Annotated in this window: 95 protein-coding genes and 3 tRNA genes (2 of these 98 only partly in view); 51 read left to right on the top strand and 47 right to left on the bottom strand. The window is 67.1% G+C overall.

Features of this window, described 5'->3' with window-relative positions:
- From ACSFCA_RS15135 to ACSFCA_RS15100, 8 genes are all read left to right on the top strand, one after another.
- Positions 1–727 carry the 3' portion of an SPOR domain-containing protein gene (locus ACSFCA_RS15135; RefSeq protein ID WP_435460035.1) on the top strand. 125 nt of this gene lie to the left of the window's left edge, so 727 of the gene's 852 nt are visible here — the last part of the coding sequence; its start codon lies off the left edge, out of view; its stop codon occupies positions 725–727.
- 21 nt (positions 728–748) lie between these two features.
- Positions 749–1,234 carry a CvpA family protein gene (locus tag ACSFCA_RS15130; RefSeq protein WP_130428900.1) on the top strand — a complete coding sequence of 162 codons (486 nt, stop codon included), beginning with the start codon at positions 749–751 and terminating at the stop codon, positions 1,232–1,234.
- Positions 1,235–1,246: 12 nt separating this feature from the next.
- Positions 1,247–2,749, top strand: a complete 1,503-nt coding sequence (gene purF, locus ACSFCA_RS15125) for an amidophosphoribosyltransferase (protein ID WP_258353785.1) — start codon at positions 1,247–1,249, stop codon at positions 2,747–2,749.
- A gap of 11 nt (positions 2,750–2,760) precedes the next feature.
- On the top strand, positions 2,761–3,981 hold the full coding sequence (locus tag ACSFCA_RS15120; RefSeq protein ID WP_435460034.1) for an O-succinylhomoserine sulfhydrylase: 1,221 nt from the start codon (positions 2,761–2,763) through the stop codon (positions 3,979–3,981).
- 7 nt (positions 3,982–3,988) lie between these two features.
- Complete coding sequence (gene gltX, locus ACSFCA_RS15115; protein WP_435460033.1) at positions 3,989–5,377, top strand: glutamate--tRNA ligase; 1,389 nt, start codon at positions 3,989–3,991, stop codon at positions 5,375–5,377.
- Between the two features lie 36 nt (positions 5,378–5,413).
- Positions 5,414–5,489 (top strand) — tRNA-Ala (locus tag ACSFCA_RS15110).
- 51 nt (positions 5,490–5,540) lie between these two features.
- A tRNA-Glu gene (locus ACSFCA_RS15105) sits at positions 5,541–5,616 on the top strand.
- 70 nt (positions 5,617–5,686) lie between these two features.
- Positions 5,687–5,763: transfer RNA gene (locus ACSFCA_RS15100), tRNA-Asp, on the top strand.
- A gap of 68 nt (positions 5,764–5,831) precedes the next feature.
- On the opposite strand, the gene ACSFCA_RS15095 is transcribed toward ACSFCA_RS15100, so the two are convergent.
- Positions 5,832–6,773: a LysR family transcriptional regulator gene (locus ACSFCA_RS15095; protein ID WP_435460032.1), complete on the bottom strand. Its 942-nt coding sequence runs from the start codon at positions 6,771–6,773 to the stop codon at positions 5,832–5,834.
- A 113-nt stretch (positions 6,774–6,886) separates the two neighbouring features.
- Here ACSFCA_RS15095 and gstA point away from each other — a divergent pair, with 113 nt between their 5' ends.
- Both gstA and ACSFCA_RS15085 read left to right on the top strand, forming a co-directional pair.
- Positions 6,887–7,498 (top strand): glutathione transferase GstA, encoded by a 612-nt coding sequence (gene gstA / locus ACSFCA_RS15090; protein ID WP_435460031.1) that lies wholly within the window; start codon positions 6,887–6,889, stop codon positions 7,496–7,498.
- Positions 7,499–7,630: 132 nt separating this feature from the next.
- A complete protein-coding gene (locus ACSFCA_RS15085) occupies positions 7,631–8,011 on the top strand; it encodes an HU family DNA-binding protein (RefSeq protein WP_093051666.1) in 381 nt (126 codons plus the stop codon).
- A gap of 73 nt (positions 8,012–8,084) precedes the next feature.
- On the opposite strand, the gene ACSFCA_RS15080 is transcribed toward ACSFCA_RS15085, so the two are convergent.
- Positions 8,085–8,294: a hypothetical protein gene (locus tag ACSFCA_RS15080; protein ID WP_093051663.1), complete on the bottom strand. Its 210-nt coding sequence runs from the start codon at positions 8,292–8,294 to the stop codon at positions 8,085–8,087.
- A gap of 163 nt (positions 8,295–8,457) precedes the next feature.
- Here ACSFCA_RS15080 and ACSFCA_RS15075 point away from each other — a divergent pair, with 163 nt between their 5' ends.
- Together ACSFCA_RS15075 and ACSFCA_RS15070 are read left to right on the top strand one after the other, a co-directional pair.
- Positions 8,458–8,931: a hypothetical protein gene (locus ACSFCA_RS15075; protein WP_435460030.1), complete on the top strand. Its 474-nt coding sequence runs from the start codon at positions 8,458–8,460 to the stop codon at positions 8,929–8,931.
- 96 nt (positions 8,932–9,027) lie between these two features.
- Positions 9,028–10,854 carry a bifunctional metallophosphatase/5'-nucleotidase gene (locus ACSFCA_RS15070; protein WP_435460029.1) on the top strand — a complete coding sequence of 609 codons (1,827 nt, stop codon included), beginning with the start codon at positions 9,028–9,030 and terminating at the stop codon, positions 10,852–10,854.
- Here ACSFCA_RS15070 and ACSFCA_RS15065 read toward each other — a convergent pair.
- A complete protein-coding gene (locus ACSFCA_RS15065) occupies positions 10,838–11,533 on the bottom strand; it encodes a DUF418 domain-containing protein (RefSeq protein WP_435460028.1) in 696 nt (231 codons plus the stop codon). The two genes, ACSFCA_RS15070 and ACSFCA_RS15065, sit on opposite strands and share 17 nt — an antisense overlap.
- Before the next feature lie 235 nt (positions 11,534–11,768).
- Here ACSFCA_RS15065 and ACSFCA_RS15060 point away from each other — a divergent pair, with 235 nt between their 5' ends.
- Positions 11,769–12,353, top strand: coding sequence for a BPSL1445 family SYLF domain-containing lipoprotein (locus ACSFCA_RS15060; RefSeq protein ID WP_258353793.1), 585 nt, complete (start codon positions 11,769–11,771; stop codon positions 12,351–12,353).
- Positions 12,354–12,366: 13 nt separating this feature from the next.
- Here ACSFCA_RS15060 and ACSFCA_RS15055 read toward each other — a convergent pair whose 3' ends face one another.
- Positions 12,367–13,215, bottom strand: coding sequence for a ParB N-terminal domain-containing protein (locus ACSFCA_RS15055; RefSeq protein ID WP_435460027.1), 849 nt, complete (start codon positions 13,213–13,215; stop codon positions 12,367–12,369).
- A gap of 268 nt (positions 13,216–13,483) precedes the next feature.
- Between ACSFCA_RS15055 and ACSFCA_RS15050 the strand changes: the two genes are divergently transcribed.
- The 10 genes from ACSFCA_RS15050 (at position 13,484) to ACSFCA_RS15005 (ending at position 48,167) form a co-directional block, all read left to right on the top strand.
- Positions 13,484–14,005 (top strand): sigma-70 family RNA polymerase sigma factor, encoded by a 522-nt coding sequence (locus tag ACSFCA_RS15050; RefSeq protein WP_258353795.1) that lies wholly within the window; start codon positions 13,484–13,486, stop codon positions 14,003–14,005.
- Between the two features lie 48 nt (positions 14,006–14,053).
- The gene (locus ACSFCA_RS15045) at positions 14,054–14,326 is read left to right on the top strand and encodes a DUF4880 domain-containing protein (RefSeq protein ID WP_435460026.1); all 273 of its coding nucleotides are present in this window, start codon (positions 14,054–14,056) and stop codon (positions 14,324–14,326) included.
- A gap of 147 nt (positions 14,327–14,473) precedes the next feature.
- On the top strand, positions 14,474–14,704 hold the full coding sequence (locus tag ACSFCA_RS15040) for an MbtH family protein (protein ID WP_093051643.1): 231 nt from the start codon (positions 14,474–14,476) through the stop codon (positions 14,702–14,704).
- The gene (locus tag ACSFCA_RS15035) at positions 14,704–15,462 is read left to right on the top strand and encodes a thioesterase II family protein (RefSeq protein WP_435460025.1); all 759 of its coding nucleotides are present in this window, start codon (positions 14,704–14,706) and stop codon (positions 15,460–15,462) included. The genes ACSFCA_RS15040 and ACSFCA_RS15035 overlap by 1 nt, the downstream gene beginning before the upstream one ends.
- 58 nt (positions 15,463–15,520) lie before the next feature.
- Positions 15,521–20,818 (top strand): amino acid adenylation domain-containing protein, encoded by a 5,298-nt coding sequence (locus ACSFCA_RS15030; RefSeq protein ID WP_435460024.1) that lies wholly within the window; start codon positions 15,521–15,523, stop codon positions 20,816–20,818.
- Positions 20,818–25,446, top strand: coding sequence for a type I polyketide synthase (locus ACSFCA_RS15025; RefSeq protein WP_435460023.1), 4,629 nt, complete (start codon positions 20,818–20,820; stop codon positions 25,444–25,446). Before ACSFCA_RS15030 ends, ACSFCA_RS15025 begins: the two co-directional genes overlap by 1 nt.
- Before the next feature lie 13 nt (positions 25,447–25,459).
- The gene (locus tag ACSFCA_RS15020; RefSeq protein ID WP_435460022.1) at positions 25,460–31,948 is read left to right on the top strand and encodes an amino acid adenylation domain-containing protein; all 6,489 of its coding nucleotides are present in this window, start codon (positions 25,460–25,462) and stop codon (positions 31,946–31,948) included.
- Positions 31,948–40,923: an amino acid adenylation domain-containing protein gene (locus ACSFCA_RS15015; protein ID WP_435460021.1), complete on the top strand. Its 8,976-nt coding sequence runs from the start codon at positions 31,948–31,950 to the stop codon at positions 40,921–40,923. Before ACSFCA_RS15020 ends, ACSFCA_RS15015 begins: the two co-directional genes overlap by 1 nt.
- Before the next feature lie 4 nt (positions 40,924–40,927).
- Complete coding sequence (locus ACSFCA_RS15010; RefSeq protein WP_435460020.1) at positions 40,928–44,113, top strand: non-ribosomal peptide synthetase; 3,186 nt, start codon at positions 40,928–40,930, stop codon at positions 44,111–44,113.
- Between the two features lie 19 nt (positions 44,114–44,132).
- Positions 44,133–48,167: an amino acid adenylation domain-containing protein gene (locus tag ACSFCA_RS15005; RefSeq protein WP_435460019.1), complete on the top strand. Its 4,035-nt coding sequence runs from the start codon at positions 44,133–44,135 to the stop codon at positions 48,165–48,167.
- A gap of 48 nt (positions 48,168–48,215) precedes the next feature.
- Here ACSFCA_RS15005 and ACSFCA_RS15000 read toward each other — a convergent pair whose 3' ends face one another.
- The 4 genes from ACSFCA_RS15000 to fhuF all read right to left on the bottom strand — a co-directional run bounded on the left by ACSFCA_RS15000 (position 48,216) and on the right by fhuF (position 53,810).
- Positions 48,216–50,525 (bottom strand): TonB-dependent siderophore receptor, encoded by a 2,310-nt coding sequence (locus tag ACSFCA_RS15000; RefSeq protein WP_435460018.1) that lies wholly within the window; start codon positions 50,523–50,525, stop codon positions 48,216–48,218.
- Positions 50,526–50,773: 248 nt separating this feature from the next.
- Entirely contained in the window at positions 50,774–52,075 is a 1,302-nt protein-coding gene (locus ACSFCA_RS14995; RefSeq protein ID WP_435460017.1) for a lysine N(6)-hydroxylase/L-ornithine N(5)-oxygenase family protein, read from the bottom strand.
- A gap of 91 nt (positions 52,076–52,166) precedes the next feature.
- Positions 52,167–53,003: a N(5)-hydroxyornithine transformylase PvdF gene (locus ACSFCA_RS14990; protein WP_435460016.1), complete on the bottom strand. Its 837-nt coding sequence runs from the start codon at positions 53,001–53,003 to the stop codon at positions 52,167–52,169.
- A 66-nt stretch (positions 53,004–53,069) separates the two neighbouring features.
- The gene (gene fhuF / locus ACSFCA_RS14985; protein ID WP_435460015.1) at positions 53,070–53,810 is read right to left on the bottom strand and encodes a siderophore-iron reductase FhuF; all 741 of its coding nucleotides are present in this window, start codon (positions 53,808–53,810) and stop codon (positions 53,070–53,072) included.
- Positions 53,811–54,078: 268 nt separating this feature from the next.
- On the opposite strand from fhuF, the gene ACSFCA_RS14980 reads away from it, so the two are divergent.
- From ACSFCA_RS14980 to ACSFCA_RS14950, 7 genes are all read left to right on the top strand, one after another.
- Entirely contained in the window at positions 54,079–55,770 is a 1,692-nt protein-coding gene (locus ACSFCA_RS14980) for a cyclic peptide export ABC transporter (RefSeq protein ID WP_435460014.1), read from the top strand.
- Positions 55,767–56,351 (top strand): Fur family transcriptional regulator, encoded by a 585-nt coding sequence (locus tag ACSFCA_RS14975; RefSeq protein ID WP_435460013.1) that lies wholly within the window; start codon positions 55,767–55,769, stop codon positions 56,349–56,351. Before ACSFCA_RS14980 ends, ACSFCA_RS14975 begins: the two co-directional genes overlap by 4 nt.
- Before the next feature lie 120 nt (positions 56,352–56,471).
- On the top strand, positions 56,472–57,536 hold the full coding sequence (locus tag ACSFCA_RS14970) for an efflux RND transporter periplasmic adaptor subunit (RefSeq protein WP_435460012.1): 1,065 nt from the start codon (positions 56,472–56,474) through the stop codon (positions 57,534–57,536).
- The gene (locus ACSFCA_RS14965; RefSeq protein WP_435460011.1) at positions 57,533–59,545 is read left to right on the top strand and encodes an ABC transporter permease; all 2,013 of its coding nucleotides are present in this window, start codon (positions 57,533–57,535) and stop codon (positions 59,543–59,545) included. The genes ACSFCA_RS14970 and ACSFCA_RS14965 overlap by 4 nt, the downstream gene beginning before the upstream one ends.
- Positions 59,542–60,990, top strand: a complete 1,449-nt coding sequence (locus tag ACSFCA_RS14960) for an efflux transporter outer membrane subunit (protein ID WP_435460010.1) — start codon at positions 59,542–59,544, stop codon at positions 60,988–60,990. Before ACSFCA_RS14965 ends, ACSFCA_RS14960 begins: the two co-directional genes overlap by 4 nt.
- A 153-nt stretch (positions 60,991–61,143) precedes the next feature.
- Positions 61,144–61,383: a hypothetical protein gene (locus ACSFCA_RS14955; RefSeq protein WP_258353813.1), complete on the top strand. Its 240-nt coding sequence runs from the start codon at positions 61,144–61,146 to the stop codon at positions 61,381–61,383.
- A 92-nt stretch (positions 61,384–61,475) separates the two neighbouring features.
- Positions 61,476–61,607 (top strand): hypothetical protein, encoded by a 132-nt coding sequence (locus ACSFCA_RS14950; protein ID WP_258353814.1) that lies wholly within the window; start codon positions 61,476–61,478, stop codon positions 61,605–61,607.
- A gap of 13 nt (positions 61,608–61,620) precedes the next feature.
- On the opposite strand, the gene ACSFCA_RS14945 is transcribed toward ACSFCA_RS14950, so the two are convergent.
- Entirely contained in the window at positions 61,621–62,685 is a 1,065-nt protein-coding gene (locus ACSFCA_RS14945; RefSeq protein ID WP_435460009.1) for a FecR family protein, read from the bottom strand.
- Positions 62,682–63,299: an RNA polymerase sigma factor gene (locus ACSFCA_RS14940; RefSeq protein ID WP_093051594.1), complete on the bottom strand. Its 618-nt coding sequence runs from the start codon at positions 63,297–63,299 to the stop codon at positions 62,682–62,684. Before ACSFCA_RS14940 ends, ACSFCA_RS14945 begins: the two co-directional genes overlap by 4 nt.
- Positions 63,300–63,600: 301 nt before the next feature.
- Here ACSFCA_RS14940 and ACSFCA_RS14935 point away from each other — a divergent pair, with 301 nt between their 5' ends.
- Positions 63,601–63,744, top strand: a complete 144-nt coding sequence (locus ACSFCA_RS14935) for a hypothetical protein (protein ID WP_435460008.1) — start codon at positions 63,601–63,603, stop codon at positions 63,742–63,744.
- Between the two features lie 15 nt (positions 63,745–63,759).
- Here the strand turns inward: ACSFCA_RS14935 and ACSFCA_RS14930 are convergent, their stop codons facing one another.
- A complete protein-coding gene (locus tag ACSFCA_RS14930) occupies positions 63,760–65,193 on the bottom strand; it encodes an FAD-binding oxidoreductase (RefSeq protein WP_426389437.1) in 1,434 nt (477 codons plus the stop codon).
- Positions 65,190–65,663, bottom strand: coding sequence for a DUF2069 domain-containing protein (locus ACSFCA_RS14925; RefSeq protein WP_258353819.1), 474 nt, complete (start codon positions 65,661–65,663; stop codon positions 65,190–65,192). The genes ACSFCA_RS14930 and ACSFCA_RS14925 overlap by 4 nt, the downstream gene beginning before the upstream one ends.
- On the opposite strand from ACSFCA_RS14925, the gene ACSFCA_RS14920 reads away from it, so the two are divergent.
- Positions 65,662–66,873 (top strand): YihY family inner membrane protein, encoded by a 1,212-nt coding sequence (locus tag ACSFCA_RS14920; protein WP_258353820.1) that lies wholly within the window; start codon positions 65,662–65,664, stop codon positions 66,871–66,873. The genes ACSFCA_RS14925 and ACSFCA_RS14920 overlap by 2 nt on opposite strands.
- Here ACSFCA_RS14920 and ACSFCA_RS14915 read toward each other — a convergent pair.
- Complete coding sequence (locus ACSFCA_RS14915; RefSeq protein ID WP_093051582.1) at positions 66,870–67,208, bottom strand: Mpo1-like protein; 339 nt, start codon at positions 67,206–67,208, stop codon at positions 66,870–66,872. The genes ACSFCA_RS14920 and ACSFCA_RS14915 overlap by 4 nt on opposite strands.
- Before the next feature lie 103 nt (positions 67,209–67,311).
- Between ACSFCA_RS14915 and ACSFCA_RS14910 the strand changes: the two genes are divergently transcribed.
- Positions 67,312–67,698, top strand: coding sequence for a thioredoxin family protein (locus tag ACSFCA_RS14910; protein ID WP_258353822.1), 387 nt, complete (start codon positions 67,312–67,314; stop codon positions 67,696–67,698).
- A 15-nt stretch (positions 67,699–67,713) separates the two neighbouring features.
- Positions 67,714–68,376 (top strand): NAD-dependent epimerase/dehydratase family protein, encoded by a 663-nt coding sequence (locus tag ACSFCA_RS14905; RefSeq protein ID WP_435460007.1) that lies wholly within the window; start codon positions 67,714–67,716, stop codon positions 68,374–68,376.
- A gap of 6 nt (positions 68,377–68,382) precedes the next feature.
- Here the strand turns inward: ACSFCA_RS14905 and ACSFCA_RS14900 are convergent, their stop codons facing one another.
- Positions 68,383–69,321 (bottom strand): LysR family transcriptional regulator, encoded by a 939-nt coding sequence (locus ACSFCA_RS14900; protein ID WP_435460006.1) that lies wholly within the window; start codon positions 69,319–69,321, stop codon positions 68,383–68,385.
- A gap of 116 nt (positions 69,322–69,437) precedes the next feature.
- Between ACSFCA_RS14900 and ACSFCA_RS14895 the strand changes: the two genes are divergently transcribed.
- Both ACSFCA_RS14895 and ACSFCA_RS14890 read left to right on the top strand, forming a co-directional pair.
- Positions 69,438–70,865, top strand: coding sequence for a M20 family metallopeptidase (locus ACSFCA_RS14895; RefSeq protein WP_435460005.1), 1,428 nt, complete (start codon positions 69,438–69,440; stop codon positions 70,863–70,865).
- An 8-nt stretch (positions 70,866–70,873) separates the two neighbouring features.
- Positions 70,874–71,863: a Bug family tripartite tricarboxylate transporter substrate binding protein gene (locus ACSFCA_RS14890; protein WP_093176943.1), complete on the top strand. Its 990-nt coding sequence runs from the start codon at positions 70,874–70,876 to the stop codon at positions 71,861–71,863.
- Between the two features lie 12 nt (positions 71,864–71,875).
- Here ACSFCA_RS14890 and ACSFCA_RS14885 read toward each other — a convergent pair whose 3' ends face one another.
- Positions 71,876–72,682 carry an alpha/beta fold hydrolase gene (locus ACSFCA_RS14885; protein WP_435460004.1) on the bottom strand — a complete coding sequence of 269 codons (807 nt, stop codon included), beginning with the start codon at positions 72,680–72,682 and terminating at the stop codon, positions 71,876–71,878.
- Position 72,683: 1 nt separating this feature from the next.
- Positions 72,684–73,994, bottom strand: coding sequence for an O-acetylhomoserine aminocarboxypropyltransferase (locus ACSFCA_RS14880; protein ID WP_093051563.1), 1,311 nt, complete (start codon positions 73,992–73,994; stop codon positions 72,684–72,686).
- A 164-nt stretch (positions 73,995–74,158) separates the two neighbouring features.
- On the opposite strand from ACSFCA_RS14880, the gene ACSFCA_RS14875 reads away from it, so the two are divergent.
- Positions 74,159–74,611 (top strand): CBS domain-containing protein, encoded by a 453-nt coding sequence (locus ACSFCA_RS14875; RefSeq protein WP_093051560.1) that lies wholly within the window; start codon positions 74,159–74,161, stop codon positions 74,609–74,611.
- A gap of 15 nt (positions 74,612–74,626) precedes the next feature.
- Here the strand turns inward: ACSFCA_RS14875 and ACSFCA_RS14870 are convergent, their stop codons facing one another.
- The 3 genes from ACSFCA_RS14870 to ACSFCA_RS14860 are packed head-to-tail and all read right to left on the bottom strand — an operon-like array spanning position 74,627 to position 77,815.
- A complete protein-coding gene (locus ACSFCA_RS14870) occupies positions 74,627–75,709 on the bottom strand; it encodes a nucleoside hydrolase (RefSeq protein WP_435460203.1) in 1,083 nt (360 codons plus the stop codon).
- A 19-nt stretch (positions 75,710–75,728) separates the two neighbouring features.
- Positions 75,729–76,706, bottom strand: coding sequence for a Bug family tripartite tricarboxylate transporter substrate binding protein (locus tag ACSFCA_RS14865; RefSeq protein WP_435460003.1), 978 nt, complete (start codon positions 76,704–76,706; stop codon positions 75,729–75,731).
- Between the two features lie 8 nt (positions 76,707–76,714).
- Positions 76,715–77,815 (bottom strand): adenosine deaminase family protein, encoded by a 1,101-nt coding sequence (locus tag ACSFCA_RS14860; protein WP_435460002.1) that lies wholly within the window; start codon positions 77,813–77,815, stop codon positions 76,715–76,717.
- Between the two features lie 88 nt (positions 77,816–77,903).
- Here ACSFCA_RS14860 and ACSFCA_RS14855 point away from each other — a divergent pair, with 88 nt between their 5' ends.
- Positions 77,904–78,866, top strand: coding sequence for a LysR family transcriptional regulator (locus ACSFCA_RS14855; protein ID WP_258353830.1), 963 nt, complete (start codon positions 77,904–77,906; stop codon positions 78,864–78,866).
- Here the strand turns inward: ACSFCA_RS14855 and ACSFCA_RS14850 are convergent.
- The gene (locus ACSFCA_RS14850; RefSeq protein WP_435460001.1) at positions 78,863–80,083 is read right to left on the bottom strand and encodes a polyhydroxyalkanoate depolymerase; all 1,221 of its coding nucleotides are present in this window, start codon (positions 80,081–80,083) and stop codon (positions 78,863–78,865) included. The genes ACSFCA_RS14855 and ACSFCA_RS14850 overlap by 4 nt on opposite strands.
- An 81-nt stretch (positions 80,084–80,164) precedes the next feature.
- On the opposite strand from ACSFCA_RS14850, the gene ACSFCA_RS14845 reads away from it, so the two are divergent.
- Positions 80,165–80,821, top strand: a complete 657-nt coding sequence (locus ACSFCA_RS14845) for a glutathione S-transferase (RefSeq protein WP_093077815.1) — start codon at positions 80,165–80,167, stop codon at positions 80,819–80,821.
- 8 nt (positions 80,822–80,829) lie between these two features.
- On the opposite strand, the gene ACSFCA_RS14840 is transcribed toward ACSFCA_RS14845, so the two are convergent.
- Genes ACSFCA_RS14840 through ACSFCA_RS14815 form a run of 6 tightly spaced genes read right to left on the bottom strand, consistent with a single transcriptional unit; the run spans position 80,830 to position 84,953 of the window.
- The gene (locus tag ACSFCA_RS14840; protein WP_435460000.1) at positions 80,830–81,177 is read right to left on the bottom strand and encodes a DOPA 4,5-dioxygenase family protein; all 348 of its coding nucleotides are present in this window, start codon (positions 81,175–81,177) and stop codon (positions 80,830–80,832) included.
- 7 nt (positions 81,178–81,184) lie between these two features.
- Positions 81,185–81,808: a DUF4166 domain-containing protein gene (locus ACSFCA_RS14835; RefSeq protein WP_435476935.1), complete on the bottom strand. Its 624-nt coding sequence runs from the start codon at positions 81,806–81,808 to the stop codon at positions 81,185–81,187.
- A 2-nt stretch (positions 81,809–81,810) separates the two neighbouring features.
- Entirely contained in the window at positions 81,811–82,845 is a 1,035-nt protein-coding gene (locus ACSFCA_RS14830) for an SRPBCC family protein (protein WP_435459998.1), read from the bottom strand.
- 43 nt (positions 82,846–82,888) lie between these two features.
- Complete coding sequence (locus ACSFCA_RS14825) at positions 82,889–83,845, bottom strand: SAM-dependent methyltransferase (RefSeq protein WP_435459997.1); 957 nt, start codon at positions 83,843–83,845, stop codon at positions 82,889–82,891.
- Positions 83,846–83,880: 35 nt separating this feature from the next.
- On the bottom strand, positions 83,881–84,303 hold the full coding sequence (locus ACSFCA_RS14820) for a thiol-disulfide oxidoreductase DCC family protein (RefSeq protein ID WP_435459996.1): 423 nt from the start codon (positions 84,301–84,303) through the stop codon (positions 83,881–83,883).
- A 59-nt stretch (positions 84,304–84,362) separates the two neighbouring features.
- A complete protein-coding gene (locus ACSFCA_RS14815; protein WP_258353836.1) occupies positions 84,363–84,953 on the bottom strand; it encodes a GbsR/MarR family transcriptional regulator in 591 nt (196 codons plus the stop codon).
- Between the two features lie 120 nt (positions 84,954–85,073).
- Between ACSFCA_RS14815 and ACSFCA_RS14810 the strand changes: the two genes are divergently transcribed.
- Complete coding sequence (locus ACSFCA_RS14810) at positions 85,074–86,168, top strand: PA0069 family radical SAM protein (RefSeq protein WP_097198673.1); 1,095 nt, start codon at positions 85,074–85,076, stop codon at positions 86,166–86,168.
- Here ACSFCA_RS14810 and ACSFCA_RS14805 read toward each other — a convergent pair.
- The gene (locus ACSFCA_RS14805) at positions 86,165–86,719 is read right to left on the bottom strand and encodes a MarR family winged helix-turn-helix transcriptional regulator (protein WP_258353837.1); all 555 of its coding nucleotides are present in this window, start codon (positions 86,717–86,719) and stop codon (positions 86,165–86,167) included. The genes ACSFCA_RS14810 and ACSFCA_RS14805 overlap by 4 nt on opposite strands.
- Before the next feature lie 316 nt (positions 86,720–87,035).
- On the opposite strand from ACSFCA_RS14805, the gene ACSFCA_RS14800 reads away from it, so the two are divergent.
- The 6 genes from ACSFCA_RS14800 (at position 87,036) to ACSFCA_RS14775 (ending at position 91,468) form a co-directional block, all read left to right on the top strand.
- The gene (locus tag ACSFCA_RS14800; protein ID WP_258355263.1) at positions 87,036–87,968 is read left to right on the top strand and encodes a LysR family transcriptional regulator; all 933 of its coding nucleotides are present in this window, start codon (positions 87,036–87,038) and stop codon (positions 87,966–87,968) included.
- A gap of 261 nt (positions 87,969–88,229) precedes the next feature.
- Positions 88,230–89,072: a hypothetical protein gene (locus tag ACSFCA_RS14795; protein ID WP_435459995.1), complete on the top strand. Its 843-nt coding sequence runs from the start codon at positions 88,230–88,232 to the stop codon at positions 89,070–89,072.
- Entirely contained in the window at positions 89,069–89,611 is a 543-nt protein-coding gene (locus ACSFCA_RS14790; protein WP_258353839.1) for a GTP-binding protein, read from the top strand. The genes ACSFCA_RS14795 and ACSFCA_RS14790 overlap by 4 nt, the downstream gene beginning before the upstream one ends.
- 50 nt (positions 89,612–89,661) lie before the next feature.
- Positions 89,662–90,003 (top strand): roadblock/LC7 domain-containing protein, encoded by a 342-nt coding sequence (locus ACSFCA_RS14785; protein ID WP_435459994.1) that lies wholly within the window; start codon positions 89,662–89,664, stop codon positions 90,001–90,003.
- 153 nt (positions 90,004–90,156) lie between these two features.
- Positions 90,157–90,516: a hypothetical protein gene (locus tag ACSFCA_RS14780; RefSeq protein ID WP_258353841.1), complete on the top strand. Its 360-nt coding sequence runs from the start codon at positions 90,157–90,159 to the stop codon at positions 90,514–90,516.
- Positions 90,517–90,544: 28 nt separating this feature from the next.
- Complete coding sequence (locus tag ACSFCA_RS14775; RefSeq protein WP_435459993.1) at positions 90,545–91,468, top strand: LysR family transcriptional regulator; 924 nt, start codon at positions 90,545–90,547, stop codon at positions 91,466–91,468.
- Positions 91,469–91,487: 19 nt separating this feature from the next.
- On the opposite strand, the gene ACSFCA_RS14770 is transcribed toward ACSFCA_RS14775, so the two are convergent.
- The 3 genes from ACSFCA_RS14770 to ACSFCA_RS14760 are packed head-to-tail and all read right to left on the bottom strand — an operon-like array spanning position 91,488 to position 97,469.
- Positions 91,488–92,978, bottom strand: coding sequence for an efflux transporter outer membrane subunit (locus ACSFCA_RS14770; RefSeq protein WP_435459992.1), 1,491 nt, complete (start codon positions 92,976–92,978; stop codon positions 91,488–91,490).
- Entirely contained in the window at positions 92,975–94,240 is a 1,266-nt protein-coding gene (locus tag ACSFCA_RS14765; RefSeq protein ID WP_435459991.1) for an efflux RND transporter periplasmic adaptor subunit, read from the bottom strand. Before ACSFCA_RS14765 ends, ACSFCA_RS14770 begins: the two co-directional genes overlap by 4 nt.
- A 4-nt stretch (positions 94,241–94,244) precedes the next feature.
- Complete coding sequence (locus tag ACSFCA_RS14760; protein WP_435459990.1) at positions 94,245–97,469, bottom strand: efflux RND transporter permease subunit; 3,225 nt, start codon at positions 97,467–97,469, stop codon at positions 94,245–94,247.
- Positions 97,470–97,578: 109 nt separating this feature from the next.
- Here ACSFCA_RS14760 and ACSFCA_RS14755 point away from each other — a divergent pair, with 109 nt between their 5' ends.
- Positions 97,579–98,085, top strand: coding sequence for a gluconokinase (locus tag ACSFCA_RS14755; protein WP_258353846.1), 507 nt, complete (start codon positions 97,579–97,581; stop codon positions 98,083–98,085).
- On the opposite strand, the gene ACSFCA_RS14750 is transcribed toward ACSFCA_RS14755, so the two are convergent.
- Positions 98,075–98,569: a MarR family winged helix-turn-helix transcriptional regulator gene (locus ACSFCA_RS14750; protein ID WP_435459989.1), complete on the bottom strand. Its 495-nt coding sequence runs from the start codon at positions 98,567–98,569 to the stop codon at positions 98,075–98,077. The genes ACSFCA_RS14755 and ACSFCA_RS14750 overlap by 11 nt on opposite strands.
- Positions 98,570–98,626: 57 nt before the next feature.
- Between ACSFCA_RS14750 and ACSFCA_RS14745 the strand changes: the two genes are divergently transcribed.
- A complete protein-coding gene (locus ACSFCA_RS14745) occupies positions 98,627–99,154 on the top strand; it encodes a thioesterase family protein (protein WP_258353848.1) in 528 nt (175 codons plus the stop codon).
- Positions 99,155–99,157: 3 nt separating this feature from the next.
- On the opposite strand, the gene ACSFCA_RS14740 is transcribed toward ACSFCA_RS14745, so the two are convergent.
- Positions 99,158–99,715, bottom strand: a complete 558-nt coding sequence (locus ACSFCA_RS14740) for a GNAT family N-acetyltransferase (protein WP_435459988.1) — start codon at positions 99,713–99,715, stop codon at positions 99,158–99,160.
- Between the two features lie 17 nt (positions 99,716–99,732).
- The gene (gene gnd, locus ACSFCA_RS14735; RefSeq protein ID WP_435459987.1) at positions 99,733–101,160 is read right to left on the bottom strand and encodes a decarboxylating NADP(+)-dependent phosphogluconate dehydrogenase; all 1,428 of its coding nucleotides are present in this window, start codon (positions 101,158–101,160) and stop codon (positions 99,733–99,735) included.
- Positions 101,161–101,379: 219 nt separating this feature from the next.
- Here gnd and ACSFCA_RS14730 point away from each other — a divergent pair, with 219 nt between their 5' ends.
- On the top strand, positions 101,380–102,339 hold the full coding sequence (locus tag ACSFCA_RS14730; RefSeq protein ID WP_435459986.1) for an AraC-like ligand-binding domain-containing protein: 960 nt from the start codon (positions 101,380–101,382) through the stop codon (positions 102,337–102,339).
- 8 nt (positions 102,340–102,347) lie between these two features.
- Here the strand turns inward: ACSFCA_RS14730 and arsH are convergent, their stop codons facing one another.
- Genes arsH through ACSFCA_RS14710 form a run of 4 tightly spaced genes read right to left on the bottom strand, consistent with a single transcriptional unit; the run spans position 102,348 to position 105,095 of the window.
- A complete protein-coding gene (arsH, locus tag ACSFCA_RS14725) occupies positions 102,348–103,067 on the bottom strand; it encodes an arsenical resistance protein ArsH (RefSeq protein ID WP_435459985.1) in 720 nt (239 codons plus the stop codon).
- The gene (arsC, locus tag ACSFCA_RS14720; protein WP_435459984.1) at positions 103,051–103,482 is read right to left on the bottom strand and encodes an arsenate reductase (glutaredoxin); all 432 of its coding nucleotides are present in this window, start codon (positions 103,480–103,482) and stop codon (positions 103,051–103,053) included. The genes arsH and arsC overlap by 17 nt, the downstream gene beginning before the upstream one ends.
- Before the next feature lie 18 nt (positions 103,483–103,500).
- Positions 103,501–104,784 carry an arsenic transporter gene (locus ACSFCA_RS14715; protein ID WP_435459983.1) on the bottom strand — a complete coding sequence of 428 codons (1,284 nt, stop codon included), beginning with the start codon at positions 104,782–104,784 and terminating at the stop codon, positions 103,501–103,503.
- On the bottom strand, positions 104,778–105,095 hold the full coding sequence (locus tag ACSFCA_RS14710; RefSeq protein WP_435459982.1) for an ArsR/SmtB family transcription factor: 318 nt from the start codon (positions 105,093–105,095) through the stop codon (positions 104,778–104,780). The genes ACSFCA_RS14715 and ACSFCA_RS14710 overlap by 7 nt, the downstream gene beginning before the upstream one ends.
- A 143-nt stretch (positions 105,096–105,238) precedes the next feature.
- Here ACSFCA_RS14710 and ACSFCA_RS14705 point away from each other — a divergent pair, with 143 nt between their 5' ends.
- Positions 105,239–105,967, top strand: a complete 729-nt coding sequence (locus ACSFCA_RS14705; RefSeq protein WP_435459981.1) for an alpha/beta fold hydrolase — start codon at positions 105,239–105,241, stop codon at positions 105,965–105,967.
- Between the two features lie 15 nt (positions 105,968–105,982).
- Here ACSFCA_RS14705 and ACSFCA_RS14700 read toward each other — a convergent pair whose 3' ends face one another.
- Genes ACSFCA_RS14700 through ACSFCA_RS14655 form a run of 10 tightly spaced genes read right to left on the bottom strand, consistent with a single transcriptional unit; the run spans position 105,983 to position 113,100 of the window.
- Positions 105,983–106,591, bottom strand: coding sequence for a 3'-5' exonuclease (locus ACSFCA_RS14700; RefSeq protein ID WP_258353857.1), 609 nt, complete (start codon positions 106,589–106,591; stop codon positions 105,983–105,985).
- A complete protein-coding gene (locus ACSFCA_RS14695) occupies positions 106,588–106,998 on the bottom strand; it encodes a TfoX/Sxy family protein (protein ID WP_435459980.1) in 411 nt (136 codons plus the stop codon). Before ACSFCA_RS14695 ends, ACSFCA_RS14700 begins: the two co-directional genes overlap by 4 nt.
- Positions 106,995–107,384, bottom strand: coding sequence for a VOC family protein (locus tag ACSFCA_RS14690; protein ID WP_435459979.1), 390 nt, complete (start codon positions 107,382–107,384; stop codon positions 106,995–106,997). The genes ACSFCA_RS14695 and ACSFCA_RS14690 overlap by 4 nt, the downstream gene beginning before the upstream one ends.
- 22 nt (positions 107,385–107,406) lie before the next feature.
- Complete coding sequence (locus ACSFCA_RS14685) at positions 107,407–107,901, bottom strand: GNAT family N-acetyltransferase (protein ID WP_258353860.1); 495 nt, start codon at positions 107,899–107,901, stop codon at positions 107,407–107,409.
- Positions 107,902–107,950: 49 nt separating this feature from the next.
- Positions 107,951–108,829 carry an S-formylglutathione hydrolase gene (fghA, locus tag ACSFCA_RS14680; protein ID WP_258353861.1) on the bottom strand — a complete coding sequence of 293 codons (879 nt, stop codon included), beginning with the start codon at positions 108,827–108,829 and terminating at the stop codon, positions 107,951–107,953.
- A complete protein-coding gene (locus ACSFCA_RS14675) occupies positions 108,826–109,749 on the bottom strand; it encodes an alpha/beta fold hydrolase (RefSeq protein WP_435459978.1) in 924 nt (307 codons plus the stop codon). Before ACSFCA_RS14675 ends, fghA begins: the two co-directional genes overlap by 4 nt.
- 19 nt (positions 109,750–109,768) lie before the next feature.
- On the bottom strand, positions 109,769–110,875 hold the full coding sequence (locus tag ACSFCA_RS14670; RefSeq protein ID WP_435459977.1) for an S-(hydroxymethyl)glutathione dehydrogenase/class III alcohol dehydrogenase: 1,107 nt from the start codon (positions 110,873–110,875) through the stop codon (positions 109,769–109,771).
- Between the two features lie 52 nt (positions 110,876–110,927).
- Positions 110,928–111,575: a glutathione S-transferase family protein gene (locus tag ACSFCA_RS14665; protein ID WP_435459976.1), complete on the bottom strand. Its 648-nt coding sequence runs from the start codon at positions 111,573–111,575 to the stop codon at positions 110,928–110,930.
- Positions 111,572–112,414: an aromatic ring-hydroxylating dioxygenase subunit alpha gene (locus ACSFCA_RS14660; protein ID WP_435459975.1), complete on the bottom strand. Its 843-nt coding sequence runs from the start codon at positions 112,412–112,414 to the stop codon at positions 111,572–111,574. Before ACSFCA_RS14660 ends, ACSFCA_RS14665 begins: the two co-directional genes overlap by 4 nt.
- 8 nt (positions 112,415–112,422) lie before the next feature.
- Positions 112,423–113,100, bottom strand: a complete 678-nt coding sequence (locus tag ACSFCA_RS14655; protein ID WP_435459974.1) for a Rieske 2Fe-2S domain-containing protein — start codon at positions 113,098–113,100, stop codon at positions 112,423–112,425.
- Positions 113,101–113,209: 109 nt separating this feature from the next.
- Here ACSFCA_RS14655 and ACSFCA_RS14650 point away from each other — a divergent pair, with 109 nt between their 5' ends.
- A protein-coding gene (locus ACSFCA_RS14650; RefSeq protein WP_435459973.1) for a LysR family transcriptional regulator crosses the window boundary here: on the top strand, positions 113,210–114,104 show its 5' portion. 74 nt of this gene lie beyond the right edge of the window; the window shows 895 of its 969 coding nt (coding positions 1–895); it begins with the start codon at positions 113,210–113,212; the stop codon falls past the right edge of the window.

The raw sequence follows: 114,104 nt of genomic DNA, 5'->3' as shown, positions 1-114,104 counted from the left end.
AGCGGTGCTGGTGCTGCTCGGTGTGATCGGTTTCCCGCTGCTGTTCGATACGCAGCCGCGGCCCGTGTCGGTCGACATTCCCATCGAGATTCCCGACCGCAACAAGGTCAAGCCGCTGCCCGTGCCCGCCACGCCGGCACCTGCCACGAGCACCGCGCCGGCTGCACCCGACAACAGCAGCTCGCGCGTTGCCTCGGCATCGCCCTCGTCCGGCGGCATGATCACCGAGACCGCCGACGGCACGGTGATCGACTCCGGCAAGCCCGTGCCCAGCACGCCGCCCGTAGCCGCCGTCGAACCCAAGCCTGAACCAAAGCCCAAGCCCGAACACAAGCCGGAAGCCAAACCCGAGCCCAAGCCGAAGCCCGAAGCCAAGCCGGACCCCAAGCCTGAAGCCAAGCCCAAGCCGGCTGCCTCTGATGATGGCGCCCGCGCCCGTGCGCTGCTCGAAGGCAAGCCCGTCACCACTGCCGCCAAGCCCGCCGCTGCCGATGAGAGTGGCCGCTTCGTGGTGCAGGTCGGCGCTTTCGCCGATGCCGACAAGGCGCGCGAAGTGCGCCAGAAGCTCGAAAAAGCCGGCCTCAAGACCTATGTGCACGTGGCGAAGACTGCCGATGGCGAGCGCACGCGTGTGCGTGTCGGCCCCTTCAGTTCACGTGCCGAGGCCGACCGCGCGGCGGAGAAGGTCAAGGGCTTGTCTTTGTCGGCCGCGATCCTCACGTTGTAAGAGCCGTCGCCAGCTGTTGCCGTGGCCTTGCTCGACTGGATCGCCGTCGCGCTCATCGGGGTGTCGATGCTGTTCGGCCTGATGCGCGGGCTGGTGTTCGAAGTGATTTCGCTGATCGGCTGGGTGGCAGCCTTCATTGCAGCCCAGTGGCTGGCTTCTGGTGTGGCGGCATGGCTGCCGTTCGGCGATCCGCAGGGGGCGTGGCGCTATCCGCTGGCCTTCGTGCTGGTGTTCGTGGCGGTGGTGTTCGGCGTGGGCCTGGTGGCCGCGCTCACGCGCAAGTTGATCACGGTCGTGGGTCTGCGGCCGGTGGACCGGATTTTGGGAGCAGCGTTCGGAGCGGCGCGGGGTGCGGTGGCCCTGCTCGTGCTGGCCGTCGTTGTTCATTTGCTGGTGTTGAGCGACAGTGTCTGGTGGCACGAATCGCGCAGCGCCATTGTTCTCGATGCGGCATTGCAGGGCCTCAAACCCTCGCTGCCTGAAAAGTTGGCAAGCTACCTGCCCTGAGAGGAATCGTTCATGTGTGGAATCGTCGGCGTTGTCAGCAGCGCACCCGTCAATCAGCTGCTCTATGACGCGCTGCTGCTCCTGCAGCATCGCGGCCAGGATGCCGCTGGCATCGTGACCTTGCTCGAACGCAAGTTCTTCATGCACAAGGCCAAGGGCATGGTCCGCGACGTGTTCCGCACGCGCAACATGCGCGCGCTGCCGGGCAACGTGGGCCTGGGCCAGGTGCGCTACCCGACCGCCGGCAATGCGTACAGCGAGGAAGAGGCCCAGCCCTTCTACGTGAACGCGCCGTTCGGCATCGTGCTCGTGCACAACGGCAACCTGACCAACGCGCATGCGCTGCGTTCGGAGCTGTTCTCCACCGACCACCGCCACACCAACACCGAGAGCGACTCCGAAGTGCTGCTCAACGTGCTGGCGCACGAACTGGAGCGCTCCTCGCGCGGCGTGCCGCTGCATCCGGCCGAAGTGTTCGCCGCGGTCAAGAACATGCACAAGCGCCTGCGCGGCTCGTACGCCGTGGTATCGCTGATTGCCGGCCACGGCCTGCTCGCTTTCCGCGACCCGTACGGCATTCGCCCGCTGTGCATGGGCCGCAGCGCCGACGGCACCGTGATGGTGGCGAGCGAATCGGTCGCGCTGGAAGGCTCGGGCCATGTGTTCGAGCGCAACATCAACCCGGGCGAGGCCGTGTTCATCGACCTCGAAGGCAACGTGCATTCGATGCAGTGCGCCGAAGCGCCGACGCTGAACCCCTGCATCTTCGAATTCGTGTACCTCGCGCGTCCGGACTCGGTGCTCGACGGCATCTCGGTCTACCAGGCGCGCCTGAACCTCGGCGAGACGCTGGCCAAGCGCGTGGTGTCTACCGTGCCGCCGAACCAGATCGACGTGATCATCCCGATTCCCGAGTCGAGCCGCCCGAGCGCCACGCAGCTCGCGCACCTGCTGGGCGTGCCATACCGCGAAGGCTTCGTGAAGAACCGCTACGTCGGCCGCACCTTCATCATGCCGGGGCAGGGCGTGCGCAAGAAGTCGGTGCGCCAGAAGCTCAACGTGATCGCCAGCGAGTTCAAGGGCCGCAACGTGCTGCTGGTCGACGACTCGATCGTGCGCGGCACCACCAGCCGCGAGATCGTGCAGATGGCACGCGATGCCGGCGCCCGCAAGGTCTACCTGGCCAGCGCCGCGCCGCCGGTGCGCTACCCCAACGTCTACGGTATCGACATGCCGACCAAGGACGAGCTGGTGGCGCACGACCGCACCGTCGAAGAAATCCGCGAACTGATCGGTTGCGACGCGCTGATCTACCAGGACGTCGACGCCATGAAGCGCGCCATCGGCTCGCTCAACACCAAGCTCGACGGCTTCGACGCCTCGTGCTTCGACGGCGTGTACGTGACCGGCGACATCGACACCGACGCCATCTCGCGCATGAACGGCAACCGTCCCCGCGTCGAGGAGACCGAAGAAGATTCTTCGCGTCTCGCACTCCCCAACCACAGCGAGTGAGAGCCCAAGAAGTGACCGACGAACGAACCCTGCCGCCCGGACTGCATCGCGACACGCTCGCGCTGCGCACCGGGCTGGCGCCGAGCCAGCACGGCGAGCACTCCGAGGCGCTGTTCCTGACGAGCGGCTTCGTGCAGCCCGATGCCGAAACCTCGGCGCGCCGCTTTGCGGGCACCGAAGCGGGCTTCACCTATTCGCGCACGTCCAACCCGACGGTGGCGAGCTTCGAGCAGCGCCTTGCGGCGCTCGAAGGCACCGAGGCCGCCATCGGCGCATCGACGGGCATGGGCGCGATCCTCATGATGTGCATGGGCCTGCTGAAGGCCGGCGATCATGTGATCTGCTCGCGCTCGGTGTTCGGCTCCACGCTGAACCTGTTCGGCAAGGAGTTCGCCAAGTTCGGTGTGGAAACCACTTTCGTCTCGCAGACCGACGTGGCGGAATGGCGTGCTGCGCTGAAGCCCAACACGAAGTTGCTGTTCGCCGAAACCCCGACGAATCCGCTGACCGAGGTGTGCGACATCCGTGCGCTCGCCGATCTGGCACACGGCGCGGGCGCGCTGCTGACCGTGGACAACTGCTTCTGCACGCCGGTGCTGCAGCGCCCCGCCGAACTGGGCGCCGATCTCATCATCCATTCGGGCACCAAGTACCTCGACGGCCAGGGCCGAGTGATGGCTGGCGCGATCTGCGGGCCATCGAAGCTCATCGTCGACGTGTTCGGCCCCGTGGTGCGCACTGCCGGCATGGCGCTGTCGCCGTTCAATGCGTGGGTCGTGCTCAAGGGCATGGAAACGCTGGGCATCCGCATGCAGGCGCAATGCGCGAACGCGCTGGCCGTTGCGAAATGGCTCGAAGCGCAGCCGGGCATCGCACGCGTCTATTACCCGGGGCTCGCCTCGCATCCGCAGCACGAACTGGCGATGCGCCAGCAGGCGGGGCAGGGCGGGGCGGTCGTGTCCTTCGACGTGGTCGGCAACGACCCCGAGACGGCGCGCGTCAATGCCTTCCACGTGATCAACAGCACGCGCGTGGTCAGCATCGCGACCAACCTCGGCGACACCAAGACCATCATCACGCACCCCGGCACGACCTCGCACGGACGCCTCACCGAAGTGCAGCGCCAGGCCGCAGGCATCAGCCAGGGGCTGATCCGCCTCGCGGTCGGCCTGGAGTACATCGACGACATCACGGCCGACCTGCAACGCGGCCTGAGCACCCTGACAACCTGATTGATTCATGACCGGCAAAGTTCGCACCCGCATCGCTCCGTCTCCCACCGGCTTTCTTCACCTGGGCACGGCTCGCACTGCGCTCTATTCGTGGGCCTATGCGCGCCACCACGGCGGCGAGTTCGTGCTGCGCATCGAAGACACCGACGTGGCCCGCTCCACGCAGGACTCGACCGACCAGATCCTCGCGTCGATGCATTGGCTCGGCCTCGACTACGACGAAGGCCCGATCTACCAGATGCAGCGCCTGGAGCGGTATCGCGAAGTGATCGCGCAGATGCTTGCGGCCGGCACGGCCTACCACTGCTACTGCACGCCGGCCGAACTCGACGAGATGCGCGAGGCGCAACGCGCGCGCGGTGAAAAGACGCTGTACGACCGCCGTTGGCGTCCCGAGCCGGGCAAGGTGCTGCCGCCCGTGCCCGAAGGCGTGCCACCGGTGGTGCGCTTCTGCAATCCGCCTGAAGGCGACGTGACGTGGAACGACCTCGTCAAGGGCGAGATCACCATCAACAACCGCGAGATCGACGACCTCATCATCCTGCGGCCTGACGGTGTGCCCACCTACAACTTCGCGGTGGTGGTCGACGACTGGGACATGAACATCACGCACGTGTTCCGCGGCGACGAGCACATCAACAACACGCCTTGGCAGATCAACATCTTCCGCGCGCTCGGCGCACCGCTGCCCGATTTCGGCCATGTGCCAGTGATCCTGGGCGACGACGGGCAGAAGCTGTCGAAGCGCCGCGGTGCCGTGAGCGTCACGGTCTACGAAGACAACGGCTACCTGCCCGAAGCGATGCTCAACTACCTCGCGCGCCTCGGCTGGAGCCACGGCGACGACGAGCTCTTCACGCGCGAACAGATGGTGAGCTGGTTCGACGGTTCGCACCTCTCGAAGAGCCCCGCGCAGTGGGATGCAGCCAAGCTCGCATGGGTCAACGGGCAGTACATCAAGGCGAAGAGCGGTGACGAACTCGCGCCGCTTGTTGCAGCACAGTTGCAAAAGCGCGGCATCGTTGCCGACGAGCGTTTGCCCGTGATCTGCGCGTTGTTCAAGGACCGTTGCGAGACCACAGTGGCGCTGGCCGACTGGGCTGCGGCGTTCTATGCGGACATCAACGTGAGCGATGCCGATCGCGCGCAGCACATCACTGATGCAGTGAAGCCTGCGATCGCAACGCTCGCAGAAAAATTGACGACGGCTGCCTGGGATAAGGCCTCGATCGCAGTTATCATCAAAGAAGTTCTCGCGACACATGCATTGAAGATGCCGGTGTTAGCGATGCCAGTACGAGTGCTTGTGATGGGAACATCGCAGACACCGTCCCTCGATTCAGTGCTCGAAATTTTTTCCCGCGAAAAAGTTATCGAGCGATTGAAAAAGGCCTGAAAAATCGGGCTATAATTCGAGGCTCGACACCCACACGGGGGTATAGCTCAGCTGGGAGAGCGCTTGCATGGCATGCAAGAGGTCATCGGTTCGATCCCGTTTACCTCCACCATCAAAGTGTCGAGAAGGTATGAAGTGCTGATCGCAGCACGTCCAAGGTTTTGACCCTATCGTCTAGAGGCCTAGGACACCACCCTTTCACGGTGGCTACCGGGGTTCGAATCCCCGTAGGGTCGCCAGTTTCACTTCGGTGAAGCAGGCACAAGTGGCAACACTTGGCTCCGTCAAACGAGCGAACGTTGTCTACCAGGAGTGGTAGTTCAGTTGGTTAGAATACCGGCCTGTCACGCCGGGGGTCGCGGGTTCGAGTCCCGTCCACTCCGCCAGTCAGAAGCCCTTGCAGCTCAATGAGTTGCAAGGGCTTTTCACTTTCTGACGCCCCCACGCAATCACCTCATCCTGCTGTTTTGGGCTGTGTCACGCCTGCGAGTTGCTGCTCGCTCGAGAGCAGGAAGTCGATGAAGGCGCGCACGCGCCGCGGCATCGCTCGGCTTGCGGGATAGAGCAGTGACGCAAGCTTCGGCGCGGGCTCGAAGTCTTGCAGCAATCTTTCGAGCCGGCCGTTGGCAAGGTGTTCGCCCACAACGAACATCGGCAGGTGCGCGATGCCCAGCCCGGCCACCGCCATCGCTGCGAGGTGGTGCATGTCGTCCGACCGCACTGCGGCTCGTGGCTCGATCTGCAGAGGGCCCTCCGACGTCTTGAAGTTCCACGGATCCTCGCGACCATCTGGCCGCGTGTAGGCCATGCATCGATGCTCGGGAAGTTCTTCGGGTCGTGATGGACGTGACATCTCCCTGAAGCAGGCCGGTGCCGCGACGGTGACGAACTGACCGTATCCGAGCGGCCGCGCCACAAGGCCCGAGTCGGGCAGGGCGCCCACCGCGATCACGACATCCAGCCCCAGGTCGAAGACGTCTGACAGCCGCATCGTCGACACGATCTCGATGCGCAGCTTCGGATGCCGCGCGAGCAGTGCTGGCAGCAGCGGCGCCACGAGAAACGTTCCGAAGAGCGGCGGCAACCCCACGCGCACGGTGCCCGCTACCGCACGCGTGCCCGCGCCAGCTTCTTCCGCAGCTTCGGCCAGCAGGTCGAAGGCCCTTGCACAACGCTCGTGAAACGCCATGCCTTCCTCGGTCAGATGCAAGGCCCGCGTCGTGCGCGCCAGCAACTGCACGCCGAGATCGCTTTCGAGCCGGCCAATGGCCTTGCTCACGGCCGATGGCGTCATCGCATGAAGTGCCGCCGCGGCGGTGAAGCTGCCCGCATCGGCCACGGTCACGAACACGCGTGCATCGGCCTCCGAGATTGGCAACTCGTGAGTCCGGCTCATCAATCTTGTGCCCTCAACCCGCTTTTTCATGAAGCCCCTCGCGGCCACCATTCGTGGCGTGCACATCGATCACGTCAACACACAACCCGTCTGACCACCAACAGGAGCCGATCATGAAACTCTTCTACAGCCCCGGTGCTTCTTCATTGTCCCCGCACATCGTGCTGCGCGAGGCTGGGCTGACCGCGGAGATGGTCCGCGTCGACCTCGAGACCAAGACGCTGCCCGCCACCGGCCAGAGCTATCTGCCGATCAACCCCATGGGCAAGGTGCCTGCGCTCGAACTCGACGATGGCGCGGTGCTCACGGAAGGCCTTGCCGTGCTGCAGTACCTCGCCGATCTCGCACCGGCCTCGCGGCTCGCGCCGGCTACCGGCACCATAGCCCGCTATCGCCTGGCCGAAGCCCTGAGCTTCGTGGCCACCGAACTGCACAAGGGCTTTGCACCGATGTTCGATCCCGACGTGCCGGCTAGCTACAAGCACAGCCTGATCACGGACACCCGCGCTTTCGATCGCATCGCATCGTTGGTGCAGCCGGGGCCGTACGTCCTCGGCGAACACTTCACCGTCGCGGATGCGTATCTCTATCCGATCCTGCGCCTTGGCCGTCATGCAGGCCTCGATTTTTCCCGCTGGCCGGCGATCGTCAGCTATATGGAATTGACCGCGAAACGCCCCGCCGTGCGCGCCGCGATGCAGGTCGAAGGCCTGATCGAAGACTGATCGACGAAGGCCTGAAGCGACCGCGTTACATCCGGGCTCTCGCAGTCGAATAAACTCCGCCCCGCTTGCAGCTTGTATTCGTGCTGCGCCGCCATAGGCAACATGGCGAAATCAAACCTAATAGGAACTCAGTTGAACCGCATCGAACTCGTCGAAAAAATCGTCACCGCCCACAACGTCAGCAAGGCAGAAGCCGCGCGCATTCTCGAGACCGTTACCGGCTCGATCGTCGCAGCAGTGAAGAAGGGTGACCCCGTCCAGATCGTCGGCTTCGGCACTTTCAAGCAAGTGGCGCGCGCCGCACGCTCGGGCTTCAATCCCAGCGCAGGCACCAAGATCAAGATCGCCGCACAGAAGGTGCCGAAGTTCGTGCCGGGCGCTGCCTTCAAGGCCGCCGTGGACCCGAAGGCCGCCAAGCGCAAGGCCGACAGCAAGGCAGTGGCTGCCAAGCCCGCAGCAGCGAAGAAGGCCGCAGCACCCGCCAAGAAGGCCGTGGCTGCCAAGAAGAAGTAAGAAGCTGCATATGCAGAAATAAGAACGGCCCCTCGGGGCCGTTTTTTATTTGGTGGCGCATTCATGCACCGCTTCAGTCGGGTTCGATCACGCCCTCGCTCAGATAGCGCTGGTACTCGGCAATGGGAATCGCCGTCGTCTGCGTGCTGCCGCCGTCGCCCCAGCTCAGCACCGCGCTGTCGGGTGCCAGTTGGACCTCGATCGGCCCTTGGGGAATGAGGATCAGGGGGCCGTCGCCGGCCCGGTATTCGACATTTCCTGTGACTTTCGCGTTCGCTGCCATGGTTTCGTTCCTCGGGATGTTGGGGAATGCGGGGGCGGGCCTCAAGCGTATCGGATATGGCGGCTCGTGGGGTATCGCGCTGCGGCGATGCGTGTAGGTGAACGTCCATCGGACGCGCCCGTCACACCGGCGTAACGCGCGGCGTGGCACGCTCGCGCCTCGAATGACGAAGCGTTTCAGAATTCTTGTTGCTGTGTCGGTGGCTTGTCTGGCGATCCTGGCGGCAGCCGTCGTGTGGCGACTGGCTGCCGGCAGCGACGCGCAAGCCCGTGCGGCCGATGCAACCCCGTCGCTCGAAATCCGCTGGCACGGCGGCGGCATCGTGCTGCAGGGCGCGGTGCAGGACGTTGCTACGCAGCACGCGCTCGCGGAGGGCGCAGCCGTGCGCCTGGGCGGCGAGAGCGACCAGGTGACCGACTGGCTCGACATCACGCCCGCGGCACTGCCGGTGGCCGATGCCGCATCGCTCGCCCGGCTCATCCTCCTTGGGCAGGAAGGCTGGCACCTGCAGCGGCGGCCGACAGAAGGCTGGCTCGCCGTGCAGTCGCTGACCGACGAGCGCAGCGTGCAGGCAAAGGCACTGCTGCAGGCCGCCTTCGGCCCCGGCGTTGCGATGCGCCTCGTGCTCCTGCCCTGAGCGGGCGATCTCCTTGCGGGCTCAAGGGGCCTTCACGGCACCGTCATGTGCCGTCCCCAGCATCCGCTGCATTCAAAACAGAGGAGAGAGGTTCCCATGCATCCATCGTTCAAGCGCCTTGCCGTTGCCAGCGTGGTGGCCGCCACCCTGACTGCCTGCGGCGGCAGCGACAACTCAAACAATTTCATTCCTTTCGTGCCACCGCCCGCGGCAACCAACCCGCCGCCGGCGTCGCCCGCCGTGCCCGGCACCATGGATGTGAAGCTCATCGCCTTCAACGACCTGCACGGCAACCTCGAGCCGCCGAAGCTGTCGATCAGCGCGCCCGCCAAGGGCGGCGGCACAGTGCCGGTGCCTGCCGGCGGCGCAGCCTACCTTGCCTCGGCCATCGCTTCGCTGAAGGCCAGGAACCCGAACAACGCGGTGGTATCGGCCGGCGACATGATCGGTGCCTCGCCGCTGGTCTCGGCGCTGTTCCTCGACGAGTCGACCATCGAAGCCGTGAACGCGATGAAGATCGACTTCAACGCAGTCGGTAACCACGAGTTCGACAAGGGCCAGACCGAACTGCTGCGCATGAAGAACGGCGGCTGCGCGAAGAACACCGCGCTGGAGCCCTGCCGCGTCAACAAGAGCTTCCCGGGCGCCAACTTCGGCTTCCTCGCGGCCAACACGGTGAAGGGCGACGGCAACACGCTGTTCCCCGCCACCGGCATGAAGACTTTCACGAAGGACGGCGCCACTGTGAAGGTGGCGTTCATCGGCATGACGCTGAAGGGCACGCCGAACATCGTGACGCCCGCCGGCGTCGCGGGCCTGACTTTCAAGGACGAGGCAGACACCGCCAACGCGCTGATTCCGCAGTTGAAGGCACAGGGCGCGGACGCCATCGTCGTCGTCATCCACGAAGGCGGCACCACCACCGTGGGCTACAACGACAAGAGTTGCGCCGGCCTGAGCGGCGACATCCTGCCGATCCTCAACAAGCTCGACACCTCGGTCGACATCGTGATCTCGGGCCACACGCACCGCTCGTACGTGTGCGACTACGCCAAGACCAACCCGGCCAAGCCCTTCCTGCTGACCAGTGCCGGCCAGTACGGCACGCTGTTGACCGACATCAACCTCACCATCGACACCCGCACGCGCAAGGTGACGGCCAAGGCGGCCGACAACGTGATCGTGCAGGGCGAGGCCTACACCAGCGGTTCCACCACCGTCGCGCTGACCGATCAGTACCCGACCTTCGACAAGAACCAGGAAGTGGCTTCGCTCATCAACCAGTACCTCACCATCGCCGGACCGCTGGTGCAGCGCGTGGTGGGCTCGCTCACCGCGACGGCCACGCGCACGCAGACCGCGTCGAAGGAAAGCGTGCTGGGCAACCTGATCGCCGACGCACAGCTGACAGCGACCAGCCCGGCCGGCAAGGGCGCCGCGCAGATCGCCTTCATGAACCCGGGCGGCGTGCGCGCCGACCTCGCGCCCGCCGGCGACGGCAGCGTGACTTACGGCCAGATCTTCGCCGTGCAGCCCTTCGGCAACAGCTTGGTGGTGAAGACCATGACTGGCGCGCAGATCAAGGCATTGCTGGAGCAGCAGTTCAACAGCGGTTCCAACACCACGACCTCGCCGAAGGTTCTGCTGCCGTCCGCCGGGTTCTCCTACACCTACAACCTCCAGGTGGCCGCCGGCTCGCGCATCACCAACATGTCGCTCAATGGCACTGCAATGGCCGACGGCACCAGCTACCGCGTGACGATGAACAGCTTTCTGGCTACCGGCGGTGACAACTTCACTGTCTTCAACCAGGGCACGGACACGCTCGGCGGCGACCAGGACGTGGATGCCCTGGAGGCCTACATCAAGGCGAACAGCCCGCTGGCTCCGCCGGCGACAGGCCGCATTACGGTTCTGCCCTGAGCGGGTGATGACTGAGGGGGCGGGCCGCGTTCGGCCGGCCCGCCTGCCGGGATGACCAGCGCGCCAGCCACCAGCAACTGAGCATCGCCTGCAGAACGGCGATGCCCAACAAGAACCCGAAGCTCGGCCCGAGGGCATAGAACAGGCCCAGCCCGAGCAGTGTCTGTGCGAGCCAGTTCGTCAGCGCCATGCGCCCCATGGGCGCGAGCTTGCGCAACCAGTGCCGCCAGCGGGTCTGCTGGAACAGCAGCACGAAGGCGGCCATGCAGCAAAGGCTGAGTGCGATCTGGTGCAGCAGGCGCATCACCCTGACACCCGCGCCGCCGGAGTCCCACAACATCAGCGGCGCGGTCGTGGCCAGGCTGACGACGAGCGCCACCTTCAACAGGCGAACCCAGAGCCGCCGGTGGGCGACGGACTCCTGCAGCATGCGTCGAACGAGCAGGCGTATGGAGTTGGGCTTCTCCCCAGGCCGCACCGCCTGCATCGCGAAGCCCAGGCCGAAGAGCAGGGCGAGCAGCGCGATCGACGTCACGATGAATTCGAGCAGTGAAGAACTGCGCAGATTGAACAGCGGCATGCCGAACAGCGCGAAGCCGCGCAGCGAGTCCAGCAGTTCAAGGCGGCGGGTGCTACCGGCGCCTGGGCAGCGCTGCGGCCTTGCAAGGTCGAATGTCATGGGGGTGCGCAAAGTGGGGTCGCTGCGATGCTATGAATCTGCATTGCACGAACATTGCGTTTGGGCCGCCTCCAGGCCGGCCCCGGGCGCACCACCGTTCGCCGATGCCGTGACCTTGCGTAGGCCGATGTCTCCAACCCGATTTGTGCCGGTTTTGCAGACTTAGCATGAGCAAATCTGCTGTCGAAGGCAGAGATTTCTTCGCCGACTCATGTTTTTTGCAAAGGATTTCGTCATGAAAACCATGAACTTCCGCATACTGGCGCTTTCATCCGCCGTGGCGGCGTGCAGCTTGGCCTTTGTCGGGTGCACCACCACGCGACCGCAGGATCAGTCCAGCAGCGCGTCTTCGCGCACTTCCATCGACGCCCAGGTCGATGCCTCGCTGTCCAAGCTGTACGACTCCGTGAGAGGTTCACGCGAGCTGGTCGCCAAGTCGAGCGGCGTGCTGGTGTTTCCTGCCGTGATGGGGGCCAGCTTGGGCGTGGGCGCCGAATACGGCCGGGGCGCCTTGCGCGTGAACGGGCGCACACAGTCCTACTACAGCACCACTGCCGGGTCGGTGGGCTTCCAGGCGGGTGCGCAGTCGAAGGCCGTGATCTATCTGTTCACTACGCAGGCGGCGCTGGACAAGTTCCGCAACAGCAAGGGCTGGACGGCGGGCGCCGATGCCACGGTGGCGCTCGCGACCATCGGAGCCAACGGCAGCATCGACACAAACACGCTGCGCCAGCCCGTGGTGGGCTTCGTGATGACGAACGTGGGGCTGGAAGCCGGCGTCTCGCTGTCGGGAGCGAAGATCAGCGAAATCCAGCCGTAGCAGGCTGCTGGGCTCAGTGGCCGAGCCGGGCCTGCAGCTCGGCCACTTGTTTGCGCAGGGCCTCGTTCTCGGCTGTGAGTTCGGCCACGCGCTGCTCCAGCGCCTGCACTGCGTCTGGCTTGGCCTGTTGCTGTTCGTCGTCCGAATGCGCTTCGGCGGACTCCTCACGCGGCTTCTTCTTCGACTCGCGCACGCGCTTGGCCGCCTGCTTGAGTTCGTCCTTGCCGGCGTTCGCGGCCGAGACCTGCTCTTCGGCCGGCAACGTGGCCACGGCAGCCGCGGTGTTGATCGAAATCACGCCCGACTTCACGGCTGCCACCAGTTCCGGCGCGGCCTGCTTCTGGATCTTTTCGATCATCCCGACCTGGCTGCTGCTCAGGCGTGCGGCCTTGGCGATGGCTTCGCGGCTGCTCAACGGAGCGGGCGGCGGCAGGGTGGGGGCTGCTGACGCACTGTCGTCCGGCGAGCCGTCGGCGGGGGGATCGACGTCGAACGGGACGTCGGACGCCGAGGCTGGCTCAGCAGCGACGCGGCTGCGCTGCTTGTCGACGATGTCTTTCTTCCGCAACGCCAGCACGCCGCGCAGGAAATCCGAAATGCTGCGCCGGCCCAGATGCTGGTCGATCATCCAGAGGTGCACGTCCTCGATGGTCTTGAAGCGCGTGTTCTGCACCGTCTTGAATGGCAGGTCGTGTTTCTGACAGATGCCATAGCGGTTGTGGCCGTCCACCAGCACGTCGCCCCACAGCACCAGTGCGTCGCGGCAGCCCTCGGCCAGGATGCTCCGCTCCAGCGCCTCGTGTTCCTCCGGCGTCATGGGGTCGATATAGGCTTTGAGTTCTTCGTTGACGACGATGTTCATGAGGGGCGGGAAGCGGAACGGGGCAAAGGGGCGGAATTTTAGATGCGCCCGGCCGACGGCTTTCGAGACGTCGTCCGGGTGTCTCTGTTTGGTGCATCCAAACGTCTATAGAGGTAAGGACACAGTCGCAAATTCGCGCTGTCATCCTTTTGTAAATATTAATGATTCTTATTTAAATATGTGGCCGGAGAGCTGCAGCCACGCCAATGCGCCCGACGCGCGCCGTTTCGAATTTCGACGCCTGGCCCCAATCTGGAGTTGTTCAAAAATGCTGTCACTCACGTCCGAATCTTCTCTGGGAGATGTTTTCGTCGCCAACCGGGCCCAGCTTCTGCACGTGGCCCGCAGGATCGTCCGCACCACGGACCTTGCCGATGACGTCGTGCAAGACGCCTATCTCCGCATTGCCGACGGCGCCTGCGACCGCAAGGTCGACAAGCCCATGGGCTATTGCTGCCAAGTGGTGCGCAACCTCGCACTCGACCACTGCCGCCGCCAGTCCCTCGAGGCCACCTACCGCACCTTCGACGTGGACGTCGAGACGCTGGATGTCCCGGGACCAGCGTCGCCGGACCGCGTGATGCGCGACCGGCAGGTCGTCGGCCTGATCGAGAAAGCGCTGTCGGCGCTGTCCCCGAGGACGCGCGTGGCCTTCCAGCTCTACCGTCTCGAAGGCCTCACGCAGCGGGACATCGCAGCGCAGATGGGCTGCGCGCTCGGGCTCGTGAACCGCCTGATCGCCGAGGCGGACGAGGCCATCGGCGCGATGCGCCACCTGATCAAGGATTGACGCAGAGAAGCTCTCGTGCCGCTTCGTGTAAGGTAAAACCGTACACGCATGGCACAAGAGCAAGACGACGACCTTATCTGGCGCACCGCATGGGACTGGGTGCGGCGCGAGCACGACCGCGAGAATTTCGGCGAAGGCTCGCGTGTCGAAATGGTGGCATGGCTTCTTGCCGACCCCGCCCACCGCAAGGCCTACGACAAGGCCGCCCGCCTCTGGCTGCTCGCGGGTCTGGTGCCACCCACCATCGACGTCGATGCGTGGAAGAAAAACCAGAACCGGGCATCCCCCGAAGACGCAGCACCCAGCGACGACGACGCCTGATCGTCGCCAGCGCGCCGCCTGGCCGCCCCCCGCACCGGGTGAACAGATTCGGTCCCGAATCGTCATGTTGATCAGAAGCCCAGCAATCGGCCACTCACCGGCCCGCTTGCCTGCCTGCTTCCTCAATCAACCGCACAAGGACCGCCCATGTCTACCAGCTGCTTCGATCGCGAAGACGAAACCTTCATCGTCCTGGTCAACCAGGAAGACCAATACTCCATCTGGCCGCACTGGAAGGCCGTGCCCAGCGGCTGGAAGGCTGTCGATGGCGTAAAGGGCGACAAGAAGACCGCGCTCGATTTCGTCGAGAAGAACTGGACCGACATGCGCCCCAAGTCGCTGCGCGACTGGATGGCCGCGGAAGCTGCCGCAAGCTGATGGCCGGGCCGGCGAGGGTTTCGCTGCTGTGCCTGCCTTGCGCGGGCGCCAGCGCGACGATGTATTTGCGCTGGCGGCATCAGCTGCCGCGCTGGATCGAGCTCCTGCCCGTCGAGCTGCCGGGCCGGGGCATGCGCATGGGCGAGCGCTTCGTCGAAACCTACGATGCCCAGGTCGCGCGGATCTGCGCCGAGAAGGCGAACGCGATGCACGGCAGCTTCGCGATCTTCGGGCACAGCATGGGCGCCTTGCTGGCCTACGGCGTCGTGCAGCGTCTGCGCGCGCTCGGCCGCCCGTTGCCGCTGGCACTTTTCGCTTCGGGCAGTTCCGCGCCGTCGCAGCGCGACCCGAACCGCCTCCCCGACACGCATGACGACGCCGCGCTGATCGCCGACCTGCGCAAGCAGGGCGGCACCCCCGAAGAAGTCTTTGCCAGCGCCGAGCTGATGCGCATCACCCTCGACACGTTGGGCGCGGACTACCGCGTGTGCCAGAGCTTCGAGTGCACGGCCGATGCGCCTCTGCCCATGCCCCTGCATGTCTTCGCGGGCCGGCAGGACGACATCGACGCGGGGCGCATCGAGGCCTGGTCGACGCATGCCAGCGGCGCGTTCACGCTCGACTGGTTCGATGGCGGCCACTTCTTCATCCGTCAGCACGAGGCGGCTTTCCTGGCTGCACTGACGCGCCGTCTGGGGCAGGCCATGGCCGGCAGGCATCAAGGCTCATTGCATGGGCATCGACTTGACGCGGCATGAGTGAACGCAGTCGGCCCGGTGCCGGCTGCGCCCCTACTAATTTTCTGGAGTGAGCGAGATGGCAGACACGGCAGCAACGACGGTGAGTCTGGGGCATCACCCGGTCTCCGCAAACTTCGTGGAACACCTGCGGGCATTGGCGCAAAGCCGGCCGGACGACGTCTGGCTCACGGTGGCGGGTGAAGCGGACGGTGCCTACTTCGAGAAGCCGATCACCTACGCCGTCTTCGAGTCGCGCGTGCGCGCGCTGGCGGCCCGCCTGCAGCAGCAGTTTGCGAAGGGTGAGCGCGCCCTCGTCATGCTGGACAACGACGACCACTACGCCGTGAGCATGCTGGCGTGCTTCTACGCTGGCGTGATCGCAGTGCCGGTGTTTCCGCCCGAATCCATGCGGCCACAGCATCTCGCGCGGCTGACGGGCATTGCGCAAGATTCGCAGGCGCGCTGCGTGCTGACCTCGGCGGCGATGCGTGCCGCGATGAGCGGCGCGGCCGAGGCGTTCGCACAGGCTGCAATGATTGCCGTCGACGAGGTGAGCCTCGCGCTCGCCGATGCATGGACGCCGTTCGCGCCCGCCGCGGACGACGCGGCATTCCTGCAATACACCTCCGGCTCGACCTCCGCCCCCAAGGGCGTGGTCGTGACGCACGGCAACCTCATCGCCAACGAACGCGCCATTCGCGACGGCATGGGCATCGGGCCGGACGACAAGTTCGTGTCGTGGGCGCCGCTCTATCACGACATGGGCCTCATCGGCGGCCTCATGCAGCCGCTCTACAGCGGTGTTCCGCTGGTGCTGACTTCGCCGCGCTACTTTCTCGAAAGCCCGGTGCGCTGGCTGGAACTGATCTCGCGCCACCGCGCCACCCTGAGCGGCGGCCCCGACTTTGCCTACCGGCTCTGCCTCGACCGCGTGAAGGGCGCACGGCTGGCTGGGCTCGACCTTTCGACATGGCGCGTCGCCTACACCGGCGCCGAGCCTGTGCGCGCCGACACCGAAACCGAATTCATCGAGCGATTCGCGCCCGCGGGCTTCGGCCCCGACGCCGTGTATGCCTGCTACGGCCTCGCGGAAGCGACCCTGTTCGTCACCGGCGGCCGACGCGGCGCCGGGCTGATCGCGCGCACTTTCTCCGCCGGTGCGCTGGCCAAGGGCGAGGGTGTGGAAAGCACGCAGGGCACGATGCTGGTCGGCTGCGGCGCCGCGCCGGACGGCCACGACGTACGCATCACAGACCCCGATTCAATGGCCGCGCTAGACGCCGGCCGGGTCGGCGAAATCTGGGCCAACGGCCCGAGCATCTGCGCCGGCTACTGGGGCAAGGAGCGCGAAACCCGCGAGACCTTCGCCATGCACGAAGGGCAGCGCTGGTTGCGCACCGGCGATCTCGGCTTCATGCACGACGGGCAGCTCTACGTGACGGGCCGCATCAAGGACCTGATCATCGTTCGCGGCCACAACATCTACCCACAAGACATCGAACGCACCGTCGAGGCCGAGATCGATGCCGTGCGCAAAGGGCGAGTCGCCGCCTTCGCGGTGTCAGGGCCGGATGGCGAAGGCATCGGCGTGGCAGCGGAGGTTTCGCGCAGCATGCAGAAGCTCGTGCCGCCGCACCTGCTGGTCGATGCGCTGGGCGCGGCGGTCAGCGAAGTGTTCGGCGAGGCGCCGTCCGCCGTGGTGCTGCTCAATCCGGGCGCACTGCCCAAGACTTCGAGCGGCAAGCTGCAGCGCCAGGCGTGTCGCGCGGGGCTTGCTGCGCGCAGCCTCGATGCTTATGCGATTCACGAGCACGGCGTCTTCACGCGCGGCGGCAGCGGAGCTTCGATTGCGGCGGAAGCACCGGTGCTCGACGAAATCGGAGGGGCAGTCTCGGCCATCTGGAAGGAAGTGCTCAAGTGGCCCGAAGACCGCGCGCTGGCGCACGACGCACACTTCTTCACCTCGGGCGGCAATTCGCTGGCCGCGGTTCAAGCGTGCGCGCGTATTGCCCGGCACTGGAACATCGAATTCGATCTGCGCGACTTCTTCGAGCAGCCCCGGCTGAACGCTTGCGCGGCCATCGTGCGCAGCCGCAAGGACCGTCCGGGCCGCGTGGCTGGCTCGACCACCATCGAGCTGCTGTCCGCCGAACGCCGGCTGCAGCCCTTGCCGCTGTCGCACGCACAGGAGCGTCAATGGTTCCTGTGGAGGCTCGCGCCGCAGAGCACGGCGTATCACATGAGCGGCGCGCTGCGCCTGTCGGGTGTGCTGGGTGCCGCCGCAATGCATGCCGCGTTCGAAGACATCGCCGCGCGCCACGAGTCGCTGCGCACGGTATTCCTGGCAGGCGCTGACGGAACGGCAGAGCAACTGATCAGCCCGTCGTGGGAGCCGCTTCTGATCTTGATCGACCTGCGCCACCTCGCGGCCAGCGAGCGCGAAGCACGTGCCGTAGAAGAAGCGCAACGCCTGCATGCCACGCCATTCGATCTGACGCAGGGGCCGCTGCTGCGCGTAGCGTTGATTCGCCTGTCGGACACCTCGCATCTGCTGGTGGTGGTGATGCATCACATCATTTCCGACAGCGCGTCGATGCAGGTGCTGCTCGATGAGCTGGCGGTCGGCTATGCCGCGCGGCTGAAGGGCGATGCCCCGTCGCGCCGCGCAGTGCCGCGCATCCAGTACGTCGATCATGCGATGTGGCAGCGCAACTGGCTGGCAGTGGGCGAGGCCGAGCGGCAACTGGCCTGGTGGCGCACGCAGCTCGGCGAAGAACATCCCGTGCTGGCGCTGCCGATAGACCGCCCGCGCACGGCGCAAATCGGCTACCGCGCGGCTCGCCACAGCGTCGAAGTGCCTGCGGTGCTGCTGGCCGGCTTGCGCCAGGCCGCGGCGACCGAGGGTGCCACGCTGTTCATGGTGCTGCTGGCCAGCTTCCAGGCGCTGCTGCACCGCTACACCGGGCAGGAGGACATCCGCGTCGGCGCGCCAGTGGCCAATCGCAGCCGTGTCGAGGCGGAAAACATCATCGGCTTCTTCGTCAACACGCTGGTGCTGCGCAATCGGGTCGGTGGGCGCATGCGGCTTTCTGACGTCGTGGCGCAGGCGAAAGAAGCGGTGCTTGGCGCGCAGACGCACCAGGATCTGCCCTTCGAGCAACTGGTCGAGGCACTGCAGCCGCAGCGCAGCCTGAGCCAGAGCCCGCTGTTCCAGGTGATGTTCAACCACCTGGTCGAAGACTACCGGGCATTGGCGCAGTTGCCGGGGCTCGAGGTTGCGCACCATGCGCTGCCTGACGGAACGGCGCAATTCGAACTCGTGCTGGAAGCCCGCGAGACACCCGATGGCCGGTTGACGCTGGGGCTGGTCTACGCGGCGGAGCTGTTCGATCGGGAGACGATCGAGCGGATGGCGGGGCACTACGTGGCGGTGCTGGAGGCATTGACTGCCCAGCCTGAGCTGGCAGTGGGTGACGTGGCGCTGGTGGGGGCGGCCGAGCGCGCACAGCTTGTGGCATGGAGCGAGAACGCGCGCCGCCACGAAGGCGCACAGCCCGTGCATCGCCAGATCGAGGCGCACGCGAGGCTCAAGCCGCAGGCGCCTGCTTTGATCTTCGGCGACGAAGCCCTGAACTATTCGGAACTCAATGCCCGTGCGAACCGCCTTGCCCACCGCCTGATCGCCTCGGGCGTGGGCCCCGATGTGCTGGTGGGGATCTGCGTGGAGCGCTCGACAGAAATGATGGTGGGCATCCTTGCCGTGCTCAAGGCAGGTGGTGCTTATGTACCCCTTGATCCTGAGTACCCCGCAGACCGTCTTTCCTACATGGTCGAAGACAGCGGCATCGCGTTGCTGCTGACCCAGAGCCATCTTCGCAATCTCATACCTAATGCCGACGCATTGCAGGTGCTGGAACTCGACACGCTCGATACCTCTGCCGAGTCCGACGCCGACCCGCAAGTCGCCCTGCACGGCGAACACCTCGCCTACGTCATCTACACCTCAGGCTCCACAGGCCGCCCCAAGGGTGCAGCCATCCGCCATCAAGCCCTGTTCAGCTGCATGGCCTGGATGCAGGAGTTCTACACCCTCGCAGGCGCTGATACGGTCCTGCACAAGGCCCCCTTCGGCTTCGACGTGTCCGTCTGGGAGATGTTCTGGCCACTGACCTCGGGTGCCCGACTGGCCATCGCCAACCCGGGCGATCACCGCGACCCGGTGCGCTTGGTCGAACTCATCCAGAAGCACCAGATCACGACGCTGAACTTCGTGCCCTCGATGCTGCAGGCCTTCCTGGCGTACGAGGGCATCGAGGCAACGACCAAGCTCAAGCACATCATCTGCGGCGGCGAAGCCATGCCTGCGGCCACGCAGAGGGAAGCGCTGCAGCGCCTGAGTGGCGCCACGCTGCAGAACCTGTACGGCCCGACGGAGACGACGATCCACGTCACCCAGTGGACGTGTCGGGATGACGGCAGCAGCCAGGTGCCGATCGGTCGGCCGATCAGCGAGACGCAGGCGTATGTGTTGGATGCAAGCCTGAATGAAGTGCCCATGGGCGTGGCGGGTGAGCTGTACCTGGGCGGCATCAACCTCGCACGGGGCTACCTGAAGCGGCCAGCACTGACGGCAGAACGCTTCATCGCAGCGGCCAACGGAAGCCGGCTGTACCGCACGGGCGATCTGGTGCGCTGGAACAACGAGGGCCAGCTGGAGTACCTGGGTCGTATCGATCACCAGGTGAAAGTGCGGGGCTTCCGCATCGAGCTGGGGGAGATCGAGGCGCAGTTGCAGGCGCAGCCGGAAGTCAGAGAGGCGGTGGTCGTTGCGAACGAAGGCCCTGCAGGAGCGCGACTCGTGGGCTACGTCTCAGGGCAAGGAATCGACACCGCCACGCTGCGAGAACGCCTCGCAGAAGCACTGCCCGACTACATGGTGCCCAGCGTCATCGTGGTGCTCGATGCACTGCCGCTGAACGCCAACGGCAAGGTAGACCGCAAGGCACTCCCCACCGCCGCCATCACCAGCGACAAACCCTACGAGGCTCCGCAAGGCCCCATCGCCGAAACCATAGCCGCCATCTGGGCCGAAGTGCTGCAGATGGACAAGGTCGGCACTCACGACAACTTCTTCGACCTCGGCGGGCACTCGCTGCTGCTGGTTCGCGTGCACCGCCTGCTCGAAGACAGGCTGCGCACCACCGTCGCGCTGGTCCAGCTTTTCAAGTACCCCACGGTCGGCTCGCTGGCGCAGTGGATGGCGCGCGGCGCCGATGCGCCCGCGGCGTTGTCGCCCACGGCCGGCGACGACCGTGCGCTGCGCCAGCGCGCCGCCTTGCTTCAACGTCGCAAATCCGCGGAAAGAGTCAACTGATGAACACCCTCAACGAACAGGCCGCGCAGGCCGATGCAGCTACCGGCATCGAGATCGCCATCGTCGGCATGGCGGGGCGCTTTCCGGGCGCCGACGACGTCGATGCGTTCTGGCGCAACATCCGCGACGGCGTGGAGTCCATAGCCGGCTTCACCGACGAGCAGCTGCGCGCGCAAGGCATCTCGCAGGAACTGCTCGACGACCCTGCTTACGTGAAGGCGGGCGTCCAGTTCAAGGGCTTCGACCAGTTCGACGCCGGCTTCTTCGGCTACTCGCCGCGCGAAGCCGAGTACCTCGATCCGCAGCAGCGCATCTTCCTGGAGTGCGCATGGGCAGCACTGGAGCATGCCGGCTGCGACGCGCACACCTGGCCGGGCAAGATCGGCGTGTACGCGGGCGAGGGCCCCAATCTGTACCTCATGCGGCACCTGCTGCCCGCATTCGGCCTGGGCGACGGACGCGGCATTGCCGATCTGCTGGGCCTCATGAGCGGCAACTCCGGCGGTTCGCTGTGCACCCGCGTGGCCTACAAGCTCAACCTGCGCGGCCCGGCAGTGACGGTGCAGACCGCCTGCTCGACCTCGCTGGCCGCGGTGCACACCGCCTGCCAGGCGCTGCTGGGCTACGACTGCGACATGGCGCTGGCCGGCGGCGTGTGGCTCAACCTGCTGCAGGACGGCGGCTACCTCTACCAGGCCGGCGCCATCCTCTCGCCCGACGGCCACTGCCGCGCCTTCGACGAGAAGGCCGCGGGCACGGTGATCGGCAGCGGCGCGGGCCTCGTGGCACTCAAGCGCCTGGACGACGCGCTGCGCGACGGCGACACCATCCACGCCATCATCAAGGGCACCGCCGCCAACAACGACGGCGCCGACAAGGTCGGCTTCACCGCGCCCAGCGTGAACGGCCAGGCCGAAGTCATCCGTGCAGCGCAACTGATCGCCGGCGTGCCTGCCGAATCCGTGGGCTACATCGAGGCGCACGGCACGGGCACGGTGCTCGGCGACCCGATCGAGCTGGCCGCGTTGACGCAGGCCTTCCGTGCCGATTCCGATCGCACCAACTACTGCGCCATCGGCTCCGTCAAGACCAACGTCGGCCATCTCGATGCGGCGGCTGGCGTCACCGGCCTCATCAAGACGGTGATGGCGCTCAAGCACAAGACGCTGCCGGCCAGCCTGCACTACGAGCGGCCCAACCCGCAGATCGATTTCGCGGCGAGCCCGTTCTACGTCAACGCCGCCACCAAGGCATGGCCCGCCGGTGCCACGCCGCGCCGCGCGGGCGTCAGCTCGTTCGGCATCGGCGGCACCAATGTGCATGTGGTGCTCGAAGAGGCGCCGGCCGCGAAGCCGGCTGAAAGCCCGTCCAGCTGGCAGGTGCTGCCGCTGTCGGCGCAGGACGCCGCTGCGCTGCAGGAGGCGGGCCGGCAGCTCGGTCGCCATCTCGAAGCATCTGCTGACCAATCGCTCGCCGACATCGCGCACACCTTGCAGAGCGGTCGCCGCCCGCTGCCGTTGCGCGTGGCCATCGTTGCCAACGGCCATGCCGTGGCTGCGCAGACGCTGCTGTCGCCCGAGGGCGGCTTCGAGCAGGTGATGCGTGCACCGGCCACCGCGCCCGAGGTCGCCTTCCTGTTCCCCGGCGGCGGCACGCAGCACGCCAACATGGGCGCGGCGCTGTACCGCGACGACCCGGTGTTCCGCGGCGAGGTCGACCGTTGCTGTGCCTTGCTGAACGACGCGATGGGCATGGACCTGCGCCAGCTGCTTTACCCCGCAGCCGGCGCCGAAGCCGCGGCCGACCAGAAGCTGTCGTGCATCGAATACACGCAGCCGGTGCTGTTCATCGTCGAATACGCGATGGCACGCGCCTGGATGGCGCGCGGCGTGCAGCCCGCCGTGATGCTGGGCCACAGCCTCGGCGAGTACGTGGCCGCCTGCCTGGCCGGCGTGTTCAGCCTGGAGGACGCACTGCGCATCGTCACCACGCGCGGCCGGCTGATGCAGTCGATGCCCGCAGGCGCCATGACGGCCATCGCGCTGCCCGAGGACGAACTCGCGCCGTTCCTCCAGGCGGGCTGCGACATCGCCGCGATCAACGGCCAGCAGCTGTGCGTGCTCGCGGGGCCGCTGCAGGCCATCGAAGCGGCAGAAAAGCAATTGCTCGCCGGCGGCCTGATGCCGCGCCGCCTGCACGTCGCCATCGCTTCCCACTCGGCCATGACCGAGTCCATCGTGGCCGAACTGCAGCAGGTGGTTGCCTCGGTGCCGCGCCATGCGCCGCGCATTCCGTTCATCTCCAACGTCACTGGTCAGCCGATCACGGCTGAGCAGGCTGTGGACCCGGCCTACTGGGGTCGCCATCTGCGCAGCACCGTGCGCTTTGCCGACGGACTGGCCGCGCTGCTGGGCGTGGCCGGGCGCGTCGTGCTCGAAGTGGGCCCCGGCGAAACTCTGGCCGGCCTCGCGCGCCAGCATCCGATGGCCGGGTCGGCCGCAGGCATCTGGGCGAGCCAGGCGCATCCGCAGCAGCAGGCCCGCAACGAGCGGCAGCTGGCCAGCGTGACCGGCGCGCTCTGGTGCGCCGGTGTCGAGATCGACTGGGCCGCCTGCCGCGCGGGCCAGCCGCGCCGCCAGGTGCCGTTGCCGACCTATCCGTTCCAGCGCCAGTCGTACTGGATCGAAGCGGGCACTTTCGAGGGCGGTGCCAAGGCAGTGCCTGCAGCCAACGCCTTCTACGTGCCCACCTGGAAGCGCACCGAGCCGCTGCTTGCGGTGCACACCCCCGCGCCGGCCGGCACCTGCACGCTGGTGTTCGGCGAAACGCGCAGCCTCACCGACAGCCTGATCCGCCACCTGCACCGCGATGCCGACACGCATCCTGTGGTCTGGGTGGAGCAGGGGCCGGGCTTCGTCGAGATCAGCCCGCGCCACTACGCGGTGCGCCCCGGCGAGCGCGCCGACCACGAGCAGGTGCTGCGCAAGGTGCAGGCCGAGCTGGGGCCGGTCTCGAAGATCTATCACCTGTGGAGCGTGGACGACGAGCTGGCAGCGCCTTCGCAGTCGAGCGAGATACTGGAGCGTGGCTTCTTCAGCCTGCTGGCCCTGTCGCAGGCACTCGACAGCGCGTCGGCCGGCAGCGAGCGCAAGCTGGCGATCCAGGTTGTCACCAACCAGATGGAAGACGTGAGCGGGCTGGAGCCCCTGTGCCCCGAGAAGGCCACGCTGTTCAGCCTGGCCAAGGTGATCGGGCAGGAGTATCCGCACATCGACTGCCGCGTCATCGATGTGGTGCTGCCCACAGCCGGCAGCGATGCCGAGGCATGGCTGGTGAAGCAGCTCGCGGCCGACATGTCGGCGCGCAGCGATGAGCCGCTGGTGGCGTACCGTGGCCCTCACCGCTGGATCAAGGCCTACGAGCCTCTCGCATTGCCAGCGCCGGGCGCGGGGTCGCAGCAGCGGCTGCGCACCCACGGCGTGTACCTGATCACCGGTGGCCTCGGCGGCGTGGGCCTCTCCGTGGCGCGGCACCTTGCCAAGTCGTGGCAGGCAAAGCTGGTGCTGTTCGGACGCACGCCGTTGCCCGAGCGCAGCACCTGGGAGGCGCTGGCCGCATCGCCTGAGCAGCCCGCGGCACTGCGCCAGAAGCTGCTGCAGCTGCTCGAACTCGAAGCCCTTGGCGGCGAAGTGCTCGCGCTGTCCGCGGATGTGGCCGATGCTGCGCAGATGAAAGCAGCCGCCGCGCAGGCCCGGCTGCGCTTCGGCGCAATCCACGGCGTGATCCACGCGGCGGGCCACGCCAGCAGCGGGATGATCGGCAGGCGCACCCGCGCCATGGTCAACGCCGTGTTCGCGCCCAAGCTGCGCGGCACGCAGGCGCTGCTCGAAGCGGTGCGTGAAGACGCACTCGATTTCGTGCTCTTCTGTTCATCCATTTCCAGCATGGCCGGCGGCCTGGGCATGAGCGACTACGCCGCGGCCAACGCGTACCTCGACGCACTGGCCGGGCAGGTGCAGCGCAGTGCGCGACACGCGGTGTTCTCGGTCAACTGGGACGCCTGGCGCGACCTTGGCATGGCCGCCGGCATGGTGCTGCCCGAAGGCGTCGGCATGGACGGCCCCGAAGGCGCGCTGGCGCTGGAACGCATCGTCAACGGCCCGGCGTTCTCGCAGGTCGTGATCTCCACGACCGACTTGGCGCAGCGCCTTGGCGAGCTCGACAGCGGCATGCTCGAGCTGATCGAGTCCGGCCCGTTGGCTCACGCCGCGCGCGCGGGCCGCCGCAACCATCCGCGCCCCGCGCTCGACACGCCCTACGTCGCGCCCGACGGCGACCTCGAGACCGGCCTCGCCGCCGTCTGGCAGGACATGCTGGGCATTACCGCCATCGGCATCCACGACAACCTGTTCGAGTTGGGCGGCGACTCGCTGCTCGCCATCCAGATCCTGGCGCGCGTGCGCAAGGCCTATGAGGTCGAGCTGCACCCGGCTGCCTTCTTCAAGGCGCCAACCATCGCCGACCTGGCCCTGCTGGTCGAGACCCGGCTGATCGAAGAAATCGAGAACAGCGAAACCGGCGACCCGGCCGATGCCGCCACACCGGACCGACTGTCCGCCACCGTCTGAACCAAGCACCGTCATGCCCGAAATCCAGGATATCTCCGTACGCCGCGCCAGCCTGAGCGCAGAACAACGCGCCAGGCTGAAGGAAAGACTGCGCGGTGCAAGCGTGGCCGGCACGCGCGAGGCCGAGAGTGCCATTCCCCCGCGCCCGCAGAAGGACCGGGCGCCGCTGTCTTTTGCCCAGCGCCGGCAGTGGTTCCTGTGGAAGCTGGACCCGGCCCGCACCGCCTATCACCTGAGCGGCGGCCTCGTGCTCACGGGGCAACTGGACACCGAGGCCCTGCGCGCGAGCATGCAGGCGCTGGTCGATCGCCACGAGTCGCTGCGCACCGTGTTCCGCGAGGAAGGCGACGGCGACGGCGAGGCGGAGCAGGTCATTCTTGAGACCTTGACGGTTGAACTGCCGTGCATCGACCTGAGCACGCTCGACGCCGAGGCACGCGAGGCGGCCATCCAGCAGCAGGTGCGCAGCATTCGCACCGAGCCCTTCGACCTCACGCGCGGTCCGCTGATGCGCATCGTGCTGCTGAAGACCGGCGCGCAAACGCATCAGCTGCTGGTCGTGATGCACCACATCGTGTCCGACGGCTGGTCCGTGCAGCTCACGCTGGACGAACTGGCTGCGCAGTACGCCGCGCGCGTGCAGGGGCAGCCAGCGGCGCAGCCCGCGTTGACGGTGCAGTACGCCGACTACGCCGTCTGGCAGAACCAGTGGCTCGACGGCGGCGAGGGCGAACGCCAGCTCGCCTGGTGGCGCGATCACCTGGGTACCGAGCAGCCGGTGATATCGCTGCACACCGACCGCCCGCGCAACGCCGATGGCCGCTACGGCTCGGCGCGCGTCACCATCGCGCTGCCGGCCGACACCGTCGCGCGGCTGCGCCAGCAGGCCCAAGGGCAGGGCGCGACGCTGTTCATGGCGCTGCTCGCAGGCTTCAATGCGCTGCTGTTCCGGCACACGGGGCAGACCGATGCGCGCGTCGGCGTGCCGATTGCCAATCGCAACCGCGCGGAGACGGCGGGCGTCGTCGGCTTCTTCGTCAACACGCAGGTGCTGCGCTCGCAACTCGGCGAGCGCACAACGCTGGCCGAGTTGATGGTGCAGACACGCGACACGGCCATCGGCGCGCAGACCCATCAGGACCTGCCGTTCGAGCAACTTGTCGGTGCACTGCGGCCCGAACGCAGCCTGAGTGCCAACCCGCTGTTCCAGGTGATGTTCAACCACGTGCGGCGCGACCATCGCTCGCTGGCCGAATGGCCGGGCGTATCGGTGGAGCGTCTGGACTTCGAGGAGGAGGACGCGCAGTTCGAACTGACGCTGCAGACGCTGGAGCTTGAAGACGGTCGGGTCGATGCAACCTTTCTCTACGCGGCGGAGCTGTTTGACCGGGAGACGATCGAGCGGATGGCGGGGCACTACGTGGCGGTGCTGGAGGCATTGACTGCCCAGCCTGAGCTGGCAGTGGGTGATGTGGCGCTGGTGGGGGCGGCGGAGCGCGCACAGCTCGCAGCATGGAGCGAGAACGCGCGCCGCCACGAAGGCGCACAGCCGGTGCATCGCCAGATCGAGGCGCATGCGAAGTCGAAGCCGCTGGCGCCTGCCTTGATCTTCGGCGACGAAGCCCTGAACTATTCGGAACTCAATGCCCGTGCGAACCGCCTTGCCCACCGCCTGATCGCCTCGGGCGTGGGCCCCGATGTGCTGGTGGGGATCTGCGTGGAGCGCTCCACCGAGATGATGGTGGGCATCCTTGCCGTGCTCAAGGCTGGCGGTGCCTATGTGCCCCTGGACCCTGAGTACCCCGCCGACCGTCTTTCCTACATGGTCGAAGACAGCGGCATCGCACTGCTCCTGACCCAGAGCCACCTGCGTTCGCTAGTCCCGGGTGCCGATGCGTTGCAGGTGCTGGAACTCGACACCCTCGATACCTCTGCCGAGTCCGACGCCGACCCGCAAGTCGCCCTGCACGGCGAACACCTCGCCTACGTCATCTACACCTCAGGCTCCACAGGCCGCCCCAAGGGCGCAGCCATCCGCCATAGTGCTCTCTTCAGCTGCATGGCCTGGATGCAGGAGTTCTACACACTCGCAGGTGCAGACACGGTCCTGCACAAGGCCCCCTTCGGTTTCGACGTGTCCGTCTGGGAGATGTTCTGGCCGCTGACCTCGGGAGCAAGACTGGTCATCGCCAACCCGGGCGATCACCGAGATCCGGTACGCCTGGTCGAACTCATCCAGAAGCACCAGATCACGACACTGAACTTCGTGCCCTCGATGCTGCAGGCCTTCCTGGCCTACGAGGGCATCGAAGCAACGACGAAGCTCAAGCACATCATCTGTGGTGGCGAAGCCATGCCCGCGGCCACGCAGAGGGAGGCGCTGCAGCGCCTGAGCGGCGCCACGCTGCAGAACCTGTACGGCCCGACGGAGACGACGATCCACGTCACCCAGTGGACATGCCGGGACGACGGCAGCACGCAAGTGCCGATCGGCCGGCCGATCAGCGAGACGCAGGCGTATGTGCTGGACGCAGGCCTGAATGAAGTGCCCGCAGGCGTGGCGGGCGAGCTGTACCTGGGCGGCATCAACCTCGCGCGGGGCTACCTGAAGCGACCAGGGCTGACGGCAGAACGCTTCATCGCAGCGGCCAACGGAAGCCGGCTGTACCGCACGGGCGACTTGGTGCGCTGGAACAACGAGGGCCAGCTGGAGTACCTGGGTCGCATCGACCATCAGGTGAAGGTGCGGGGGTTTCGCATCGAGCTGGGAGAGATCGAGGCGGGTCTGCAGGCGCAGCCGGAGGTCAGAGAAGCGGTGGTGGTTGCGAACGAAGGCCCTGCAGGAGCGCGACTCGTGGGCTACGTCTCGGGACAAGGCATCGACACGGCCACGCTGCGCGAACGCCTCGCAGAAGCACTGCCCGACTACATGGTCCCCAGCGTCATCGTGGTGCTCGATGCACTGCCACTGAACGCCAACGGCAAGGTAGACCGCAAGGCACTGCCTGCACCGGAGTTCACGAGCGACAGGGCGTATGAAGCACCGGAGGGCGAAGTCGAACAAGCGCTCGCAGCCATCTGGGTCGAGGTGCTGGGCGTCGCCCGCGTGGGCCGCAATGACAACTTCTTCGAACTCGGCGGCGACTCCATCCTCAGCCTCAAGGTAACGGCGCGCGCCGCCAGGGCCGGCGTGCAACTGAATCCCCGACAGGTTTTCGAACACCAGAGCCTGTCGCGTATCGCCCATGCCATCAGGATCGATCACGCTTCGCAAGCGCCGGCAATTCCCGTGCTGACGGCGTCGCAGCGCGCCGGCACCCTGGCACTCTCCCACGCGCAGACGCGTCAGTGGTTCCTGTGGCAGCTCGATCCCTCGAGCACCGCGTACCACATCAGCGGTGCACTGAAGCTGGAAGGCAAGCTCGATGTAGAGGCCGTTCGTGCGAGCTTCGAAGCGTTGGTACAGCGCCACGAGTCCCTGCGCACCGTGTTCCGCGCTGACGCACAAGGCCTGGCCCGGCAACTGATCCGCGACGCCGGAGCGCTGGACATCGCCGTGGTCGATCTCACGGCGCTGCACACCGGGCAGGAACGCGAAGCGCGCAGCAGGGAAGAAGCCCTGCGCCTGAGCCACACGCCCTTCGACCTGGGCGAAGGCCCGTTGCTGCGCGTAGGCCTGATCCGCCTGGCGCCCGAGGAGCACATGCTCGTCGTGGTGATGCATCACATCGTGTCCGACGGCTGGTCGATGCAGGTCATCGTCGACGAATTCGTGGCGCAGTACAGCGCACGCGTGCAAGGCGCGGTTGCGGCGCTGCCTCCATTGCCGATCCAGTACGCCGACTACGCCGCATGGCAGCGCGACTGGCTGGAAGCCGGCGAGCGCGATCGCCAGCTGGCGTACTGGACGCAACACATCGGCACCGAGCAGCCCGTGCTGCAACTGCCCACCGACCACGCAAGAAAGGCCGATGGCCGATACAGCGCCGTGCGGCATGGATTCGAACTGCCGGGCGACCTCGTGCAGCGGCTGCACCGGCGTCTGCAGGGCCAGGGCGCGACGCTGTTCATGGGTTTGCTCGCGGGCTTCCAGGTACTGCTCAGCCGCTATACCGGCGAGCCCGACATTCGCGTGGGCGTGCCGATTGCCAACCGCCACCGCGCCGAAACCGAAAGCGTGATCGGCTTCTTCGTCAACACGCAGGTGCTGCGCAACGTGCTGGACGGCCGCGAGAGCCTGACGCAGGTGCTGGTGCGCGCCAAGAACGCCGCGCTCGGCGCACAGGCCCATCAAGATCTGCCGTTCGAGCAACTGGTGGAAGCGTTGCAGCCCGAGCGCAGCCTGAGCACCAGCCCGCTGTTCCAGGTCATGTTCAATCACCAACGTGGCGACCTGAAGGCGCTGCAGAACCTGCCCGGCCTCACGCTGACCGAGTGCGATCTGGGCGCGCAGGCCGCGCAGTTCGAACTGACGCTGGAAACCACGGAAAGCGCCGATGGCAGTGTGCGCGCGAGCCTGCGCTACGCGGCGGAGCTGTTCGAGCCACGGAGCATCGAGCACATGGCGGGCCACTACCTCGCGGTGCTGTCCGCCCTGGCCGATCACCCCGAGCAGCCGATGGGCGACGTGGCCTTGCTGGGCGAAGCCGAGCATGCGCAACTGGCCGCATGGGGCGCGCGCAAGCAGTCAGCCGAAGCAGGCGAGCCGATTCATCGGCTGATCGAGAAGCAGGTTCGGGCGCATCCCGAAGCGCCTGCGCTGTCCTTCGGCGAGCAGACGCTGAGCTACGCCGAGCTCAATGCACAAGCCAACCGCCTCGCACACCGGCTGATCGCCCTGGGCGTGCGGCCCGAGACCAAGGTGGGGATTGCGATGGAGCGCTCCATCGAGATGGTGGTGGGCATCCTGGCGATCCTGAAGGCCGGCGGTGCATACGTGCCACTGGATCCGGAATATCCGGCCGACCGGCTGGCCTACATGGTCGGCGACAGTGGCATCGCCCTGCTGCTCACGCAGAGCCACCTGCAGGTGCCCGACACCGAAGCGTTGCAGGTGCTGGCGCTGGACACGCTCGATTTGGCCGGAGAGCCGTCGCACGACCCGCAGGTCGAACTGCACGGCGAGAACCTCGCCTACGTCATCTACACATCGGGCTCCACCGGTCGCCCCAAGGGCGCGCAGCTGTGCCACCGCAACGTGAGCCGCCTGTTGAGCGCCACCGACGCGTGGTTCGGCTTCGGCCCAGAAGACGTCTGGACGATGTTCCATTCCTACGCCTTCGACTTCTCCGTGTGGGAGATCTTTGGCGCCCTGTGCACCGGCGGCAAGCTGGTGGTCGTGCCGTTCTGGGTGAGTCGCTCGCCCGAAGACTTCCTGCAGCTGCTGCGCAAGGAGCGCGTCACGGTGCTCAACCAGACACCCTCGGCCTTCGGCCAGCTGACCAGCCTGCCCCAGGCCCATGAAGGCGGCCTGGCGCTGCGCACGGTGATCTTCGGCGGCGAGGCGCTGGACCCGCAGCGCCTGCGCGGGTGGATCGAGCACCACGGCGACGACAGCCCGCAGCTGATCAACATGTACGGCATCACCGAGACCACGGTGCACGTGACCTGGCGGCGCATCACCGCTGCGGACGTCGGCGAGGCGCGCAGTCCGGTGGGCATCGCGATCCCGGACCTGGGGCTCCGGGTGCTCGACGGGCAGCTCAACCCGGTGCCGCTGGGTGTGGCGGGCGAGCTGTACGTCTCGGGTTCCGGATTGGCGCGCGGTTACCTGAACCGCGAGGGCTTGACGGCGGAAAGATTCATTGCAGCCGAAGACGGAGAGCGGTTGTACCGCACGGGCGACCTGGTGCGCTGGAACGCGGAGGGCCAACTGGAGTACCTCGGCCGCATCGACCACCAGGTGAAGGTGCGGGGCTTCCGCATCGAACTGGGCGAGATCGAAGCGGGGTTGCTGGCGCAACCGGAGGTGCGCGAAGCCGTGGTCGTTGCGAACGGCGGCCCCGCGGGTACGCGGCTGGTGGGCTATGTGTCGGGGCAAGACATCGACAGCGCCGTACTGCGCGAGCGTCTCGGCGAGGCGCTGCCCGACTACATGGTGCCCGCGGTGCTGGTGGTGCTCGACGCACTGCCGCTGAACGCGAACGGCAAGGTGGACCGCAAGGCGCTACCTGCGCCGGAGTTCTCGGTGGGCAATGCGTACGAAGCGCCACAGGGCGAGACCGAAGAGAGGCTCGCCGCCATCTGGGCGGAGGTGCTGGGTGTCGAGCGCGTGGGCCGCAACGACAACTTCTTCGAGCTTGGCGGGCACTCGCTGCTTTCCGCGCGGCTGGTGGCGCGCCTGCATGCCGCCATGCAAAGCGAACTCACGATCCGCGACGTCTTCCAGTACCCGACCCTGGCCGCCATGGCCGCCCGGATCGCCGAGGCCCTTCGGGACAGCCCCGTGGTCCAGGCCCTTTCAGAAATCGATTCGCTGATCGACAGCATGGAGACCGTTTGATGGAAACCACAGCAACCCGTCGCATCGCCGAGCGCTTCTCCCGGTTGTCGACCGAGCAGCGCCGCGTGGTGTACGAAGGGATCCGCTCCAAGGGCCTGACGCTCGACCAGTTTCCCATCCTCCCGCGCGAAAACGCGGCGCAGGACCGCTGCCATGTCTCCTACGCGCAGCAGCGCCAGTGGTTCCTTTGGCAGCTCGATCCGCAGAGCACGGCCTATCACATCAGTGACGCGCTCAAGCTCACGGGCGCACTGGATGTGGACGCGGTGCGCGCGAGCTTCAAGGCATTGGTGGCACGCCATGAATCGTTGCGCACGGTGTTTCGCGCCGATGCCGACGGGCTCGCCGAGCAGGTGATTCGCGAAGACGGCGAACTCGACTTCTCGCTGCTGGACCTGAGCCAGACAGACTCTGACGCCCGCGAGGCAATGGCCCGCGGAGCAGCGCACCGCATCGGCAACACGCCCTTCGACCTGACGCAAGGACCGCTGCTGAGAGTGGCGCTGATCCGCCTGGCGCCTGAGACGCACGTGCTGGTGCTGGTGATGCATCACATCGTCTCGGACGGCGGGTCTCTGCAGATCATCGTGGACGAGTTTGTGGCGCAGTACCGCGCGTGCGTGCAGCACGAAGCGGTGGCGTTGCAGGCAATGCCGATCCAGTACGCCGACTACGCCGTGTGGCAGCGCCACTGGCTGGAGGCCGGCGAGCAGGAGCGCCAGCTCGCCTACTGGAAGACGCAGCTCGGCGCGACGCAGCCGGTGCTGCAACTGCCGCTCGACCGCGCCCGAAGGCCCGATGCCCGGTATGGCGCGGCCGCCCATCGGGTCGAATTGCCCGTGTCGCTTGTTCAAGGCCTGCAGAAGCGGGCCCGGAGCCAGGGGGGCACTGTGTTCATGGTGCTGCTGGCCGGCTTCCAGGTGCTGCTCGGCCGCTACAGCGGCCAGCAAGACATTCGCGTGGGCGTGCCGATTGCGAATCGCCATCGTGTGGAGACTGAAGGCGTCGTCGGCTTTTTCGTCAACACGCAGGTGCTGCGCGCCGTGGTGGACAACCGCACCAGCCTGTTGCAGGTGCTGGCACAGACGCACGAGGCGGCATTGGGCGCGCAGATGCATCAGGACCTGCCATTCGAGCAATTGGTCGAGGCACTGCAGCCCGAGCGCATTCCGGGAATCCAGCCGCTGTTCCAGGTGCTGTTCAATCATCAGCGAGCGGATTTCTCGGGACTGAACGGGCTGCCGGGGCTTGCGCTGGAGCCCTACGACCTGGGAGCCCAGGCCGCGCAGTTCGAGCTGATGCTGGTCACCGACGAGAGTCCCGATGGCCGGCTGCATGCGAAGTTCAGCTATGCGGCGGAGCTGTTCGATGCCTCGACCATCGAGCGCATGGCCTGCCATTACCTGGCGGTGCTGCAGGCACTGGCGGACCACCCCGAACAGGCCGTGGGCGAGGTGACGTTGTTGAGCGAAGTCGAACGCGCGCAGCTCGCGGCCTGGGGTGCCAGTTCGCAAAGCTTTCCGGATGCGACGCCGGTGCACCGGCTGATCGAAAGGCAGGCCGCGCAGCAGCCCGAAGCGGCAGCGCTGGTGTTCGGCGACGAGATGCTGAGCTACGGCGAACTCAATGCCAGGGCCAACCGCCTCGCGCACCACCTGATCGCGCTGGGCGTCAAGGCGGAAACGAAGGTGGGGATCGCGGTGGAGCGTTCCATCGAAATGGTGGTAGGGCTGCTGGGCATCCTCAAGGCCGGCGGCGCTTATGTTCCGATGGACCCGGAGTACCCCGCGGAGCGGCTGGCCTACATGGCGCAGGACAGCGGCGTTGCGCTGCTGCTGACGCAAAGCCATCTGCAGTCGCAGGTGCCGGGCGCCGAGGGATTGCGCGTGCTGGCGCTCGACACGCTGGACCTGGACGCACAGCCCGCAAGCGACCCGCAGGTCGCGCTGCACGGCGAGAACCTCGCCTACGTGATCTACACCTCGGGCTCCACCGGCAGGCCCAAGGGCGCGCAGATGAGCCATCGCAACGTGACGCGGCTGCTCGGCGCGACTGACGGCTGGTTCCGGTTCGGCCGGCAAGACACCTGGACCCTTTTCCATTCCTATGCCTTCGATTTCTCGGTGTGGGAAATCTTCGGCGCGCTGTGCACCGGCGGCAAGCTGGTCATCGTGCCGTTCTGGGTCAGCCGGTCGCCCGAAGACTTCCTGCAACTGCTGCGGGCGCAGAAGGTGACGGTGCTCAACCAGACGCCTTCGGCGTTCGGCCAGTTGATCAGCCTGCCGCAGGCTTACGAGGCTGGCCAGGAGCGCCTGGCGCTGCGCGCGGTGATCTTCGGTGGAGAGGCCCTGGACCCGCAGCGGCTGCGCCAGTGGATCGAGCACCAAGGAGACGAAAGCCCGCAGCTGGTCAACATGTACGGGATCACCGAGACGACGGTGCATGTGACCTACCGCCGCATCACGGCGGCAGACCTGGGCCGGCAGCGCAGTCCGGTGGGCCTTGCCATTCCGGACCTCGGGCTGCGGGTGCTCGATGCGCATCTGAACCCGGTGCCGGTCGGCGTGGCCGGCGAGTTGCATGTCTTCGGCGCCGGCCTCGCGCGCGGCTACCTGCACCGGGCTGGCCTGACGTCGGAACGCTTCGTCGCGGGAGCGGACGGAGAGCGGCTGTACCGCACGGGCGACCTGGTGCGCTGGAACAACGAGGGGCAGCTGGAGTACCTGGGCCGCATCGACCATCAGGTGAAGGTGCGGGGCTTCCGCATCGAGCTGGGGGAGATCGAGGCGCAACTGCTGGCGCTGCCCGAAGTGCGCGAGGCGGTTGTGGTGGCCGACGAAGGCCCAGCCGGCACGAGGCTGGTGGGCTACGTATCGCCGCATGCCGGCCAGGCGATCGACGTTGCGCAGCTGAAGGAGCAACTGGGCCAGGCGCTGCCCGACTACATGGTCCCCGCGGCAATCGTCGTGCTGCAAGGATTGCCGCTCAACACCAACGGCAAGGTAGACCGCAAGGCGCTGCCGGCCGCGGAGTTCGCGAGCGAGCAGGCGTACGAAGCGCCCGAGGGCGAGGTGGAAGAGAGGCTCGCCGCGATCTGGGCCGAGGTGCTGGGCGTGGCGCGTGTGGGGCGGCAGGACAGCTTCTTCGAACTCGGTGGCCATTCGCTGCTGGCGCTGCGGCTGTTGGAGCGCATGCGCGCCCAGGGCTGGACGGCACAGGTGCGCACGCTGTTCCAGCAGCCCCGGCTCGGCGCCTTCGCACAGGCGCTGGCGCAGGAGCCGGTGCGGCGGGAAGTGATTGTTCCGCCCAACGGCATTCCGGCGGATTGCAGTGCGATCCAGCCGGAGATGCTGACGCTTGTGGCGCTGGATGCGCGGCAGATTGCGCGCATCGAGGCGGCGGTGCCGGGCGGGGCGGCCAACATACAAGACATCTACCCGCTGGTGCCGATGCAGGAGGGGATGCTCTTCCACCACATGCTGCAGACCGAGGGTGACGCGTACATCACGCTGAACCGCCTGAGTTTCGAGAGCCGCGAAAGGCTCGAGCACTTCGTCGCCAGCTTCAACGAAGTGATCGCGCGCCATGACATCCTGCGAACGGCCGTGATGTGGGAAGACCTGCCCGAACCGGTGCAGGTGGTGCATCGCAAGGCGTTGCTCGAGCTCCAGTGGCTGGCAGATGCCGGGCCGACTGGTGCGAGCGCGGCCGCGCGGCTCGATGCGCACGTCGACCCGGCCCGCTACCGCATCGACGTGCGCAAGGCACCGATGCTCAGGGCCATCGCGGCTCACGATACGGACAACGGCCGCTGGCTCCTTCAACTGGCGAACCATCACCTGGTGGTGGACCACACCACGCTGGAGCTGGTCGTCGAGGAAATCGCGCTGATCCAGCAAGGGCGAAAGGCCGAGCTGTCGACACCCGTGCCGTTCCGGCGCTTCGTCGGGCAGGCCAGGCTGGACGTGAGCCAGGCCGAGCACAAGGCCTTCTTCAGCCGGATGCTCTCCGATGTGGAGGAGCCGACGGCGCCGTTCGGCCTGCTGGACGTGCAAGGCGATGGCACCCGCGTGCGGGAAACCTCGCTCGCGCTGGACGCCCGGCTCGCGTTGCAGGTCAGGCGGCAGGCACAGAGACATGGCGTGAGCGCCGCGGCGCTGTTCCACCTGGCCTGGGCGCTGGTGGTGAGCAAGACCACGGGCAGGGACGACGTGGTGTTCGGCACCGTGCTGTTCGGCCGCATGCAGGGCGGCGCGAATGCCGACCGGGCGCTGGGCATGTTCATCAACACGCTGCCCGTGCGCGTGCGGCTGGGAACGCAAGGCGTGCAAGCATGCGTGCGCCAGACGCATGCGGCGCTGATCGAGCTGATGCACCACGAATACGCCAGCCTCTCGCTGGCCCAGCGCTGCAGCGGACTGCCGGAGCGGATGCCGCTGTTCACGGCGCTGCTGAACTACCGCTACGGCGCGCAGCAGGGCAAGGCGGCGCAGAAGGGCCCGCTCTGGGAGGGCATGGAGATCCTCGGCAGCAGGGAGCGCACCAACTACCCGATCGAGATGTCGGTGGACGACCTGGGCGAGGGCTTCGGTCTGGTCGCGCAGATTCACGAGGCCGTGGATGCCGGGCGCGTGTGCGACCTGATGGTTGCGTCTGTCGAGGCCGTCGTGCAGGGCCTGTCACAGCAGCCCGACTGGCCGGTCTGCGAACTCGGGGTGATGTCCGATGGCGAGCAGCGCCAGCTTGCCGCGTGGGGCGAAAACACCGTGCGGTATGCAGGAGACGTGCCGGTGCACCGGCTGATCGAGCGTCAGGTCGCGGCCCATCGCGACGCGGTGGCGCTGGTCTTCGGCGACGAGATGCTGAGCTACGGCGAACTCAATGCGCGGGCCAACCGCCTCGCGCACCATCTGATCGCCCTGGGCGTGAAGCCGGAGACGAAGGTGGGGATTGCGGTCGAGCGCTCCATCGACATGGTGGTCGGCGTCCTCGCGATCCTGAAGGCCGGCGGTGCATATGTGCCGCTGGACCCGGAGTACCCGGTCGACCGGCTGGCCTACATGGTGGCCGACAGCGGCATCGCGCTGCTGCTCACGCAGAGCCACCTGAGAGCCCTGGTGCCGGGCGCCGAGGCGCTGCAGGTGCTGGCGCTGGACACGCTGGACACCGGCGGCTGCTCCGACGCAGACCCGCAGATCGCGCTCGGCGGCGAGAACCTGGCCTACGTCATCTACACCTCCGGCTCCACGGGAAAACCGAAGGGCGTGATGGTGCGGCACTTGTCGCTCAGCCACTTCATGCTGAGCATGAAAGACGCACCGGGCATGACGCAGGACGATGTGCTGGTCGCGGTCACCTCCCTGTCGTTCGACATCGCTGCCCTGGAGCTGTATCTGCCGCTGCTCAGCGGCGCGCGCCTCGTGCTGGCATCGAGGGATGTCGTGCGAAGCGGCAGTGCGCTCGGGAAACTGATGGACGACTGCGGCGCCACGGTGCTTCAGTCCACGCCCGCGGGCTGGCGGCTTCTGCGGGCTACCGGATGGAACGGCGGCCGGCTTGCGAACTTCAAGGGCCTGTGCGGCGGAGAAGCGCTGCAAGAAGACCTTGCGCAAGACCTGCGGGCGATCGGCGTCGAGCTCTGGAACATGTACGGCCCCACCGAAACGACCATCTGGTCGACTGCGGTCGAGGTTCGCGGCAGGCCTCGCATCGGCGGACCGATTGCGGCCACGACGCTCCACGTGCTGGACGGATTCCTGAACCCGGCACCGGTAGGTGTGCCGGGCGAGCTGTTCCTGGGCGGCATCGGCCTGGCGCGCGGCTACTTCCAGCGCGCGGGCCTGACGTCCGAGCGCTTCATTGCGGCGAAAGACGGCCAGCGGCTGTACCGCACGGGCGACCTGGTGCGATGGAACGCTGAAGGGCAGCTGGAGTACCTGGGTCGCATCGACCATCAGGTGAAGGTGCGGGGCTTCCGCATCGAACTGGGAGAGATCGAGGCGCAGCTGCTGGCGCAGTCCGAAGTGCGCGAGGCGGTGGTGGTGGCGCGCGAAAGCGCGAGTGGCGCGTTCCTGGTCGCCTACATCGCATTGCAGACGGAGCAGGCAGTGGAGACGGCCACGCTGCGCGACCGGCTCGCGGTGGCGCTGCCCGACTACATGGTGCCGGCCGCCATCGTCGTGCTCGAGCGCCTGCCTTTGAACGGCAACGGCAAGGTCGATCGCAAGGCACTGCCAGAGGCGGAGTTCACGAGCGACCGTGCATACGAGGCGCCCGAAGGCGAGGTGGAGCAAAAGCTGGCTGCGATCTGGGCCGAGGTGCTGGGCGTGGCACGCGTGGGGCGGCATGACAGCTTCTTCGAGCTCGGCGGGCATTCCCTGCTGGCCGCGCAACTCGCGTCGAGGGCGCGTGTCGATGGCGGATTCGACCTGCCGCTGCGCAAGATATTCGAGCACCCGGTGCTTCGCGACCTCGCGAATGTCGCCCGGCAGGCGAGCCATGGCGCCCCGTTGTCCAGCCAGGCACCGGTGCTGCAACCGGTCGAGCGCGTGGCCGACATGAGGCTCTCGCCTGCGCAACAGCGCTTGTGGCTGGTGAACCGGCTGTCGGATGCGTCGACCGGCAAGCACTCGGCCTACAACATTTCAGCGGCGCTGCGGTTGTCGGGAGCGCTCGATGTCGATCTGGTGCGGGCCACGCTCGATGCCATCGTGCAGCGACACGAAGTGCTGCGGACCTGCTTCCCCGAGAACGACGACGGCGATCCTGTGGCGCGCATCGCGCCAGAGAGTGAGCTCGTCGTTCCGTTGACGGATATTTCGCACCTGTCGGGCGAGTTCCGGGAAGCAGCGATGAACGACGCGCTTACCGCGCACGCGGGCACTGCGTTCGATCTGACCACCCGCCCGGCCTTTGCGGCTGCCGTGCTGCGCTTGCAGCCCGAGGAGCACGTGCTGCTGCTGTGTGTGCATCACATCGTGTTCGACGGTTGGTCGGAAGCCGTCTTCATCCAGGACTTCATGGCCCTGTATGCGGCGCTGCGGGAAGGGCGCGGCTCACCCCTTGCGCCCCTCGCGATCCAGTACACGGACTACGCCGATTGGCACCACCGCAAGCTCGCGCAGAACCTTGCGCAAGACACCGCGTTCTGGCGCGACTACCTCGATGCCGCTCCCGCCGTTTCCACACTCAAACCCGATCGCACCCGGCCCCCCGTGGCTTCGGTGGCGGGCGACACGGTCGGCATCGACATCGGGCGCGAACTCGCGCAGGCGCTGCAGGGCCTGGCGCGGGAGCAGAAGACCTCGCTCTATGTGTTGCTGCTGTCGGCCTTCCTGCTCGTGCTGCACCGGCAGGCCGCGTCGGACGACCTGGTGGTCGGCACCGACGTTGCAGGGCGCGACCATCCGGCGCTCGAAGACCTGATCGGCTTCTTTGTCAGCGTCGTGCCGCTGCGTTCCCGGCTCTTGCCCGAACTGCCATTCGTGCAGTGGCTTTCGACGGTCAAGGAGAGCACGCTGTCGGCCTTCGAACACCAGGACGTGCCTTTCGACCAGATCGTCGAGCTGGTCGGCGCTCCCCGCAGCCGCCAGCACAACCCGCTGGTGCAGGTGCTGTTCGTCATGCAGAACATGCCCGAAGAACGCTTCGAGATCCCGGGTGTCGTCATCGAGCCGATCGCGAAACCCGGAACGACATCGAAGTTCGACCTCGCGGTCTTCGTGAGCGAGAACGAAAGCGGCCTGCGAGCCGAGTGGACCTTTGCCTCCAGCCTGTATTTGCGCGAAACCATCGAACGCGCATCCGCCGCGTGGCGCGATCTCCTGCAGCAGGTCGTCGCGACACCCAACGGCGTGCTGGAGAGTTTCGTCATTCAATCCAACCCGGAAAGAAAAACCATGTCATCTACTTCGCCTGCGCTGGGCAAACTGCAGAAGCTCAAGAAATTCGCGGACAAGGACCGCGACACCCAGTCGGCACCGCGCTCGCCCGTGCGCACATCCTTCCTTTCGGATCAAAGGGCTTTCCCGTTGGTCATCGAGGCCACGAGCAGCGACATCGACGCGGTGGCATGGGCCCGGGAGCAGCGTGACTACATCGAGGCCAGCCTGCGCAAGCACGGCGGCATCCTGCTGCGCAATTTCGGCCTGCGCACGCCGCAGGAATTCGAGGCTTTCGCAGAAGTGATCGAGCCCGAGCTCTACGGCGGCTACGGCGATTTGCCGAAGAAGGAAGGCGGGCGCAACACCTATCGCTCGACGCCGTACCCCGAGCGCCAGATGATCCTGTATCACAACGAGAGCTCGCACCTCGACCGCTGGCCGCGCAAGCAGTGGTTCTTCTGCGAGTTGCCTTCGCCCGTGGGCGGCGCCACGCCCATCGTCGATTGCCGCGAGATGCTGCGCCATCTGCCGGTCGACATGGTGGCGGAGTTCGAGCGCAAGGAGCTGTTGTACGTGCGCACCTTCGTGCCCCGGTTCGACGTGAGCTGGCAGGACTTCTTCAAGACCGACAGCAAGGCGGAGGTCGAGGCACGTCTCGCGCTGGCCGGCACCGCCTGGCGCTGGCTGGACGAGGAAACCCTGCAGACCCGCACCCGTTGCCCGGCGGTGATCACGCACCCTGTCACGGGCGAGCGCGTTTTCTTCAACCAGATCCAGTTGCACCATGTGAGTTGCCTGGAGGCGGACGTGCGCGAAGACTTGCTGGTCATGGCCGGTGGACTGGATCGCCTGCCGCGGCACGTGACCTACGGCGACGGCACGCCGATCGACGACGAGACGATGGCGATCGTCGGTCGTGCCTACGAGGCGTGCGCCGTGCGCTTCGACTGGCGCCAGGGCGATGTGGTGATGCTCGACAACATGCTTGCGGCACACGCGCGAGACCCGTACGAGGGGCCGCGCAAGATCGTGGTCGCCATGGGCGCGATGTTCGACCGCGCTGCCCAGCAACCCGTTGTGTCCGAGGGTTGAAGCCATGGCTGCCATCCTTGAAACCACGAGTTCCGCTTTGCCGCTCAGTCCGGAGCAGCGTGCCATCTGGGCCCAGCATGGGGAACAGGCCGCGACCGGCGCGCCCAAGCTCGTGTTGCTGGCCGATCTTGACGGCGAGCTCGATGCGGCGCGCCTGCAGGCAGCGGTGCAGTCGGTGGTGCAGGCCCATGTGGCCCTGCGCTCGGCTGTGTTGCAGGTGCCTGGCTTCCGGGGCCTGCGGCAACAGGCACTCGATGCGGCGGCCACGCCGGGCCTGAAAAAAATCGACCTTCGCGGTAACGACGACAGTGCGACCGCATTGGCCGACTGGATCGCCGTGTGCACGGAAGAGCCGCTGGATGTCGCGGGCGGCGCGCTGCTGCGCATCGGAGTCGCCCGGCTCGGAGAAACACGGCACAAGCTATTGCTGGTTGCCAGCGTGTTCGCTGCGGACAAGGGCAGCCTGCAGGGCTTGCTGGATCAGATTGCCACGGCGTACCTGACGGGGCAGGTCGTCGATGCGGACGAGGTCTTCCAGTACGCGCAGTTCGTCGAATGGCGCCAGGAGCTCGACAGCGACGACGAAGCGGCCGACGGGCGTGGCTACTGGCATGCCTACATCGACCGCGCCGACATGCTGCAGGCACCGCGCCTGAACACCCGGGCGGACGGGGAGTGCGAAGGCACACCGACTCGCATCAGCCTCGCCCTTCCTCTTGACGCGGCGCTCGCCGCCCGCATGCAGGAAGTGGCCGGGCAGCTCGGGTGCGGCACAGACTCGCTGCTGCAGGCCGTTTGGTGGCTGCTCGTGGCCCGGCTGACGAGCCACCGGCCGTTCGTTGCTGGCTGGCAGAACGATTGCCGGCGCAACTACGAAGTGATGCAGGGAGCAGTGGGCGTCTTCGAGAAGATCCTGCCCGTGGTCGTGGACGTCGCGCCTGAAGAGCGCTTCTCCGACTGGGTCGGGCGCCTGGGCAAAACAGTCGAGGCGCATACGGAGGCGCAGGAGTACTGGGCGATCGATGCGCCGCCGATCTCCGCGCACCTCGACGTGGGCTTCGGTTTCGACGAGGCGCCGGTGCGGTCGCACGGCGCCATGGCATGGTGTGTGGACGCCGCGCCCGGGCCGCAGCCTTGTTTTGAACTGGCCCTGCAGGTCGGCCAGGCCGGCCAGGCGTTCACGCTGTCCGTGCATGCGGACGCATCGCGCTATTCACCGCAGGCCGTGGAGCGGTTGCTGTGGCAGTACGGCACCTTGCTTGAAGATGCCGTGGCGCAGCCTCGCGCGCCGGTTGGCAGTCTGGCGCTGGTCGGTTCGCGCGAGCGCGAATTGCTGTTGCTCGCAGCCCGTGGCGAGGAGGCGGATTTCGGAACCCTCACGCTGGCCGAACAGGTCGCCGGCTGGGCGCGGACGACGCCGGACGCGCCCGCGCTGGAGGCAGGCGATGTGCTTCTGAGTTATCGCGAATTCGATGCGCGAATCAACCGGATGGCGCACTGGCTGCAAGCCCGGGGCGCCACGGCAGGAACGCTGGTGGCGCTCAACCTTGCGCGGTCGGCCGACTTGCTGGTGGCGATGTTCGCGAGCTGGCGCATCGGGGCGGGCTACCTGCCGCTGGACCCCGAATGGCCCGCTGCACGCCGCCAGGCCGTGCTGGAAGACGCCGTGCCGTCGCTCGTGCTCCATGCCACCGGGTCGGCTTCGCCCGGCGATGCGCCGTGGCGACAGGCATCGCTGGGTGACATGGACCTCGACGGCTTTGCCGACAACGCGCCGGCACACCAGCCTGCAATGCGGGACCTGGCCTATGTGCTCTACACCTCGGGTTCGACGGGAACGCCCAAGGGCGTGGTCATCGAGCAGGGGCAGTTGCTCAACTACGTGGCCGCGGTGTCGTCGGCCATGGAACTGGGCCGCTGCCGTCGCTGGGCGCTCACCAGTTCAGTCGTCGCGGACCTGGGCAACACGGCGCTCTTCGGTGCGTTCCACAACGGCGCGTGCCTCGTCGTGGCGGGCCCAGGCGACGTGAAGGATGCGCGCGCTTTCGCGGGCTTCATGCGCGAACGCCGGATCGACGCACTCAAGATGGTGCCTTCCCACCTGGAGGCCTTGCTCGAGGACGATGCACCGAAGCTGCCCGGCACGCTGGTGCTGGGCGGCGAGGCCGCACCGCGCTCGCTCATCGAGCGCATCGCCCGGCTTGCACCGCAGACCGTGGTCTACAACCACTACGGCCCCACGGAAACGACGGTGGGTGTGATGGTGCATCGTGTGCCGGCAGAAGGCGCCGCGTCTTCGGTGCTGCCGCTGTCGCGCGTGCTGGCGAACAACCGCATCCATGTACTGGACGAGGCCTTGCGCGTGGTGCCGAGCGGTGCGCTGGGGGCGGTGTATGTCGGTGGTGCGCAGCTGTGCCGCGGCTATCTGAACCGGGAAGTGGAAGGCGCTTTCGTGGCCGATCCATTCCAGCCCGGGCAAAAGCTCTACCGCACGGGCGACCTGGCTTGCGTGCTGCCCGAGGGTGGCATTCGCCTGGCAGGGCGGGCTGACGATCAAGTAAAGATCCGGGGCTTTCGCGTCGAGCCGGCCGAGGTGGAGGCGGTGTTGCTGTCGCAACCCGGCGTACGACAGGCCGTGGTGCTGGCGGTGCCGGCCGGCGGAGGCGACGCCGAACTCCGTGCCTTCGTCGTGGCAGACGAAGTGCTCGCATCGGAAGCCGACCGTTCGGCGCTGACCGGGCGGCTGGGCATGCTGCTGCCCGCGCACATGGTGCCCGCACGCTGCACCTTCGTTGCGGAGTTCGCGCGGCTGCCGAACGGAAAAATCGACCGCCAGTCGTTGCTGTCCGCAGCAAGGGTCGATGACCGGAAGCCGGTGGCAACGGCCCCGCGCGACGCGCTCGAATCGGTGCTGGCGCAGTGCATGGCCAGCCTCGTTCAGCGCGACGTCATCGGCGTGGAAGACGACTTCTTCGAACTGGGCGGACACTCGCTGCTCGTGATCAAGCTGGTGGCGCGCATCCGCAAGCTGCTGCGACTCGATATCGCGCCGGGGCTGGTGTTCGACCATCCCACCGTCGCCACGCTTGCGGCGGCGCTTCGCGCGCTGGAGGGGGCGGACGTCGAGCGGATGGAGCTGCTGGCGCACACGCACGAGCAAGCTCGCCTCAAGGACTCAGGATCAGTTTGATATGCAAGATGGAACAGTGATGAACAGCACCCATGCGGCGCAGCGAATTTCGGCAGCAGACGAGTGGGCGGAGGAAGACGACGAAATCCGCCGCCGCGTGTCGAACGGCGACGAGGTGCCGTTGTCCCATGCGCAGGAGCAGCTCTGGTTCCTGCAGCGCCTGGAGCCGGGGCTGACGGCCTACAACCTGCCGAGGATGCTCCGCCTGCAGGGCCCGCTGGATGCGGATGCGCTCGAGCGGGCGTTCCAGGCCGTGATCGATCGCCACGGCATCCTGCGGACCCGCTTCTTCGAGAAAGACGGCGTTCCCATGCAGCAGATGGCGCAAGACGTGACGTTCGTGCTGGAGCGGTTCGACCTGTCGCTGGAGTCCGGGGCCGTGCGACAGGCGCGTGTCGATGCGCTGACGAGCGAGATGGCCCTGCACGTGTTCGACCTGGGCGCCGCGCCCGCGCTGGTGGCGAGGCTGATCCGGCTGTCGGACGAAGAGCACGTGCTGACGGTCTGCCTGCATCACATCGTGTCGGATGCCTGGTCCAACCCGATCCTCGCGGCGGATCTTGCCTCGGCCTACCGCCTGGCATTGGCCGCGGGCGCGGCCGTTCGGTTGCCGGCCTTGCCGGTTCAGTATGCCGACTACGCACTGTGGCAGCGGGAACGCTTGCAGGGTGAGGCCCTGGCGACGCAGCTGAACTACTGGAATACCCACCTGGGTGCCGATGTGCCGCCGCTGGAACTGCCACTGGACGGGGTTCGTTCCTCGCGGCAGACCTTCAACGGCGCCGTGCATCGCTTCGAGCTGGAGCCCGCACTGGCAGTGGCGTTGCAGAAGTTCTGCCGCACGGAAAAGTGCACGCCCTTCGTTGTCCTGCTCGCGACCTGGCAGATGCTGCTGGGCTGGTACAGCGGCCAGAACGACTTTGCCGTCGGCGTGGCCAATGCCGGTCGCCATCGCGACGAGGTACGCGATCTGGTCGGGTTTTTCATCACGACCCAGGTGTTCCGGGCGCGGCTCGAGCCGCGCGCCACGTTGCTCGAAATCTGCCGACGGGTACGACGCGATTCGTTGTCCGCACTGGAGCATGCGGACCTTCTGCTCAAGGCGCTGCTGGCCAGCCGCAACGTGAGGCGCGACGCGTCGCGCAACCCGTTGTTCCAGGTGATGTTCGGCGTGCAGATGGGCGACAGCGCTGCCGGCCTCGCGTTCGGCGATGCGCGCACGGAGGAGATCGGTGCCCGCAATGCGAGCGCCAAGTTCGACCTGTCACTGGATTTCTTCATCGAACCGACGCGGGCGCACGCGCAGATCGAATACAACACGGGCCTTTTCGGCGAGGCGACCGTGGCGCGGCTGGCAGGCTGGTACGTGCGCCTGCTCGAGGCGTTGACGGTCGATCCGGGGCAGGCCTTTTCGGGCGTCGATCTTTGCAGCGCGGCGGAGCGCGCGCAACTCGTGGCGTGGAGTGTGAACACGCAGCGCCATGAAAATGCGACGCCGGTGCATCGGCTGATCGAACGGCAAGTTCAACGAACCCCGGATGCGCCGGCCCTGAGCTTCGGCGAAGAGACGCTGAGCTACGCGCAGCTCAACGCGAGGGCGAACCGCCTCGCACATCATCTGATCGGCCTTGGCGTAAGGCCCGAGGCGAAGGTGGGCATCGCGGTGGAGCGCTCCATCGAGATGGTGGTGGGAATCCTGGCGATCCTGAAGGCAGGCGGTGCGTATGTGCCGCTGGACCCGGACTACCCGGCGGAGCGGCTGGCCTACATGGTGGCCGACAGCGGCATCGGACTGGTGTTGACGCAGAGCCATCTCACCGTGCCGGGCGCCGAGGCTGTGCAGGTGCTGTCGTTAGACGCGCTGGACGTTCGTGCTGAATCCGGGGCCGATCCGCAGATTGCGTTGAACGGCGAGAACCTCGCCTACGTCATCTACACCTCGGGCTCCACCGGCAAGCCGAAGGGCGCCGCCAACCGTCATGGCGCCTTGTACAACCGCCTTGCCTGGATGCAGCAAGCCTATGCACTCGGCGCCAACGACACCGTGCTGCAGAAGACTCCCTTCAGCTTCGACGTGTCGGTGTGGGAGTTTCTCTGGCCCTTGATGTTCGGCGCCCGCCTGGCGGTTGCTCTTCCGGGCGACCACCGCGACCCGGCACGTTTGCGAACCTTGATCGGGCAGCACCGGGTCACGATCCTGCACTTCGTGCCCTCGATGCTGCAGGCCTTTCTGGCCCACGAGGGCATCGAGGCCTGCACCAGTCTGCGGCGCATTGTGTGCAGTGGCGAGGCCCTGTCGGCCGAAGCACAGAACGAAGTGTTCAGGCGGCTGCCGCAGGCAGTGCTGTGCAATCTCTACGGTCCGACCGAGGCAGCCATCGACGTGACGCACTGGACCTGCCGGGACGACGGGCGCAGCCAGGTGCCGATCGGACGACCCATCAGCGACACCCAGGCGTATGTGCTGGATGCGGAACTCAACCAGGTAGCTGCAGGAGCGGCGGGAGAGTTGTACCTGGGCGGGGTCAACCTTGCACGCGGCTATCTCAACAGGGCGGGCCTTACTGCAGAGCGCTTTATCGCGACGGAAGATGGGGCCCGGCTGTACCGCACAGGCGACCTCGTGCGTTGGAATGCGGAAGGCCAACTGGAGTACCTGGGGCGCATCGACCACCAGGTGAAGGTGCGGGGCTTCCGCATCGAGCTCGGCGAGATCGAGGCGCAACTCTTGGCGCAGCCCGAAGTGCGCGAAGCGGTGGTGGTGGCACGAGATGCCGCAAGCGGAGCCAGGCTGGTGGGCTATGTCTCCGCCCACGCCGGGCAGGCCATCGAGACAGCCGTGTTGCGTGAACGTCTTGCCGCGGCGCTGCCTGACTACATGGTGCCGGCGGCGCTGGTGGTGCTGGATACATTGCCGCTGAACGCCAATGGCAAGGTCGACCGCAAGGCGTTGCCGGCGCCGGAGTTCGGGGAGGCCCGGGCAGGCGAAGAGCCACAGGGGCTGGTGGAGGGCGCGCTGGCCGCGATCTGGGGGCAGGTGCTGGGTGTGCCGCACGTGGGGCGTCACGACAACTTCTTCGAGCTCGGTGGTGATTCCCTCGTCGCGCTCAGGCTGCTGGCCAGGATCAACAAGTCCCGTGCGCTGGGCGTGAAGATCTCCCTGCAGGACCTGCTTCAGAAACAGACGATCGCCAGGCTGGTTGCACAACTGGAGATCGGAGCGACTCCGCAGCCCGTCCAGTTGCTGAACGCGTATGCCGGGCCGGCAGAAGCAATGCCACTCTTCTGCGTGCCGCCCGGGCTGCGACACCCGGTCGACTATCGGCCGATGGCGCGCTACCTGGAAGACTCGCGTGCCGTCTACGGCCTGAGCTACACGGACGACATCACCGGACTGGAGTCCATCGGGCAGATGGCCCGGTACTACGTCGATCTCATCCGCAAGACGCGGCCGCAAGGTGCCGTTGGCATCGTCGGCTGGTCACTGGGGGCGGTTGTTGCGGTGCATGTCGCCAGCCTGCTGGAGCAGGAGGGCGTGGAGGTCGCCTTCCTCGGCATGGTCGACAGTTTCCTGCTGGACGAGAGCTTCGATCCGAACGGCTGGTACCAGGACTTCCGCGATTTCGTTCTGGACACCGCGAACGGCAGCATGGGCCGCGAAGCCGTCAACGCGATGCTCGACAGGTTCGAACCGATCCGCTCAGCATCGGACGATGCCGTGCGCGACGCTGTCGAAGAAATCGTGGCCGCGGCCGGCATGAGCATGAAGACGGCCGACATCGTCCAGGGGATCGTTGCAACCCGGCGCATGAACGCGATCACGGAAAAGATCACCGCATTCCCGCGCTTGAACGTGGCGCCGCATTTCTGGTGGAAGAAGGGGAGAGCGGTTGCGGAGAAGACCGCGCTCCTGTCGCAGTTCGACGGCGAAGCGCGTGCTTCAGTCGAAGTGGATGCCGACCATCAGGGCATCGTGCGCCACGCTGCGATGTTGAGCCATCTGCATGCAGCCATGTGCGATGCGCAAAACAGGGAAACAGCAAGCACGCGCTGATCGCTGATGGATGGCCTGCCCCCCGCATTCATGCGGGGGATGGACAGATCAGAACTTGTACCGGGCAGTCAGGGTCGCCGTGCGGAGGGTGCCCTGGTAGCACTCGCCGTGGTAGCAGATCGAGTTGTACTTCTTGTTCGCCAGGTTGGAGACGTTGAGCGCGAAGCGCCACGGACCGGTTTCGTAGTGCACGGCCGCATCGACGAGCGTCACGCCGCGTTCGAACGTGGTGTTGTACTCGTCGTTCTGGCGCTTGCCGATGTAGCGCACGCCGCCGCCGAAGCCCAGGCCGTTGCCCAGGGTGTAGTCGAGCCACACCGAGGCGGACTGCTTGGGCACGAGCGGCGGGATCTTGCCGACTTCGTCCGGATCGGCGCTGGCGAGCACTTTCATGTCCAGCCAGGTGTAGGCGGCCGCGATGTTCAGGCCCGGTGCGAGCTCGCCCTTGGCCTCCAGCTCGATGCCGCGCGAGCGCTGCTTGCCGATCTGGCGCCCCTCGGAGGTCGCCGGGTCGTAGGTGACCACGTTTGTCTTGCGCAGGTCGAAAGCCGCGGCGGTGAACAGGGTGCGCGTGCCTTCGGGCTGGAACTTGACGCCGACCTCGACCTGCTTGCCGCGGCTGGGATCGAAGGGCTGGTTGTTCGCGTCGACGCCGCTGTTGGGCAGGAAGGACGTGGTGTAGCTCATGTAGGGCGCCCAGCCGTTGCCGAGCAGGTAGGTAAGGCCTGCCCGGCCGCTGAACGCACTGTCCGATTTCCGGGTGAAGGTCTCGCTCAGGTAGTTGCTGGTGCTCTGGCGTACCTGATCCTGGCGGCCACCGACGGTAAAGACCCATTTGTCGCCGAACTTGATCTGGTCCTGGGCGTAGATGCCGATCTGGCGTGTCGACTGCGACAGATCGGTCACCGGGATGGTGGGCATCGCCACGGCCTGGCCGTAGACGGGTGCGAGCACGTCGAGGTCTGGTGCCGCGCCGCGGAAACGCCGCTGCTTGCCGTTCTGGTCGGTGTAGTCGAAACCGAGCAGCACCGTGTGCTGGACAGAGCCGTACTGCAGCTTGCCCTGCACGTTGGTGTCGAGCGTTGCCAGGTTCACGGGGTCGTTCCAGCTTCTGGCAACGCGGGAGAGCGTGCGCTGGTCATCGCCGAGCGAGCCGGCCCAGACTGCCCGCCGGTTCAAGTCGATCCTGCTGTAGCGGAAGTTCTGGCGGAGGGTCCAGGTGTCGTTCAGGGCCGTTTCGAAGCGGTAGCCGATGGCGGCCTGCTTCTGCTTGAGCTGGCCGAAGCTGTAGTCGCCCACCTTCACGGGGTAGAGAACGTAGTTCTGGGTGAGGTAGTACGGGTCTTCAGCCGTGTTGTTCTTGAGGTATTCCGCAAAGACGGTCAACGAGGTCGTTGCATTGGGCTGCCAGCGCACGGAAGGCGCGATGTAGGTGCGCGTGTGGTTCAGCTTGTGGCCGTCGGGGTATCTGTCCTGGTCGTTGCTGTCCAGGCCTACGCCAACCAGGCGATAGCTCAGGTCGGTGTTGTTGCCGATCTTGTCGCCGAGGTCGAATGCCAGTTGCTTGCGTTGGTAGCTGCCGTACTGGAGTTCGATTTCGCGGCTCTTCTCCCCGGTCGGCTCCTTGCTCACGCGGTTGACGATGCCGCCTGCGTCGCCCTGGCCGAACACCATCGACGACGGGCCGCGCAATACCTCCACGCGCTCCAGCCCATACGGTTCGCTCAGGTAGTAGGTGGGGCCGAACGCCGGCTGGGCGAGCCCATCCCGATAGACGCCGTTGGCGGAAGTGCTGAAGCCCCGCAGCAGGATGTATTCCCAGCCGCGGTTGTCGGGGCCGTACGTGCTCGTCGTGACGCCAGGCGTGTAGCGAATGGCCTCCATGACGTCCTGCGCGCCGCGTGCCTCCATTTCATTGCGGCCGATGATGGAGATCGATTGCGGCACCTCGAGCACCGGCGTGTCGGTCTTGGTGGCCGTGCTGCTGCGGCGGGCCACGTAGCCGGTGACCGGGCCGGTGGGCGATTCGTCGGCGTTGGCCACCACCTGCACCGCGGGCAGCGTGCCCTGGGAGCTGGCAAGGTCGGCGGTGCGGCGGATCGTGAAGCTGCCGTTGGCGGCGCGCGTCGCTTCGAGCGAGGTGCCGGCGAGCATCTGGCCCAGGGCCTGGTCGACCGTGAGCTTGCCTTGCACGGCGCGCGAGTTCGTGCCCGCGACCACTTCGCCGGCAGCAAACACCTGCACGCTGGTCTGGCGCGAGAGCTCGTTGAGCGCTGCGCCGAGCGCCTGCGACGGCACTTTCACGTCGAACACCTGCGTCGCGGCCTGGCCGGAAGCCTGCGCTTGCGCTGAAGCCATGGGGGCCCAGACGGTGAGAACGGAACCGAACGCCGCGGCAAGCGCGGCATTCAGCAGATGTTGACGAGGCAGGGGACGCATAAAAGAACAACTCCAGTTTTTTGAATTACGACGCATTCACATTCAGGTGCGGATGCCGGCCCAACTTCCGGTCTCTGGCGCATCTATGAGTAAGACGTTCGAACTCATCAAACAGAGACACTCCCCCTTCACAAATCTTTAGTACGCCGGGGTGCGGCGCCGGAATTTCAGGGCTGGACGGCCTCCGGTTCCGGCCGGAGGTGCACTGCCGCGCCGGCCGGCGTGGCCAGCAGGGCGCTGCCGATTTCGCCGGTTCTGACCGAAGTGACGGACAGCAGGGTGTCGCTCAGGCCATGCGAATCCTCGCAGGCGCCCTGCAGGTAGATGGCCGGATGGAAGTCGGGCGTGGCCAGCACGCGGTAGTGCCGGTCGACCTCGTAGCTGCCGAGGTAGCCCGCCAGCGGCGCGAGCAGAGCCTTGTGGTGCTCCCGCACATAGCCGGTGGCGAGCACCACGGCGTCGTAGCGCACGGTGTGCTCGCGCAGGGCGTTCTGGTCCCACAGCGCCAGGTGCACGCCCTGGTCGTCGGCCGTGACGTTGCGGATGTCGTGCCGGCGCAGGAAGCGCAGGCGGTTGCCGCCGGTCACCCGCTGTTGGTAGAAGGCCTTGTAGATCTGCTGGATCAGTTCCAGGTCGGCCACCGCGTAGTTGGTGTGCCAGAACTCGTCGAGCAGCGCGGCGCGCTCCTCGTCGGAGCGGCTGAAGGTGTAGTCGGTGAACTCGGCGTTGAAGATCTCGTTCACGAAGGGGCTGTCGTCGGCCGGGCGGATCGAGCGCGAGCGCGTGACGAGGTCGACCTGCGGCGCGCCGGGCCGGCCCTGCAGGTCCATGAAGATCTCGGCCGCGCTCTGCCCCGCGCCCACCACGGCGATGCGGCGGGCGTCCGGCAGCCGTGCGATGTCCTGCAGGTAGCTGCTCGAATGGAAGACGCGCGGGTCGTTCCTGAGTGCGCGAAAGCCGTCGGGGATGTTCGCCATGCCGCCGATGCTGACCACGAGGTTGCGGGTGAGCCGCTCGACCAGCTTGCCCGCATGGTTGCGCGAGCGCACGCGCAGCAAGGCCACTTCGCCGCCCTTTTCTTCGGGCAGCACCTCGAAGACCTCCTCGCCGTAGGCGCAGGAGTCTTCGAACTGCTCGGCGGCCCACGAGAGGTAGTCGTTGAACTCGTGGCGGCTGGGGAAGAAGCTCTTCAGGTTGGCGAAGTCGGTCAGCCGGCCTTTTTCGTGCAGGTAGTTGATGAAGGTGAAGCGGCTGGTCGGGTTGCGCAGCGTCGCCAGGTCCTTCAGGAAGGAGATCTGCATGTGCGCGTGGTCCAGCAGCATGTGCGGGTGCCAGGCGAAGCTCAGCTGCTTCTCGATGAACAGCGCATCGAGCGGGCGGCCGGCATGGCGCTTTTCGTCGAGGGCGATGGCCAGGGCGATGTTGGACGGGCCGAACCCGATCCCGACCAGATCATGGACGTGTGGCATTGAAATCAACTCCTGTGGTGGAGGGCGGCGCGCCGCATGCGGCAGCCCACCCTGGGCCGTGTGTAAGAAGACGCTCGGCGGCGCGGGATGTTCACGCTTCCACGGTCTCGGCCATCAGGGCCAGGCCCTGGTGGAGCGCGGGAAAGAGGCTGCGGTTGAAGTTGTTCCAGCGCAGCTCGAGGATGGTGTCCGTGGGGTCGATGTCGGTGCCCAGCACATCGAAGATGACTTCGCCCGAATCGATGCCGGTGTCCACGTAGTGGAAGGAGGCGCCGGTCTTCAGCACCGGCTCGATCGCGACCGTCTCGCGCGTGCGCCAGTCGACCACCCGCTGGCCCTTGGCGCCGTACAGCGCGTCGAGCGTGGCCCAGGCGCCGCGGCGCTCGAAGGGCGACTCCAGGCGCGTGATGCCCGGATGGATGTTCACGATCCGGCGGAAGAAGGGGCTTTCGGGGCGCGCCAGCTGGTCGAGGATCACCAGCAGGCCGTCGAGCACGACAAGGTCGGCCTCCAGCGCGGTGAGCCGCTCGAGCAGGTGTTGCTCGAACTCCTTCTTTCCGGCTGCGCGCTCGGCGGCCGCGTCCAGCGGCAGCCGCCGGTAGGTCGACGGCACGTTGTGGAAGATGTCGTTGGCCCGGCGGCCCTGCACCTGCAGATCGCCCGGGTAGATCCATTGGCGGGCCGGGTCGAACCCGAAGCCGTAGTCCTGCAGCGCCTGGCGGTCGCGCGGCGAGCCTTCGTCGTCGTCGAAGAGCACGGCCTCCAGCGAGTAGGCATCGCCCAGCGGCGTGCGCTCGAGTGCCTCGGCCAGGTACTCCAGTGGGGACTTCATGTAGCGCTGCTCGCCCTTGTAGTCGATGTACTGGCCAGCCTTGTCGGCGGCCGCATTCCTCAGGGACATGATGTAGACGAGTTTTGCCTTGGACATGGATATGCGCTCGATGGATGGGTGGGTGGATGGAAGAAGTGATGACTTGATGACGTGATGGCGTTGTCAGCGGTGCGCCGGCGACAGCGGGCAAGCGCCGCAGTAGCCTTCGCGTGGCAACAGATGGAAGAGGCAGCACTGGCGGTGCAGCTTCACGGTTCGCTCGCGGCCCTCGAGGCGCACGCGGATTTCGCGTTGCCGGCCGGGCAGAGGATTGCTCCATGCTGGCCAGGCGGGGTTGTGCAGCAACTGCTGCCTGTCGCCGGCGATCGGCGGCGACCCGCCGGTCAACGCAAGCGCCTGGTCGAGCACCGGTTCGAGGTTGCGCGCCGCGTTGCCCCAGAGGATCTTGGCGGCGATGCCCGTCAGGCGGCACAGCGCCGAGAACAGCGGCTCCAGGTGCTGCCGCAGCAGCGCCGAGTAGCGTTCCTCGGTGGTCGCGCCGCGTTGCGGCTGGCCCAGCTCGCGAATGTGAAAGCTCAGTGGGTGGGCATGCGGGCCGAAGCGCACCCAGACCTGGTCGGCGGCAACGGGAAATCCGTGCTGCAGTACGCTGGCGGCGGCCGCGACCGGCGGCAGCAGCATGCCGAGGTAGTCCAGGCTCCAGGCTGAAGCTACTGCGCGCAGGTCCTTGCCTTCGACCCCCAGGTGCGACGCATGCAGACGCAGCACACGGCCCAGCAGTTCGGGTGAATGCACCAGGTCGGCAACGCGCAGCGCGCCCGCGGGCGGCTGCGGCGCGCACTGCAGCGCCTCGCCGTGCCGCGCCAGGTTGCCCTGGAACAGGGGTTCCAGCATGGCGATCATGGCGTCGTCGCGAAAGAGGGGGCGCCGGCGGTGCAGCGGTTTGCAGGGGGCATGAAGCTAGGACGGATGGGCCGCGCAGGTGTTCATGCCGCGCGGCGTGAACATTTGCGCGGGCCACCCGTCAAGTGGGGTACAGGCGGTCCGTTGCCGCCCGCAGCCCTGTGGCCCAGCTGGCGCGGCAGGGGTGCATCCATCCGTTTCGTGTCCGGCGGCAGGGCTTGCCCATGCTGCCGGACCCCAGTCGCCCAAGGGCGGAAAGAGTTCTTGCATGACAACTGCCCCCGCTCCCGACGGCGAGTTCGCACGCCTGCTCAAGCCGTTTCTGCCGTGGATCCTGCTGTCGGCGGTCACGGGCATCGGCGCGGGCGCGGCCACGGTCGCGCTGCTGAGCACCATCAACCAAGTGCTCAACCGGCAGGGTGGTCTGTCCGGCGGCCTGCTGCTGACGTTCATCGGGCTGTGCGCGGTGGCGCTGTTCGGGCGCATGGTGTCCGATGTCTCGACCAACTTCGTCGGCCAGCGGGTGGTCGCGCAGGTCCGCAAGAGCCTGGCGCAGAAGATCCTTTCGGCGCCCATCGATGCGCTGGAGCGCTACCGCACCCATCGGCTGATGCCGGTGCTGTCGCAGGACGTGGACATGGTCAGCGACGTGGCGTTCGCGCTGTCCGCGACGCTGATCGCCTGCGTCACGGCGCTCGGCTGCCTGGCTTACCTGGCCTACCTGTCGCTGCCGCTGTTCGGTGTGCTGCTGGTGGCGCTGGCGATCGGCGCGACGGTGCAGGCCATGGCGCAGTTCCGCGGGGTGAGCGGTTTCTGGAAGGCGCGCGAACATGAAGACCAGCTGCACAAGGCCTACCGCGCGATCAGCGAGGGCGCCAAGGAGCTGCGCATGCACCGCGTGCGCCGCCAGCGCATGTTCGGGGGCCAGATCGAGCGCATCGTCGACAACATCCGCACGGTCAACGGGCGCGCGATCAACACCTTCGTCATTGCCGCCGCATTCGGTTCGGGCCTGTTCTTCCTGCTGATCGCGCTGATCCTGGGCTGGGCCTCGTTCCGACCGACCGAGCCTGCGGTGCTCAGCGGCTTCGTGCTGGTGCTGCTGTTCCTCAAGGGGCCGATGGACCAGATCGCCGGTGCCTTGCCTGCCGTCGGGCGCGCGCGGGTCGCATTCCGGCGCATTGCCGACCTGTCGGCGCGCTTCGCCACGCCGGAGCCGCACCTGCACGTCGGCCATGCCGGCAGCGAGTTGAAGTTCGAGCATGAGATCGCATTGAGCGGCGTGCGCTATGCCTTCGATGCGCCCGAGGGTGGCGAGGCCTTCGCGCTCGGGCCGATCGACCTGCGGCTTCGCCGTGGCGAGATGGTGTTCGTGGTGGGCGACAACGGCTCCGGCAAGACCACGCTGATCAAGCTGCTGCTCGGCCTGTACGCGCCGCACGAAGGCGAGGTGGCAATCGACGGCACCCCGGTGGGCCCCGAGCGCCGCGACGACTACCGCCAGCTCTTCACCACGGTGTTTTCCGACTTCTACCTGTTCGAGGACCTCGCAGCCGGCCCGGATGAAGAGCAGGGCGAGGCCAGCATGCAGGTGCTGCCGCAGCGCGCCTTGCCCTACCTGGAGCGCCTGGAAATCGCACACAAGGTGAGCCTGAAGAACGGTGCCTTCACCACCACCGACCTGTCGACCGGCCAGCGCAAGCGACTGGCGTTGGTGCACGCCTACCTCGAAGGGCGCCCGGTGCTGGTGTTCGACGAATGGGCCGCCGACCAGGACCCGACCTTCCGCCACCTGTTCTATACCGAGCTGCTGCCCGAGCTGCGTGCCAAGGGGCACCTGCTGGTCGTGATCTCGCACGACGACCGCTACTTCCACCTGGCCGACCGCGTCATCACCATGAGCGCCGGCCGCATCGCGGACGACCGGCCCCGAGCCCACCTGGAGAGTCTTGCTGCATGAACGACGGCCCGCAAACCAACGATACGCAGCGGCCGGTGTTCATGTCGCAGCTGCGGGCGGCGCGAATCCGGCCGTCCGTGGTGCGGCTGTGCGTGCTCCAGACGCTGGCGGACGCGGGCAGCGAATGGCAGCGCGGTGAAGAGGTCTTTCGCCGCATGCTGCTGCGCGGCACCTCGGCCAGCCTGACCACGGTCTACCGCGTCCTCAAGGAGTTCGAACATTCGGGGCTCATCGAGCGCGAATGGGCGCGCAGCCGCGGCGGTGCGCTGGCGGTGTTCCGCTACGCCGCGCCCGGTGCGAATGCCGATGCCTTGAGCGTGCGCATGCGCTGCAACGGATGCGGCAGGTTCACCGAGGTGCAGGACCGCGAGCTTCACGAGGCGCTGATGCGCGTGGCCCAGAGCAAGGGCCTCCCGCTGGCGGGCACCTTCGACGTGCAGATCCACGGCTCCTGTTCGTCCTGCCAGCACCGGTCCACAGGGGAATCGTCGAGCGAGGACCAGTCGTCGCGCGAGCACGGCAGGATGCTGCCGCTCGTGGGCTTCCGGGCTCGCCCGCGTGCGCAGCGCCTTGCCGCTTGACGAGGAGCCGGCGTGAGTGATTTGCGTCAAGGCGCCTGGCGCCGCCGTGCGGTCGCCGCGGTGCTCGTGTCCCTTTGCGCGGCGGCCGGAGCGGGGTTGCTCTGGGGAAGAGGCGAGGCGATGGACGTCGACTCCGTGCCGGTGGTGCGCGGCACCATCGAGTCCAGCGTCTCGGCACTCGGGGTGCTGCAGCCGCGGCACTACGTGGACGTGGGTGCGCAGGTCTCCGGGCAGATTCTTCGGCTGCATGTGCAGCCGGGCGACGTCGTCAAGCGGGGGCAGTTGCTGGTGGAGATCGATCCCAGCGTGCAGCGGGCCACGGTCGACGCGGGCCGTGCCTCGCTGGCCGGGCTGCGCGCACAGCGCGACGACCAGCAGGCCCAGCACGTGCTGGCGCAGCAGCAGCATGCGAGACAACGCCAGATGGCTGCCGACGGCGCCACGCGGGACGAAGACGTGCAGGCCGCGCAAGCCGCGCTGGCGTCGGCCGGTGCGCGCGTGAGACAGCTCGAGGCGCAGATCGCACAGACCCAGGCGACGCTGAAGGCCGACGAGGCCCGCCTCGGCTACACCAGCATCTACGCGCCGATGTCCGGCACCGTCGTGTCGGTGGAGGCGCGCGAGGGCCAGACGCTGAACGCGACCTACCAGACGCCCAATGTGCTGCGCATTGCAGACCTGTCTTCGATGACGGTGTGGTCGGAGGTTTCCGAGGCCGACGTGCGGCGCATCAAGACCGGCATGCCGGTCTACTTCACCACGCTCGGCGAGAGCCAGCGCCGTTGGCAGGGCCACGTGCGCCAGCTGCTGCCCGCGCCGCCGGTGCCCGAGAGCAAGACGGGCAGCGACAGCAGCGCCAAGCCTTCCGCCGCAGCGAGCAAGGTGGTGGTCTATACGGCGCTGTTCGATGTCGACAACGCCGACGGCGAGCTCATGCCGCAGATGACGGCCAAGGTCGCCTTCGTCGAATACGCCGAGAAGGACGCGCTTTCGGTGCCGCTTGCCGCGCTGGTGCCGGTGGCCGGCAGCAGCGACCGCTTCACGGCGCGCGTGCTTCGCCCCGATGGCAAGGTCGAGGTCCGGCAACTGCGCGTCGGGGTGCGCAACCGGCTCGCCGCGCAGGTGCTGGAAGGCGCGCAGGCCGGAGACCGCATCGTCATCGCCGCCAGGGCTTCGAAGCCATGACGACCGCGGCGCATGCACCGGGCGATGCGCCGCGGCCGCTGATCGAGCTGCAGGGCATTCGCAAGTCGTACGGCGGGCGCGGTGGACGGGGCGGCAAGGAAGCAGGGGCGGGCAGCCCGGCAACGACCGTGCTGCATGGCATCTCGTTGCGCCTGTACGCGGGTGAGTTCGTGGCCGTCGTCGGTGCTTCGGGCTCAGGCAAGTCCACGCTGATGCACATCCTGGGTTGCCTCGATCGGCTGAGCGCCGGACGCTACCTGTTCGACGGCCAGGACGTGGCCAGCTTCGATGCCGACGCGCTCGCCTGGCTGCGCCGCGAGGCCTTCGGTTTCGTCTTCCAGGGCTACCACCTGGTGCCCAGCGAGTCGGCGCGCGAGAACACGGAGATTCCCGCGCTCTATGCCGGCATGCCGGAGGCCGAGCGGCGTGCGCGTGCCACTGCGCTGCTCGAACGGCTGGACATGGGCGCGCGGCTCGACCATCGCCCGCACCAGCTGTCGGGCGGGCAGCAGCAGCGCGTGGCCATCGCGCGGGCGCTGATGAACGGCGGGCGCATCATCCTGGCCGACGAGCCCACCGGCGCGCTCGACAGCAAGAGCGGCGCCGAAGTGATGGCGCTGCTGCACGAACTGGCAGATGCGGGCCACACCATCATCCTCATCACGCACGACCGCTCGGTGGCCGCGCAGGCGCGGCGGATCATCGAGATTCGAGACGGGCGCATCGTGGCGGACTCGGGTGAACACACCAGCGAAGGCGCGGCGGCAATCGCTGCCGTACCGGCCCCGGTCTTCAGTCGTCCGTCGGTCACAGGCGGCGCCTCGCTGCCTGCCGACATTCGCGAGGCGACACGGGCCGCATGGCGCGTGATGTGGAGCAACCGGTTCCGCACCGGGCTCACGCTGCTGGGCATCGTGATCGGCGTGGCCTCGGTCATCGTGATGCTGGCGGTCGGCGGCGGCTCGCAGCGCAAGGTGATGGCGCAGTTCGAGACCTTCGGCACCCGCACCATGTTCGTTTCCGTGCAGCTCGCCAGCCTGCGCAACCCGAGCGCGCCGCTCACGCTGGACGACGCGCTGGCCGTTCGCGCGCTGCCCAATGTCGAAGGCGTCGCGCCCTACATCGAGGACAGGGTGGTCGTGCGCCGCGGCAATATCGACCACCTCACCGAGGGCGGCGGCGCCACGGTCGATTTCTCGCGAGTGCTCGGCTGGGGCGTGAGTCGGGGAGTGATGTTCGACGCCGAGGACGAACGGCGCATCGCCAAGGTCGCGGTGATCGGCGAAACGGTGCGCCAGCGCCTGTTCGCCGACGGGCAGGACCCCGTCGGACAGGACATCCTGGTGGACAAGGTGCCGTTCCAGGTCGTCGGCGTGCTGGCTTCGAAGGGCGCCACCAACGGCGAGGACCAGGACGACCGGGTGGTGGTGCCGCTGTCTTCCGCGGCCACACGCGTCTACGGCCATCCTCACCCGACGTGGCTTGCGGTGCAGGTGCGCGACATCGACAAGGCGCAGGAAACGGCCACCGCCATCGAGGCGCAGCTCGAACGGCAGCAGGCCGGGCGCCACGTGCTGATATGGAACCGCGTCGAGGCGCTGCGCGTGCAGACCGAAACCGCGCGCGCAATGACGCTGATGCTGGGGCTGATTGCCATCGTGTCGCTGATCGTGGGCGGCATCGGCGTGATGAACGTGATGCTCATGACGGTGCGCGAGCGCACGCGCGAAATCGGCATTCGCGTGGCGACGGGGGCGCGCCAGCGGGACATCCTGCGGCAGTTCATGACCGAGGCGGTGCTGGTGACTTCGGTGGGCGGCACCGTGGGCGTCGTCGCCGGGCTGGGCATTGTCGTGGGGCTGATGCTGGCCGGCGTGCCGGTGCTGTTCTCGCTGGCGGCGAGCGTGGGGGCCTTCGGCTGCGCGGTGCTGACGGGCGTGATCTTCGGGTTCATGCCGGCGCGCAACGCTGCGCGGCTGGACCCTGTGGTGGCGCTGGCGGGGAAATGACTGTGTTGCTGCGAACGCGTTCCGGATGCGGCTGGTGGGCGGCCTTGTTGTGCGCGGCGCTGTCATCGGGCTGCGCGCTGCATGGCGATCGCGCCGAGCGCGCGGTGGAGCTTCCCTCTGCATGGCGTCATGCGCAGGTACTCGGCGACACGGGTCCGGTCGAGGCGCAGTGGTGGCGCAGTTTCGGCAGCACGGAACTCGATGCACTGATTGCGCGCGCGCAATCGCAAAGCAACGATCTCGCGGCTGCTGTCGCGCGGGTGCGGCAGGCCGACGCGCGGGCGCGCATCGCCGGCGCGGCGCTGCGGCCGCAGGTGACGGGCACTCTCGGCGCCAGCCGCGAGGGCCGCCTGGGTGGCAACGCCACGGTTGCCGGCAGCACCTATGCCGCGGGTTTTGCCGCCAGCTATGAACTCGACCTGTGGGGTCGCGATGCCGCGCTGCGCGACGAAGCGCTGCAAGGCCTGCGCGCAAGCACCTTCGATCGCGATACGGTGCGGCTCACTGTGACGGCCGATGTTGCCGCCACCTGGCTGCTGGCGCTGGCCCTGCGCGAACGCACCGAAATTGCGGCGCGCAACCTCGACAACGCGCGCCGCGTGCTGGCGCTGGTGGAGTCCCGCAGCCGCGCCGGCGCGGTGTCGCCACTGGATCTTGCACAGCAGCGCGGTCTGGTGGCCGCGCAGCAACGCGCGCTCGCGGCACTGCATCAGCAGGCGGGCGACGCCGAGACCGCACTGGCGTTGCTGCTGGGCACCACGGCGCCGGCGCTCGAACTGCGGGGGCCGCGGCTTGATGCGCTTCAGGTTCCCGTCATCGGCGCGGGCGCGGGTGCGCCTTCTGCATTGCTGGTGCGGCGCCCGGACATCGCACGCGCGGAGGCGCATCTGGCTGCGGCCGATGCCAACGTGCTGGCGACGCGCGCCGCGCTGCTGCCTACCGTGTCCCTGAGCGCCACGGTAAGCACCGGAGAGAGCCGCTTCGGCAGGCTCTTCGACAACCCGCTCTACAGCCTGGCTGCCGGGCTGGCCGCGCCGGTCTTCGACGGAGGGCGCCTGGCGGGCGGCCAGCGCCTGGCCGAGGCGCGGCGCGAAGAACTGTTGGCCGCCTACCGGGGCGCGATCGTCGGTGCGTTCGCGGATGCGGAGACTGCGCTGAACGGCGTGTCGGCCATCGATGCGCAGGCAACGGCGCAAGGCGCCGAACTGGCCGAGGCGCGCCGCGCGGCAGAATTGTCCGAAGCCCGCTACCGTGCGGGCGCCGAGACGCTGCTGACCTTGCTCGACGCGCAGCGCACCCTGTATGCCGCGCAGGACCTGGCGGTCCAGTTGCGCATGGCGCGCTTGCAGGCACGGGTTTCGCTCTACCGTGCAATGGGCGGCGGATGGCAGCAGGCCCGGTGCACGAGCGCCGCAGCAGCCGAAGGACATACTGAATGCGTTTGACGCTCGTGGCCCTGCATCGCTGGGCCGGCCTCCTTGAACATTCGGGGCCGCGGATCGTCTTTTTCTCTAGACGCCTGCGCGCCGGCATTTCCCGGTGCGCATCGGCCTCGACGATCATCCCCCTGGATCAACAACACAGCGCCTGGAGTAGCAGTGGCCCCGCAAAACCATCCGGAGGCGCCGTCCGCCGAGGAGACCGCATGGCGTCTCTATATGGACCTCCGAGAGAATCCATGCCGCACGGGCGCGTTGAAGCTGACGCACTGGTTGCGGGAAGACCAGGCGCATCCGCCCGCATTCGACCGTGCCCTGCGCCTTTGGGCACTGGCGGGCGCCGCCCTGGTCGTCAGCCGCCGCAGGAATTTTCATCCGCCCACGGGCGGACTCGAATGAGGCGCGCCGGGTTGGCCGCGCACTGCCTCGTGCCCGATGAATGTGTTCGCACCGCGGCGTCGCTTTTCGCTTGCATGCACGCCTCGCCGACTTTGCAGAACACAGAGGAGCTGGCCCAGTGGCTTGGGAAAGACCCACGGCACCTGCGCGCGCTCGACATCGCGCTGGCGGAATGGGGCCTCGTGCAGTCCGGCCACCCCGTGGGGAATGTGCGCGGCGCTTGACGCGGCGAAGGACTCAGCGCGTTCGCAGGGTCACGCTGCCGTCCGGCTGCGGTTCGGCGGCCAGAGGCAGGATCGTCGGCAGCGCGGCCACGAGGCCGTCGGAATCGTTGGTGCGGAAACGGCCCGACAGCCGCATCGCGTCGACGCGCGAACTCGTGCTGACGATGGGCCGCGCACGATAACTGTTGACCGCGGCCAGGGCGTCGCCGAGCGGCGTGTTCTCGAAGACGAGCCAGCCATTGCGCCACGCGGACAGGGCGGCCGTGTCGGTTTGCCGCACTGCGGCGGCACGGCCGTCATCGATTTCAAGCAGGTCGCCCATGCGCAGGTCGATCACTTCCGCCTCTGCGCCGGTGGACCCGTCGCGCGGCGGCATGTGCACGCGCACATGGCCATGCTCCACGCCCACGGTGATCGGGCCGCCACGGTCGCGCACGGTAAAAGCGGTGCCGACCACTTCGATGGTGGCGCCGCGCGTGCGGACCTTGAAAGGGCGGTCTGCATCGCGCGCCACCTCGAAGCGCACTTCGCCGTGCGCCATGTCGACGGCGCGGTGCTGGCGATAGAGCGCCACGTCGATCGCGCTCTGCGGTGCCAGGTCGAGCTGGCTGCCGGGCGCGCCGCTGCGGCTGTCGGTCAGCGTTACCTTCAGCATCTGCGCGGTACGGGTTTCGTAGGCTGCGCGGAACACGGGTTGCTGCCAGTACCACTGCACGCCCCGGCCCGCGACCAGGCCGGTGCCCAGCAAGGCGGCGACCGAAAGCAGCATCTTGCGGCGTTGCTGCCGGTGCGTCGATGCGGCGGCAGTGGCGGCTGCGTTGGCCATCAGCGCGGCTTCGGGTTCGTCGAAGTGCGCGCGCAAGTCGTTCGCCATGCCGCCGAGTGCGTCCCAGCGCTCGCGCGCCTCCTGCACGGCCGCCGCATGTTCCGCTGATTTGCCGCGCCACTGGTTGAGCAACGCGCGGGCTTGGCCTGCGGCCTCGCCGGGTGCGATCTCTCCTTCGACGATCAGCGCGAGCGCGCGCTCGATCAGCCGTTCGCGCGGAGGAGCGCTTGCCGCCATGCTGCCGCCGCTCACGAGAAGTCTTCGGCCAACGCCGCGTCGAAGCCCGGCCGGCTCAGCACGACCTGCGGCTCGATCAGTTCCGAGCGCAGTTCGGCGAACACGCGCGAGCAATCGATGGTGGCGCGCAGCAGGTGCTTGGCCACGGCCATCTCGGTGATGTTCAGCCGCTGCGCAATTTCAGCGCGCGTGTGGCCGTAGGCGCGGAACAACAGGAACACCTCGCGCCGGCGCGGCGGCAGTTGTTCCATGGTTTCGACCACCCGCGCCAGCACCCGTTGCTGTGCCACGACGTATTCGCTGGACTGGGCCGTCTGGTGCGTGCCGATGCCTGCATGCGTGCTGACCCATTCCTGCGCGACCTTGCGCCGGCGTGCATCGTCGACGCACAGGTTGCGCGCCACGCGAAACAGCAGGGCGCGGGGCGATTCGATGGAATAGGCGGCGTCCTGCAGATCGGGCAGTGCATCGCCGCGATTGCCGCCGCGCGTCTTGAGCGATGCCGCATAGACCCGCTCGAAGCTGGACTGCGCGATGTCGGCCGCGTAGTGCGGATCTCTCAGGTCGCGAGTGAGCTGCCGGCGCAAGTCCGCGTAGTGAGCTACCAGTTCCTGAACGAGGTCGCGCATCCGGCCGCCTTCTCGCAAGCATCGACGATGGACCCCGGGGTCGTTCGCCAGAACGCACCGACGGATTCGCCTCGACTTCCACGTGGGAAGAGGCGAGCTGGCCGCAGAAGCATTTGGTTTTGAAAATCCCCGGGAGGAGTGAATAAGAACTATTCTTATTGGAGTGTATCACTGAATTGTTAGCCGAAGACATGACTGTGGCGCGTCGCGGATGAGCCGCCTTTGCCACTTTTGCCACTGGCTGTCGAAACTAACTTGTCAGGTTCTCGCGGCGTTGCCGCAGGCCGCGATGGTGCCGCCCATGGAAGGCAGCACGCACTATGTGCTGACCGCCAAGGCCGCGTCGATCCAGCAGGTGAGTCGGGCGCTGAAGGCGCAGGGCGTCGAGGCGCGGCGCATCAAGGCCAAGGCCTACTGGGCACCAGGGAAGACCGGGCTCGACTGAACGCGGGCCGCCAGGCTAGACCCGGATCACGCGACCCGGGTTCAGGATGTTCTTCGGATCGAGCCCGCGCTTGATCGCCCGCATCATCTCCAGCGCCACCGGCGACTTGTGCTTCTCAAGCTTGTCGACCTTGAGCGAGCCCACGCCATGCTCGGCCGAGAACGAGCCGCCGAACTTCTCGACCGCGTCGTACACCAGCGTGTTGATGCGCTCTTCCTCGTTCTTCAGGAACGCCTTGGTGTCGATGTTCTCCGGCGCCTGCACGTTGTAGTGCAGGTTGCCGTCGCCCAGGTGGCCGAAGTTCACCAGCCGCACGCCGGCGATCTCGCGTGCCAGCAGCGCATCGGTTTCTTGCACGAAGGCCGGGATGCGCGACACCGGAATCGAGATGTCGTGCTTGATGTTCAGGCCTTCCTCGGCCTGCGCGAGCGGAATGCTTTCGCGGATGTGCCACAGCTGGTGCGCCTGCGTGAGGTTCTCGGCCACCACCGCGTCGGTGACGCAACCGTCTTCGAAGGCGGTTTCGAGCAGCGCTTCGAAGCGCGCGCGCGCATGGTCTTCGGATTCGCTGTCGGAGTTTTCCAGCAGCACGCAGTACGGCACGGCCTCATCCTTGATGAAGGGCACGCGCAGCTGCGGCATGTGCTTGTCGACCAGGCTCAGCGCAAACTTGCCCATCACCTCGAAGCCCGTGAGGCCCGAGCCCAGGTGCTTGTGCGCGAGGCCCAGCAGCGTGACCGCGTGGTCGAGCGAGGGCACCGCGGCCCAGGCCGTGAGCTGCGCGGCCGGCAGCGGGTAGAGCTTCATGGTCGCGGCGGTGATGATGCCGAGCGTGCCTTCGCTGCCGATGACGAGGTCGCGCAGGTCGTAGCCGGTGTTGTCCTTGCGCAGGCCGCTGGTGCCTTCCCAGATCTCGCCCTGCGGCGTGACCACTTCGAGGCCCAGGCACAGCTCGCGCGTGTTGCCGTAGCGAACCACCTGCGTGCCGCCCGCGTTCGTCGCGAGGTTGCCGCCGATGGTGCAGCTGCCTTCGGCCGCGAGGCTCAGCGGGAAGAGAAAGCCGGCCTTCTCGGCCGTCTCCTGCAGCGTTTGAAGGATGCAGCCGGCCTCGACTGTCATCGTGAGGTTGGCGCCGTCGATGGTGCGGATCGCGTTCAGCCGCTGCAGGCTCAGCACCACCTGCGTGCCGCTCTCGTCCGGAATGGAGCCGACTGCCAAGCCGGTGTTGCCGCCCTGCGGAATGATGGCGGTGCCGGCGGCCGCACAGGCCTTGACCACATCGGCCACCTGCTGCGTGCTGCCGGGCCGCACCACGGCCAGCGACTTGCCGCGCGCGCGCTTGCGCCAGTCCTGCTCGTAGGCAGTGAGGTCGCCCTCGTTCAGCACGTTCGCCGCGCCGACGATGGCGCGCAGTTGATCGATCAGGGAAGAAGAAGCAGCAGTGGTCATTGGGCGGAAGCCTCCAGTTGGCGGGCAGCGTTCTTGGCGTGGCGCAGGCGCAGCCGCACATGCCATGCGCAGGCCGCGAAGAGCACGAGGCACAGCAGCACCTCGACGAGCGCGAGCACCTGGCCCACGCCGTTGGTGTCGCTCCAGGCGCGCACCACGCCCTCGGTGAAATAGAGCCAGATCATCAGGCTGACCCAGCGGTAGGTGTACATGCGGTTCTTCCACAGACCCGCGAGCGGAATGACGAGCGGCAGCACCTTCAGCGCCAGCAGCGAGCCACCCGGGCGCAGCGGCGCCAGCCAAAGCTCCCAGGCCAGGCCCAGCACGATGAGGCCGACGAGGCTGCCCACGGCGGCCCAGCGGGTCGCGCGAACGGAGGAGGGCGGGAGCGGAGTGTCGGACACGTTGGGCGGCGAAGAGAAGGGAGCGCCCGGCAGGCGGCCAGCGGCGACAAAAAGAGCGGATGGCATGATAGCCGCCATGAATCGCAGGCAACTCTGGAGGGATCTTTCGCGCTTTCCGTGGCGCAACACCGCAGCGGTGCTGGGCGAGCGTTTTCGCGAAGACCGGCTCGGCCTCACGGCCAGCAGCCTGACCTTCACCACCACCATCGCGATGGTGCCGTTCTTCACCGTGGCGCTGGCGCTGTTCACCGTGTTCCCGATGTTCGCGAAGATGCAGGGCCGCCTGCAGCGCTGGCTCATCGAGAGCCTGATTCCCGACAACATCGCGCGGCAGGTGCTGGGCTACCTGAACCAGTTCGCGAGCAAGGCCAGCGGGCTGGGCATCGCGGGCCTGATCGTGCTGCTGATCACCGCCATCGCGCTGATCCTCACCATCGACAAGACGCTCAACAACATCTGGCGCGTGCGCTCGCCGCGGCCGTTCGCGCAGCGGGTGCTCATTTACTGGGCGGCCATCACGCTGGGGCCGATCATCCTTGCGGTGAGCCTGTCGACCACTTCGTACGTGGTCTCTGCCACCAGCGACGTGGTGGGGCGCGGCATGGTCAAGCTGTTCTTCGACACCTTCGAGTTCGCGCTGCTCGCGGTCGGCATGACCTCGCTGTACCACTACGTGCCCAACACCAATGTGCGCTGGTCGCATGCCTGGGCCGGCGGCATTTTCGTGGCGGCCGCCATCGAAATCGCCAAGCGCGTGCTGGCCTACTACCTGAGCCTGGTGCCGACCTATTCGGTGCTGTACGGCGCCTTTGCCACGGTGCCGATCCTGCTGGTGTGGATCTACGTGGCCTGGGTGATCGTGCTGCTCGGCGCGGTCATCGCGGCCTACTTGCCGAGCCTGCTCACGGGCGTGGCACGGCGCGGTGGCACTGCCGGCTGGCCCTTGCAACTGGCAATGGAAGCGCTGCAGCACCTGGCCCGCGCGCAGGCCACGCCGGCCAAGGGCATGGGCGCGACCGAACTGGTCACGCGCATGCGGGTCGATGCGCTGCAACTGGCGCCGGTGCTCGAAACGCTGGTGGCGCTCGACTGGATCGCACCGCTGGCGGAAGAGCCCGCCAACGAAGACCCGCGCTACGTGATGCTCGCGGACCCATCGACGCCCATCGAGCCGCTGCTGAAGGAACTGCTGATGCCACAGGCCGAGCCGCTCGAAGACCTCTGGCAGAAGGGTCCGCTGCGCTCGCTGCGCCTGGGCGACGTGCTCCTGATCTAGATCTTCACCCGACCGAGCCAGATGTCGCGGTACATCGCCCAGTCGCCCATGAAGGAGTAAAGCGGCCGCTTGAACGAGGCCGGCTTGTTCTTCTCGAACCCGAAGTGCCCGATCCAGGCAAAGCCGTAGCCCGCCACCAGCCCGGCCAGCAGCCACAGCGGGTTGAGTGTGACCACCAGCGCCACCAGGCACAGCAGCGAAATGGTCGAGCCCGCGAAGTGCAGCCGCCGGCAGGTGAGGTTGGCGTGCTCGGTCAGATAGAAGGGATAGAACTGCGCAAAGCTCTTGAATTGGCGCGGATCGACGGCAGATCCTGGGGCAGTCGTGGTGTTCATCGTGCGGGTCTCCTGTGCCCTCCGGGAGGGCTTTGTCCATAATAGCCACGACCTTCCGGCCGCACCACCCCGGCCTTCCGATCACACCACTGACGCATCAGCCTTGAGCGCCCTTCCAAGCACCCCCGAATCCGTCGAGCCGGCCAGCAACGATGCGCCGTGGGTCGTGTGCCTTTGCGCCGAATGGTGCGGCACCTGCCGCGACTACCGGCCGCTGCTCGAAGAGGTGGCGCGCGCGCATCCGCAGTTCCGCTTCGCCTGGGTCGACATCGAAGACCACGCAGACATCGCCGACGCCTTCGACGTAGAGACCTTCCCGACCCTGCTGGTTGCGGGCGCCGACGGCACGCGTTTTCTGGGTCCGCTGCTGCCGCATGCCGAAACGCTGTCGCGCATGCTCTCTGCGCTGCAGCCGCCAAAGCCTTCGAGCTTCGACGTCGACCTGCTGCTCGCCGTGCTCAACAAGAAGCCGACCGTCTTCACGGTCTGACCGGAAGCCCCTCCCATGAAAATCCTGATCTTTGGCGCCACCGGCATGGTGGGGCAGGGCGTGCTGCGCGAGTGCCTTCTGGCGCCTGATGTCGAAAGCGTCGTCGCGATAGGCCGCAATGCCACAGGGCAGCAGCATCCCAAGTTGCGCGACCTGGTCCACAAGGACATGTACGACTACAGCGCCATCGAGTCGCAGCTGCAAGGCTTCGATGCCTGCTTCTTCTGCCTCGGCGTGTCGTCGGTCGGCATGAAGGAGCCCGAGTACAAGCGCATCACCTACGACCTGACGCTGGCCGCTGCCACCGTGCTCGCACGGCTCAACCCGGGCATGACCTTCACCTACGTGACCGGTGCCGGCACTGACAGCAGCGAGCGCGGCAGCAGCATGTGGGCGCGCGTGAAGGGCGCCACAGAGAACGCCTTGCTGCGCCTGCCGTTCAAGGCTGCCTACATGTTCCGCCCCGGCATGATCCAGCCGCTGCATGGCATTCGTTCGAAGACGCCGCTCTACGACGCTGCGATCGTCGTGCTCAGGCCCGTGCTCGGGCTGGCCCACAGCCTGTGGCCGAACAAGGTGACGACCACCGAGAAGATCGGCCGCGCCATGCTGGCCGTGGCGCGCAACGGCGCGCCGAAGGTGCTGCTCGATCCGGCGGACATCAACGCGCTGGGCTGAACGGCTTCAGGCCGCGGCCCGCGCCCGCCCCAGCTTGCGCCGGCCCGCGCTGGCGATTGCGCTCACCAGGTGCCGCACGAAGTCCTGCGCCAGCGGCGGCAGCGTGCGGCCTTCGAGCGCCAGCACTTGCAATTGCCGCTGATGCAGCGGCGCTTCTGCAAAGGGCCGTGCCACCACCGTGCCCGCGTCGATCAGGTGCATCACCGTGAGCAGGCCCGACAGCATCACGTCGGGCGTGCGCAGCAACGGCAGCAGCACCGACGAGAAATTGCTCACGAAGAGCGCGTGGTACTGCAGCCCCTGCAGGCTGCAGGCCTGGTCGAACAGCTGGCGCGCGGTCACGCCCCTGTCGCCCACGGCCAGCGGATAGCGCACCGCGTCGGCCACCGACACCACGCGCTGGCGCGCCAGCGGATGGTCGGGGCGCAGCACCGCGTACACCGGCGCGGTGGCCGTGTGTTCTATCTTCAAGCCCGGCTCGGGCGCGACCACGTACTTGAGCGCGATGTCGGTCTCGCCGCGCGCCAGCAGCGCGCTCACGCCGTCGGGCGAACCCACGTGCAGTTCGAGCTGGCAGCCCGGATTCGCGGATTCGAAGCTGCGCATCACCAGCGGCATGAAATGCCCCGCGAAGCCCTCGGTGCAGGCCATGCGGATGCGCCGTGCGCGCTGCCCGCCGAGGTCGCGCACCTGCTCGACCACCTGCTCGATGTCGAGCTGCGCATTGCGCAGGTGTGCGGCCAGCCGTTCGCCGGCGGCCGTGAGTGCCATGCCGCGCGCATGCCGCTCGAACAGCGGCGTGCCCAGGCTGTCTTCGAGCTTGGCGATCTGCCGGCTCACCGCCGAAGACGCCACGAACAGCCGCGCCGCAGCCTGGTTGACCGAACCGCTGCGCGCCACTTCGAGGAAGTGGCGCATCGGGATGCTGAGGAGCGGGAGAGTCATGACGCCAGGGTGTTGCCTTCAAGGCAATGGTAGCTTGCCAAAACGATGCTGGAAGCATTGGCCTTCAGGCCTTGTACTTGCTGCACCCGATGGACAGACAGACAAGGAAGCCCTTCATGCAACGCACAGACAGCCTGGCCGCTGCCGCCGCCTACTTCGACGGGGGCGGCTTCTTCGCCGACCTCCAGCGCCGCATCGCCTTTCGCACCGAAAGCGACACCGGCGCCGCCACGCCCGCGCTGGAGGCCTACCTGCGCGAGGAAATGATGCCGCCCCTCATGGCGCTCGGCTTCGCCTGCGAGGTGGTCGCCAACCCGGTGCCTGGCGGCGGGCCGTTCCTCATCGCGCGCCGCATCGAAGACCCGGCCCTGCCCACGGTGATGACCTACGGCCACGGCGACGTGGTCAGCGGGCAGGACGCGCACTGGGAAGAGGGCCTCGCCCCGTGGGCGCTGACCGTGCGCGGCGAGCGCTGGTACGGGCGCGGCACCGCCGACAACAAGGGCCAGCACAGCATCAACCTCGGCGGGCTTGCTGCCGTGCTCGAGGCGCGCGGCGGGCGCCTGGGCTACAACATGACGTGGCTTGTCGAGATGGGCGAGGAGGCTGCTTCGCCCGGCCTGCACGCGGTGTGCGCGCAGGAGCGCGACAAGCTGCGCGCCGACCTGTTCATCGCCAGCGACGGTCCGCGCGTGAGCGCCGCGCGGCCCACGCTGTTCCTCGGCTCGCGCGGTGCGGTCAACTTCAGCCTGCGGCTGCGCGCCCGGCCGCGCGGCTATCACTCGGGCAACTGGGGCGGCGTGCTCGTCAATCCGGGCACGGTGCTGAGCCACGCGGTGGCCTCGCTGGTGGATGCGCGCGGCCGCATCCTCGTCGAAGCCTTGCGCCCGCCGCCAGTCACGCAGGCCGTGCGCGATGCGCTGGCCGACATCGCCATCGGCGGCGGCGCGGACGACCCCGCGGTCGACGAGGGCTGGGGCGAGCCCGGCCTGAGCCCGGCCGAGCGGCTGGTGGCGTGGAACACCATCGAGGTGCTGGCGCTCGGCGCGGGTTCGGCGCAGCGGCCTGTCAACGCGATTCCTTCCGAAGCCGTGGCGCATTGCCAGTTGCGCTTCGTGGTCGGCACGCCGTGGCAAGACCTGGAGAAGATCGTGCGCGCGCACCTGGATGCGCACGGCTTCGGCCAGGTCGAGGTGCAGATCACGCTGACCGGCGCGGCGACGCGACTCGATGTCGAGAACCCGTGGGTGGGCTGGGCGCGCCGCTCCATCGCGCAAAGCAGCGGGCAGCGCGTCGACCTGTTGCCCAACCTTGCGGGCTCGTTGCCCAACGACGTGTTCGCCGACCTGCTCGGGCTGCCCACGCTGTGGGTGCCGCATTCGTACCCGGCCTGCGCGCAGCACGCGCCCAACGAGCACCTGCTCGCACCGCTGGCGCGCGAGGGCCTGCAGATCATGGCCGGCCTCTACTGGGACCTGGGCGAGCCGGGGCTCGCGCCGTGGTCCGCCGGGCAACTGCCGCCATCCGTTTCTTCCCTTTCCTGATACGCACCATGAACCTTGTCATCTCACGTCGCGCCTTCGGCCTGCTGCTTTCCGCTTCCGCCGTCCTGGGTGCCCAGGCACCTGCCTTCGCGCAGAGCGCCTGGCCCGATCGGCCCGTCAGGCTGGTCGTGCCCTTTCCTCCGGGCGGCGGCACCGACATCGTGGCGCGGGCGATGGGGCAGACGCTGTCGGAGCATCTGGGCCAGCCCATCGTGGTCGACAACAAGCCCGGCGCCTCCACCATCATCGGCACCGACGCGGTCGCCAAGGCCGCGCCCGACGGCTACACGCTGCTGCTCTCGGGCTCTACCAGCTACAGCGTGAACCCGGCCCTGCGCGCCAAGCTGCCGTATGACCCGGTGCGCGACCTGGCGCCCATCGCTATCGTGGCGCGCACGCCGCTGGTGCTGGTGGTGGGCAAGGGCACGCCGTGGCACTCGATGCCCGAGCTCATCGCCGCAGCCAAGGCCAAGCCGAAGAGCATCCGCTACGCCACCTTCGGCTCGGGTTCGGGCCCGCACCTGGCCGGCGAACTGCTCGCGCTGGCCGCCGGCATCCAGCTTCAAGACATTCCGTACAAGGGCAGCAGCCAGAGTTCGATGGCGGTGATCGGCGGCGAGATCGAGATCGGCATCGACACCGTGGCTGCCGTGGCGCCGCACGTGCGTTCGGGCAAGTTGCGCGCGCTCGGCATCGTGGGCGCGACGCGCTCCAGCATGCTGCCCGAAGTGCGCACGCTGGCCGAGCAGGGGCTGCCCGACGCCACTTTCGATGCCTGGTACGGCTTTGCCGCGCCAGCCCGAACCCCGGCGCCAGTGATCGACAAGCTCGCCCGCGCGGTCACCGCGACCATGGGCAACCCTGCGCTGCAGGCGCAACTGCGAGCGCAGGGCATGGAGCCGGTGGCCATTGGCGCGGCGGCGTTCCGTACGCAGATGGAAGGCGAGATCTCGCGCTACCGGGCGCTCGCACACCGCGCGGGGATCGCGGCGGAATAAGAGCGTGCCTGCTCAGGCTGTCGCGAAGTCGCGCAGCGCGAACAGCACCGCATCGGGCGCCTCGCTCATCAGCGAATGGCCGGCGTGCACCGTCACCACCTTGGCGTTGCGGGCCTTGCCCACCAGCGCCTTGGTGGCGCGCGGCGGCGTCATCTGGTCGGCGTCGCCGAGCAGGAACAGCACCGGGCACTGCACTTTCTCCATCGCGGCTTCGCCGTTGGCGTAGTCGTTGCAGGCCTTGAAGCCGATGTGGAACACGTTCGCCTCGCGGTTGCTCGCGAGCACGCGGCGCATGAGTGCGCGCGAGCTGCCGTAGAGCCAGGTGCCCGGGCCGAGCGAGGAGGGCGGCGGCGCCAGCAGCGAGTGCGAGAAGGTGTTGACCATCGCGATGGCGCGCTGCGGATCGCTCACCGAGCTTTCGAGCAGCGCGGGCGACACCACCATCGGGTAGGCCGTGCCGACCATCGCGAGGTGCGTGATGCGATCGGGTGCGCGCGAAGCCGTTTCGAGTGCGATCAGCGAGCCGAAGCTGTGGCCGACCAGCGCGGCCTTCTGCACGCCGGCCGCGTCGAGCAGCGCAATGACGAATTGCGCCGCGTCTTCCACGCTGGCGGGTGGCGGGCCTTCGCTCTTGCAGTGGCCCGGCAGGTCGACTGCGAGCACGTTCCAGCCGTGGTTGGCGAACCAGCGGCTTTGCAGGATCCACACGCTGTGGTCGTTGAGCACGCCGTGAATGAACACTACGGTTGGCTTGGCCGCATCGAAGGGCTTGCCGCCGGTGTAGCAGTAGGTGGTGTGGCCGTTGACGGTGTAGTTCATGTCAGGCGCCCGCCTTTTCCGCGGCCTTCAGGGCGCGCTTGAGGTCGTCGATCAGGTCGGCCGGGTCTTCCAGCCCGATGGAAAGGCGGATCGTGCCTTGCGAGATGCCCGCGCCCGCCAGCGCCTCGTCGGTCATGCGGAAGTGCGTGGTGCTCGCGGGGTGGATGACCAGGCTGCGGCAGTCGCCCACGTTGGCCAGGTGGCTGAACAGCTTCAGCGCTTCGATGAAAGCCTTGCCCTGCGCGCGGCTGCCCTTGATGTCGAAGCTGAACACCGCGCCCGCGCCGCGCGCTCCGTGGCGCAGCAGTTTCTGCGCGAGCACGTGGCTCGGGTGCGATTCGATCAGCGGATGTCCCACGCGCGACACGAACGGGTGGGTGGACAGGAACTCGACCACCTTCTGCGTGTTGTCGATGTGCCGTTCCATGCGCAGCGGCAGCGTCTCGATGCCCTGCAGGATCAGCCAGGCCGTGTGCGGGCTCATCGAGGCGCCGAAGTCGCGCAGGCCCTCGCGGCGGGCGCGCAGCAGGAAGGCGCCGACGGTGCTTTCCTCGCTGAACACCATGTTGTGGAAGCCGTCGTAGGCCTGCGTCAGCTCGGCGAATTTGCCGGACTTTTCCCAGTCGAAGCTGCCGCCGTCGACCACCACCCCGCCGATCACCGTGCCGTGGCCCGACAGGAACTTGGTGGCCGAGTGATAGACCAGGTCGGCGCCCCAGTCGAAGGGCTTGATCAGGTAGGGCGAGGTGAGGGTCGAATCGACCAGCAGCGGCACGCCGGCTTCGTGGGCGATGTCGCTCACCGCCGGAATGTCGAGCACGTCGAGCCCGGGGTTGCCCACGGTCTCGCCGAAGAACAGCTTGGTCTCGGGGCGTACCGCGGCGCGCCAGCCGTCGAGGTCGCCGGGCTTCACGAAGGTGGTGTCGATGCCGAAGCGGCGCATCGTGTAGTGCAACAGGTTCTGCGAGCCGCCATACAAGGCCGTGCTGGCCACGATGTGCGAGCCCGCGCCCATCAGCGTGGCCACCGACAGGTGCAGCGCCGCCTGCCCGCTGGCGGTGGCGATGGCGCCAATGCCGCCTTCGAGCGCCGAAACGCGCTGCTCCAGCACGGCGTTGGTCGGGTTGCTGATGCGCGAATACACGTGGCCCGCGCGCTCCAGGTTGAACAGGGCCGCCGCGTGGTCGCTCGACTCGAAGACGAAGGAGGTGGTCAGGTGGATCGGCACCGCCCGCGCGCCGGTGGCGGGGTCGGGCGCGGCGCCGGCGTGCAGCGCGAGGGTGTCGAAACCGGGGTCGGAATATCCGGGCATGAGGGCCTTTCTGGGTCTGAGCAGTTGTCTCCTGGCAATGCCCCGTTACGTGTGCAATTCATGCGTCCGCGACATGGGCGCTCAGGTCGGCATCGATTGTGGGCTATATTCAAAAACGGCACGCCCGCCGAGATAGCCGAGATTGAGTCCGAGAGGAGCACACGATGAAAGTCAGCGACATCCTTCGCGTCAAGGGCAATACGCTCTTCACCATCACGCCAGACGACCTGCTGGCAGAAGCCGCCAACACCATGGCGGAAAAGGACATCGGTTCGCTGGTGGTCATGGAGCACGGCGACCTAGTCGGCATGCTCACCTTCCGGGAAGTCATCGTGGCCATCGTCGGCAACGGCGGCCAGGTCGGCACCACGCTGGTTCGCAAGGCCATGGACGACGCCCCCGTCACCTGCACGCTGGAAACCGACCTCGACGAGATCCGCCGCATCATGCTGGAGCGCCACGCGCGCTACATGCCCGTGATGGACAAGCGCATGCTGATGGGCGTGATCAGCTTCTACGACGTGGCCAAGGCCGTGGTGGACAGCCAGAACTTCGAGAACAAGATGCTCAAGGCCTACATTCGCGACTGGCCGGCGGAAGACGAAAAGGCCGGCTGAGCCCGGCCCCGTTGTTCAGGGAAGCCGCACGATCTGCGCGCGCAGCAGCGTGTAGAAGCCTTCGGTGTCGGCCTCGCTGATCCACAGCGTGTTTGGCGCGCGGCGGTTGTAGCCGCGAAAGTCGACCACCGTCGCGCCGGTCGTGAACTCGCCCTTCGTTTCCACGTCGACGCTCACCTTCGCCCCCTTGAAGAGTTCGGGCTTGAGCAGGTACGCGATCACGCACGGGTCGTAGATCGGCCCGACCGCCACGCCCCGGCGGCGCAGGCCGTACGCCATCATCGAATCGAAGATATCCGCCACCACCTTGCCGGCGTTGTTGCCCATGGTGCGAAAGGGCACGATGCGCTCGGGCGTGAGCAGAACGCGTCGTGCCGCGTCGTGCGACATGGCCGTAACCGGCACGCCGCTGCGAAACACGATCGAAGCCGCCTCGGGGTCGGCATACACGTTGAAGGTGGCGGCGGGCGTGATGTTGCCGCCCACGCCCCAGGAACCGTCCATCACCACGATCTCGGCAATGGCGGGCTTGATGTCGGGTGCCGAGTTGAGTGCCGCCGCGAAGTTGGTCAGCGGCCCCAGGCCCACGAGCGTGATGCTCTTCGGGGGCGCGGCGCGCAGCGTCTCGATGAGGTACTGCACCGCGTGCGTAGGCATCAGCGGGCCGCGCGGCTCGTGCAGCGTCGGGCCTTCCATGCCGGTCTTGCCGTGCACGTCGTCGGCGAAGATGGGTTCGCGCACCAGCGGGCGCGGGTAGCCGGCGTAAACCGGAATCTCGGGCCGACCCGCCCAGTCGCGCACGATGCGCGCGTTCTTCTCGGTCACTGTCAGCGGCAGGTTGCCCACGCTCACCGTCAGCGCCTTGATGTCGAGCCGGTCGGTCGCGGCCATGGCCATCAGCAGCGCGATGGCGTCGTCCTGCCCGGGGTCGGTGTCGATGATGACCTGGCGCTTGCCAGCCACGGGCGGCAGCTGCGTGGCGGGCGTGCCGGCGAGTGCCTGTGCCAGTTCGGCGGGGCTCGGGCTCTGCGCGAAGGCCATGCTTGCAAGGCCGGCGGCGGACACGCCCAGCAGGGCGCGGCGGGACAGCATGGGCATCGACGTGATCGTCACGCGCTCACTCCTTGATGTTGGCCGTCTGCACGATCTTCTGGTTGCGCGCGTACTCCGCCTGCACGAACTTCGCGAAGCTCTCGGGCGTGCCGCTGCCCGGCAGTGCGCCTTGCTCCATCAGCTTGCTGCGCACGCCTTCTTCCTGCAGCACCGCATTGAGCTCGTGGTTGATCTGCGCGACCACGGCCGGCGGCGTCTTCGAGGGCGCGAAGATGCCGGTCCAGCTCACCATGTCGAAGCCCTTGAGGCCGGGCATCTCGTCGAAGGTGGGCACGTTGGGCAGCGCGGCCAGCCGCTTGCTGCTGGTGATGCCGAGCGCCTTCAGCCGCTTGCCGTTCACGTGCGGAATGGCGCTGGTGCTCACCAGCATCGCCAGGTCGACCTGGTCACCGATCACGTCGGTGGCAATCTGCGCGCCGCCGCGGTAGGGCACGTGCGTGACGAAGATGCCGCTGCGCTCCTTCAGCAGCTCCATGGCCAGCTGCAGCACCGTGCCCACACCCGAGGTCGCGTAGTTGTACTTGCCGGGCTTGGCCTTCGCGAGCTTCACGAAGTCGGAGAAAGTCTGGGCCTCGAGACCGGGGCGCGCCACCAGCACCATCGGCGCGGTGTTGAGCAGGCCGACCGGCGCCAGGTCTTTCAGCGGATCGAAGCGGAAGGCCGTGGGATTGACCAGCTTGCCGATGGCAATGGCGCTGTCGGGCCCCACCACCAGCGTGTAGCCGTCGGGCGTGGCATTCACCGCCTTGGCTACGCCGATGGCGCCGCCCGCGCCGCTCACGTTCTCGATGACGACCGACTGCTTGAGCCGCTCGCCAAGGCGCTGTGCGACGAGGCGCGCATTCACGTCCACGCTGCCGCCGGCCGTGTAGGGAACGATCAGCGTGATGGGCTTGGCAGCGGGCCACGCCTGTGCGAGTGCCGCGGTGGGCAGGGCAGCGCAAAGCGCGGCGGCGAGAAGCAGGCGGCGGGGTGTGTTCATGGCGTGGGTCATTCGAGGGTGGTGGGGGCGGGTTCGGTATCGAGGCGGGCGCGCAGCGAGTCGAATTCATCGCTCCATTGCGTGCGCCATTCGCGGCGCTGCGTGTCGTCGATCCACGCGCCGTCGAGGCCGTTGTGCATGAAGCCGCGCAGATCGTCCAGGCCGAAGCCGAAGTCGCGCACCATCATCAGCCAGGCCTGCGTGGGCGTGACCTTGTGCAGCGTCGGGTCGTCGGAGTTGGGGTGGATGCGCAGGCCCAGGCCGGGCATGCGGCGGATCGGGTGGTCGATGGCCCATCGCTCGGGCGGCAGCGTGCGCAGGTAGTACGAGTTGGTGGGCACCACGGTGAAGATCACGCCGCGATCAGCACATTCGCGCGCGAAGTCGGGCTGGTCGACCACCGTGTAGCCGTGGTCGATGCGGTCGACCTGCAGCACGTTTAGCGCGGTGCGCACGTTGGTCCAGGGCATGCCGAACTCGCCCGCGTGCGCGGTGGTCTTCAGGCCTGCCTTCTTCGCATCGGCATAGGCCTGCGTGAACAGCTCGGGCGGACGGTCGACCTCGCGGTAGTCGATGCCGATGCCGATCACCTCGTCGCAGCGATGCGCCTTGACCCACTCGACCATCTCCACGGCCGCCTCAGGGCTGGCTTCGCGGTCGATGGCGGCGATGAGGCGGCCGACGATGCCGAATTCTTGCTGTGCGTCCTGGATCGCGCGGACGATGGCGCCTTGCGCGAGCGGGTAGGCGATGCCCGACTCGTGCACCGTGCCAGTCGGGTTCCAGAAGAACTCGGCGTAGCGCACGTTGTGCGAGGCCGCGTCCTGCAGGTATTCGAGCGTGAGCTGATAGAGATCGCCGGCGCTGCGCACCAGCTGGGCGTCGAGCGCGCGCAGCACCCGCAGCACGCCGACCGGTTTTTCGCCGCGCGTGTAGAAGCCCTCGATTTCGTCGGCTGCCAGCGGCGAGCCGGCGCGCAGGTTGAGCTGCTTGAAGGTTTCGTGGCGCACCGTGCCGAACAGGTGGCAATGCAACTCGGCCTTGGGCATGGCGCGGAGCATCGATTCCAGCGTGAAGGGCGCAGTGGGGGCAGGCGTGGGGCTGGTCATGCTGACCAGTCTAGTAACGGCGCTCTCATAAGGAAAATTTTGAATTTCTATAATTTGATTCACTGAATCAATAACCGGGGATTCGCCCATGGCCGCCTTGCCCCTGCGTGCGCTCACATTGCGCCAGCTGCAGTTCTTCTCGGTGCTTGTGGAAGAAGGCCAGTTCGGCCGCGCGGCGCGCCGGCTGGCCATCACGCAGCCGGCCTTGAGCAACGCCATCAAGCAGATGGAGAAATTGCTCGGCGCCGAACTGCTGACCCGCTCCACTCACCGGCTGGAGCTCACGCCCGTGGGCGCCGAAGTGCTGGCGCGCACAGACTTTCTGGTCAACACCTTCGAGGTGGCGCTGCGCGACATCGAAAGCACGGTGCAGCGCGGCCGCGCCTTCGTGCGCATCGGCGTGATTCCCTCGGCCAGCGCACGTGTAGCGGCTGCCGCCAGCGAGTTTCTGCAGAGCGGGCAGCGCGAGGTGGAGCTGGCCTGGCGCGATGCCCCGTCGAACACGCTGCTGGCCGAACTGCGCAGCGGGCAGATCGACATGGCGGTGGCCGCCATCACCGAGCCGCCGGGCGGGCTGACCTGCATCGACCTGTTCCGCGACCCGCTGGTGCTGGTGGTGCGGCGCGACCATGCGCTGGCAGCGGCCGGCGATGCCCAGTGGGAGGCCATCGGCAAGGAGCGGCTGGTGCTGTTCGAACGCGGCAGCATGCCCGCGCTGGGAAACCCGGCGCGCGCGCAGTTCGCACAAGGCCCGGAGCCGTACCGCGTGAGCTATTCCGAAACGCTCTATGCGCTGGTGCGCAGCGGGCAGGCGCTGGGCCTGATGCCGCGCCTGTACACCTCGTCGCTGCGCGACCCCGAACTGGTGGTGGTGCCGCTGCTGAAGCCGCGCGTCGAGCGCCGCGTGGTGTTGGCCTACCTGCCGGGGCCGATGCGCAATGTGGTGGCGCAGGAGTTGATCGCGTTCCTGCGCGAGCGGCTGCCGCAAGCCGGCGAGGCGATGGTGCGGCGCGTGAGCGGCAAGGGCGTGCGCGCGCGGCGCCAGTCCTAGCCGTTCAGTTCAGCCGCGGCGTGGATAGTCTCCCGCACGCGCGGATAGATCTGCGCATTCCACTTACTGCCGCTGAACACCCCGTAGTGCCCCACGCCGGCCTGCAGGTGATGCGTCTTGAGGTACGGCCGGATGCCCGTGCAGAGGTCTTGCGCCGCCACTGTCTGGCCCACGGCGCAGATGTCGTCGCGCTCGCCTTCGACCGTCAGCAGCGCGGTGCGGCGGATGGCGGCGGGGTTCACGGTGCGGTCGCCCACGGTGAGCACGCCTCGTGGCAGGTCATACGTCTGGAAGACACGCTCGACGGTCTCCAGGTAGAACTCGGCCGGCAGGTCGTTCACGGCCAGGTATTCGTCGTAGAAGGTGCCGATGGTGCGGGCCTTCTCGATGTCGCCTTCGACCAGGTGGCTGTACATGTCCTCGAACTGCTTCTTGTGCCGCTCGGGGTTCATGCTCATGAAGGCCGACAGCTGCAGGAAGCCCGGGTACACGCGCCGCATCATGCCGGCGTGCGGCCACGGCACATGGCTGATGAGGTTGCGCCTGAACCACTCGATGGGCTTGCTGGTGGCCAGCGTGTTCACACCGGTCGGGTTGATGCGGCAATCGACCGGGCCGGCCATCAGCGTGAGGCTGCGCGGCGTGGCGGGGTTGTCGTCTTCGGCCATCAGCGCGGTGGCGGCCAGGGCGGCCACGCAGGGCTGGCAGACCGCGACCATGTGCACGCCCGGCCCCACGGCCTCCAGGAACTGGATGAGCTGCCGCGTGTAGTCGTCCAGGCCGAAGCCGCCGTGCCACAGCGGCACGTCGCGCGCGTTGTGCCAGTCGGTCAGGTACACGTCGTGGTCGCGCAGCAGCGTGCGCACGGTTTCGCGCAGCAGCGTGGCGAAATGGCCCGAGAGTGGTGCGGCCAGCAGCACCGGCGGATGCACCGCATCGGTGTCCTTGCGGAAATGCAGCAGGGTGCCGAAGGGCGAAACGAGGGTGGTCTCCTCGTGCACGGCCACTTCCGCACCGTCGACCATGACGCTATTTATGCCGTAGTCGGGCCGCGTATGGGTCAGCCGCATGCGTGAGAACACCTCGAACTGGGCGGCCATGCGCCGCAATATGGTGCGCTCCGTGCCGTCTTTCCACAGGGCCTTGCTCATGTACTGCGCCGCGAGCCGCGCCGGAGAGAGCAGGTCGGCTTGGTTCTGGTAGGCCCGGTACAGCATGAATACCTCGCAGGCAAGTTGTGGGCCAACCGCATGGCATGGCGCTTGCACGCAACGACACAACGCCCAAGGAGCTTCACGATGGCCAAACCCGTTCTCACCATCAGCAGCAAGAACTACGGCGCGTGGGCGCTGCGCGGCTGGCTGATGTGCAGGCTGGCCGGGCTGGACTTCAGCGAGAAGGTCATTCCGCCTGATGACCCGGCCATGAAGGCCGAGATGTTGCTGCTGTCTTCGTCGATGCTCGTGCCCTCGCTGCAGCACGGCAGCGTGAAGGTGTGGGACACGCTGGCCATCGGCGAATACCTCAACGAGATCAAGCCCAAGGCCGGCCTGCTGCCGGACGACGTGGCGGCCCGCGCCCATTGCCGCGCCATCTGCGGTGAGATGCACTCGGGCTTCGGCTCGATGCGCGGCGCGCTGCCGATGAACATCAAGGCCCATTTCAAGAACTTCAAGGTGTGGTCGCGCGCGCAGGCCGACATCGACCGCATCGTCGCCATCTGGCGCGAATGCCTCAAGGCGTACGGCGGCCCCTTCCTGTTCGGCAAGCAGCCAGGCATGGCCGACGCGATGTACGCGCCGGTGGTCACGCGCTTCCTGAGCTACGACGTGGCGCTCGACAACGTGTGCGCGGCCTACTGCAAGCGCGTGATGGAACTGCCGGCCATGAAGGAATGGGTGACGGCCGCGAAGCAGGAGCCGGAAGAGATCGACGAACTCGACGCGGAGTTCTGAGAGCTGGCCTAGTGCCGGAACATCCGCAGGTCGAGCGCGCTTTCTTCGCCCAGCCACATGGCGTGCGCCGTGTGGTCGGCAAAGTCGTCGCCCGTCACGCCGTGCACGAACACGTCGAGCCCGTTGCGGTTGGCGTCGAGCCAGCCGATGACCTGGTCGAACTCGGCGGCGTCGAAGGCGAGCTGGCAGCTCCAGTGCGGATGCGGCCCCACCAGCCGCTCATGCACGCGGCCGACCGCCACCATCAGCTCGTGGCCCGCCCGTTCGCAGAGAGCGCGGGCCTGCACCACCGTATCGGGTGCGAAGTAGACGTGGGCGTGGTACTGGGCGTAGAGGTTTTCGGGGCGGCGTGGCATGGTGCGCTCATTGTGGCCCTAACCGCGGGCCCAGGTGAAAACGCCCGCTGTAGCGGAACACGTCGCCGAACCAGCGGTGGCGCAGCAGCATCTTCATGGTGAAGTGGTCGGCATCGGCGGGGTCGGGCCGTTCCTCGACATAGGCGGTGCCGAGAAAGAGGCCCAGCGGCAGCGGAATGCGCAGCCCCGCGATGCGCCAGATGTAGCCCATGTCGCGGAACACCACCGCGCCGTCTTCAGCGCTCACCGCCAGGCGCATGCCGATGCCGAAGCGAACGTACTCGATCACCTCGCTGCCTTGCCCCGCGTCGTGTTCCATGTGCGAGCGGAAATGGAAGGGCTGCTTGCCCGGGAAGTGGAAGACGCGGTCCCAGTAAAGCTTGGCGTCGTCAGGGTGGCAGCGGTAGTGCACCTCGATCGGCACGTTCGTGCCCTGGTGCGGAACGAGCGCGCCGAACAGCCGGCCGAAGGGCATCAGCAGCGCGGCCCAGGGGGCGTGCCAGACCTCGTTCATGGTGCCGCGCACGCACACGTAGTCGTCGGAGAACGGCGTCATCGTGTAGTGGCGGCGGATGACGTCGCCGAGCCGGTCCCACGCGGGGCCGAGCGCCTGCTGGAAGACGGGTTGCATCGTCATCCTGCTGCCGCCGTTTCAGTGGCTTCGCTGCGTGCCTTGTAGAAGCGCAGGATGTTCTCCGAGGCGTCATTGAGCAGCAGCTGCATGACCCGGTCCGCATACCAGTTGAAGCGCGTGCTCAGGCGCCACGACACCTCGACACGCAGCTCGGTGCCGCCGTCGCGCGGGGTCAGCGTGTAGGTGGCGTCGCGCAGGTCGAAATACTGGCCGCCGATCATCACGTGGTCGTCGAGCGCTCCGGCCGGGAAGGAGTCTGGTGAGAAGCGAAAGCGCCACTTCAGCAGGCGGTTGGGCTGCCACTCGGTGACGATTTCTTCGAAGTGCACGTTCTTCTGCCATTGCACCTGGCGCACGCGGCCCTCGGGTGTGTCGACGGTCACGCCCGACACCGGCATCGGCACGCCGATGCGGTAGGCCCATGCGTCGCCGACTTCGCTGGGGCGGATGTCGCGCGCGGCGTTGAGTTCGTGCCACACACGCTCGGCCGGCGCGGCAATGAAGAGCGTGCGCGAGGTGTTCGAGAACTGGTCCGGGTTGGGCAATTGGGGCTCGATGCCGCCGAGCAGCAGCGGCATCAGGGCGAAGCTGTAGAGCGCGGGCTTGGGCCAGTTGGTGATGCGGCACACGATGCCCATCGCCAGACCGCCGACGCTGCCCATCACCGCGAACAGCGGAATGATGACGATCGCACAGATGATGCCTTCGATGAACACCGCCAGCGTGCCGGCGACGAAGAGCGCGGTCGCCACCCACGGCGCCCAGAGGTAGTAGCCCCAGCTGCGGCGCTCGATGCGCTCGGCCAGGTACACCGTGACCGCGCCGCACACTGCGGGCACGAAGTACACGAATGACCCGAGCATCGGCGAGAAGCGCTGGCCAGGCCCGCCGACGAAGACGATGCGCAGCACCAGCGCGACGAGCGCGCCCGCCAGGATCGGCCAGAACCACGCGAAGGGCATGCGACGCCTGGGTTCGGCCTGCTCGGCGGGGGCGAGCTCGGATAGCCTGCTTTCTTCGTTGTCGTTGCTCATGTGGAAACCTCTTCTCCTCGTTGTGCTTGTGTTGTTCGTTCTGTCAGTCGGCGCGGCGCTTCGCCGTGACCATGCAGTAGTCGAAGTCGCGCCAGAACATGCCCAGCGCGAGCGCGCAGTAACTGGCCACGATGTGCTTGCGCCGCCACGGGCTGAGCTTGCCGCGCGCCTTCCAGAGCTCGGCCAGCGTGAAGCGGGTGGCCAGCACCGGGATGTGCAGCGCACTGGGCGCCACGCGCCAGCGCAGCGACTTCACCTCGATATCGTCGAAGCCGTGCTCGCGCAGCGCGGCGACGAAGTCTTCGCGCACGGCCAGCGTGGGCACGGCCCAGCTGTCGGCCCACAGGCGGTGCAGCCAGCTGGCCAGGCGGCCGGGTTGGGGCCGCAGCAGAAAGCCGTCAACGACAGCCAGCCGCGCACCGGGCTTCAGCAGCCGTGCGGCTTCGCGGATGAAGTCGGCCTTGGCGGTGCCGTCGGCATAGCAGGCGCTTTCGACAGCCCACGCGCCATCGGCTTGCGCGGCGGGCAGGCCGGTGCGTGTGTAGTCGGCTTCGAGGTGCGCCATGCGGTCGGCCACGCCGGCAGCGGCGTCGAGCTTCGCGGCAATGCGGTTCTGCACGGCGACGTTGGTCACGGTGATGGCGTAGAGCGATGGATCGTCGCCGACCAGCGTGCGCGCGGTGGCGCCGGCGCCGCAGCCCATGTCGATCACGCAGCGGCGTGGCGCGGTGCCGGGCTGTGCGTCGCCGAGCTGCAGCGCGCTGCCGACCACGCGGTTCATCTCCACCAGCATGCCTTCGCGCCGCAGCGGATTCAGTCCCGCGCGCCAGAAGCCGAAGTGCATGTTGTAGCTGGGGCTCCAGGCGCTGTAGTCGACTGCGACTTCGGTGAAGTAGTCCTGCGTGTCCTCGGACGTGATGGGCGCGCTGGCGTGGCTTGCCGGAGTGCGCAGGGGCGTTTCGTGCGGCACGCGGAAGTCGGGCTGGAAGACAGTGGGCATGGCGATTCCCTCGGTGGTTGCTTGTTCGTTGGTTCTCAGAGGCGGCAGTTGCCGTCGTCGCAGGAAGGCGCGACGCGCCCCGCCAGCCTTGCGGCCAGCCAGCGCGGAATGCGGTAGCGGTTGCGCGCCAGCAGCGCATAGGCGCGGTCGGCCAGCGGCGCGACGATCGGCAGGTCGAGCAGGAAGCTGCCGCTCGACAGGCCCACCGCCGTGCGGCAGATGCGGATTGCGGGCACGCCGACGAAGACCCGGCCTTCAGCGTCCGACACGTGAATGGCGGCCATCAATGCATCACGCGGTGCCGGGCCGTTGCTGAACGCCGCTGGCGAGCAGTCGACCAGTTGCAGCCGGCCCGCCACATCGCGCGCCTTGAGGCTGCCCATTTCAGCCGAGCAGATCGCGCAGCTTGCGTCGAAGTAGATCGTGAGCGGGTAGGCAGGAAGGGCGGTGTGGCTCATGGTGCTTTTGGTTCTCGATATTTCTGTCAAAACAGAAACTGACGGACAAAAAAAGGGCCTCAGATCATCGGCAGGCTGGCATGGTGCGCGTCCGGGTCTGCGTCCTTGCCCTTGTCGGTCGAAGCTGCATCACCGCGCACGAATCTTTGCACGCTCGCGCCCAGCGTCATCACCTTGTCGAGCGTGCCGGGCGACAGCCGCAGCATTTCGTCGGCCCAGGTGGCGAGCTTGTCCATGAGTTCCATGGTGGAGCGGATGCGGTCCTGCGCATCGGCCGGTTCCTTCTGGAAGTCGGGGCTGGAGACCAGCTCGCGCAGCACGCGCACGGTGGGGTCGAATTCGCGTTCCTTGCGCTCGCGCACGACGGTGCGGAACAGCTCCCACACGTCGACGCTGGTCTCGAAATAGTCGCGCCGGTCGCCCAGCGTGTGGGTCACGCGCACGAGATTCCAGGCCTGCAGCTCCTTCAGGCTGTTGCTGATGTTGGAGCGGGCGACGCCGAGCGTGTCGCACAGCTCCTCGGCGTTCATGGGCTTGCCGTGCGCGAAGAGCAGGGCGTGGATCTGCGAGACGGTGCGGTTGACGCCCCACATGGAGCCCATTTCGCCCCAGTGCAGGACGAACTTGCGTTGAATGTCGGTGAGTTCCATGGCGTCGAGTTTAGGATTTACGAAATTTCTGTCAATAGAGAAATTGAAAAACTGGCGACAACGGTGAATCAGTGGAATACTGTATGAATAAACAGTAAATCCAGCATCGAAGGAGTTGCCATGCCAGCTGCCCGGATCCCCATTCATGCCATCAAGGGCCGCGGCGCGGCCACGCACATCGCGCACCGCTTCTCGAAGGACGAGCGCAACGCCTTCGACGACGGCTGGGGCACGCTCGAAGAAGGCGTGGCCGAGGCCGATGAACTGCAGCCCATTGCCACCGAAGTGCGCTTCGAGGACGTGAAATCGGTGCTCAACGGGAACGACTCGCCCGACATCTACTTCGACCGCTCGCTCAATCCGTACCGCGGTTGCGAACATGGCTGCATCTACTGCTTCGCCCGGCCCACGCACAGCTACCTGAACCTCTCGCCCGGACTCGACTTCGAGACCAAGTTGATCGCCAAGCGCAACATCGTCGAAGTGCTGCGCACCGAGCTCGGGCGCAAGAGTTACAAGCCCAGCTACATCGCCATCGGCACCGCCACTGACTGCTACCAGCCCATCGAGCGCGATCTGCGGCTCACGCGCTCCATCATCGAACTACTGCAGGAAACGCGGCATCCATTCGCACTGGTCACCAAGTCGAGCGCCATCGAGCGCGACCTCGACCTGATCGCCCCCATGGCGGCCGAGCACCTGGTGGCCGTGTACGTGACCGTGACCACGCTCGACGGCGAACTCGCCCGCAAGCTTGAGCCGCGCGCCGCCGCGCCGCATCGCCGGCTGCGCACCATCCGCACGCTGACCGACGCCGGCGTGCCGGTCGGCGTGAGCGTGGCGCCGCAGATTCCCTTCGTCACTGAAGACATGGAGCAGGTGCTTGAAGCCGCGTGGGAGGCCGGCGCGCGCAGCGCCTTCTACACGGTGGTGCGGCTGCCGTGGGAGGTGGCGCCACTCTTCAAGGAATGGCTGATGCTGCACTATCCGCAGCGCGCCGACCGCATCATGGCGCGCATCCACGAGATGCGCGGCGGCAAGGACTACGACGCCGACTTCGCCACGCGCATGAAGGGCTCGGGCCTGTGGGCCGACCTGATCCACCAGCGCTTCGAGAAGGCCACGAACCGCCTCGGCTACAACCGCGAGCGCATTCCGCTGGATGTCACTGCGTTCCGGCCACCGGGTGCGGCAGGGCAGGGCAATTTGTTCTAGCCGTACTCAGGCGCGCACTCGGGCCACCGATGCCGCGTGCCGCCCGAGCGGCGGTCGGCTTTTTCCGGGACCACGCCCAGCGCGCTCAGTTCCCTGCCGCGCAGTTCGAGCCGGTGCAGGCACTCCAGAAGGATGTCGAGATGCTCCGCGTCGATGCCGTCGAGAAGATCCATGTTGAGGCGGGCGACCCGCGGAAACAGCGCATCGCAGAGCTCGCGGCCGGTAGGGCTCAAACGCACATGCACTTCGCGGCCGTCCTGCGCATCCTGGCGCCGCTCCACCAGTTTCTTTTCGCTGAGGCTACGCAGGCCGCGTGAGGTGCGCACACGGTCCAGTTGCAGGCGCTCGGCAAATGCGGAGGAGGTGATCTCGCCGATCTGCGCAAGCATGCCGATCATTCCCCACTCGCGATGCGTGATGCCGAAGCCGCCTTCGACCAGGCGGGTTGCCATGCCGCTGCAGGCACGCACGGCACGCGACAGCCGGTACAGGAGCAGGTCGTCCAGGGAGCGCGGATCGCGCAGGGCATCTGCATTGGGAAAGGCTTGCATGCGAATCGGAAATGAAGAACTGTGGCCAAGCCGCTTTGGCGGCAAGTGATTGATTAGATTAACTATTGACTGCCTGTTTATAACAAAGCAACAAAGGATAAATAGTGTCAAAACAAATATCGATATGCAGGTCTTTATTTTTGAACGCTCGTCAAGGTCAATGGGTCAGCTTCTGCTCAGTGTCGATGTAATTGTGCCGGTGCCGAATGGCGCTGTGTGATTGCAATTCGGGTATCGATCGATAGCAGTTGCGAAGTTGAAAAAAACCGAACGCCGCAAGCAAATCGTATTTCCGCCATTCACAGAAAGAATATCCGTGCTCGATCTGAACGAAGTCGCAATGTTCGTGCAAGTTGCGCGCCTCGGCAGTTTTGCCGAGGCCGCGCGGCAGCTGCGCATGCCATCGGCAACGGTGAGCCGGCGCATCCAGCAACTCGAGGCGCGCCTTGGCACCCGGCTGATGCAGCGCTCCACCCGCAAGCTGACGCTGACGAACGCAGGCCAGACCTTTCACGAGCGATGCGGCCCGGCGGTCGAGGAGCTGATCGAAGCCGGTCAATCGCACGTCGCGGATAGCCAGGAGCCGAGCGGCGTGATCCGGGTGGCCGCCTCGGCCAGCTTCTTCGAATACTTCGAAATGGAATGGGTGTCGGCCTTTCTCGCTGCACACCCCCTGGTGCAAATCGACTTTGTTCTCAGCGATATCACGGCCGACCTCATTGCCGACCGCATCGACGTCGCGTTTCGCATCGGGTCCCTGCCGGACTCCAGCTATGTTGCCCGCAGGATCTTTGCAAGCTACGGGGGGCTTCTTGCCAGTCCTGCCTATCTGGCGGCGCATGGTGCGCCCGCCGATCTGGAGGAATTGAGCAGGCACGCGTGCGTGACACAGCCACCAGAGACCGGAAATCTCGCCATCTGGCGCCTCCAGGGGGCCGACGGCATAGAGGAAGAGGTGCGAGTGAGAGGGTGCTTCACCAGCAACATGCAAGTGGCGTTGCGCGAGGCCGCTTGCGCCGGGCTCGGCATCGTCGCGCTGCCGTCGATCCTGACGGCGGCGGAGGTGGCGGCTGGCCGGCTGGTGCCAGTGCTGCCGCAATACATGCGGGCGGGCCGCGGCTTGAGCGTCGTCTACCCCAGCCGCCAGCAGCGGCCGCTGGCAGTCTCGGCGTTCGTCGACATGGCCGTGGAAAAGCTCAGCCTGCAGGAGTGGACACCGTCGTCCCCCGCATTAATTGACGTCTCGTAATTCATTGGTGAATCGCATTTCGCGATTCACCCAATTGCGGGCGCCGGGTGAGCCATATTGGGCGTGGATGCCCCTATTTGGTGCGTTTTGCATTGGCTGCCACCAGGATTGCCTCGAAAACTGAGCGGCTGAATTTCATTCAGGGTGCTAGCGGAGAGTACCAAAGTTCGTAAACAATTGTCACACGCGATCTCTCGATAGAGAGGCGTATTGCTGATCCATTTCCGCTCTGTTGGGAGCGTATCTCAGGATCGCCTCGAATTGGACGAGTCTTTCGGTGCAGGCCAATTCATTCGTCTTCGTCGTTCCTCCGATCTGGAGGTGAACGGATTTTCTTTGTTGCAAGGATGGACAGCGGATGCACACACGGTCTTTGAGCGCAGCGAAACAACCGGGATTCGAACGACTCGGGCATCGCGTCACGTGGTCATGCTGAGGCTCGGCGTCTACAAGTTGCCGATGGCCGAGGTCGTCGTGATCCAGACGATTGTCCGGCTGTATGCGAGTGACGCCGCCTTTCCGTGGCAGCTGGTCAATGCGCCGCCGTACGACGCGCTGCTCGTCGATGCCGTCGCCGTGGAGCACGAATATCCCAAGGTGGTCGGCATGGCCGCCGCCGTGCTCAGGCTCACGCGCATGAATTCGGGCGGACAGCCCAACGCGCTGGAACGCCCGATACGTGCCGACAAGCTGCAGCGCTGGCTCAAGAGCACCGAGCAGGCATTGCGCGAGGCGCAGCCCGGAGGCCTGACCCTGGACGAGCAAACCGCCCTGGAGGTCGAGGTTTCGGACGCGGTCCGCTTCATGCTGCGTCGCTGGCCGCCGGCCATGCTGCTGCGCAATGACCTGGACAACATCCGCATGGCAAGCCTGCTGTCGAGGCGCGCGCTGAACGCGGCCGAACTGGCCGACCTCAGCCAGCTTCCGTTTGCCCAATGCGTTGCCTTCCTGCAGGCGCTGCGCACGGCAGGCGTGCTCGAACTGCGCGTCGAGCAGGCCCTGCCGCCGCTGTTCACGCCGCGGCTCGACAGGCCGATCCGCGCAGACTTCGCGCGAGGTCTCCTCAACGGCATTCGCCGCCGCCTGGGATTGCGAGTTTCATGAAGGAATACAAGATTCTTCTTACCGGCACGGTGGGCGCGGGCAAGACGACGGCGATCGGATGCGTGAGCGACACCTTGCCGGTCATGACCGAGGTGCCCAACTCCGACACGTCGATCGGCAAACAGCTCACCACCGTGGGCCTCGACTTCGGCCAGCTCACGCTGGACAACGGCGACCGCGTCCGCCTGTTCGGCACGCCCGGGCAGGCCCGCTTCGACTTTCTCTGGAAGATCCTCGCCAGGAACGCGCTGGGCCTGATTGTGCTGATGGACAACTCGCGGCCCGATCCGCTGGGCGACCTGTCCACGTACATGCAGGGCTTTGCCGAATCCCTGCGGACGCTGCCGTGCGTCGTCGGGGTGGGGCGGATGCACCGTCACCCCGTGCCTACCCTCGACGACTACGCGCAAAGACTCGAGTCCATGGGCCGGGTGTTTCCGATTCTCGATGTGGACGTGCGAAGCAGGAGTGACGTGATCCTGCTGATCGACACGCTGCTGATGCAACTTGAAGCCGACATGCAGGGAGAGAAAGAGTGAGTGTTCGACATGGCTTGTCCAGGACGGCAACCGCGCACGCGCAACGCGAGGTGCAGAAACTGGTCGATGAGCTGAGCGGGGTGACGTCCGCCGTGGTGGCTACCGCGGACGGTTTCGATGTGGCTTCCGCGAGCACCGGCGATGCGGATCCTGCCCGCGTGGCTGCAATGGCCAGCTCCATCGTGGCGATCGGCGGCGTCGTTTCCGAAGAAGCCGGCCTCGGCCGGCACAAGAGCGTGATGATCCTGACGGAATCGGGCTTCGCGATTTTCTGCAGCGTGCACCGGTGCGATGGTGAACTCGTCATCAACGTGATCGCCCGGGACAGTGCAGTCCCGGCGCTGGTGGCCTACCGGGCGACCCAACTCGCCAAGACCCTCGCCGAGGTATGACGACGGCAGATTTGATTTCCACGCGAAGCCTGTCCGGCGCAACGCTCCCTTCGAGATTCCTTCCGCCCCTTCAAGGCCCATGCGTTTTTGCGTAGCGCAGCGGCTTCTTTTTGTACGCAGCAACCTTTTTCAACGATCCGACTGGAGAACGACTTGGCATCCATCAAACAAACGCTCGAAGACATCCTGAATATCGACGGCGCCATGTGCGCGGCCGTCGTCGACTCGGGCAGCGGCATGATCCTTGGCTCGGCGGGGTCGGGCGTGGACGTGGAAGTCGCCGCCGCCGGCAACACGGAAGTCGTGCGCGCCAAGCTCAAGACCATGCAGGCGCTGGGCCTGAACGACGTGATCGAGGACATCCTGATCACCCTGGGCAAGCAGTACCACATCATCCGCCCCTCGGCATCGAAGGAAGGTGTCTTTCTCTACGTCGTGCTCGACAAGCAGCGCGCCAACCTCGCCCTGGCCCGCCGCAAGACGCAGGACGTCGACAAGCTGATGGACTTCTGAAATCAGCAGAAAGGCAGAAAGAATCTCCGTGCTCGACCTGAACGAAGTCGCAATGTTTGTGCAAGTTGCACGCCTCGGCAGCTTTGCGGAAGCCGGGCGGCAACTGCGCGTGCCGTCGGCGACGGTGAGCCGTCGCATCCGGCAACTCGAGGCGCACCTGGGCACCCGGCTGTTGCAGCGCTCGACCCGCAAACTGGCGTTGACCAACGCCGGCCGGTCCTTCCAGGAACGATGCGGCCCGGCGGTCGAGGCGTTGATAGGCGCGGGGCGGCTGCAGGTCGAGGGCGGCCAGGAACCGAGCGGCTTGATACGCGTGGCCGCGCCGGCCAGTTTTTTCGATTTTTTCGAAATGGAATGGGTGGCCGATTTCCTGGCCGCGCATCCGCGGGTGCGGCTGGACTTCGTTCTTGATGATGTCGTGGCCGACCTCATCGGCGATCGCATCGACGTCGCTTTTCGCGGCGGACCCTTGCAGGACTCGAGCTACGTGGCCCGCAAGATCTTCGCAAGCTACGGGGGGCTTCTTGCCAGCCCCGCCTACCTGGCAGCGCGGGGCGCACCCACCAGCCTGCAGGAGCTCCTCGAGCACGACTGCGTGACGCAGCCGCCGGACACCGGCAATCTCTCGACCTGGCGCCTGCAAGGCCCCGGCGGCGTGGAAGAAGACGTGCGGGTGAGGGGACGCTTCATCAGCAACGTGCAGGGCGTGCTGCTCAAGGCTGCGTGTGCAGGGCTGGGCATCTCCGCGCTGCCGTCGATCCTGACGGCGTCCGACGTGGCGGCCGGCCGGCTGGTGCCGGTGCTGCCGCAGTACATGCGGGCGGGGCGCGGCCTGAGCGTCATCTACGCCAGTCGCCAGTACGTTCCGCAGGCGGTGTCCACGTTCGTCGACATGGCGATGGAAAAGCTCAGCCAGCAGGATTGGGCGCCTGCGTCCAGGTTGGCTGCCTGAGCGTCGCCGCCTGTCGCGTTCAGCCAGCCTTGGCGGAACGGTCTGCGACGGTGGCAGGGCAGGACGAGGGCGCGGCACCGGTCGCGTCGGCACCGCACCAGTCGCCACCCAGCGCCTTCACCAGAAACACCGAGGTCAGCAGCCGTTGCCCCTGCAACTGCGCGGCCTGCCGCTCGACCGTCAGCAGAGACTGCTGCGCGGTGATCACGTCGAGATATGTCGAGGCGCCACCTTCATAGCGGCTGGTCGCCATGTCGAGCACGCGCCGCGCCGCCGTCACGGCCGACTGCGCCTGCGTGGTCGCACTGTCGAGCGCCGACAAGCCGGTGATGCCGTCTTCGACTTCCTGCATCGCCGTCAGCACGGTGCGGCGGTAGTTGCCCAGGGTGGCGTCGTAGCCGGCCTTGGCGAAGTCGACGTTGGCGCGCACGCGCCCGCCGTCGAACAGCATCTGCGTGGCGGATACGCCCACCGACCACAGCAGGCTGGGCCCGTTGAACAGCGACTCGATCAGGCGGCTGTCGACGCCCACCGTCGGCGAGATGATGAAGCTCGGATAGAAGGCCGCGGTGGCCACGCCAATCTGCGCATTGGCCGCGGCCATCGCGCGCTCGGCCGAGGCCACGTCGGGCCGGCGCTGGAGGATTTCCGACGGCACGCCCAGCGGCACCGCGGGTGGCTTGATCTCGCGCAGATCTACCGGCAGTGCAAAGTTCGGCGCGGGCGTGCCGGTGAGGGTGGCCAGCGCGTGCTCGTACTGCGAGCGCTGCTTCTTCAGCACGTCGACCTGCGTCAGCGTGGTTTCGAGCAACGCCTGCTGCTGCGCCACGTCGAGGCCCGACACCGCGCCCAGGTCATGCCGCGCCGTGACCAGTTCCAGCGCGCGGCGCTGCAGGCCGATGGAGCGCGAGAGCACGTCGAGCTCGATGTCGGTCGAGCGCAGGTTGAAATAGTTATTGGCCACGTCGGCGCTCAGCAGCAGCCGCGTGTTGGCCAGGTCGGCCGCCGACTGCTCGGCGGAGGCCGATGCGCCCTCGACGGTGCGCTGCACGCGGCCCGCGAGGTCGAGCTCGTAGCTGGCGTTCAGCGAGACGGTGAAGTCGTTCTGCACCGTGGACGCGTTGGCGGTCGAGTAGTTCGTCAGCGGCCGGTTGGCGGAAATCTTCAGGCGCGAGGCGCGCGTGCCGAGGCCCAGCTGCGGATATTGGCTGGCCGCGTTGGACGCCAGCGCGGCCCGCGCCTGCGCCAGCCGCGCGTTGGCGATGACCAGCGTCGGGCTGCCGGCCAGGGCCTGCGCCTGCAATGTGTCGAGCGTGGCGTCGTCGAAGCGCTTCCACCACGGACCTTTGTCGGCGCTGTCGCTGGGCGTGCTCACGCGCCAGGGCTCTTCGAGCTTCCAGCTGACGGGCAGGGGCGTGTCGGGTGTCTTGTAGTCGGGGCCGACGGCGCAGCCCGCGACTAGTGCGAGCACCGCGGCAGCCGTGGCGACGACGGGCTGTCGCAACCTCACGCCGGTTCCTTCTTTGGCATGACGGGCGGGGCGGCCTTTGCGGCGGCTGGCGGAGCTTCGGGCGCGACGGCCACGATGTCGCCTTCAGCCAGCGAGTCCGAGGGGTTCAGCACCATGCGGTCGGTGCCTTCGAGGCCGTCGATCACTTCGACGTTCTCGCCGTAGTTACGGCCCAGCGTCACGGCGCGCAGGCCGACGCGGCCCTTCGCATCGACCACGGCGATGCGCGTGCCCTCGGCGCGGAACAGCAGCGCATTCGACGGCACGGTGAGCGTGCGGCTCGCGGCCAGCGGCAGCGACACCTGCACGTAGGCGCCAGGCAGCAGCGCGCCGTCCTTGTTGGGCAGCGACACCTCGACCTGCATCATCCGCGTAGTCGTGTCGATGGAGCCGGCGGTGCGCGCCACCTGGCCCTTGAAGCTCTGGCCGCGCAGTTCGGCCTGCGTGACGACCACCGGCTGGCCCGCCTTCACGAGCTGCGCATAGGCCTGCGGCACGTTGATGTACACGCGCAGCGGATCGGTCTGCGCGAGCAGGAAAAGGGCGCGCCCGGCACCGCCGCCCGCACCCGCATCGATCAGGTCGCCCACGTCGACGTTGCGCCGCGTGATCACGCCCGCGAACGGCGCCACCACGCGCTTGAAGCCTTCGGTCTGTTTCAGCCGCTGCACGTTGGCATCGGCCGCAGCCACGTTCGAAGTGGCCTGCGACACGGCGCTGCGGCGCTCGTCCAGGTCTTGCTGCGAGACCACGTCTTTCTTGCGCAGCGCTTCCCAGCGGTCGGCGGTGCTGCGCGCCAGCTCCAGCCCCGATGCAGCCTGCGCGCGTGCGGCCACGGCCTGCGAGAGCTGCTGGTCGATTTCGGGCGTCTCGATCTCGGCGAGCAGCTCGCCCTTTTCGACACGGCTGCCGATGTCTTTCGTCCAGCGCTTGAGGTAGCCGCTGGCGCGCGCCGAAATGGGCGATTGCACGAAGCCCTGCAGCGTCCCCGGCAGCGCCAGCGTCTGGCCGGTGGTGGGCACGCGGGGCAGTGCGGTCTGCACATATTGCTTCGCGCGCTCGCTGGTGCCCGCTTCGAGCGCGCGGGCGTTGGCGATGCGCACGAACACGGTGCGCGCCGCACCGAGCGCCAGCAGCACCAGCACGATCAGCACCAGCCAGCGCGTGCGCCGCACGATCTGCCGGCGGCGCAGCAGTTCACCCTCGCCCTCTTCAACGGCGATGGGGTGGATGGCCAATGCCGAGTGGCGTTGCTCCGTCATGAAATCAGTTCTCCTGGGGCGCTGCGCCCGCTGGCAGTTGATGCTGGTGCGCGGCTTCGCGCGCCGCCCGGCGGTGCGCAAGCCGACTGTGCACCCCCGCGAACACGGCGGGTACGAAAAACAATGTCGACACCGTGGCAAAGATCAGGCCACCGATCACGGCGCGGCCCAGCGGCGCGTTCTGCTCGGCGCCTTCGCCGAGGCCCAGCGCCATCGGGATCATGCCGATGATCATCGCCAGCGCCGTCATCAGCACGGGGCGGATGCGGGTGGCGCCGGCTTCCAGCGCGGCCGACAGCGGCGGAATGCCCGCCTGCAGCCGCTCGCGCGCGAACGACACCAGAAGAATGGAGTTGGCCGTGGCCACGCCCATGGTCATGATCGCGCCCGTGAGCGCGGGCACGCTCAGCGTGGTGCCGGTGATGAACAGCATCCACGCAATGCCCGCCAGCGCGGCCGGCAAGGCGGTGATGATGATGGCCGCGTCCAGCCACGACTGGAAGGTGACGACGATCAGCAGGTACACCAGCACGATCGCCATTGCCAGCCCCACGCCCAGGCCGATGAACGACGACTGCATGGTCTGCACCTGCCCGCGGATCTCGACCCGGCTGCCGCGCGAGAGCTTGGGCCGCATCTCGTCGACCAGCTTCTGCACCTTCGACGCCACGCTGGCCAGGTCGGTGCCCTGTACGCTCACGTACACGTCGATCACCGGCGCGATGTTGTAGCGCGACATCACGGCCGGCTGGCGATCGGCCTGCGTGCTCACGAGGTTGCCCAGCAGTTGCTGCGCGCCGGTCGCTCCCGTTGCCGCACCTGTACCCGCACCCACCGGAATGTTCAGCAGCGAGTCGAGCGAGTCGACGGTGTATTGCGGCGTCTGCACCGCGATGCTGTAGACCACGCCGTTCACCGGGTTCAGCCAGAAGGCCGGCGCCGTCTGCGAGCTGCCCGACAGCGCGATGAGCACGTTCTGCCCCACGTTGGAGGCTGTCAGCCCGTACTGCTGCAGCCGCGTGCGGTCCATCTGCAGGCTCAGCGCCGGGCCGTCGAGCCGCTGGTGCACGTGGGCGTCGACCGCGCCCGGAATCTGGCGGATCGCCTTGGTCAGTTCGGCCGCGCGCAGGGCATTGCCGGCCATGTCGTTGCCGCTGAACTGCACATCGATGGCCGCGGGCAGGCCGAAGTTCAGGATCTGCGTGACGATGTCCGCCGGCTGGAAGAAAAATTCGATGCCCGGAAAGCGCTTGGGCAGCTCGGCCCGCAGGAGCGACACGAACTGCTCGGTCGGCTTGTGGCCCTCTTTCAGCGACAGCAACAGCTCGCCGTCGAAGGTGCCGATGGTGCCGGCGTTGCTGTAAGACAGGTTGATGCCGCTGTTGGGCACGCCCAGGTTGTCGAGGATGGTTTCGAGCTGGTCCTGCGGCACCAGCTCGCGGATGGCGGCTTCCACCTGGTCTGTGAGGCGCGCGGTCTCTTCGATGCGCGTGCCGGTGGGCGCGCGCAGGTGCAGGCGGATCTGGCCGGCATCGACGGTCGGGAAGAAGTCGCGGCCCAGCGCGGGGTAGAGCAGGCAAGACAGCAGGCAGAAGCCGAGGAACAGGCCGATGAACCCGGCGCGCTTGGAGAGCACCGCCGACAGCACCAGCGTGTAGGCGCGGCGCACGCGCTCGAAGCGGCGGTCGAAGGCGCGATACAGGCGCTGCAGGGCACTCTGCTTTGCACCCTCCGCCGGTGCATGGCCGCCGCCGTGCGAGCCGCCCATCAGCAGCATCACCAGCGTCGGCACCAGCGTGCGCGAGAGCAGGTAGGAGGCCAGCATGGCGAACACCACCGCTTCGGCCAGCGGCACGAACAGGAAGCGCGCCACGCCCGAGAGAAAGAACATCGGCACGAACACGATGCAGATGCACAGCGTGGAGACGAAGGCGGCCGAGCCGATTTCGCCCGCGCCAACCTCGATGGCCTCTTTCAGCGGCGTGCCCATGTGCAGGTGCCGCTCGATGTTCTCGATGGTCACGATCGCCTGGTCGACCAGAATGCCCACCGAGAGCGCCAGCCCGCCCAGCGTCATGAGGTTGAGCGTTTCGCCGAGCGAGTACAGCACCAGGATGGACGCCAGGATCGACAGCGGAATCGTCAGCCCGATGATCAGCGTGCTGCGCCAGTTGCCGAGAAACAGCAGCACCATCGCGGCCGTGAGCGCGGCGGCCAGGATGGCTTCGAACACCACGCCCTTGACGGCGGCTTTCACGAACACCGACTGGTCGAACAGCGGCGTGATCTTGATGTCTTCCGGCATCGTCTGCGCGGCGATGGGCAGCATGGCGCGGATGTTGGAGACGATATCCAGCGTGGAGGCGCCGCCGTTCTTCAGCACCGACAGCAGCACGCCGCGCACGCCGTCCTGGCGCACCACGTTGGTCTGCGGCGAGAAGCCGTCGCGCACGTAGGCCACGTCGCGCAGGTAGGTGGTGGCGCCGTTCACCGTGCGGATCGGCAGGTCATTCAGGCCCGCGATGGCGTCGGGCGAGCCGTTCATCTTCACGTTGTATTCGGTGGCGCCGAACTTGGCCGTGCCCGAGGGAAGAATCAGGTTTTGCGTGTTCACCGCGTTCACCACGTCGGCAGGCGACAGGCCGCGCGCCTGCAGTGCCTGGGTGTCGAGGTCGACCGAAATCAGCCGGTTCTTGCCGCCGTAGGGAAAGGGAATGGCCGCGCCGGGCACCGTGATGAGCTGCGGGCGCAGCTGGTTGACGGTGGAGTCGAACAGCGAGTTTTCAGAGCGCGTGGGGCTCGACAGCGCCAGCTGGATCACCGGCACGCTGGAGGCCGAATACTTGATGACCAGCGGCGGCGTGATGCCCGGCGGCAGTTGCCGCACCTGCGCCTGCATCGAAGCCACCACCTGCGAGATGGCCATCTCGATGTTGGCCGTGGGCTGGAAGAACACCTTGATGATCGACACGCCCGCCAGCGACTGCGACTCGATGTGTTCGATGTCGCTCACCGTGGTGGTCAGCCCGCGCTCGACCTGGCCGGAGATGCGCTGCCCCATCTCCTGCGCCGGCAGGCCGGTGTAGTTCCAGATGACGCTGACCACCGGGATGTTGATTTCCGGGAAGATGTCGGTCGCCATGCGTGCGAGGACAAAGGGCGTGGCCAGCACGATCAGCATCGCCATGACGATGAAGGTGTACGGACGACGCAACGCAAGCTGGACCATGGAGGGGGCTCTCTGCTTCCGACGGAAAAAGGTTTTGCATCATAAGGAAGTAGATTTAAGTTTGCCGACTCCGTTAAATAGGGTGTGGCGCTTTACCAAAAGGGTGCATATGGACAGGGTCTGGCTGGTAGTGATGGGCGTTTCGGGATGCGGCAAGTCGAGCCTGGGCGCGGCGCTGGCCACCGCCCTCGACCTGCCGCTCATAGAAGGCGACGACCACCATCCGCCGGCCAATGTCGAGAAGATGAGCCACGGCATCGCGCTGACCGATGCCGATCGCGCGGGCTGGCTCGCCACGCTGGGCCGCGCGCTGGCCGGTGCGCCGCAGGGCGCCGTGCTGACCTGCTCGGCGCTCAAGCGCATCTACCGCGAGCAACTGCGCGCGGCCGCGCCGGGGCTGCGCTTCGTGTTCATGGCGATCGAACGGGCCGAGGCCGAGCGCCGCGTGGCCGCGCGGGCCGGGGCGGGGGAGCACATGTTTCCCGCCAGCTTGGTAGCCAACCAGTTCGCCACGCTGGAGTCGCCGGTGGGGGAGGCGGGTGTGCTCGCGGTGGATGCGACGGCGCCGCTGGCGCAGTCGGTGGGGGCGGTGAAGGCGTGGCTGGTCAGCCCTTGAGTTCGGCGCGCATGCCTTCGAGCGTGGTGGCCACACGGCCCATCACGTCGGCCACCATGTCCAATTCATCGCGCGTGGCCGGCGCGACCATCGCGGTCACCATCTCCGCCTGAACCGCCAGGCACTTCTGCGCCATTGCCATGCCGTCGTCGGTGAGCGTGAGGCGACGCACGCGTGCGTCGGCGCCATCGCTGTCGCGCCGCACCCAGCCCCTGGCCTCCATCTGCGTGAGCAGCATGCTGACGCCGCTCTTCGCCACGAAGCAGCGCGCGGCCAGCGCCTGCTGCGTGATGCCCGGCGTGGTCGCGATGGTGGCCAGCACTTCGTGCTCGCCCACGCGCAGGCCGATGGCGGCGAGCCGCGCCGTCATTACCGCATCGCAGAGGTTGTAGGCCCGCACCACCGCCAGCCATGCGGCCGTGCCGTGGGGCGAAGAGGGCGTCTTGTCGGTCTTGCTGGGCTTGGGCTGCTTTGCTGCGGGCATTGAAATGGTTCAGTCTTGAACTAGAATGTTCTGAATTGAACCAATTCTAGGCTGTCCATGAACCTCTACCTGCGCTTGCTGATGACCCTGCTGCGTGCCTGGCGTGCACCGCGCCTCGCGCCGGGCGACACGCTGGAGCGGCAACTGCGCGTGCTGCCGAACGACCTCGACATCAACGGCCACATGAACAACGGCCGCTACCTGACGGTCGTCGACCTGATGCTGGTCGAGTATTTCGTGCGCACCGGCTTTGCGACCACCATGCTGCGCCAGGGCTGGAGGCCGATGTCCGGCGGCTCGCTCATCAGCTACCGACGCGGGCTCAACCCCTTTCAGGTGTACACGCTGCGCTTTCGGCTCGACGCCACGGACCAGCACTGGAACTACATGCGCTTCGAGTTCGTGCGTGGCGACAGGGTGTGCGCGGCCGGCTACATGAAGGGCGCGGCCGTGGGGCGCGGCGGGCTGGTGCCGAACCAGGAGTCGTATGCGGCCATGGGGCTCGTGCCGCCGGCGCATGCGCTGCCGGGGCCGGTGCGCGACTGGATCGCGGCCGAGCAGGGCGTGATGAACGCGGCCTGGTAAGGCTCAGCGCGTTGGCGGCGCATCGAGCGCCAGCCGCAGCCGCGTGACGTTCGGGTTGCCCGGGTCGCGCTGCAGCTTGAAGCCCAGCTTGCGCGCCAGCGCCAGCATGCCGATGTTGTCGTAGAGCGTGATGTCCGCCAGCTGCTTCACGCCGGCCGCCGCGGCCGCGTCGATCAGCTTGCGCATGAGCTTGTGGGCAACGCCGTGGTGCTGCCAGGCATCTGCGATGACGACAGCGAATTCGGCGACGTGCGCCGTCTCGGGCGTCTCGCCGCGCACGTAGCGCACCACGCCCATCTGCTGCTCCACGCCATCGACCTCGGTCGTCGCGATGAGCGCGAGTTCGTGGTCGTAGTCGATGTGCGTCATGCGCCACAGCTCATCGGGCTGCGGCTTTCGCGGCGACAGCAGGCGGTGGTAGCCCGTCTCTTTCGAGAGTCCGTCCACGAAGGCCGTGTGCATCGCCAGATCGTCGGCGCGGATCGGGCGGATCCGCACCGGCGTGCCGTCGCTCAGTTGCCAGTCCTCGACCAGGTGGCTGGGGTAGTCGAGGGCTGGCATGGCATCACCCAGTCGACTCAGCCGATCACTTCGGGCCAGTCTGTGTGGAAGAACTGGCCTTCGGGCTTGTCGGTGCGCTCGTAGGTGTGCGCGCCGAAGAAATCGCGCTGAGCCTGCAGCAGGTTCGCCGGCAGGCGCTCGGTGCGGTAGCTATCGTAGTAAGCCAGCGAGGCGCTGAAGGCCGGCACCGGAATGCCGTTGCTCACCGCCAGTGCCACCACTTCGCGCCAGTTCTGCTGCGTGCGGTTCAGCAGGTCCTTGAAGAACGGGTCGAGCATCAGGTTGCCCAGGGCAGGGTCGGTGCGGAAGGCATCGGTGATGCGGTTCAGGAAACGTGCGCGGATGATGCAGCCGCCGCGCCAGATCGACGCGATGCCGCCCAGGTCGAGGCCCCAGTCCTTCTTGTCGCCCATGGTCTTGATGAGGTCGAAGCCCTGCGTGTAGCTGATGACCTTCGATGCATAGAGCGCATCGTGCACCTTGGCCACCAGCGCCTTCTTCTCGACCGACAGCTCGATCTTCGGGCCCTGCAGCAGCTTGCTGGCCGCCACGCGCTGCTTCTTCTGCGACGACAGCACGCGCGCCTCGACGGCCGCGTTGATGGTGCTGATGACCACCGCGTTCTCGGCTGCGTTGATCAGCGTCCACTGGCCCGTGCCCTTCTGGCCGGCCTTGTCGAGAATGACGTCGACGATGGGCTTGCCCGTTTCCGGATCTTTCTGCTCGAGCGCCTTGGCGGTGATCTGGATCAGGTAGCTCTGCAGCTCGCCGTCGTTCCATTCGCTGAAGATGGCGGCCATCTCGTCGGTGCTGAAGCCGGCCGCCTTGAACAGGCTGTAGGCCTCGCAGATCAGCTGCATGTCGCCGTACTCGATGCCGTTGTGCACCATCTTCACGTAGTGGCCCGCGCCGCCGGGGCCGATGTGAATCACGCAGGGCTCGCCGTCCACCTTGGCCGCGATGCTCTCGAAGATCGGCTTCATCACTTCCCAGGTCGAAAGCGGCCCGCCCGGCATGATCGACGGCCCCTTGCGCGCGCCTTCCTCGCCGCCCGACACGCCCGCGCCGATGAAGCGCAGGCCCTTGCTGGAGAGGTACGCGTCGCGGCGCTCGGTGTCGGTGTAGAGGCTGTTGCCGCCGTCGATGACGATGTCGTCCTTGTCCAGCAGCGGAATGAGCTGCTCGATCACCTGGTCGACCGGCGCGCCGGCCTTCACCATGATCTGGATCTTGCGAGGCTTGGCCAGGCTCTGCACGAACTCTTCCAGCGTCTTCGCGCCGACCAGCTTCTTGCCGGGGTTGGCGGCGATGAAGGCTTCGGTGGTGGCCTCGGTGCGGTTGTACACGCTGACCTGGAAGCCGCGGCTTTCCACATTCAGCACGAGGTTCTGGCCCATCACGGCCAGGCCGATCAGTCCGAAATCGCTTTGCTTGTTGCTGCTCATGACCCGTCTTGCCCTTCTTTCATGTGCGTGCGCCGGAATGTCCCGCGCACGGGTTGGTTCGCGGGTCATTTTGCCGGTGCCGGGCGCAGGGTGGCGTCGGAGGCGGTCTATACCCGCTTGGCAAGCGGGCATGGCTTGGGTATGTTTGACGCGCATGAGCGCCGCGCCGGGCCGCCCCAAGCAAGCTCGCACCGCAGTGCGAAGCACGAAGGTATTTCAATGAGCGAAGCCATCGACACCATCCACCGCTGGTCCACCGACGCCGTGCCGCTCGCGCAGCGGCTGGACTACTGGGTGGGCGCGGTCTGCGAGGGCTTCCTGGAGATGGACGTGACCAGCCCGGTGGCCGGCAGCTTCGGCGCCACGCTCGAATCCGCGCCGCTCGGCCCCATCGTCGTCAACCAGGTGCGCGGCAGCGCGCAGGACGTCTACCGCACGCGCCGCGCCATCGCCCACAGCCGCAACAACTACTTCTACCTGCTGTGCAAGACCGACTCGGCCTGGGTGGCCGTGCAGGACGGCCGCTCCGCGCGGCTGCTGCCGGGCGATGCAGTGCTGGTCGATTCGCGCCGGCGCTACGAATTTCACCTGCTGCAATCGGCCGACACCATTTCGCTCGAACTGCCGACCGCCTGGGTCGATGCGTGGATTCCTGACGCGGGCGACCAGGTGGCGCGGCGCATCGACGGGCAGGCGGGGTGGGGCAGCGTGCTGTGCGGCTTCGTGCGGCAGCTGACACCGCAGATGGCCGCAAAGCCGCCGCTGCCGGCGGCGTTGCTGGGCGACCAGCTCGGCGGCCTGCTGGCGCTGGCCACGGGGCATGGCCTTTCAGAGTCAGAAAGCGAAGGCCGTGCTGCGCTGCGGCGCCGCGTGCTCGACGCCACGCGCGAGCGCCATGCGGAACCGGGCCTCACAGCCGCGGGTGTGGCGCGCGAGCTGGGCATCTCGGAGCGCAGCCTGCACCGCTGTCTGGGCGAAGGAGGCACGACCTTCGCCACTGCGCTGGCGGGCTTTCGCATGCAGGCGGCGCGGCGCATGCTGGGCGATGCGCGCTTCGATCGCCTGGGCATCGCGGAGATCGGCTTTCGCGTGGGGCTGACGGATGCCTCGCACTTCGTGCGCCAGTGCCGCAGGCATCTGGGCGCCACGCCGGGTGAGTTGCGCCGCTTGCGGCGCTGAGCCGCCGCTCAGATGCTACGCAGGCTGACCCGCTTCGACAGCGCCTCGGCACTCTCGCGCCGCTCGCTGTAGCGGTCCACAAGGTAGCCCGCGCAGTCGCGTGTGAGCAGCGTGAACTTGAGCAGCTCTTCCATCACGTCGACCACTCGCTCGTAGTACGGCGAGGGCTTCATGCGTCCGGCTTCGTCGAACTCAAGGAAGGCCTTGGCCACCGACGACTGGTTGGGGATGGTGAGCATGCGCATCCAGCGGCCGAGCACCCGCAGCTGGTTCACGGCGTTGAAGGACTGCGAGCCGCCCGACACCTCCATCACCGCGAGCGTCTTGCCCTGCGTGGGCCGCACCGAGCCGACGGACAGCGGGATCCAGTCGATCTGCGCCTTCATGATGCCGGTCATGGCGCCGTGGCGTTCGGGCGATGTCCACACCATGCCTTCGGACCATTGGGCGAGGTCGCGAAGCTCCTGCACCTTCGGATGGTCTTCCGGCGCGTCGTCGGGCAGGGGCAGGCCGCGCGGGTCGTAGATGCGCGGCTCGGCGCCCAGGGCCTGAAGCAGCCGCGCGGCTTCTTCAGTGAGCAGCCGGCTGTAGGAGCGCTCGCGTACCGAGCCGTAGAGCAGCAGGATGCGCGGCGCGTGCGTGGCGCGCTCCGTGGGCAGCAGTTGCCGCAGGTCCGGTCGGTGGAAATGCCCGGTGTCGATGTTCGGCAGTTCAGCGCTTGACGACACGCTGGCCCTTCGCGTCGATGACGGCCTCGCCGTCTTCCTTGGAGAAGGCGCCTTGCTGCGAACGCGGCAGGATGTCGAGCACCGCTTCCGAAGGCCGGCACAGCCGCGTGCCGAGCGGCGTCACCACGATCGGCCGGTTGATGAGGATCGGGTGCTGCAGCATGAAGCCGATCAGCTCCTCGTCGCTCCACTTCGCATCGTCGAGGCCGAGTTCGTCGTAAGGCGTGCCCTTGCGGCGCATGACCTCGCGCACCGGCATGCCCATGGCCGCGATCAGTTGCTTCAGCGTCGCGCGATCGGGCGGGGTCTTCAGGTACTCGATGACGGTGGGCTCATCGCCTGTGTTGCGGATCAGCGCGAGCACGTTCCTCGACGTGCCGCAGGCGGGGTTGTGATAGATGGTGATGTCGTTCATGGAAGTGTGGTGCCGGTTTCAAAGACTCAATCGAAGCGCCAGTGCCGCCAGGGTGACCAGCAGCACGGGCAGGGTCAGCACGATGCCTACCTTGAAGTAGTAGCCCCAGCCGATCGCCATGCCCTTCTTCGCGAGCACGTGCAGCCAGAGCAGGGTGGCGAGGCTGCCGATGGGCGTGATCTTCGGGCCGAGGTCGCAGCCGATCACGTTGGCGTAGACCATCGCTTCCTTCACGATGCCGCTCGCACTCGACGCGTCGATGGACAGCGCGCCCACCAGCACGGTGGGCATGTTGTTCATGACCGACGAGAGCAGTGCCGAGAGAAAGCCCGTGCCCATCGCCGCGCCCCAGACGCCGCCTTGCGCGAACACATTCAGCAGCGAGGCGATGTAGCCGGTCAGGCCGGCGTTGCGCAGCCCGTAGACCACGAGGTACATGCCCAGCGAGAAGATCACGATCTGCCAGGGCGCGCCACGCAGCACCTTGCGAATGCCGATCACCGGACCGCGCCCTGCGACGGCCAGCAGCACGATTGCGCCGAAGGCCGCTACCGCGCTGACCGGCACGCCCAGCGGCTCCAGGCCGAAGAAGCCGACGAGCAGCAGCACCAGCACGACCCAGCCCGCGCGGAAGGTCGCGGGGTCGCGGATCGCATCCGCAGGCACCTTGAGTTGGGTCGCGTCGTAGCTGGCCGGAATGCCGCGGCGAAAGAAGAGCATCAGCACCAGCAGGCTCGCGAGCACCGCCGCGATGTTCACGGGGAACATGACCGAGGCGTATTCGCCGAAGCCGATGCGGAAGAAGTCGGCCGACACGATGTTCACCAGGTTCGAGACGATCAGCGGCAGGCTGGCCGTGTCGGCGATGAAGCCCGCCGCCATCACGAAGGCGAGCGTGGCGGCCGGCGAGAAACCCAGCGCCACGAGCATCGCCATCACGATGGGCGTAAGGATCAGCGCCGCGCCGTCGTTGGCGAACAGCGCCGACACGGCGGCGCCCAGCAGTACGATGAACGCGAACAGCAGCCGCCCGCGTCCGCCGCCCCAGCGCGCCACGTGCAGCGCGGCCCATTCGAAGAAGCCCGCTTCGTCGAGCAGCAGGCTGATGACGATCACCGCGATGAAGGTGGCGGTCGCGTTCCACACGATGCCCCAGACGACCGGGATGTCGGACAGCTGGACCACGCCGAGCAGCAGCGCGATGACGGCGCCGAGCGAGGCGCTCCAGCCGATGCCCAGGCCGCGCGGCTGCCAGATCACCAGCACGAGCGTGAAGATGAAGATCGCAACGGCGCTCAGCATGTCGGAGGGCATCCGACAGCGCAGGTTTCGCCTTGGCAGCAGTTCTCGGTGAGGTAGGCCAGCAGGCCGTTCATCTGGTCGAATGCCGCGCGGTAGATGAGGTTGCGGCCCTGCCGCTCCTGCGAGACCAGCCCCGAATGCACGAGCTCCTTGAGATGGAACGACAGGCCCGTGGCCGACACCTCGAGCGCTTCGGTCAGCGCGCCGGGCGTGAGTCCGGCAGGGCCCGCCACCACCAGCGCACGAAACACCCGCAGGCGAATGGGCTGCGCCAGTGCGGCAAGGGATCGGACAACGTCATTTTCTTCCATATTTCAAGTATCGTTGAATAATTGAATCGAAGCAACCAGGCTGGCGCGAACCGGCCATCGCGCTGGCACGTATCGGCCATGCGCAAGTCACCGATGTTCCTTACAGTCGTGCTCCGTCACAAACAAAAGGAGACACACCCACCATGTCCGACACCTATGTTCTCGTCCACGGCGCCTGGCACACCGGCGCAGAGATCGAAGCCGTGGCCGACGGCCTGCGCGCAGCAGGGCACACCGTGTATTGCCCGACGCTCGCTGGCAACAACCCCGGCGACGACCGATCGAGCATTGGCCTGGAAGACGCCATCGCTTCCGCCGTGCGCTACATCGAGGAGAAAGACCTCACGCAGGTGCGCCTCGTGGGCCACAGCTACGGCGGCATGGTGATCTCGGGCGTGGCGGATCGCATCGCGCCGCGGCTGAAGCGGCTGGTGTACATCAACGCCTTCGTGCCGCTCGATGGCGAATCGCTCAACGACATGGTGCCGCCGCACTACGTGACGATGTTCGACGCCGTCGCCGAGGCCAACGGCAATGCCGTGACGCTGCCCTTCGAGATCTGGCGCGAGGCCTTCATCAACGATGCGGACCTGGCGACCGCGACGGCTGCCTATGACAAGCTCAACCCGCACCCGTACCGCACCTTCACCGACAAGATCAGGCTGCAGCAGCCGCTGGCCGCGCTGGCGCTGGGCAAGTCCTACGTCAATTGCCTGCAGGACACCGCGCTGCCGCACGGCATGCCGTGGCATCCGCGCCTGTCGGAGCGGCTGGGCCTGTTCCGGCTGGTGGAGTGCCCTGGCAGCCACGAGATGTTCTTCTCGAACCCCCAGAGGCTCGCGCAGGCGATCCTGGAGGCGGGGCGGGACTGACCCCGTTTCGATCGGTCAGTTGCTGCTGAAGAGCGCGTCGTACACGCGGATCGACGCATAGGCGTCGTTCGCGGCGTAGCGGATCTGCGCTTCGGTGAGCTGCTTGTTGGCCCAGTTGGATGTGGTCGCCTTGCGCGATTTGATGAAGCGGCGGTTGAACACCAGAGCCACTGCCGCCTTCACGCCAACCGACTTGCGGTAGCCGCGATGGCGGAATTCGTTGTCTATGTCGAACACCGCCTTCGGCTCGATGTTGAGCCGGTTGCGGATCAACGTGAGGTCGCCCGACAGGCCGAAGCCGACCTTGCGCAGCTCGGTGGAGGCGATCAGCGTGGCCACCACCGGATTGCACTCGGTGCGATGCAGCTGAAACAGCCATGCCGTGTCGCGCGTGGAGAACTGCACCACGTGCGGGCCGCCCGACACCTCGTTCTTCGCGAAGGTGGGCTTCGATTCAGTGTCGAAGCCGGCGATGCCCGCGGCGAGCAGTGTGGCGGCGGCGTGTTCTGCATCTTGCAGTGTCTGCACGACCACGATGTCTTTCAGGCCGAGGCCTTCGAAGGGTTCGAGCAGCGCGATCTGTTCGCGCTCGGGCAGTGGTGGGAGCTTGGGGTTCTCGCTCACCGGGAGGCTGCTTTCGCTATCTTTTTCTTCACTGAGGCTTTCTTCACTGCGGGTTTCTTGGCGGGTGCCTTCTTCGGCTTCGGTGGCTGGCCCGAGCGCAGCGCTGCTTCGTAGGCAAGGCGGCCCCACATGGCGGCTTCCTCGCGATCTTCGAAAAGATCCGCCGGGGCTTGCCGGTACGACATCGGCATCGACTTGCCCTGGCGCACGTAGGTGAAGGGCGGCAGGTTCAGCTTGTCGAAATGTGCGGCGCTTTCGGCATCGGCCTTGAGGTAGAGCGTGTCTTTGGCGACCAGCGCGATCATGCGGCCTTCGTGCCAGACGCCGTGGCCGCCGAACATGCGGCGCGTTTCGATGCGGCCGAGCCGCTCGAAGGTTTCGTGCAGGCTTTCGACGAATTCGCTCATGCGGTGATCTCGATGCGGTTGCCGTCAGGGTCGAGCACCACGCTCTCGTAGTAGCCGTCGCCGGTGCGGCGCGGGCCGTCGAGCAGCGGGTAGCCGTCGGCCTTCAGGCGCTGCGTGAGTTCGTCGACCGCGGCGTCGGAGCCCACGCTGATCGCCAGGTGCGTCCAGCCCATGCGCTGCGCGCCGGCTTCAGCGGTTACGGGCGAGAGCGTGCTCGTGGTCATGGCCTCGATGCGCGCGCCGTCGCCCAGGCTCAGGAAGCACGAGGTGAAGCCCTTGGCCGGGTTGACGTAGCCTGCGCCGGCGGTGGCGCCGAAGTAGTCGACATAGAAGCGCTTGCAGCGTTCGAGATCGGTGGTCCAGAGTGCGATGTGGTCGATGCGCATGGGCACGAAAAGAAGGATGGGTTCAGCCGATGCGCCACGGCGGGCGCGAGGGCGACCAATGGTAGGCGATGCGCTCGCGGCCGCTCGATGGGTGCCGATCGACCGCACCGCGCTCGAGGCCATAGCGTTCGTAGAAGCGCTGCGCCGATGTGTTGGTGGCCGCCACGTGCAGCCACCAGCCTGTGGGAATGCGCACGCAGGCTTCGTCGAGCAACGCCTTGCCCAGGCCCTGGTTGCGCAGGTGGGGTTCGACGAAAAGCTGGGCCACGTATTCGCGCCGCCCCAGCAGCACCATGAACGCCAGCACCTGCCCGTCGCGCTCCGCCAGCACCACTTCGGCGGGCGGGCCGAACTCGGTCTGCACGCGGTGCAGCCAGTAGCCGATCGGCTCGAAATGGGCAACGCCCCGGTTGGCCGCGATCCAAGCGCGGCGCCAGATGCCGGCCAGCACCATGTTTTCTTCAGCGCTGCCTTCGCGCAACCGCAGGTGGAAGGCGGGAATTTGGGCGGCGGACATGCGAACCATGATACGGCGCGGGGCCGCTGTGGTCGATGAGGCTGAGGCCCTATGCGCGCAGGGTTTGTACGTGGTGCGCGAGGTGGTCGGCCATGAAGCTCTGGATGAAGTAGTAGCCGTGGTCGTAGCCCGCGTGACGGCGCAGCGTGAGCGGCTGGCCGGCGGCAAAGCAGGCGGCCTCGAAGGCCTCGGGGTGCAACTGCTCGGCGAGGAATTTGTCGGCCAGTCCCTGGTCGATGAGGATGCCTTGCGGGTAGGGTGCCACCACCTGCGACTTCATGAGCGCACTGGCGTCGTGCGCCAGCCATTGCGCACGGTCAGCGCCGGGCTGGCCCAGATAGCCGCCGAGCGCCTTCTCGCCCCATGGGCACTGCGTGGGCGCGCAGATCGGCGCGAAGGCCGAGAGCGACTTGAAGCGCCCCGGATGCCGCAGCGCCAGCGTGAGCGCACCGTGGCCGCCCATCGAGTGGCCGAAGATGCCGATGCGCTCGCCGTCGATGGCGAAGTGCTTGGCGACCAGCGGCAGCAGCTCGTGCACGACCCAGCTTTCCATGCGCCAGTGCGTGGCCCATGGCTCGGCCAGTGCGTCGAGGTAGAAGCCGGCGCCGATGCCGAAGTCCCAGTCGTCCTTCGCACCCGGAATGCTTTCCGCTTCGCGGCCGCGCGGGCTGGTGTCGGGCGCGATCAGCGCGAGGCCCAGGCTCGCGGCCATGCGCTGCGCACCGGCCTTCACCGCGAAGGTTTCTTCGTTGCAGGTCAGGCCCGCGAGGTAGAGCAGGGCGGGCACGCGCTCGTGCGCGACCTGCGGCGGCAGGTAGACCGAGAAGCGCATCGGCAGGCCGATTTCATGCGAGCGGTGTTCGAGAAAGCGCTGCACGCCGCCGAAGGCGTGGTGCTCGGAAAGAATCTTCGGAGTGTTGTCGGTCATTGCGGGTTCTTGCCGCGCAGGGCGGGCACGAGTTCGAGCACGGCGTCGGCAAAGGTGCGCGGCGCTTCCTGCGGAAGGTTGTGGCCCGCGCCGGGCACGAGCCGGTGCGAACGCGGGCCGCTGAAACGGTGTGCGTGGGCTGATGCGTCGGCGGGCGGGCGCACGCCGTCGTCGATGCCGTCGAAGGTGATGGCGGGCACGGTGATCGTGGGCTGGGCCGCGAGGCGGCGTTCGATGTCGGCGTAGGCCGGGTCGCCCGGCACGAGGCCGAAGCGGTGGCGGTACGACTGGATCACCACGTCCACGAAGTCGGGTTGGTCGAAGGCGGCGGCGCTGCGCTCGAAGGTGGCGTCGTCGAACTGCCATGTGGGCGACCAGAGCTTCCACAGCAGCTTCGTGAGCGCCTTGCGGTCTTTCTCGAGGCCGGCGCGGCCGCGCTCGCTGTGAAAGTAGTACTGGTACCAGAGGCTGTGCTCGTTGGCCGGCGTATCCGGCTCCATCGCTTTCGCGATGTTCTGGATGTTGTAGCTGTTGAGGGACACCAGCCCCGCGCAGCGTTCGGGCCACAGCGCTGCGACCACGCAGGCGGCGCGGCCGCCCCAGTCGTAGCCGGCCAGCACGGCACGGTCGATCTTCAGGGCGTCGAGCAGCGCAAGCAGGTCGGCGCCCAGCGCGGCCTGTTCGCCCGAGCGCGGCGTGGCTTCGTTCAGGAAGCGCGTGGCGCCGTAGCCGCGCAGGTACGGCACGATCACGCGGCAGCCTTGGTCGGCCAGCATCGGCGCGACTTCGGCGTAGGTGTGGATGTCGTACGGAAAGCCGTGCATCAGCAGCACGGTCGGACCGTCGGAAGGGCCTGCTTCGAAGTAGGCGACTTCGAGAACGCCCGCTTCGATCTTGCGCAGGGGTTCCATGCGGTTCATGGCGGGCGCCTCCCGGGGCTTAGTAGAGCACCACGCCGCGGATGGATTCGCCGCGCTTCATCAGGTCGAAGCCCTTGTTGATGTCTTCCAGCGGCATGGTGTGCGTGATCAGGTCGTCGATGTTGATCTTGCCTTCCATGTACCAGTCGACGATCTTCGGCACGTCGGTGCGACCGCGTGCGCCGCCGAAGGCCGAGCCTTCCCACTTGCGGCCGGTGACCAGCTGGAACGGCCGCGTGCTGATCTCTGCACCGGCCTCGGCCACGCCGATGATGATGCTGCGGCCCCAGCCCTTGTGCGTGCATTCGAGCGCCTGGCGCATCACCTTGGTGTTGCCGATGCACTCGAAGCTGTAGTCGGCGCCGCCGTCGGTCAGTTGCACGATGGCATCCACCACGTTCTCGGTGTCCTTGGGATTGATGAAGTGCGTCATGCCGAACTTGCGGGCCATGGCTTCGCGTTCGGGGTTCAGGTCCACGCCGATGATCTTGTCGGCACCTACCATCTTGGCGCCCTGGATCACGTTCAGGCCGATGCCGCCGAGGCCGAACACCACCACGTTGGCGCCGGCTTCCACCTTGGCCGTGAAGATCACCGCGCCGATGCCGGTGGTGACGCCGCAGCCGATGTAGCAGACCTTGTCGAAGGGGGCGTCCTCGCGGATCTTGGCCAGCGAGATCTCGGGGGCGACCGTGTAGTTGCTGAAGGTCGAGGTGCCCATGTAATGGGCGATCGGCGTGCCGTCGAGGCTGAAGCGGCTGGTGCCGTCGGGCATCAGGCCCTTGCCCTGCGTGCCGCGGATCAGCTGGCACAGGTTGGTCTTGCGGCTCAGGCAGAACTTGCACTGGCGGCATTCGGGCGTGTACAGCGGAATGACGTGGTCGCCCTTCTTGAGCGTGGTGACGCCGGGGCCGACATCGACCACGATGCCCGCGCCTTCATGGCCGAGGATCGCGGGGAAGATGCCTTCGGGGTCGGCGCCCGAGAGGGTGTAGTAGTCGGTGTGGCAGATACCGGTGGCCTTGATCTCGACCAGCACTTCGCCGAATTTCGGGCCTTCGAGGTCCACGGTTTCGATGGTGAGCGGGGCTCCGGATTTCCAGGCGACGGCGGCTTTGGTTTTCATGGCGAGTGTGATTCTTCAGAAAGGCGAAGCGGTAAGGATACCCAGACGACGTTCAAACAGGGCCGGCAGGAAAGATTCCCGACATTCCCACAAAGCCGGGCAGGTGGCGAAAGTTCCAGACCCAGTTTCGCAGTGCGGGAAATTCATCGAGCGAAATGCCGCCTTCGCTGGCGAGCGCGACGTAGGGGAAGCAGGCGAGGTCGGCAATGGTCGGCTCGGGCGCGGACGCGAGCCAGCGCAGGCCCGCGCTGGCCTGTTCGGCAAGATGGTCGTCGAGCACGCGGAACACGGCGCGCGCGCCGCTGCGGCAGGCCTCGATGTCGAGATGGTGGTAGCCGAGCGCGTCGTGCAGCCGCGCGGCCGAGGCGGTGCGGGTGATCTCGTCGGCGGTGGCGAGCCACATCGCGACCTGGCCGCGCAGCTTGGGGTCGTCGGGGTACCAGCGGCCTTGAGCGTCGTAGCGGCTTGCCAGGTAGACCAGGATGGCCTGTGCATCGCGCAGCAGGAAGCCTTCGTCGTCGATCACCGGGAGCTGGCCGAGCGGGTTGATGTTTGCCAGGAATGCGGCGGATTTGTGCTCGCGGCCGGGAAAGAAATCGACCGGCACCGTTTCGTGCGTGACGCCCAGCCAGGCCAGCATCTGCCGCACCTTGAAGCAGTTGCCCGAGAGCGGATAGTCGTAGAGCTTCAGCGTCGTCATGCCGCGGCCCTCACGCCGAAGCGCATGCCGCGCTCGCGCAGCCATCGCCGGTAGGTGACGGACGATGTGTCGCCGCGCGTCGGCGTCTCGGCGCGGCCTTCGAGCGGCATGCGCTTGAAGGCGTGGTTTTCCAGGATGGGCTTGTCCTGGCCGAAGATGGTGTGCTGGAAGGCGATGAGCTCGGCATCGGTGGAGTCGTCGTCGTAGCAGGCGAGCAGCGTGTGGGCGATCACGTGCTCGTCGTCGATGGGCTGAAGGAAGAGGCCGATCGCGTCGAGCGCGCCCACGCGGAAGCTCGATTTGTAGAGCATGGCCGAGAAGGGCTGCATCACGCGGTACTTGTAGAGCACCTCGCTGCCCGAATCGTGGGCGGCGGAGGCGCGCGGCTGCCAGAAGCGGCAGTCGGTGGCCCAGATCTCGCCGGTGGCGGGCTCGACCTGCACCTGGTACTGCGCCACCTCGGTGTGCGGCACCTTGCCGAGGTAGTCGGCATGCACGAAGGGAAAGTGCGCCATGTCGAGGAAGTTCTCGATCACGCGCAGACCCGACACCGCGACACCGATGCCGCCGCAGTCGATGATGCGGCGGCCGGGCTCGCTGTGTTCGGGAAAGTCGAACAGGGCGCGCGCGGGTCGGCCGCTGGGGCAGACCCAGAGGTAGCCGTAGCGCGATTGCACGGTGAGCGGCCGGTCGCCGAGGCGGCATTGGGGCGCGCCGTCGGCGTCGGTCCACACCTGAACGGTTTCGCCGAGCAGGCGGGTCGTGCGGGGCGTGGTCGTCGCGGGTCCGACGACCAGCCAGTCGTCGAGCATGTTGGGGTCGTCGGTGACGAAGGGCATGGGTGCTTTCAGCCTTGGGGCAGGGCTTCGATGCCGGCGCGCAGTTCGCGGGCGGCGGTGTGCAGGGTCTTCATGGCGGCCGAGCCGGGCGCTGCATCGGTCCACAGGTGGACGAAGGCAAGCTGGGGCTGGGCGTCGAGGACGAGGGCGACGGTGTTCACGTCGTCGAGCAGGCCGCGCCAGGCGGCTGAGACCGCATCGGCTGTCAGGCCGCGCTGTGCCAGCGTTTCCCGCACCGTGCCGGCGGGCGCGCGCACGGTCAGTGTGCGGCAGAAATGCCAGTCGGCGGGAATGGCATCGCTCAGCGCGATAGGAGCGGGCGGCACTTCGGGCGACAGGTGAACCCACAGCATCCCTGCAGCCTCTACCGTGCCGAAGGTCTTCGCGCAGACGTTGCGCGGCGCCTGCATGGCCGGATGCGCCGGAATGCTGGTGCACTGACCGCTGCCCGCCGCGTACTGCCAGCCGTGGTACGCGCAGGCCAGGCGGTTGTCGACGACCTGGCCCAGCGTGAAGCGCACGCTGCGGTGCGGGCAGCGGTTCTCCCAGGCCTGGGCGGTGCCGTCGGCGGCGCGCCAGAGCGCGAGCTCCTGGCCCTCGGCAAAGCCGGCGACGATGTTGGCGCCGGGGCGCAGGTCGGCCGAGCGCGCGACGGGGTGCCAGTTGGCGGTGTTCTGTGTGTTCATGAGTCGTGGGGGCGCAAGGCTGGGCGCCGGTGATACCGTAACGCTTCCGCCGCACCGATGAAAGCCACATGCAGAGACGCTACTTTTCATTCCTGCAACGCCGGGCCTCATGAGCCGGATCGATCTTGCCCTGGTCGAGGCCTTCGTACTGATCGCCCGGAGCGGCAGTCTCACCAAGGCCGAGAGTCTCTCGGGCGTCTCCAAGGCCACCCTGAGCCGGCAGCTCACGCGGCTGGAGAAGTTGCTCGGCGCGCAACTGCTGATGCGCAGTCCGCGCCGCATCGCGCTCACCGAGGCCGGCCGCGCCTTCTTCGCGCGTAGCGAAGGGCTGCTCGACGAAGTGACAGGCCGGCTCGAGGAAGCCAGCACCGAGATTCACGCACTGACGACTGGCGTCTCGGGCGGCCTCTCGCTGCTGTCGGACACGCAGTTCAGCACCTCCTTCGTCTGCCACGTAGTCAAGCTGTTCCTGGAGACGCACCCGGACGTGCGCTGCCAGCTCGACGTGGCGAACGGTTTCCATGCGCCGCAGATCGGCGATGTCGACTGCTACGTGTGCTCCGAGCCGCCCGATGCGCCGAACCTCGTGGCCAAGCTGCTCGGGCGGCTGAACTACGGGCTGTATGCGAGCCCGCAGTATCTGGCGCGCCGTGGTACGCCGTCGTCGCCCGAAGAGCTGGCCACACACCAGTCCATCGTGATGAAGGAGCCTTCGGTGCGCTCGCAGGTGCTGCTGGTGTCGGGTGCGTCGAGCTTTGCCTTTCAGCCCGAGCCGGCCTTCGAGACCAACGACCACTGGGTCATGAAGACCTTCTGCATCGATGGCCTGGGCATCGCGCTGCTGCCGGCCTTCTTCGTGCGGCCCGAGCTGGAGCAGGGGGTGCTTATGCCGGTGCTTCCGCAGTGGCAGCCCGAGCCGCGGCGCATCTACTGCGCCTACCAGCGGCAGCGCTACATGGGGCAGAAGCTGCGCTCCTTCGTCGACCTGATGGCGCGCTGCGTGG

Origin of the sequence: Variovorax multivorans, from assembly GCF_051216835.1 — a bacterium.
In the GTDB taxonomy this organism is placed as follows: domain Bacteria; phylum Pseudomonadota; class Gammaproteobacteria; order Burkholderiales; family Burkholderiaceae_C; genus Variovorax.
This window is presented reverse-complemented; position numbering and strand designations above follow the sequence as displayed.

Excerpts from the sequence above, each read along its gene's own strand:
- purF (WP_258353785.1), top strand. The coding sequence starts at position 1,247 with ATGTGTGGAATCGTCGGCGTTGTCAGCAGCGCACCCGTCAATCAGCTG.
- gltX (WP_435460033.1), top strand. The coding sequence starts at position 3,989 with ATGACCGGCAAAGTTCGCACCCGCATCGCTCCGTCTCCCACCGGCTTT.
- ACSFCA_RS15095 (WP_435460032.1), bottom strand. The coding sequence starts at position 6,773 with ATGAGCCGGACTCACGAGTTGCCAATCTCGGAGGCCGATGCACGCGTG.
- gstA (WP_435460031.1), top strand. The coding sequence starts at position 6,887 with ATGAAACTCTTCTACAGCCCCGGTGCTTCTTCATTGTCCCCGCACATC.
- ACSFCA_RS15080 (WP_093051663.1), bottom strand. The coding sequence starts at position 8,294 with ATGGCAGCGAACGCGAAAGTCACAGGAAATGTCGAATACCGGGCCGGC.
- ACSFCA_RS15075 (WP_435460030.1), top strand. The coding sequence starts at position 8,458 with ATGACGAAGCGTTTCAGAATTCTTGTTGCTGTGTCGGTGGCTTGTCTG.
- ACSFCA_RS15070 (WP_435460029.1), top strand. The coding sequence starts at position 9,028 with ATGCATCCATCGTTCAAGCGCCTTGCCGTTGCCAGCGTGGTGGCCGCC.
- ACSFCA_RS15065 (WP_435460028.1), bottom strand. The coding sequence starts at position 11,533 with ATGACATTCGACCTTGCAAGGCCGCAGCGCTGCCCAGGCGCCGGTAGC.
- ACSFCA_RS15060 (WP_258353793.1), top strand. The coding sequence starts at position 11,769 with ATGAAAACCATGAACTTCCGCATACTGGCGCTTTCATCCGCCGTGGCG.
- ACSFCA_RS15055 (WP_435460027.1), bottom strand. The coding sequence starts at position 13,215 with ATGAACATCGTCGTCAACGAAGAACTCAAAGCCTATATCGACCCCATG.
- ACSFCA_RS15050 (WP_258353795.1), top strand. The coding sequence starts at position 13,484 with ATGCTGTCACTCACGTCCGAATCTTCTCTGGGAGATGTTTTCGTCGCC.
- ACSFCA_RS15045 (WP_435460026.1), top strand. The coding sequence starts at position 14,054 with ATGGCACAAGAGCAAGACGACGACCTTATCTGGCGCACCGCATGGGAC.
- ACSFCA_RS15040 (WP_093051643.1), top strand. The coding sequence starts at position 14,474 with ATGTCTACCAGCTGCTTCGATCGCGAAGACGAAACCTTCATCGTCCTG.
- ACSFCA_RS15035 (WP_435460025.1), top strand. The coding sequence starts at position 14,704 with ATGGCCGGGCCGGCGAGGGTTTCGCTGCTGTGCCTGCCTTGCGCGGGC.
- ACSFCA_RS15030 (WP_435460024.1), top strand. The coding sequence starts at position 15,521 with ATGGCAGACACGGCAGCAACGACGGTGAGTCTGGGGCATCACCCGGTC.
- ACSFCA_RS15025 (WP_435460023.1), top strand. The coding sequence starts at position 20,818 with ATGAACACCCTCAACGAACAGGCCGCGCAGGCCGATGCAGCTACCGGC.
- ACSFCA_RS15020 (WP_435460022.1), top strand. The coding sequence starts at position 25,460 with ATGCCCGAAATCCAGGATATCTCCGTACGCCGCGCCAGCCTGAGCGCA.
- ACSFCA_RS15015 (WP_435460021.1), top strand. The coding sequence starts at position 31,948 with ATGGAAACCACAGCAACCCGTCGCATCGCCGAGCGCTTCTCCCGGTTG.
- ACSFCA_RS15010 (WP_435460020.1), top strand. The coding sequence starts at position 40,928 with ATGGCTGCCATCCTTGAAACCACGAGTTCCGCTTTGCCGCTCAGTCCG.
- ACSFCA_RS15005 (WP_435460019.1), top strand. The coding sequence starts at position 44,133 with ATGAACAGCACCCATGCGGCGCAGCGAATTTCGGCAGCAGACGAGTGG.
- ACSFCA_RS15000 (WP_435460018.1), bottom strand. The coding sequence starts at position 50,525 with ATGGCTTCAGCGCAAGCGCAGGCTTCCGGCCAGGCCGCGACGCAGGTG.
- ACSFCA_RS14995 (WP_435460017.1), bottom strand. The coding sequence starts at position 52,075 with ATGCCACACGTCCATGATCTGGTCGGGATCGGGTTCGGCCCGTCCAAC.
- ACSFCA_RS14990 (WP_435460016.1), bottom strand. The coding sequence starts at position 53,003 with ATGTCCAAGGCAAAACTCGTCTACATCATGTCCCTGAGGAATGCGGCC.
- fhuF (WP_435460015.1), bottom strand. The coding sequence starts at position 53,810 with ATGATCGCCATGCTGGAACCCCTGTTCCAGGGCAACCTGGCGCGGCAC.
- ACSFCA_RS14980 (WP_435460014.1), top strand. The coding sequence starts at position 54,079 with ATGACAACTGCCCCCGCTCCCGACGGCGAGTTCGCACGCCTGCTCAAG.
- ACSFCA_RS14975 (WP_435460013.1), top strand. The coding sequence starts at position 55,767 with ATGAACGACGGCCCGCAAACCAACGATACGCAGCGGCCGGTGTTCATG.
- ACSFCA_RS14970 (WP_435460012.1), top strand. The coding sequence starts at position 56,472 with ATGGACGTCGACTCCGTGCCGGTGGTGCGCGGCACCATCGAGTCCAGC.
- ACSFCA_RS14965 (WP_435460011.1), top strand. The coding sequence starts at position 57,533 with ATGACGACCGCGGCGCATGCACCGGGCGATGCGCCGCGGCCGCTGATC.
- ACSFCA_RS14960 (WP_435460010.1), top strand. The coding sequence starts at position 59,542 with ATGACTGTGTTGCTGCGAACGCGTTCCGGATGCGGCTGGTGGGCGGCC.
- ACSFCA_RS14940 (WP_093051594.1), bottom strand. The coding sequence starts at position 63,299 with ATGCGCGACCTCGTTCAGGAACTGGTAGCTCACTACGCGGACTTGCGC.
- ACSFCA_RS14935 (WP_435460008.1), top strand. The coding sequence starts at position 63,601 with ATGGAAGGCAGCACGCACTATGTGCTGACCGCCAAGGCCGCGTCGATC.
- ACSFCA_RS14930 (WP_426389437.1), bottom strand. The coding sequence starts at position 65,193 with ATGACCACTGCTGCTTCTTCTTCCCTGATCGATCAACTGCGCGCCATC.
- ACSFCA_RS14920 (WP_258353820.1), top strand. The coding sequence starts at position 65,662 with ATGATAGCCGCCATGAATCGCAGGCAACTCTGGAGGGATCTTTCGCGC.
- ACSFCA_RS14925 (WP_258353819.1), bottom strand. The coding sequence starts at position 65,663 with ATGCCATCCGCTCTTTTTGTCGCCGCTGGCCGCCTGCCGGGCGCTCCC.
- ACSFCA_RS14915 (WP_093051582.1), bottom strand. The coding sequence starts at position 67,208 with ATGAACACCACGACTGCCCCAGGATCTGCCGTCGATCCGCGCCAATTC.
- ACSFCA_RS14905 (WP_435460007.1), top strand. The coding sequence starts at position 67,714 with ATGAAAATCCTGATCTTTGGCGCCACCGGCATGGTGGGGCAGGGCGTG.
- ACSFCA_RS14900 (WP_435460006.1), bottom strand. The coding sequence starts at position 69,321 with ATGACTCTCCCGCTCCTCAGCATCCCGATGCGCCACTTCCTCGAAGTG.
- ACSFCA_RS14895 (WP_435460005.1), top strand. The coding sequence starts at position 69,438 with ATGCAACGCACAGACAGCCTGGCCGCTGCCGCCGCCTACTTCGACGGG.
- ACSFCA_RS14890 (WP_093176943.1), top strand. The coding sequence starts at position 70,874 with ATGAACCTTGTCATCTCACGTCGCGCCTTCGGCCTGCTGCTTTCCGCT.
- ACSFCA_RS14885 (WP_435460004.1), bottom strand. The coding sequence starts at position 72,682 with ATGAACTACACCGTCAACGGCCACACCACCTACTGCTACACCGGCGGC.
- ACSFCA_RS14880 (WP_093051563.1), bottom strand. The coding sequence starts at position 73,994 with ATGCCCGGATATTCCGACCCCGGTTTCGACACCCTCGCGCTGCACGCC.
- ACSFCA_RS14875 (WP_093051560.1), top strand. The coding sequence starts at position 74,159 with ATGAAAGTCAGCGACATCCTTCGCGTCAAGGGCAATACGCTCTTCACC.
- ACSFCA_RS14870 (WP_435460203.1), bottom strand. The coding sequence starts at position 75,709 with ATGCCCATGCTGTCCCGCCGCGCCCTGCTGGGCGTGTCCGCCGCCGGC.
- ACSFCA_RS14865 (WP_435460003.1), bottom strand. The coding sequence starts at position 76,706 with ATGAACACACCCCGCCGCCTGCTTCTCGCCGCCGCGCTTTGCGCTGCC.
- ACSFCA_RS14860 (WP_435460002.1), bottom strand. The coding sequence starts at position 77,815 with ATGACCAGCCCCACGCCTGCCCCCACTGCGCCCTTCACGCTGGAATCG.
- ACSFCA_RS14855 (WP_258353830.1), top strand. The coding sequence starts at position 77,904 with ATGGCCGCCTTGCCCCTGCGTGCGCTCACATTGCGCCAGCTGCAGTTC.
- ACSFCA_RS14850 (WP_435460001.1), bottom strand. The coding sequence starts at position 80,083 with ATGCTGTACCGGGCCTACCAGAACCAAGCCGACCTGCTCTCTCCGGCG.
- ACSFCA_RS14845 (WP_093077815.1), top strand. The coding sequence starts at position 80,165 with ATGGCCAAACCCGTTCTCACCATCAGCAGCAAGAACTACGGCGCGTGG.
- ACSFCA_RS14840 (WP_435460000.1), bottom strand. The coding sequence starts at position 81,177 with ATGCCACGCCGCCCCGAAAACCTCTACGCCCAGTACCACGCCCACGTC.
- ACSFCA_RS14835 (WP_435476935.1), bottom strand. The coding sequence starts at position 81,808 with ATGCAACCCGTCTTCCAGCAGGCGCTCGGCCCCGCGTGGGACCGGCTC.
- ACSFCA_RS14830 (WP_435459998.1), bottom strand. The coding sequence starts at position 82,845 with ATGAGCAACGACAACGAAGAAAGCAGGCTATCCGAGCTCGCCCCCGCC.
- ACSFCA_RS14825 (WP_435459997.1), bottom strand. The coding sequence starts at position 83,845 with ATGCCCACTGTCTTCCAGCCCGACTTCCGCGTGCCGCACGAAACGCCC.
- ACSFCA_RS14820 (WP_435459996.1), bottom strand. The coding sequence starts at position 84,303 with ATGAGCCACACCGCCCTTCCTGCCTACCCGCTCACGATCTACTTCGAC.
- ACSFCA_RS14815 (WP_258353836.1), bottom strand. The coding sequence starts at position 84,953 with ATGGAACTCACCGACATTCAACGCAAGTTCGTCCTGCACTGGGGCGAA.
- ACSFCA_RS14810 (WP_097198673.1), top strand. The coding sequence starts at position 85,074 with ATGCCAGCTGCCCGGATCCCCATTCATGCCATCAAGGGCCGCGGCGCG.
- ACSFCA_RS14805 (WP_258353837.1), bottom strand. The coding sequence starts at position 86,719 with ATGCAAGCCTTTCCCAATGCAGATGCCCTGCGCGATCCGCGCTCCCTG.
- ACSFCA_RS14790 (WP_258353839.1), top strand. The coding sequence starts at position 89,069 with ATGAAGGAATACAAGATTCTTCTTACCGGCACGGTGGGCGCGGGCAAG.
- ACSFCA_RS14765 (WP_435459991.1), bottom strand. The coding sequence starts at position 94,240 with ATGACGGAGCAACGCCACTCGGCATTGGCCATCCACCCCATCGCCGTT.
- ACSFCA_RS14760 (WP_435459990.1), bottom strand. The coding sequence starts at position 97,469 with ATGGTCCAGCTTGCGTTGCGTCGTCCGTACACCTTCATCGTCATGGCG.
- ACSFCA_RS14755 (WP_258353846.1), top strand. The coding sequence starts at position 97,579 with ATGGACAGGGTCTGGCTGGTAGTGATGGGCGTTTCGGGATGCGGCAAG.
- ACSFCA_RS14750 (WP_435459989.1), bottom strand. The coding sequence starts at position 98,569 with ATGCCCGCAGCAAAGCAGCCCAAGCCCAGCAAGACCGACAAGACGCCC.
- ACSFCA_RS14745 (WP_258353848.1), top strand. The coding sequence starts at position 98,627 with ATGAACCTCTACCTGCGCTTGCTGATGACCCTGCTGCGTGCCTGGCGT.
- ACSFCA_RS14740 (WP_435459988.1), bottom strand. The coding sequence starts at position 99,715 with ATGCCAGCCCTCGACTACCCCAGCCACCTGGTCGAGGACTGGCAACTG.
- gnd (WP_435459987.1), bottom strand. The coding sequence starts at position 101,160 with ATGAGCAGCAACAAGCAAAGCGATTTCGGACTGATCGGCCTGGCCGTG.
- ACSFCA_RS14730 (WP_435459986.1), top strand. The coding sequence starts at position 101,380 with ATGAGCGAAGCCATCGACACCATCCACCGCTGGTCCACCGACGCCGTG.
- arsC (WP_435459984.1), bottom strand. The coding sequence starts at position 103,482 with ATGAACGACATCACCATCTATCACAACCCCGCCTGCGGCACGTCGAGG.
- ACSFCA_RS14715 (WP_435459983.1), bottom strand. The coding sequence starts at position 104,784 with ATGCTGAGCGCCGTTGCGATCTTCATCTTCACGCTCGTGCTGGTGATC.
- ACSFCA_RS14710 (WP_435459982.1), bottom strand. The coding sequence starts at position 105,095 with ATGGAAGAAAATGACGTTGTCCGATCCCTTGCCGCACTGGCGCAGCCC.
- ACSFCA_RS14705 (WP_435459981.1), top strand. The coding sequence starts at position 105,239 with ATGTCCGACACCTATGTTCTCGTCCACGGCGCCTGGCACACCGGCGCA.
- ACSFCA_RS14695 (WP_435459980.1), bottom strand. The coding sequence starts at position 106,998 with ATGAGCGAATTCGTCGAAAGCCTGCACGAAACCTTCGAGCGGCTCGGC.
- ACSFCA_RS14690 (WP_435459979.1), bottom strand. The coding sequence starts at position 107,384 with ATGCGCATCGACCACATCGCACTCTGGACCACCGATCTCGAACGCTGC.
- ACSFCA_RS14685 (WP_258353860.1), bottom strand. The coding sequence starts at position 107,901 with ATGTCCGCCGCCCAAATTCCCGCCTTCCACCTGCGGTTGCGCGAAGGC.
- fghA (WP_258353861.1), bottom strand. The coding sequence starts at position 108,829 with ATGACCGACAACACTCCGAAGATTCTTTCCGAGCACCACGCCTTCGGC.
- ACSFCA_RS14675 (WP_435459978.1), bottom strand. The coding sequence starts at position 109,749 with ATGAACCGCATGGAACCCCTGCGCAAGATCGAAGCGGGCGTTCTCGAA.
- ACSFCA_RS14670 (WP_435459977.1), bottom strand. The coding sequence starts at position 110,875 with ATGAAAACCAAAGCCGCCGTCGCCTGGAAATCCGGAGCCCCGCTCACC.
- ACSFCA_RS14665 (WP_435459976.1), bottom strand. The coding sequence starts at position 111,575 with ATGACGACGCTGAAGCTCTACGACTATCCGCTCTCGGGCAACTGCTTC.
- ACSFCA_RS14660 (WP_435459975.1), bottom strand. The coding sequence starts at position 112,414 with ATGCCCTTCGTCACCGACGACCCCAACATGCTCGACGACTGGCTGGTC.
- ACSFCA_RS14655 (WP_435459974.1), bottom strand. The coding sequence starts at position 113,100 with ATGAACACACAGAACACCGCCAACTGGCACCCCGTCGCGCGCTCGGCC.